84 protein-coding genes and 3 pseudogenes (1 of these 87 running past the window's edge) are annotated in these 115343 nt (G+C 72.1%); 50 read left to right on the top strand and 37 right to left on the bottom strand.

Annotated elements, in window-relative coordinates:
- Nucleotides 1-831: the 3' portion of a cation:dicarboxylate symporter family transporter gene (locus ACFVXG_RS26505; RefSeq protein WP_387930920.1), read on the top strand. The gene continues 564 nt to the left of window position 1, outside the view; the window shows 831 of its 1395 coding nt (coding positions 565-1395); the start codon falls outside the window, past its left edge; its stop codon occupies nucleotides 829-831.
- Nucleotides 832-1002: 171 nt separating this feature from the next.
- Here the strand turns inward: ACFVXG_RS26505 and ACFVXG_RS26500 are convergent, their stop codons facing one another.
- Both ACFVXG_RS26500 and ACFVXG_RS26495 read right to left on the bottom strand, forming a co-directional pair.
- Nucleotides 1003-1572: a hypothetical protein gene (locus tag ACFVXG_RS26500; protein ID WP_387930919.1), complete on the bottom strand. Its 570-nt coding sequence runs from the start codon at nucleotides 1570-1572 to the stop codon at nucleotides 1003-1005.
- Nucleotides 1573-1715: 143 nt separating this feature from the next.
- A complete protein-coding gene (locus ACFVXG_RS26495) occupies nucleotides 1716-3251 on the bottom strand; it encodes an RICIN domain-containing protein (protein ID WP_387930918.1) in 1536 nt (511 codons plus the stop codon).
- 335 nt (nucleotides 3252-3586) lie between these two features.
- On the opposite strand from ACFVXG_RS26495, the gene ACFVXG_RS26490 reads away from it, so the two are divergent.
- Complete coding sequence (locus tag ACFVXG_RS26490; protein WP_387930917.1) at nucleotides 3587-4945, top strand: PHB depolymerase family esterase; 1359 nt, start codon at nucleotides 3587-3589, stop codon at nucleotides 4943-4945.
- Between the two features lie 35 nt (nucleotides 4946-4980).
- A complete protein-coding gene (locus tag ACFVXG_RS26485) occupies nucleotides 4981-6321 on the top strand; it encodes a ricin-type beta-trefoil lectin domain protein (protein WP_387930916.1) in 1341 nt (446 codons plus the stop codon).
- A gap of 19 nt (nucleotides 6322-6340) precedes the next feature.
- Here ACFVXG_RS26485 and ACFVXG_RS26480 read toward each other — a convergent pair whose 3' ends face one another.
- Nucleotides 6341-7222: a LysR substrate-binding domain-containing protein gene (locus ACFVXG_RS26480; RefSeq protein WP_387930915.1), complete on the bottom strand. Its 882-nt coding sequence runs from the start codon at nucleotides 7220-7222 to the stop codon at nucleotides 6341-6343.
- 125 nt (nucleotides 7223-7347) lie between these two features.
- Between ACFVXG_RS26480 and ACFVXG_RS26475 the strand changes: the two genes are divergently transcribed.
- Both ACFVXG_RS26475 and ACFVXG_RS26470 read left to right on the top strand, forming a co-directional pair.
- Nucleotides 7348-8430, top strand: coding sequence for a bile acid:sodium symporter family protein (locus ACFVXG_RS26475; RefSeq protein WP_387930914.1), 1083 nt, complete (start codon nucleotides 7348-7350; stop codon nucleotides 8428-8430).
- 60 nt (nucleotides 8431-8490) lie between these two features.
- Nucleotides 8491-9063: an exonuclease domain-containing protein gene (locus ACFVXG_RS26470; RefSeq protein ID WP_387930913.1), complete on the top strand. Its 573-nt coding sequence runs from the start codon at nucleotides 8491-8493 to the stop codon at nucleotides 9061-9063.
- A gap of 18 nt (nucleotides 9064-9081) precedes the next feature.
- On the opposite strand, the gene deoC is transcribed toward ACFVXG_RS26470, so the two are convergent.
- Nucleotides 9082-9771: a deoxyribose-phosphate aldolase gene (deoC, locus tag ACFVXG_RS26465; protein ID WP_387930912.1), complete on the bottom strand. Its 690-nt coding sequence runs from the start codon at nucleotides 9769-9771 to the stop codon at nucleotides 9082-9084.
- A 259-nt stretch (nucleotides 9772-10030) separates the two neighbouring features.
- On the opposite strand from deoC, the pseudogene ACFVXG_RS26460 reads away from it, so the two are divergent.
- The 8 genes and pseudogenes from ACFVXG_RS26460 to ACFVXG_RS26425 all read left to right on the top strand — a co-directional run.
- Nucleotides 10031-10225 (top strand): annotated as a pseudogene (locus tag ACFVXG_RS26460) (GntR family transcriptional regulator); the annotation flags it as partial.
- Between the two features lie 66 nt (nucleotides 10226-10291).
- Nucleotides 10292-10744, top strand: coding sequence for a GntR family transcriptional regulator (locus ACFVXG_RS26455; RefSeq protein WP_387930971.1), 453 nt, complete (start codon nucleotides 10292-10294; stop codon nucleotides 10742-10744).
- Nucleotides 10745-11026: 282 nt separating this feature from the next.
- Nucleotides 11027-12199 carry a zinc-binding dehydrogenase gene (locus tag ACFVXG_RS26450; protein ID WP_387930911.1) on the top strand — a complete coding sequence of 391 codons (1173 nt, stop codon included), beginning with the start codon at nucleotides 11027-11029 and terminating at the stop codon, nucleotides 12197-12199.
- Nucleotides 12196-13476, top strand: a complete 1281-nt coding sequence (locus tag ACFVXG_RS26445; RefSeq protein ID WP_387930910.1) for an MFS transporter — start codon at nucleotides 12196-12198, stop codon at nucleotides 13474-13476. The genes ACFVXG_RS26450 and ACFVXG_RS26445 overlap by 4 nt, the downstream gene beginning before the upstream one ends.
- Nucleotides 13463-14770 carry a hypothetical protein gene (locus ACFVXG_RS26440; RefSeq protein WP_387930909.1) on the top strand — a complete coding sequence of 436 codons (1308 nt, stop codon included), beginning with the start codon at nucleotides 13463-13465 and terminating at the stop codon, nucleotides 14768-14770. Before ACFVXG_RS26445 ends, ACFVXG_RS26440 begins: the two co-directional genes overlap by 14 nt.
- 2 nt (nucleotides 14771-14772) lie before the next feature.
- Nucleotides 14773-15732 carry a Gfo/Idh/MocA family protein gene (locus tag ACFVXG_RS26435; RefSeq protein ID WP_387930908.1) on the top strand — a complete coding sequence of 320 codons (960 nt, stop codon included), beginning with the start codon at nucleotides 14773-14775 and terminating at the stop codon, nucleotides 15730-15732.
- A gap of 93 nt (nucleotides 15733-15825) precedes the next feature.
- The gene (locus tag ACFVXG_RS26430) at nucleotides 15826-17082 is read left to right on the top strand and encodes an arsenic transporter (protein ID WP_387930970.1); all 1257 of its coding nucleotides are present in this window, start codon (nucleotides 15826-15828) and stop codon (nucleotides 17080-17082) included.
- Nucleotides 17083-17095: 13 nt separating this feature from the next.
- Complete coding sequence (locus ACFVXG_RS26425) at nucleotides 17096-17578, top strand: universal stress protein (RefSeq protein ID WP_387930907.1); 483 nt, start codon at nucleotides 17096-17098, stop codon at nucleotides 17576-17578.
- A gap of 3 nt (nucleotides 17579-17581) precedes the next feature.
- Here the strand turns inward: ACFVXG_RS26425 and ACFVXG_RS26420 are convergent, their stop codons facing one another.
- The 7 genes from ACFVXG_RS26420 to ACFVXG_RS26390 form a co-directional block, all read right to left on the bottom strand.
- Nucleotides 17582-19597, bottom strand: a complete 2016-nt coding sequence (locus ACFVXG_RS26420) for a glycoside hydrolase N-terminal domain-containing protein (RefSeq protein ID WP_387930906.1) — start codon at nucleotides 19595-19597, stop codon at nucleotides 17582-17584.
- Nucleotides 19483-20541: a hypothetical protein gene (locus ACFVXG_RS26415; protein ID WP_387930905.1), complete on the bottom strand. Its 1059-nt coding sequence runs from the start codon at nucleotides 20539-20541 to the stop codon at nucleotides 19483-19485. The genes ACFVXG_RS26420 and ACFVXG_RS26415 overlap by 115 nt, the downstream gene beginning before the upstream one ends.
- Nucleotides 20542-20570: 29 nt before the next feature.
- The gene (locus tag ACFVXG_RS26410) at nucleotides 20571-22463 is read right to left on the bottom strand and encodes an ABC transporter ATP-binding protein (RefSeq protein WP_387930904.1); all 1893 of its coding nucleotides are present in this window, start codon (nucleotides 22461-22463) and stop codon (nucleotides 20571-20573) included.
- Nucleotides 22464-22607: 144 nt separating this feature from the next.
- Nucleotides 22608-25001 (bottom strand): beta-glucosidase, encoded by a 2394-nt coding sequence (locus tag ACFVXG_RS26405; RefSeq protein ID WP_387930903.1) that lies wholly within the window; start codon nucleotides 24999-25001, stop codon nucleotides 22608-22610.
- Nucleotides 24998-25816 carry a carbohydrate ABC transporter permease gene (locus ACFVXG_RS26400; protein WP_387930902.1) on the bottom strand — a complete coding sequence of 273 codons (819 nt, stop codon included), beginning with the start codon at nucleotides 25814-25816 and terminating at the stop codon, nucleotides 24998-25000. The genes ACFVXG_RS26405 and ACFVXG_RS26400 overlap by 4 nt, the downstream gene beginning before the upstream one ends.
- Nucleotides 25816-26712: a carbohydrate ABC transporter permease gene (locus ACFVXG_RS26395; protein ID WP_387930901.1), complete on the bottom strand. Its 897-nt coding sequence runs from the start codon at nucleotides 26710-26712 to the stop codon at nucleotides 25816-25818. Before ACFVXG_RS26395 ends, ACFVXG_RS26400 begins: the two co-directional genes overlap by 1 nt.
- Nucleotides 26709-28001 (bottom strand): ABC transporter substrate-binding protein, encoded by a 1293-nt coding sequence (locus ACFVXG_RS26390; protein WP_387930900.1) that lies wholly within the window; start codon nucleotides 27999-28001, stop codon nucleotides 26709-26711. The genes ACFVXG_RS26395 and ACFVXG_RS26390 overlap by 4 nt, the downstream gene beginning before the upstream one ends.
- Nucleotides 28002-28207: 206 nt before the next feature.
- Between ACFVXG_RS26390 and ACFVXG_RS26385 the strand changes: the two genes are divergently transcribed.
- A complete protein-coding gene (locus ACFVXG_RS26385; protein WP_387930899.1) occupies nucleotides 28208-29263 on the top strand; it encodes a LacI family DNA-binding transcriptional regulator in 1056 nt (351 codons plus the stop codon).
- Nucleotides 29264-29401: 138 nt separating this feature from the next.
- Here the strand turns inward: ACFVXG_RS26385 and ACFVXG_RS26380 are convergent, their stop codons facing one another.
- Entirely contained in the window at nucleotides 29402-30874 is a 1473-nt protein-coding gene (locus tag ACFVXG_RS26380; protein WP_387930898.1) for an endo-1,4-beta-xylanase, read from the bottom strand.
- A gap of 398 nt (nucleotides 30875-31272) precedes the next feature.
- On the opposite strand from ACFVXG_RS26380, the gene ACFVXG_RS26375 reads away from it, so the two are divergent.
- The 6 genes from ACFVXG_RS26375 to ACFVXG_RS26350 all read left to right on the top strand — a co-directional run bounded on the left by ACFVXG_RS26375 (nucleotide 31273) and on the right by ACFVXG_RS26350 (nucleotide 39650).
- Nucleotides 31273-32415: a radical SAM protein gene (locus tag ACFVXG_RS26375; protein ID WP_387930897.1), complete on the top strand. Its 1143-nt coding sequence runs from the start codon at nucleotides 31273-31275 to the stop codon at nucleotides 32413-32415.
- A gap of 49 nt (nucleotides 32416-32464) precedes the next feature.
- The gene (locus ACFVXG_RS26370; RefSeq protein ID WP_387930896.1) at nucleotides 32465-34021 is read left to right on the top strand and encodes a flavin-containing monooxygenase; all 1557 of its coding nucleotides are present in this window, start codon (nucleotides 32465-32467) and stop codon (nucleotides 34019-34021) included.
- On the top strand, nucleotides 34018-35301 hold the full coding sequence (locus ACFVXG_RS26365; protein ID WP_387930895.1) for a sugar efflux transporter: 1284 nt from the start codon (nucleotides 34018-34020) through the stop codon (nucleotides 35299-35301). The genes ACFVXG_RS26370 and ACFVXG_RS26365 overlap by 4 nt, the downstream gene beginning before the upstream one ends.
- Nucleotides 35298-36257: a glycosyltransferase gene (locus tag ACFVXG_RS26360; RefSeq protein ID WP_387930894.1), complete on the top strand. Its 960-nt coding sequence runs from the start codon at nucleotides 35298-35300 to the stop codon at nucleotides 36255-36257. The genes ACFVXG_RS26365 and ACFVXG_RS26360 overlap by 4 nt, the downstream gene beginning before the upstream one ends.
- On the top strand, nucleotides 36254-37054 hold the full coding sequence (locus ACFVXG_RS26355; RefSeq protein ID WP_387930893.1) for a PIG-L deacetylase family protein: 801 nt from the start codon (nucleotides 36254-36256) through the stop codon (nucleotides 37052-37054). Before ACFVXG_RS26360 ends, ACFVXG_RS26355 begins: the two co-directional genes overlap by 4 nt.
- 106 nt (nucleotides 37055-37160) lie before the next feature.
- Nucleotides 37161-39650 carry a glycoside hydrolase family 3 N-terminal domain-containing protein gene (locus ACFVXG_RS26350; protein WP_387930892.1) on the top strand — a complete coding sequence of 830 codons (2490 nt, stop codon included), beginning with the start codon at nucleotides 37161-37163 and terminating at the stop codon, nucleotides 39648-39650.
- Nucleotides 39651-39718: 68 nt separating this feature from the next.
- Here the strand turns inward: ACFVXG_RS26350 and ACFVXG_RS26345 are convergent, their stop codons facing one another.
- Nucleotides 39719-42706, bottom strand: a complete 2988-nt coding sequence (locus tag ACFVXG_RS26345) for a glycoside hydrolase family 48 protein (protein ID WP_387930891.1) — start codon at nucleotides 42704-42706, stop codon at nucleotides 39719-39721.
- A 369-nt stretch (nucleotides 42707-43075) separates the two neighbouring features.
- On the opposite strand from ACFVXG_RS26345, the gene ACFVXG_RS26340 reads away from it, so the two are divergent.
- The gene (locus tag ACFVXG_RS26340; RefSeq protein WP_387930890.1) at nucleotides 43076-45091 is read left to right on the top strand and encodes a glycoside hydrolase family 6 protein; all 2016 of its coding nucleotides are present in this window, start codon (nucleotides 43076-43078) and stop codon (nucleotides 45089-45091) included.
- Nucleotides 45092-45147: 56 nt separating this feature from the next.
- Nucleotides 45148-46680: a cellulase family glycosylhydrolase gene (locus ACFVXG_RS26335; protein ID WP_387930889.1), complete on the top strand. Its 1533-nt coding sequence runs from the start codon at nucleotides 45148-45150 to the stop codon at nucleotides 46678-46680.
- A gap of 55 nt (nucleotides 46681-46735) precedes the next feature.
- On the opposite strand, the gene ACFVXG_RS26330 is transcribed toward ACFVXG_RS26335, so the two are convergent.
- Entirely contained in the window at nucleotides 46736-47770 is a 1035-nt protein-coding gene (locus tag ACFVXG_RS26330; protein WP_387930888.1) for a LacI family DNA-binding transcriptional regulator, read from the bottom strand.
- A gap of 238 nt (nucleotides 47771-48008) precedes the next feature.
- Between ACFVXG_RS26330 and ACFVXG_RS26325 the strand changes: the two genes are divergently transcribed.
- From ACFVXG_RS26325 to ACFVXG_RS26290, 8 genes are all read left to right on the top strand, one after another.
- Nucleotides 48009-49415 (top strand): ABC transporter substrate-binding protein, encoded by a 1407-nt coding sequence (locus tag ACFVXG_RS26325; protein ID WP_387930887.1) that lies wholly within the window; start codon nucleotides 48009-48011, stop codon nucleotides 49413-49415.
- 79 nt (nucleotides 49416-49494) lie between these two features.
- On the top strand, nucleotides 49495-50472 hold the full coding sequence (locus ACFVXG_RS26320; RefSeq protein ID WP_387930886.1) for a carbohydrate ABC transporter permease: 978 nt from the start codon (nucleotides 49495-49497) through the stop codon (nucleotides 50470-50472).
- Between the two features lie 6 nt (nucleotides 50473-50478).
- Complete coding sequence (locus ACFVXG_RS26315) at nucleotides 50479-51336, top strand: carbohydrate ABC transporter permease (RefSeq protein WP_387930885.1); 858 nt, start codon at nucleotides 50479-50481, stop codon at nucleotides 51334-51336.
- Between the two features lie 61 nt (nucleotides 51337-51397).
- The gene (locus ACFVXG_RS26310; RefSeq protein ID WP_387930884.1) at nucleotides 51398-52861 is read left to right on the top strand and encodes a glycoside hydrolase family 1 protein; all 1464 of its coding nucleotides are present in this window, start codon (nucleotides 51398-51400) and stop codon (nucleotides 52859-52861) included.
- A gap of 118 nt (nucleotides 52862-52979) precedes the next feature.
- The gene (locus tag ACFVXG_RS26305; RefSeq protein ID WP_387930883.1) at nucleotides 52980-53984 is read left to right on the top strand and encodes a LacI family DNA-binding transcriptional regulator; all 1005 of its coding nucleotides are present in this window, start codon (nucleotides 52980-52982) and stop codon (nucleotides 53982-53984) included.
- 199 nt (nucleotides 53985-54183) lie between these two features.
- Nucleotides 54184-55341, top strand: coding sequence for an MFS transporter (locus tag ACFVXG_RS26300; protein ID WP_387930969.1), 1158 nt, complete (start codon nucleotides 54184-54186; stop codon nucleotides 55339-55341).
- A gap of 629 nt (nucleotides 55342-55970) precedes the next feature.
- Nucleotides 55971-57122 (top strand): glycoside hydrolase family 11 protein, encoded by a 1152-nt coding sequence (locus ACFVXG_RS26295; protein WP_387930882.1) that lies wholly within the window; start codon nucleotides 55971-55973, stop codon nucleotides 57120-57122.
- Between the two features lie 96 nt (nucleotides 57123-57218).
- Nucleotides 57219-58667, top strand: a complete 1449-nt coding sequence (locus ACFVXG_RS26290) for a non-reducing end alpha-L-arabinofuranosidase family hydrolase (RefSeq protein WP_387930881.1) — start codon at nucleotides 57219-57221, stop codon at nucleotides 58665-58667.
- 183 nt (nucleotides 58668-58850) lie between these two features.
- Here ACFVXG_RS26290 and ACFVXG_RS26285 read toward each other — a convergent pair whose 3' ends face one another.
- The 9 genes and pseudogenes from ACFVXG_RS26285 to ACFVXG_RS26245 all read right to left on the bottom strand — a co-directional run bounded on the left by ACFVXG_RS26285 (nucleotide 58851) and on the right by ACFVXG_RS26245 (nucleotide 72059).
- The gene (locus tag ACFVXG_RS26285; RefSeq protein ID WP_387930880.1) at nucleotides 58851-60575 is read right to left on the bottom strand and encodes a hypothetical protein; all 1725 of its coding nucleotides are present in this window, start codon (nucleotides 60573-60575) and stop codon (nucleotides 58851-58853) included.
- Between the two features lie 172 nt (nucleotides 60576-60747).
- Nucleotides 60748-62391 carry a histidine phosphatase family protein gene (locus ACFVXG_RS26280; protein WP_387930879.1) on the bottom strand — a complete coding sequence of 548 codons (1644 nt, stop codon included), beginning with the start codon at nucleotides 62389-62391 and terminating at the stop codon, nucleotides 60748-60750.
- A gap of 174 nt (nucleotides 62392-62565) precedes the next feature.
- Nucleotides 62566-63816: an FAD-binding protein gene (locus ACFVXG_RS26275; protein ID WP_387930878.1), complete on the bottom strand. Its 1251-nt coding sequence runs from the start codon at nucleotides 63814-63816 to the stop codon at nucleotides 62566-62568.
- 37 nt (nucleotides 63817-63853) lie between these two features.
- Nucleotides 63854-65782, bottom strand: coding sequence for a phosphatase PAP2 family protein (locus tag ACFVXG_RS26270; protein WP_387930877.1), 1929 nt, complete (start codon nucleotides 65780-65782; stop codon nucleotides 63854-63856).
- Nucleotides 65783-65896: 114 nt separating this feature from the next.
- Nucleotides 65897-67285, bottom strand: coding sequence for a jacalin-like lectin (locus ACFVXG_RS26265; RefSeq protein WP_387930876.1), 1389 nt, complete (start codon nucleotides 67283-67285; stop codon nucleotides 65897-65899).
- 221 nt (nucleotides 67286-67506) lie between these two features.
- Nucleotides 67507-68154 (bottom strand): annotated as a pseudogene (locus ACFVXG_RS26260) (SDR family oxidoreductase); the annotation flags it as partial.
- 18 nt (nucleotides 68155-68172) lie between these two features.
- Entirely contained in the window at nucleotides 68173-69426 is a 1254-nt protein-coding gene (locus ACFVXG_RS26255; protein ID WP_387930875.1) for an RNA-guided endonuclease InsQ/TnpB family protein, read from the bottom strand.
- Nucleotides 69427-69679: 253 nt separating this feature from the next.
- On the bottom strand, nucleotides 69680-70975 hold the full coding sequence (locus ACFVXG_RS26250) for a glycoside hydrolase family 6 protein (protein WP_387930874.1): 1296 nt from the start codon (nucleotides 70973-70975) through the stop codon (nucleotides 69680-69682).
- Nucleotides 70976-71087: 112 nt separating this feature from the next.
- Nucleotides 71088-72059 (bottom strand): glycoside hydrolase family 6 protein, encoded by a 972-nt coding sequence (locus ACFVXG_RS26245; protein WP_387930873.1) that lies wholly within the window; start codon nucleotides 72057-72059, stop codon nucleotides 71088-71090.
- A gap of 306 nt (nucleotides 72060-72365) precedes the next feature.
- On the opposite strand from ACFVXG_RS26245, the gene ACFVXG_RS26240 reads away from it, so the two are divergent.
- From ACFVXG_RS26240 to ACFVXG_RS26210, 7 genes are all read left to right on the top strand, one after another.
- Nucleotides 72366-73391, top strand: coding sequence for a LacI family DNA-binding transcriptional regulator (locus ACFVXG_RS26240; protein ID WP_387930872.1), 1026 nt, complete (start codon nucleotides 72366-72368; stop codon nucleotides 73389-73391).
- Between the two features lie 293 nt (nucleotides 73392-73684).
- Entirely contained in the window at nucleotides 73685-74986 is a 1302-nt protein-coding gene (locus ACFVXG_RS26235; RefSeq protein ID WP_387930871.1) for an extracellular solute-binding protein, read from the top strand.
- A gap of 170 nt (nucleotides 74987-75156) precedes the next feature.
- Nucleotides 75157-76158 (top strand): carbohydrate ABC transporter permease, encoded by a 1002-nt coding sequence (locus ACFVXG_RS26230; protein WP_387930870.1) that lies wholly within the window; start codon nucleotides 75157-75159, stop codon nucleotides 76156-76158.
- 17 nt (nucleotides 76159-76175) lie between these two features.
- A complete protein-coding gene (locus ACFVXG_RS26225) occupies nucleotides 76176-77138 on the top strand; it encodes a carbohydrate ABC transporter permease (RefSeq protein ID WP_387930869.1) in 963 nt (320 codons plus the stop codon).
- Between the two features lie 55 nt (nucleotides 77139-77193).
- A complete protein-coding gene (locus ACFVXG_RS26220) occupies nucleotides 77194-78642 on the top strand; it encodes a GH1 family beta-glucosidase (RefSeq protein ID WP_387930868.1) in 1449 nt (482 codons plus the stop codon).
- Nucleotides 78643-78831: 189 nt separating this feature from the next.
- Nucleotides 78832-79752: an NADP-dependent oxidoreductase gene (locus ACFVXG_RS26215; protein ID WP_387930867.1), complete on the top strand. Its 921-nt coding sequence runs from the start codon at nucleotides 78832-78834 to the stop codon at nucleotides 79750-79752.
- 110 nt (nucleotides 79753-79862) lie between these two features.
- Entirely contained in the window at nucleotides 79863-82292 is a 2430-nt protein-coding gene (locus tag ACFVXG_RS26210; RefSeq protein WP_387930866.1) for a SpoIIE family protein phosphatase, read from the top strand.
- A 75-nt stretch (nucleotides 82293-82367) separates the two neighbouring features.
- On the opposite strand, the gene ACFVXG_RS26205 is transcribed toward ACFVXG_RS26210, so the two are convergent.
- From ACFVXG_RS26205 to ACFVXG_RS26195, 3 genes are all read right to left on the bottom strand, one after another.
- The gene (locus ACFVXG_RS26205) at nucleotides 82368-83399 is read right to left on the bottom strand and encodes an ABC transporter permease (protein ID WP_387930865.1); all 1032 of its coding nucleotides are present in this window, start codon (nucleotides 83397-83399) and stop codon (nucleotides 82368-82370) included.
- Nucleotides 83396-84955, bottom strand: a complete 1560-nt coding sequence (locus ACFVXG_RS26200; RefSeq protein WP_387930864.1) for a sugar ABC transporter ATP-binding protein — start codon at nucleotides 84953-84955, stop codon at nucleotides 83396-83398. The genes ACFVXG_RS26205 and ACFVXG_RS26200 overlap by 4 nt, the downstream gene beginning before the upstream one ends.
- An 80-nt stretch (nucleotides 84956-85035) precedes the next feature.
- Entirely contained in the window at nucleotides 85036-86085 is a 1050-nt protein-coding gene (locus ACFVXG_RS26195) for a sugar ABC transporter substrate-binding protein (protein ID WP_387930863.1), read from the bottom strand.
- A gap of 341 nt (nucleotides 86086-86426) precedes the next feature.
- On the opposite strand from ACFVXG_RS26195, the gene ACFVXG_RS26190 reads away from it, so the two are divergent.
- From ACFVXG_RS26190 to ACFVXG_RS26135, 12 genes and pseudogenes are all read left to right on the top strand, one after another.
- On the top strand, nucleotides 86427-87278 hold the full coding sequence (locus tag ACFVXG_RS26190; RefSeq protein ID WP_387930862.1) for a fumarylacetoacetate hydrolase family protein: 852 nt from the start codon (nucleotides 86427-86429) through the stop codon (nucleotides 87276-87278).
- Nucleotides 87279-87289: 11 nt separating this feature from the next.
- A complete protein-coding gene (locus tag ACFVXG_RS26185; RefSeq protein WP_387930861.1) occupies nucleotides 87290-88639 on the top strand; it encodes an L-fuconate dehydratase in 1350 nt (449 codons plus the stop codon).
- Entirely contained in the window at nucleotides 88636-89400 is a 765-nt protein-coding gene (locus ACFVXG_RS26180; RefSeq protein WP_387930860.1) for an SDR family NAD(P)-dependent oxidoreductase, read from the top strand. Before ACFVXG_RS26185 ends, ACFVXG_RS26180 begins: the two co-directional genes overlap by 4 nt.
- Complete coding sequence (locus ACFVXG_RS26175) at nucleotides 89397-90395, top strand: aldo/keto reductase (protein WP_387930859.1); 999 nt, start codon at nucleotides 89397-89399, stop codon at nucleotides 90393-90395. The genes ACFVXG_RS26180 and ACFVXG_RS26175 overlap by 4 nt, the downstream gene beginning before the upstream one ends.
- Nucleotides 90395-91132 carry a (Fe-S)-binding protein gene (locus ACFVXG_RS26170; protein ID WP_387930858.1) on the top strand — a complete coding sequence of 246 codons (738 nt, stop codon included), beginning with the start codon at nucleotides 90395-90397 and terminating at the stop codon, nucleotides 91130-91132. Before ACFVXG_RS26175 ends, ACFVXG_RS26170 begins: the two co-directional genes overlap by 1 nt.
- Entirely contained in the window at nucleotides 91132-92610 is a 1479-nt protein-coding gene (locus tag ACFVXG_RS26165; RefSeq protein WP_387930857.1) for a LutB/LldF family L-lactate oxidation iron-sulfur protein, read from the top strand. Before ACFVXG_RS26170 ends, ACFVXG_RS26165 begins: the two co-directional genes overlap by 1 nt.
- The gene (locus ACFVXG_RS26160; RefSeq protein ID WP_387930856.1) at nucleotides 92607-93269 is read left to right on the top strand and encodes a lactate utilization protein C; all 663 of its coding nucleotides are present in this window, start codon (nucleotides 92607-92609) and stop codon (nucleotides 93267-93269) included. The genes ACFVXG_RS26165 and ACFVXG_RS26160 overlap by 4 nt, the downstream gene beginning before the upstream one ends.
- 253 nt (nucleotides 93270-93522) lie before the next feature.
- Nucleotides 93523-93850, top strand: a pseudogene (locus tag ACFVXG_RS26155) (FadR/GntR family transcriptional regulator); the annotation flags it as partial.
- Nucleotides 93841-94218 carry a FadR/GntR family transcriptional regulator gene (locus ACFVXG_RS26150; protein WP_387930968.1) on the top strand — a complete coding sequence of 126 codons (378 nt, stop codon included), beginning with the start codon at nucleotides 93841-93843 and terminating at the stop codon, nucleotides 94216-94218. The pseudogene ACFVXG_RS26155 and the gene ACFVXG_RS26150, both read left to right, overlap by 10 nt.
- Nucleotides 94219-94644: 426 nt before the next feature.
- Entirely contained in the window at nucleotides 94645-96639 is a 1995-nt protein-coding gene (locus tag ACFVXG_RS26145; protein ID WP_387930855.1) for an alpha-L-fucosidase, read from the top strand.
- Between the two features lie 489 nt (nucleotides 96640-97128).
- Nucleotides 97129-99603: an RICIN domain-containing protein gene (locus tag ACFVXG_RS26140; protein WP_387930854.1), complete on the top strand. Its 2475-nt coding sequence runs from the start codon at nucleotides 97129-97131 to the stop codon at nucleotides 99601-99603.
- Between the two features lie 116 nt (nucleotides 99604-99719).
- A complete protein-coding gene (locus ACFVXG_RS26135) occupies nucleotides 99720-100835 on the top strand; it encodes a ricin-type beta-trefoil lectin domain protein (RefSeq protein WP_387930853.1) in 1116 nt (371 codons plus the stop codon).
- A gap of 101 nt (nucleotides 100836-100936) precedes the next feature.
- On the opposite strand, the gene ACFVXG_RS26130 is transcribed toward ACFVXG_RS26135, so the two are convergent.
- Genes ACFVXG_RS26130 through ACFVXG_RS26085 form a run of 10 tightly spaced genes read right to left on the bottom strand, consistent with a single transcriptional unit; the run spans nucleotide 100937 to nucleotide 110958 of the window.
- Entirely contained in the window at nucleotides 100937-101974 is a 1038-nt protein-coding gene (locus tag ACFVXG_RS26130) for a PfkB family carbohydrate kinase (RefSeq protein WP_387930852.1), read from the bottom strand.
- Nucleotides 101971-102600 (bottom strand): bifunctional 4-hydroxy-2-oxoglutarate aldolase/2-dehydro-3-deoxy-phosphogluconate aldolase, encoded by a 630-nt coding sequence (locus ACFVXG_RS26125; RefSeq protein ID WP_387930851.1) that lies wholly within the window; start codon nucleotides 102598-102600, stop codon nucleotides 101971-101973. The genes ACFVXG_RS26130 and ACFVXG_RS26125 overlap by 4 nt, the downstream gene beginning before the upstream one ends.
- Nucleotides 102597-103358 carry an SDR family oxidoreductase gene (locus ACFVXG_RS26120; protein ID WP_387930850.1) on the bottom strand — a complete coding sequence of 254 codons (762 nt, stop codon included), beginning with the start codon at nucleotides 103356-103358 and terminating at the stop codon, nucleotides 102597-102599. The genes ACFVXG_RS26125 and ACFVXG_RS26120 overlap by 4 nt, the downstream gene beginning before the upstream one ends.
- Nucleotides 103355-104398 (bottom strand): zinc-binding dehydrogenase, encoded by a 1044-nt coding sequence (locus tag ACFVXG_RS26115; protein WP_387930849.1) that lies wholly within the window; start codon nucleotides 104396-104398, stop codon nucleotides 103355-103357. Before ACFVXG_RS26115 ends, ACFVXG_RS26120 begins: the two co-directional genes overlap by 4 nt.
- A gap of 28 nt (nucleotides 104399-104426) precedes the next feature.
- The gene (locus ACFVXG_RS26110) at nucleotides 104427-105311 is read right to left on the bottom strand and encodes an amidohydrolase family protein (protein WP_387930848.1); all 885 of its coding nucleotides are present in this window, start codon (nucleotides 105309-105311) and stop codon (nucleotides 104427-104429) included.
- Nucleotides 105312-105348: 37 nt separating this feature from the next.
- Nucleotides 105349-105696 carry an L-rhamnose mutarotase gene (locus tag ACFVXG_RS26105; protein WP_387930847.1) on the bottom strand — a complete coding sequence of 116 codons (348 nt, stop codon included), beginning with the start codon at nucleotides 105694-105696 and terminating at the stop codon, nucleotides 105349-105351.
- Nucleotides 105693-107690: a hypothetical protein gene (locus ACFVXG_RS26100; RefSeq protein ID WP_387930846.1), complete on the bottom strand. Its 1998-nt coding sequence runs from the start codon at nucleotides 107688-107690 to the stop codon at nucleotides 105693-105695. The genes ACFVXG_RS26105 and ACFVXG_RS26100 overlap by 4 nt, the downstream gene beginning before the upstream one ends.
- Nucleotides 107691-107724: 34 nt before the next feature.
- On the bottom strand, nucleotides 107725-108633 hold the full coding sequence (locus tag ACFVXG_RS26095; RefSeq protein ID WP_380407149.1) for a carbohydrate ABC transporter permease: 909 nt from the start codon (nucleotides 108631-108633) through the stop codon (nucleotides 107725-107727).
- A gap of 55 nt (nucleotides 108634-108688) precedes the next feature.
- On the bottom strand, nucleotides 108689-109597 hold the full coding sequence (locus ACFVXG_RS26090) for a carbohydrate ABC transporter permease (protein ID WP_387930845.1): 909 nt from the start codon (nucleotides 109595-109597) through the stop codon (nucleotides 108689-108691).
- Nucleotides 109594-110958: an ABC transporter substrate-binding protein gene (locus ACFVXG_RS26085; RefSeq protein ID WP_387930844.1), complete on the bottom strand. Its 1365-nt coding sequence runs from the start codon at nucleotides 110956-110958 to the stop codon at nucleotides 109594-109596. The genes ACFVXG_RS26090 and ACFVXG_RS26085 overlap by 4 nt, the downstream gene beginning before the upstream one ends.
- 362 nt (nucleotides 110959-111320) lie before the next feature.
- On the opposite strand from ACFVXG_RS26085, the gene ACFVXG_RS26080 reads away from it, so the two are divergent.
- A complete protein-coding gene (locus ACFVXG_RS26080; RefSeq protein WP_387930843.1) occupies nucleotides 111321-112121 on the top strand; it encodes a FadR/GntR family transcriptional regulator in 801 nt (266 codons plus the stop codon).
- 424 nt (nucleotides 112122-112545) lie between these two features.
- On the opposite strand, the gene ACFVXG_RS26075 is transcribed toward ACFVXG_RS26080, so the two are convergent.
- A complete protein-coding gene (locus ACFVXG_RS26075) occupies nucleotides 112546-115098 on the bottom strand; it encodes a collagenase (RefSeq protein WP_387930842.1) in 2553 nt (850 codons plus the stop codon).
- Nucleotides 115099-115343 lie beyond the last annotated feature (245 nt).

Genomic DNA, 115343 nt, shown 5'->3' with positions numbered 1-115343 from the left:
GTCGACCAGGCCGGCCAGGTGGTCTTCCGGGTCGTCGGGTACGTGATGAAGCTCGCGCCCCTCGCCGCCTTCGGCTCCGCCGCCTACCTGATCGGCCAGTACGGGATGTCGGCGCTCTCCTCGTACGGCGCGCTGATCGCCTGCTGCTACGGGGCCGCGCTGCTGTTCGTGGTGGGCCTGGCCGTGCTGCTCAAGGTGTTCACCGGCCTCAGCCTGTGGCGCTTCCTGGTCTACACCCGGTCCGAGTTCTCGCTTGCGGTGGCGACGGCGTCCAGCGAGGTCGTGCTGCCGAGGATGATGCAGAAGCTGCGCGACGCGGGCGCCGGCAAGGCGCCGACCGGGCTGGTGCTGCCGACCGGCTACTCCTTCAACCTCGACGGGGCGTCGATCTACCTCTCCGTGGCCACCCTGTTCATGGCGCAGGCGCTCGACGTGCACCTGTCCGCGGGCCAGCAGGTCACGATCGTGCTGATGCTCATGCTCACCAGCAAGGGCATGGCCGGTGTCCCCGGCTCCGCGTTCCTGGCCCTGTCGGCGACCGTCGCCGCCGTACACGCCTTCCCTCCGGGCGCGGTGGCGCTGCTGCTCGCGGCGGACCGCCTGATGGACACCATGCGCGTGGTCACCAACCTGCTCGGCAACTGCGTCGCGACCTTCGTCGTGGCCCGCTGGGAGGGGCTGCTGGACCTCGGCCGTGCCAAGGCCGCACTGGCCGGGCGGCCGGTGCCGGCCCCGGTTCCGGCTCCCACGGAGCAGGGCGGACGCGACACCGCGGTCGACCTCCCGGAGCTGGGCGCACCCGTCGCCGTGGCCGCGGTCGCGGCCGACTGAGCCACCGGCGTGCACGGCTTCGGTGGGGGGGCACGCCGCCCCTGCGCGCGCGAACCACACGCGATCTCCGCAGAAGCCTCGCACCGGGCCGTGTCGCAAGCGGAGCGGATCTGCATAGGATCCGCAGATCACCCGCCGCGACATGCGGGGACCCACGGAAGATCGAATGAGTTACTGCACGCTCTGCCAACGGCATCTCAACGGCGCGCTCTCCTGCCCCGGCTGCGGGCGGCCGGCAGCGGCGCTCCCCCAGCACGAGCCCGACCGCCCGGCCGTGGAGCCGCCCACGGCACCTCCCGCATCCTCGCGGAGGGCCCGGCGGCGGTCGTCCGGGCGGCGGTCGTCCCGGCGGCGCGGCGCCCGGCTGACCCTGGCCGTGCTCGGCGTGGCGGCGGGCGGACTGGTCACCGCGGTGGTGGCCCTCGGCCAGAGCGATGGTGCGACGGTCCCGCCCACGCCGGACGCTGCGCCGGCGTCCACGTCGGCGGCCGGGCCGTCCACCCCGGGGCATGTGAGCGTTCCCATGACGGCGACGGCCGCGCCGAGCACGGCGAGCCCCACGGCACAGCCGTCGGCCACCAGCGCCCGGCCCACCCCGTCGAGGACGACCGCCACCCCGTCCCGCCAGGCCGCGCCGACCGAGGCGTCCACGCCCCCGCCCACGACGCCCACCGCCGCGCCGCCCACCCGGCACTCGCCGAGCCCGACCACCCCCACGGCGACGGCGACGCCGGCCTGCAATCGGTTCCTCTTCTGGTGCGTCTGACCGGATTCCGGCGCGTCCGGCCGAACGGACCGCGCCGACTGCCACCCACCGAAGGGGGTGGCAGTCGGCGCGTTGCCGTCAGTCGGCCAGCGGCTCAGCCGGTCGGACGTTCAGCCGGTCAGGACAGGGTCCAGCTCTCGCTGCCGGCGCTCGAACTGCCGCCGGTCTCCTGGTCCGCCGCCGCTCCCTTCGTCGTCGAGCCGCCGGTGCCCAGGGTCAGGCCACTGGCCACGTTGACCAGCACGTACTTGCTGCCGGTGAGGCTGCCGGTGAGGTCCAGCGCCCACTGCTGGTTGGCGCCGCCGTTGCAGGTCCACTGCTGCAACGGCGTGCCGGTGGCGGTCGAGTAGCCGGGGACGTCCAGGCACAGCCCGCTGTTGACGCTGGTCAGGGTGTAGACGTTGTCCGCCACCCTGGCGAGCCGCCACTTCTGGTTGGCACCGCCGGTCGAGGGCCACTGGATGGCTGCGCCGCCGTCGTCGGCGGAGGCGCCGGACACGTCCAGCAGCATCGAACTCGCCGCATTGGTGAGGGTGTAGGTGCCGTCGGAGGGGATCCCGCCGCCGGCCGACCAGGTGCCCGCGGCGGTGTCCAGGGACCAACTGGGGTACTGGCCGAGGTTCAGCGTCGTCCCCCGGACGGTCAGCGGGAGCCAGATCAGCTTGGAGCCGCCCAGGTCGTCGACGTTCCAGCGGTCCCCCGCGTAGAGGTACGTGGTGCCCGAACTGCCCTGGACGGTGATGATGTTGGCCGTCTGGCTGGCGTAGGTGTTGGTGCCCGGGGCGGCCACGTCCCGCCACGGGGACCACGGTCCGCTCGGGGACGTCGCGGTGGCGTAGACGTTGTCGTTGAGGTACCAGCCCGACAGGTGGGACCCCATCAGGTAGTAGAGGCCGCCGACCTTCACCATGGCCGGGGACTCGATGCTGCCGCCGCCCAGCAGCGCGACCGAACTGTCCACCGAGAGGTAGTCGGCGGAGAGCCTGTCGATCCGCAGACCGCCGTTGTTGCGGTCCTCGGTCAGCAGGTAGCCGGTGCCGTCGGGTTCCTGGAACAGTCCCAGGTCACGGCTGACGTTGCCGAGCGGCCGGAAGCTGCCCCGGTAGACGTACGGGCCGCAGGGGGTGCTGCTGGTGGCCACCCCGGCCTTGGCCTCGGAGTAGTCGGCGCTGTCGATGTGCACGTACATCACGTACAGGCCGGTCGAAGCGTTGTAGATGACCTTCGGCCGCTCGACGACCCGGTTCGGTCCCAGGTCGCCGCTGCTCTGCTTGGCCAGGGCCACGCCCCGGTAGGTCCAGCTGCCCAGGTCGTCGGAGGTGTAGCAGGGGATGTCCTGGAACGAGGTGTTGGCCGACGTCTGGCCGGTCTTGTCCTCGCCGAAGCCGTACCAGGTGCTCCCCACCTTTTCGATGCCCAGCCCGTGCAGCTGGAGCGGGTTGCCGTTCTGATCGGTGCGGGTGCCGCCCGGGGTGAACGCCACCGGGGCCGAGGCCCCGGCCGCCTGGGCCTGACCCTGCGCCTGCGCCTGCGCCTGCGCCTGGGCGACGGGCAGCAGGACCACGGAGACGGCGCCCACCAGGGCGAGCAGCCCGGCGAGGGCGGTTCGCCACCGGCTGACCGGTCGGCCGGCGCCTGAAGGACTGTGGGACAAGGGGTTCACCTCTCCATGAGGACGGGTTCTCACCGCTGGAGCCACGTCGCCTTCACGGTGAAACTTTCACCCTCGGGATCGAACCGATCGGCCGTATCACCAGGAAGACAGGAGGGAACCCAACCATTCCTTGACAGGTCTCGGCCACTGATGCACCGTCATCAGTCCGCAACACGGCCGAAACAAGAGCCGGAACAGTCGCAAAAGCATCGCGAATGTGAGCGCTCACATTCGCAGGGATGTGAGCGCTCACATCCCTGCGGCGGACCCTTGCCCGCAACCGGGGCACCCACCCCACCGCGACCGCCGTCACCAGCCCGCAGAGGAAGAGGCCCATGCCACGATCCCGGTACCTGAAGTCCCGCCTGCTCGCCGTACTCCTGGCGATCGTCGCCGCGTTCGGCGTGAGCCTGTCCGTCGCACCCCAGGCCGGCGCCGCCTCGTTGACCCGGATCACCGACTTCGGCGACAACCCGACCGGCCTGCAGATGTACGTGTACGTACCGAACGGCGTCAAGGCCAACCCGCCCGTCCTGCTGGCGCTGCACGGCTGCCAGGGCTCCGGGCCCTACCTGTACTCCAGCACCGACTTCGGAGCGCTGGCCGACCGGTACGGATTCATCGTCGTCTACCCCTCGACCAACCCCGGCGGCAGCTGCTGGGACGTCTCCTCCGACCAGGCGCTGAGGCGGGGCGGCGGCAGCGACCCGGTCGGGCTGATGTCGATGATCACCTACACCGAGCAGCACTACGGCGGGAACCGCAACGCCGTGTACGTCACCGGCGAGTCCTCGGGCGGCATGATGACCAACGTCATGCTCGCGGACTACCCGGACGTGTTCAAGGCGGGCTCGGCCTTCATGGGCGTGCCCTACCACTGCTTCTACACGGGCAGCGTGCGCGGCTGGAACGGTCCCTGCGCGGGCGGCCAGGTCTCGATGTCCCCGCAGCAGTGGGGCGACCTGGTGCGCGGTGCCGATCCCGGCTACACCGGACCGCGTCCCCGGGTGCAGCTGTGGCACGGCACCGCCGACCCCATCCTGAACCACCGCGACCTCGGCGAGGAGACCAAGCAGTGGACGAACGTCCTCGGAGTGGGCCAGAACCCGTCGTCGAGTGACACGCCTGCCGCCGACTGGAACCGGGCCCGGTACGCCGACCGCTCCGGCACCACCCAGGTCGAGACCTACAGCATCGCCGGGGCCGGGCACCAACTGCCGATCCAGGGTACGCAGATGGCCGCCACCGCCATCCACTTCATGGGGCTGGACGGCGGCAGCACCGCCCCCAGCGGCGGCACCGGTGCGCTGCGCGCGACAGGTGCGGGCAAGTGCCTGGACGACCCGAACTCCACCGCCACCCCCGGCACCCAACAGCAGGTCTACAGCTGCAGCGGCCAGGCCAACCAGACCTGGACGCACAGCCCGGCGAACGAGCTGACGCTCACGGTCGGCGGCAGCAGCCTGTGCCTGGACGCCGACCACCGGGGCACCGCCAACGGCACCAAGGCGATCGTCTGGTCGTGCAACGGCCAGGACAACCAGCAGTGGAACGTCAACTCCGACGGCACGGTCACGAGCGTCCAGTCCGGCCTGTGCCTGGACGTGACCGGAGGGTCCACCGCCGACGGCGCCCCGGTCCAACTCTGGTCCTGCAACGGCGGCACCAACCAGCAGTGGGCCCTCGGCCAGTAGGCCCCGCCGCGAACCACAGCACAAGGGAGAGCAGCATGAAACGCAGATCCTTGTTCGCACCCCTGGTGGCCGCCATGGCCCTCGTCCTGGCCGTGCTCGGCCTGGCGCCGGGCACCGCCTCCCGCGCGGCCGCCGCCCCGGCCAGGGCTGCCGCGGGTACCGGTGGCTGCGGCAACGCCCCGGCGCTGGCGAGCGGCAGCCACACGATCTCCAGCGGCGGCCAGAACCGCAGCTACATCCTGAGGCTCCCGGCCGGCTACGACCGGAACCACCCCTACCGGCTGGTCTTCGGATTCCACTGGCGGGGCGGCACCGCCGAGGACGTCGACTCGGGCGGCACCGACGGGTACAACTGGTCCTACTACGGCCTCCGCCGCCTGGCGGACAACGCGGAACCCGCGAGCAACGGCACCGTCTTCGTCGCGCCCCAGGGCAACGGCAACGGCTGGGCCAACCCCGGCGGCCAGGACCTCACCTTCGTCGACGACCTGACCCGGCAGCTCGAAGCGGGCCTGTGCATCGACCAGACCCAGCTGTTCGCCGCCGGTTTCAGCTACGGCGGCTCGATGTCCTACGCGCTCGCCTGCGCCCGCCCGACGGTCTTCCGCGCGGTCGCGGTCTACTCGGGGGCGAACCTCAGCGGCTGCGACGGCGGCTCCCGACCGATCGCCTACATGGGGCTCCACGGCCTCCGGGACAACGTCCTGGGCATCGACTCGGGACGGGCCCTGCGCGACCAGTTCGTCCGGAACAACGGCTGCACCCCGCAGAACCCGCCCGAGCCGGCGTACGGCAGCCTGACCCACACCGTCACCGCCTACTCCGGGTGCAAGCCCGGGTACCCGGTCGTCTGGGCCGCGTTCGACGGAGCGGGCCACGACCCCGGCCCGATCGACGGGTGCACCTGCGACGGCTGGCACACCTGGACGTCGGGCGAGGTGTGGAAGTTCTTCAGCCAGTTCGGCTCCGCCACCACTCCCCCGCCCACCGGCGGCAGCCAGGAGATCGTGGGCCGGGCGTCGGGCCGTTGCGTGGACATCAACGCCTCCACCACGGCCAACGGCACCCAGGCCCAACTGTGGGACTGCAACGGCGGCGCCAACCAGCGGTGGACCCCCACCGCGAGCAAGCAGCTCACGGTCTACGGCACCAAGTGCCTGGACGCCTCGGGAACCGGCAACGGCGCCGCGGCGGCGATCCAGGACTGCACCGGGCAGGCCGACCAGCAGTGGAACGTCAACTCCGACGGCAGCATCACCGGAGTGCAGTCGGGCCTGTGCCTGGACGCCGTCGGCACAGGGACGGCGAACGGGACGAAGCTCCAGCTCTGGGCCTGCTCGGGCGCGGGCAACCAGCAGTGGAGCCTGCGCGGCTGACCCTCTCGACGGGATGCGGTCAGGGCCCCGCCCGCTCCGGGGTGCGTTGCAGCCGGAAGGCGTCCGCGAGTACGGCCTGGGCGAGCACCCGGGCCGGGCCGCGGGCGGTGGTGCGCCCGGTGGTGAGGGCGAAGTCGGTGGTGCCCAGGTCCGGCAGGCCCGGCTGGTCGGGCAGCGGCCGCAGGCCCGACGGGATCAGGCTCCGGGCGTGCGGCAGCACGCCGAGGCCGGCCAGCGCGGCGGCCCGGACCCCGGAGAGGCTGGTGCTGGTGCAGGCGATCCGCCAGGGCCGGCCGTCGCGTTCGCAGGCCGCCAGGGCGCGCGCCCGGGTGATGCTGGGCGGCGGGAAGACGATGAGCGGCAGCGGCTCCGCCGGGTGGTCCAGCCGGAAGTCCTCCGCCGCGGCCCACACCAGCCGGTCCTGCCAGACCAGTTGGCCCTGGGAGTCGCCGCCCGGCGGGCGCTTGCCGAGCACCAGGTCGAGCCGCCCGTCGGCCAGCTGCTCGTAGAGCACGGCGCTGAGCCCGACGGTGAGTTCGAGGTCGACCTGGGGGTTGCGCCGCCGGAAGCCCCGCAGGATCTGCGGCAGTTCGGTGTGGACGAAGTCCTCCGAGGCGCCGAACCGCACCCGCCCGCGCACCTGCGTCCGCGCGAAGTGGTCGAGGGCCTGCTCGTGCGCCTCCAGGATCGCCCGGGCGAAGCCGAGCATCTCCTCGCCTTCGCCAGTGAGCTGCACGGAGTGGGTGTCGCGCAGGAAGAACCGCCGTCCGGCGGCCTCCTCCAGCCGCCGCACGTGCTGGCTGACCGTCGACTGCCGCAGTCCCAGCCGTTGGGCGGCGCGGGTGAAGCCGCCGGTCTGGGCCACCGCGAGGAAGGACCTCAACTGCACCGGATCGAACATCCGGCCATTCTATCCGCTGATATCACGAATCATGATGACAGTGAGTGCGGCCAGCGGGATTCACCATCACCCGAACGCGCGGCAGGCTGAGACCCGTCCCAGCCGACCCACCAGCGCGGAGAACCATGCCCGGCCCGAACGCCCCAGCCCCACTCCACACCCGCCGAACAAGCCGCATAGGCCGCCTTCGCACCCGGCCGCTGCTGTGGCGCCTCGGCCGCCTCCGGGTCGACCCGTTCATCGCCTCCCTGCTCGGCACCGTGGCGCTCGCCGCCCTGCTCCCCGCCCGCGGCGCCGCCGCCCCGGTCGTCTCGGACGCCGCCACCGGCGGGGTCGCCGTGCTGTTCTTCCTCTACGGCGCCCGGCTCTCCGCCCGTGAGGCCTGGAACGGGCTCAAGCAGTGGCGACTGCACGGCACCGTGCTCGCGGTGACCTTCATCCTCTTCCCCCTGCTCGGGACCGCCGCCCACCTGCTGGTGCCGAGCGTCCTGACGCCGCAGCTCTACCAGGGCCTGCTGTTCCTGACCCTGCTGCCCTCCACCGTGCAGTCCTCGATCGCCTTCACCTCGATCGCCCGCGGCAACACCGCCGCCGCGGTCTGCAGCGCGACCTTCTCCAGCCTCTTCGGCATCCTGCTGACCCCGCTGCTCGCCGCCGTGCTGCTGCACACCAAGGGCGGCTTCTCGGCGGGCAGCGTGCTGGAGATCGCCGAGCAACTCCTCCTGCCCTTCGCCGCCGGCCAGGCGCTGCGCCGCTGGATCGCCGCCTGGACGGCCCGCCACCGCGCCGTCCTCGCCCTGGTGGACCGCGGCTCGATCCTGCTGGTCGTCTACAGCGCCTTCAGCGCCGCCGTGGTCGGCGGGATGTGGAGCACCCTCTCGCTCCCCCGGCTGGCCGCCCTGCTGGTGACCGAGTCCGTGTTGCTGGCGCTGGTCCTGACCGCCACCCTGCTGGGCGGGCGCCGGCTCGGCTTCGACCGCGGCGATCTGATCGCGATCGTCTTCTGCGGCTCCAAGAAGAGCCTGGCCAGCGGCGTCCCGATGGCCGCCGTCCTCTTCCCCGGCGCGGCGGCCGGGCTGATGGTGCTGCCGCTGATGCTCTTCCACCAGCTGCAGCTGATGGTCTGTGCCGTGCTCGCCCGCCGCTGGGCCGCCCAGGCCCCGGCCGCCGAGGCGAGCCGCCCTCACGAAGCGCTCGCCCGGGCCTGATCTGCCGTCGCACGGAGAAATCCAGGTGCCCCGGCCACCACGCCTCTCTACGCTTCCGCCATGGACAGCACCGGGGCCGAGCGGCTCCTGAACGTCGTGGACGTCGAGGCCACCTGCTGGGACCGCGGCCAACCGCCGGGCGCGGTCAGCGAGATCATCGAGATCGGGCTGACCGTCGTCGACCTGGCCACCGCGGAGCGCCTCGCCCGGCACCGGATCCTGGTGCAGCCCGTCCGGTCCACGGTCAGCACGTTCTGCACGGAGTTGACCGGCCTCACCCAGGACGAGGTGGACGGCGGGGTCGGCTTCGCGGAGGCGTGTCGGCTGCTGGCGACCGAACACGACGCCGGGTCCCGCCCGTGGGCCAGTTGGGGCGACTACGACCGCAACCAGTTCACCCGGCAGTGCCAGTCCACCCGGACGCCCTACCCCTTCGGCCGGCACCACACCAACGCCAAGGCGGTCTTCACCGACGCGTACGGCCTGCGCAAACGCCCCGGCATGGCAAAGGCCCTGGAGCTCGCCGGACGGCGGCTCGAAGGCCGCCACCACCGCGGCGAGGACGACGCCTGGAACATCGCCGGCCTCGTCCTCCACCTCTCCGAGCGGGGCGTCTGGCCGGACCCGAGCTGAGCACCCCATGCCCCTCGTTCAGACGGACTGACGGGCCGCCAGATCGTCCAGGATGGTGGCGGTGGCGGTCGCGCCGAAGCGTTCGGCGCCGGCGGCCACGAACTCCAGCATCCGGTCCAGGGTGCGCACCCCGCCCGCGGCCTTGACCTTCATGTGCGCGGGGACGTTCGCCCGCATCAGCCGGACGTCCTCCAGGGTCGCGCCGCCGGGCGCGAAGCCGGTGGAGGTCTTCACGTAGTCCGCGCCCGCCAGCGTGCTGAGCCGGCAGGCGCGCAGCTTGGCCTCGTCGTCGAGGTAGGCGTTCTCGAAGATCACCTTGGTCAGGCCGGCGCCCGCCACGGCGTCGACGACCGCCGCGATGTCCTGCCGCACCGCGTCGTCCTCGCCGCCGAGCAGCAGGCCGATGTTGAGCACCATGTCGAGTTCGGCCGCGCCCGCCGCCAGGGCGTCGGCCGCCTCGCCCGTCTTGGTCGCCGTGGTGGTGCCGCCGTGCGGGAAGCCGATGACCGTGCCGACCGCGACCGCGGTGCCGGCGAGCGCCTTGACCGCGAGGGTGACGTCGGCGGGGCGCACGCAGACGGAGGCGACGTCGTAGGTCGCGGCGAGTTCGCAGCCGCGCAGGACCTCGGCGGTGGTGAGTTCGGGCCTGAGGAGCGAGTGGTCGATCATCTTGGCGAGCTGCCGGACCTCGATGCCGGTGGAGTCCATGGGCCTGTCCTAGGGGTGAGGCGTTTTCGCGTCGCCCCGCTCGGGGCGCGACCGCGCGGACGGTCCGACGGTAACCCAGAGCTGTCTAGCTGTCTATACAGCCAGCCCACCCGGAGCACGCCGGGTCGAATGTGATGCGAATCACGTTGCATGCCTCTTGCCCCTGACGCCATTCGCCATGGAATGTCCCGCTCTGCACTGGTCTACGCTGGTTGACTAGACAGCTAGACGGCGTAGTCTCAATTTCGGAGGCCCCCTTTTGGAAACGGATTTCGCGCCCAGGTACCACCGGATCGAACAGGCCCTCCGGAGCCGGATCGCCGAACACCGACCGCATGACCCGCTCCCCTCGGAAGCGGATTTGTGCGAGGAATTCGGAGTGAGCCGCATGACCGCCCGGGCGGCCGTTCAGCGGCTCGTCACGGAAGGTCTGGTCTACCGGGTGTCCGGGCGCGGGACATTCGTCGCGGAACCACCGACGCACCGTCGCGCGGAAAACCTCGTCCGATTCAGCGAAGAAATGCGCAGACAAGGCCGGAAGCCGTCGTCACGACTGATCTCGGCCGCGCTCCGGGCCGCTCGGCCGGAGGAGGTCCACCGGCTCCTGCTCCGAAAGTCGGCCCAGGTCGTCGAGATCGAACGGGTCCGGCTGGCCGACGGGACCCCGACCGCACTGGAGCGGGCGGTGTTCCCCGAGGACCTCGCCGCCCTGCTGGAGGTCGACTTCCGGACGGCCTCGATGCACGAGACGCTCGCCGGGCTCGGCCGGACGCCGACCCGCGGACACTCCTCCATCCGGGCCACGACGGCCGGCGAGCGCGAGGCGGAGCTGCTGGCGATGGCTCCGGGCACCGCCCTGCTCGTCGAGGAGCGCCTCATCACGGACCAGGACGGGCACCCCCTGGAACTCACCCGGACCCGCTACGTGGGCGACCGGTACGCACTGGACGTCGCCTTCGAGGTCGAGTCCTGAGACGACCCGTCGAGTCCTGAGGCGCCCCCGAGCCGCGCGGTCGCCGCCACGACCCGCGGCCGGACGAAGGGTCGCGGCCTGCGGGCGGACGAAGGGTCGCGGCCCGCGGGCAGGGGAAGGGCGCCGAACGAACCGCACGGAATGACATTTCCGACGGGGGACTGCAAAGACCGGCGGGCAATGCGGCCCGCCACCGCCAGCGGTGGAACGACACGAATGTGCGGAGGGAAAAACGTGTACGCGTACCTGATGTCCTCTCCCGGCGAAATCAATCGCACCGTGGTGCCCGATCCGGAATGTCACGAGGACGAGATCCTGCTGCAGACCGAGGCCGTTTCGATCTGTTCGACCGACGTCTCCTACTTCCGCGGCCACCTCTTCGCCGAGGACTGGCCGATCATTCCCGGGCACGAATACGTGGGAAGGGTCGTCGAAGTCGGGAAAAGGCTCCGGGACGACGTCCGGCCGGGCGACCGGGTCACCTACTGGGGGCAGACCGACTTCGGCGGAATGGCCGAGTACCGGGCGCTGCGGCCGCTCTTCCCGGGCCGCCCCGGCGTCGAGACGGCCTGGTACACCGGGCGGAACTTCTACGACGCCGACCAGGCCGCGGCGGTGGTCCTGCCCCCGCACGTGCCCTCCGACCTCGCCTCCGTGATCGAGCCGCTGACCTCCGTCCTGCGCTCGTTACTGCTCAACCCGCCGAAGCCCGGCGACACCTGCGTCGTCCTCGGCTGCGGCCCCAGCGCCCAGTTGGCCGTCCAGGTGCTGCACCGCCACCTCGGCGCCGGCTCGATCACCGTGCTGGACCGCAACAGCGAGCGGATGGACCTCGCCCTGCGGCAGGGCGCCGCCCACGCCTTCAACACCGACACCCAGTCCGCGGAGCTGGAGGCGTACGTACGCGAGCACCACGACCACTACGCGGACTACGTCTTCGACGCCCTGCCCCACATCGCCGCGCCGACGCGCCCCGCCGGGCCGACCGGCGCCCCGGACAAGGACATCCGGGAGATCGCGATGGGCCTGCTGCGCCCCGGCGGCTCGTACGTCATCTACGGCGCGACGGCCGTCCCGCAGCGGCTCAACACCTGGATGATCCTGGCCAAGGGCCTCAAGCTGCTCTCCACCCCCTTCGACGTCCGCTCGTTCCCGATGGCCCGCTCCGCGCACGTCACCGCCGTGGCCCTGCGGCTGGTCGAATCGGGCCTGGTCGACCCCGCCCCGCTGATCACCACCCGGGCCCGGCTCGACGACGAGGCCGCCGTCCGCGAGGCGTTCACCGGCTACGGCCGGGGCGCGTCGATGAAGACCTCGCTGCTGGCCCCGTCCGTCCTGCTCGACCACGTGCGCCGCACGGCCGCCGCGACCGTCCCCGCCCTCTCGGCCACCTCGACCGCTTCCGGTGCCGGCGCCCCCGGCGCCCTCGCCGAGCAGGCCGGGATACCGGGGTGACCGCCGCCCCGGCGCCGATCGCCCGGGCCCAGGGGATCCCGGCCTTCGCCCGCGACCGGCTGACCGCCACGGCCTACGGCGGCCTGGCCGTGTACGCCTACGTCCTCTACGCGCTGGGCCCGCTGCTGCCCCTGCTGCGCCAGGACCTGCGGCTGTCCTACGCGCTGATGAGCCTGCACTCCACCGCCTTCGCGGCCGGCGCGATGCTCACCAACCTGCTGTTCCGCCGACTGCGGACCCGCCTGGAGCACCGGACGCTCTTCTGGTCCGCGCTCACCGCCCTGGCCCTGGGCTCGCTCCTGCTGGCGACCGGACTCTCGGCCGCCGTCACCCTCACGGCGGCGCTGCTGGGCGGGATCGGCGGGGCGCTGCTGCAGACCACGGCCCTGGCGGTGCTGGCCGAGCACCACGGCGCCCACGAATCCCTGCGGGCCCGGGCCCTGGTCGAGGCCAACGCCGCGGCGAGCGTCAGCGCGCTCGCCGCGCCGCTGGTGATCAGCGGCCTGGACGGCGCCGGGGCCGACTGGAACTGGTGCCTGGTGCTGCCGGCCCTCGCCGTCGCCGCGATGTACCCGGCGCTGCGCGCGGAGCCGCTGCGCCCGCGCGCCCTGCCCTCCCCCGGGGGCGCCCCCTCCCCCGGAGACACCACAACCACGGCACGGCAGCCCGACCGGCCGGCCGGCTCGTTCCCGCTCCGCGCCGCCCTGTGCGGCCTGGTCGTCGGCTTCGAGTTCTGCCTCGCCTACTACGCCGCTCCCCTGCTGACCGGCACCGCACACCTGACGGACGGTCAGGCCTCGGCCGCCCTGGCCCTGTTCTACGGCGGCGAGCTGGCCGGCCGACTCGCGGGCAGCCGACTGACGGCCGGTGCCCGTACCGCCCGTTCGGCCGCACTGCTGGCCGGCTCGCTGACCGTCGCCGCCACCGGGTTCCTCGCCCTGTGGCTCGCCTCCACCACCTGGCTCGCCCTGCTGGGCCTGTTCCTCGGTGGGCTGGGCGTCGCCAACCTCTTCCCGCTGACCCTCGCGCTCGCGGTGAGCGCCGCACCCGGCCGCACCGACCAGGCCACCGCCCGCGTCCAACTCGCGGTCAGCACCTGCATCATGCTCGCCCCCCTGCTGCTCGGCACACTGTCCGACCGGCTCGGCGTCCGATCGGCCTTCGGCCTCGCCGGCCTCCTGCTGCCCCTCGCCGCGCTGCTGCTCGCCACCGGGCGACGGCGCCCGGCGCCCGCCGCCGCGTCCCCCTCGGGAGCCACCCCGCATGTCCGTCACTGAGAGCTCCGCCCGGGCCCGCGACACCCTGGCCCGCAACCACCGCACCGGGTTCTCCCGGGCCGCCCAGCGCCACTACGACTTCACCTGCCCCTCCCCGGACAGCTACCCCTTCCAATGGGCCTGGGACAGCAGCTTCCACGCCATCGCCCTCACCCACGTCGACACCCGCCGGGCCCGGGACGAACTGCGCTCCCTGCTCAGCGCGGCCACCCCGACCGGCTTCCTGCCGCACATGGTCCTCTGGCAGGACGACCTGCGCCCGCGGGCCACCGAGGACTTCCGGATCGACCTCTGGGAGGGGTGGCGGTCCGTCACCATCGCCCCGCCCGTGGTGGCCCGGGCCGTCGAGCGGGTGTACCGGGCCACCGGCGACGACCTCTGGCTGCGCCGCGTCCTGCCGCCGACCCTCGCCTTCTTCGGCTGGCTCAGGGACCACCGCACCAGCCCCGGCACCGGCCTGCTGGAGATCTACCAGCCCGACGAGTCCGGACTGGACAGCAGCCCCAAGTACGACGGCGCCCTCGGCATCGAAGCGGCCGCCGCGGGCGCGGTGCGCGAGGCCTGGCACGACGCGATGCGCTCGCTGATCACCGCCTACTCCTCCCCCGCCCGCACGCCGGAGTCCCCGCTGCGCGAGCGGCGGCTGTTCGTCTGGAACGACGTGCTCGTCAACACGGTCTACGCCGACGGGCTGGCCTGCCTGGCCCGCCTGGTGCGGACGGCCGGAGCCAACGGGCGCGCCGCGAACGGGCGCACCGCGGACCGGCTGGCCGCGGAGTCCCGCGCGATCGGCGCCGCCCTGATGCGCCACTGCTGGGACGAGACCTCCGGCGCCTTCCACGACCTCGACCTGGTCGCCGGCAAGCGCGTCGGGATCCTCACCGCCGGCTCGCTGCTGCCCGTCCTCCTGGACTCGGTGCCGGAGCCCGCCGCCCGCCGGGTGATCGAGCAACACCTGCTGAACGAACGGGAGTTCTGGCGACCCCACCCGGTGCCCAGCGTCGCCGCCAGCGAGCCCTGCTACGACCCCGGGTTCCGCACCGGGGCGATCTTCCGCGGCTCCAGCTGGATCAACCTCAACTGGTACCTGTACCGGGGCCTGCGCCGGCGCGGCTACCGGGCGGAGGCCGACACCCTCGCGGCGCGCACCTGCGCGCTGGTCGCGGCCTCCGACACCACCCGGGAGTGCTACGGCCCGGAGGACGCGGCCGGGCACGGCGCGCGCTCCTTCGGCTGGAGCTCCCTCGTCCTGGACCTGGCCGCCGCCCCGGCCTCGTCGACGGAAGCGGGCTGACCATGGCCGACTGGGGTTTCCTGGGCGCCGGGTCGATCGCCGCCTCCAGCCTCGCCCCCGCCGTGCACGCGGCCCACGGCCCGCGTCTGCACGCCGTCGCCGCGACCGACCCGCGACGGGCCCGGGCCCTCGACCCCGCGCGGGTGTACACCGACTACGGGGAGCTGCTGGACGACCCGGCCGTCGACATCGTCTACGTCGCGCTCCACAACAGCGCCCACCGCCCGTGGGTGGAGCGCGCCCTGCGCGCGGGCAAGCACGTCCTGTGCGAGAAGCCGCTCGGGCTGACCGCCGCCGAGGTCGCCGCCATGACCGCCACGGCCCGCGCCTCCGGACGGCTGCTCGTCGAGGCCGCCTGGAACCGCTGGCACCCGCGCACCCGGGACCTCGAAGGCCTGATCACCCGCGGCGCGATCGGCACCGTCCACTCCGTGACCGCCCGCTTCGACGGTCTGGCCCCCGCCCCCGGCAACTACCGCCTCGACCCCGCCCTCGGCGGCGGCGCCCTCTACGACGTCGGCTACTACGCCGTGTCCGCCGCGCTCGCCGCCTTCGGCTGGCGCGCGCCGAGGGTCGTCCGGGCCGAGCAGGACCACTGGCGGCCCGGCTCCGCCGACTCGGCCACCCGGGTCCTGCTGGAGTTCCCCGGCCGGGGAACGGCCGAGGTCGGCTGCTCGCTGCTCGGCGCCGTGGCCGAGACCTTCACCGCCACCGGTACGGACGGCTCGATCACCCTCGCCCCACCGGCCTACTGCGCCGGCTCCGCACCCAGCGCCCTCACCGCCACCGGCGCGGACCGGCGCCACTACCCGGCCCAGAACCCCTACCGCCTGATGGTCGAGGCGGTCGACGCGGCCGTGGGGGGCGACACCGCCGCCCACCTCGTCCCGCTCGCGCAGTCGCACCTCATCGCGACCACCCTGGACGCCGTCCGCGGCCACCTGGCGCGGGGGGACGGCTGACGGCCGGTACGGAGGCCGAGCTGATGGGCGGCCGCCCGGGGATGTCTGATTCGATAGGGGCGTCGTCACCACCGCCCGAAATGGAGCAGGACCCTGAGTACGTCGTTCGCCGAGGCGCTGTCCGTCGGCCTGCTGGTCCTGGTGCTGGTCTGTGCGGTCGCCCGGCCGTGGGGGTGGCCGGAGGCGGTGGTCGCGGTGCCCGCCGCGGGCCTGGTGGTCGCCACCGGCGCGATCCCGTGGGCGCACGCGGTGGCCGAGGCGCAGCGGCTCGGGCCGGTGATCGGGTTCCTGGCGGCCGTGCTGGTGCTGGCGCAGTTGTGCGACGACGAGGGACTGTTCCGCGCCTGCGGGGCCTGGATGGCCCGAACGGCGGCCGGGAGTCCGCGGCGGCTGCTGGCCCAGGTGTTCGTCGTCGCGTCGGTGATCACCGCGGTGCTCAGCCTGGACGCCACCGTGGTACTGCTGACGCCGGTGGTGTTCGCCACGGCGGCCCGGCTCGGTGCGCGTCCCAAGCCGCACCTGTACGCCTGCGCCCACCTGTCGAACACCGCCTCGCTGCTGCTGCCGGTCTCCAACCTCACCAATCTGCTGGCCTTCGCCGCCAGCGGGCTGAGCTTCACCCGCTTCGCCGCCCTGATGACGCTGCCCTGGCTGGCGGCCGTCGCCCTGGAGTACGTGGTGCTGCGCCGCTACTTCGCCGCCGACCTGGACGCGGGCACCGCGTCCGACGCCGAGGTGGCGGTGCCGGAGATGCCGTTGTTCGCGCTCCTCACGGTGGCGGGCACGCTGGCCGGCTTCGTGCTGACCTCGGTCATCGGGGTCGATCCGGCCTGGGCGGCCGCGGCCGGAGCGCTGGTGCTGGCCGTCCGGGCGCTCGCCCGGCGCCGCACCTCCCCGGCGGCGATCGTCCGCTCGGCCGCCGTGCCGTTCCTGGCCTTCGTCCTCGCGCTCGGCATCGTGGTCCGGGCGGTGGTCGACAACGGGCTGGCCTCCGCGCTCGGGCACCTCGTCCCGGACGGCAGCTCGCTGCCCGCGCTGCTCGGCGTCGCGGCGCTGGCGGCCGTCCTGGCGAACGTCATCAACAACCTGCCCGCCACCCTGGTGCTGCTCCCGCTGGCCGTCCCGTCCGGCTCCGGGGCCGTCCTGGCGGTGCTGCTGGGGGTGAACATCGGCCCCAACCTCACCTACGCGGGCTCGCTGGCCACCCTGCTGTGGCGGCGGATCGTCCGCGAGCACGACACCGAGATCGGGCTGGGCGAGTTCACCCGGCTCGGGCTGCTCGTGGTACCCGCCGCCCTGACGCTGTCCGTGGTGGCACTGTGGGGGTCCCTGCAGATCATCGGAGTTTGAGGAGGCCGACACCGTGACCGTCGTCGTCTGGATCGCCGAAGGCACCTGGCCCGCCTGCGTGGACGCCGCCCGCGTGCACGCGCCGCAGGGCGCGGAGCTCGTCCTGCTGCACGTCAGCGGCCAGGACGTCCCCGGCCTCGCCCACGGCGCCTTCGCCGGCCTGCTGGGGCGCGGCCACCGCGAGCGCGACCCCGGCGACCAGGTGGAGCGCCTCGCCGCCGCCTCGGGGCGGCACCTCCTGGACGCCGCCGCCGACCGCCTCGGCCGGCCCTGCACCCGGGTGGAGCGCAGCGGCCGCACCGAGCGCGAGGTGGTCACGGCGGCGGAGGGGGCCGAGTTGCTGGTCCTGGCCCGGGACGGCGACCGCACCCGGCTGGGGCCGCACAGCCTCGGCCCGGCCACCCGCTTCGTCGTCGACCACGCGCCCTGCCCCGTGCTGCTGGTCTGGCCGGAGCCGGCCCCGGGGGCCGAGACCCTTCCCCCTCCCCGCCCTTGACCCTCAGTGCCCGACGTCCGGCTTCGGGTAGGAGAGCCGGAGGCAGATGCCCGCCGCGAGGCGCAGCCGTAGGCGTCGGGCGCCGCCCGGGACCATGGTCGCTTCGACCAGCTTGCCGGTCTGGTCGGTCAGGACGGGGACGCCCCCGCGCCCGGGCAGGTGCAGGTCGACCGTGACGTCCCGGGTGGCGCTCAGCTCGGCCCCGGTCAGCACACCGTGGCGCCAGCTCAGGCCGACCGTGAGGCCGCCCCGGGCGCGCAGGCCGTGGACGTCGCCGTCCGGCCAGGACGGCGGCAGCGCGGGCAGCAGCCGCACGATGCCGTTGTGGCTCTGCAGGAGCATCTCGGCGATGGCGCCGGTGATGCCGAAGTTGCCGTCGATCTGGAAGAGCTGCGGCGGGTGCAGGTCGTAGAGGTTGGCCGCGATGGAGGTCGCGAGCAGGCGCTCGACGGCGTGTCCGGCGAGGTCGCCGTCGCCGAGGCGGGCGGCCAGCGCGGCGACCCAGGCGAGGCTCCAGCCGGTGCCGCCGCCGCCGTGTTCCAGCCGGCGGTCCAGGGCGCGGCGCGACGCGTCCAGCAGGGTGTCGTCGGTGAGCGGGTCGACGGCGCTGCCCGGGTAGAGGCCGTACAGGTGGGACAGGTGGCGGTGGCCCGGGTCCTCCTCGGGGAGGTCGTCCCGCCACTCCAGCAGGCGCCCGTCGGCGGCGAGGGCCGGGGGCCGCAGCCGGGCGCGGAGGCCGGCCAGGTCCTCCGCCAGGTCGTGGTCGACGCCGAGTTCGCGGGCGGCGGCGACGGTGTTGTCGAGCAGTTCGGCGGCGAGCCAGTAGTCCATCGTGGAGCCGGAGCTGACGGCGGCCAGCCTGCCGTCGGCCAGCCGGAACTGGTGCTCGGGCGAGGTGGACGGGCTGGTCACCAGCGTGCCGTCCTCGTCCTCGACGAGGAGGTGGGCGAGGAAGCGCGCGGCCTCGCGCATCACGGGGTAGGCGCGGTCGGCGAGGAAGGCGCGGTCCCCGTGGAAGAGGTGGTGGTCCCACAGGTGGGCGGCGAGCCACGGCCCGGCCATCGGCCAGTGGACCCAGACCGGCAACCCCAGCACCGGGTTGGTGGCGCGCCAGATGTCGACGTTGTGGTGGCAGCACCAGCCCGGCGCGTCGTAGTACGCCCGCGCGGTGGAGCGGCCGGACTCGGCGAGGTCCGTGACGAGGTCGAACAGCGGCTCGTGGCACTCGGCCAGACCGGTCGTCTCGGCGGGCCAGTAGTTCATCTGGAGGTTGATGTTCGACGTCCAGTCGCAGTTCCACGGCGGCGTGACGAAGGTGTTCCAGATGCCCTGGAGGTTGGCGGGCTGGGTGCCGGGCCGGGAGGAGGCGATGAGGAGGTAACGGCCGTAGGCGAACAGCTGGGCGGCGAGCCCCGGGTCGGCGGTGCCCGTGTTGGCGGCGGCGAGGCGCTCGTCGGTCGGCAGCTCCGCCTGCCCGGCGCCTGGGAGCCGGAGCGAGGTCGCGCCGAAGAGCCGCTGGTGGTCGGCGACGTGGGCGGCGCGCAGCGCGTCGTAGTCCGTGCCCTCGGCGTCGTCGAGTCGGCGGCCGGCCTCGGCGAGCGCCGTCTCGGCGCCGTCGGGGCGCTTGCGCCAGTCCTGGAACCCAGTGCCGACGGAGATCAGGAGCACGGCCTCGTCGGCGCCGGTGACCTCGATCCCGCCGTCCACGGCGCGGGTGCCGCCGTTGACCGCCCGCACGCGTATCGCGGCGGCGAAGCCCGTGCCCTCGCCGTCCCGGTAGGCGGTGGGCGTGCCGCCCTGCCAGCTCGCGACGCTCGCCGGGGCGCGCCCGCAGATCGACAGGGCCGCCGCCTCGGCGGCCGTGGCCGCGGCCGGGTGGGGCGTCTCCAGGCTCGTCCGGAAGGTCAGGGCACCGGGGGTGTCCGCGGTGAGGCGGACGGCGAGGAGGCCCGCCGGGGCGGAGACGAAGCTCTCCCGCCGGTAGCGGACTCCGCCCGCCGTGAACGACACGGTGTGCACGGCTTCGTCGAGGTCCAGGGCGCCGAGTCCGTCGTCCGGCCGACGGCGGCCTCGACCGAGCCGCGCAGGGTGGACGCGACGGTGACGGCGAGGACGATGTCGCCGGGTGAGCCGTGCCCCCGGGCGGTGCGGTGGATGACGACGGCCAGGGCGGCCACGAAGCCCGCGGTGAAGAGCGCCCAGCCGCTCACCCGCCAGGCGGCGGCGCGGAGTTGGGACCGGAAGCGGTGCTCGGCGGCCTCCTCCCAGACGGCGGCCTGGCGGCGGGCCAGTTCGCCGCCCGCCCCGGCGACCCGGATCTCCTTGGCGGCCGCCGCCTCCGACGCGGTCTCGAACAGGTGCCGCTGGAGGCGGATCGCCTCCGCCGTCTCGGTCTCGGCCCGGCTGACCCGGCGCTGGCCCTGCCGGTCGAACCAGAGCGGGGCGGCGGCGAACAGCAGCAGGAGCAGCAGCCAGGGGCTCACCGTGCCCAGCAGCAGGAGTGAGACACCGAGTTGGAGCAGTCCGAAGACGGCGGTGACGCCCGACCAGAAGCCGTTGACGATGTGCCAGGGGCCGCCGAGCACGATGGTCACCCGGTCCAGGAAGTCGCTGCGTTCGACGTGCTCCAGGCCCTCCAGCAGCGCGATGTCCCGGTTGATCGAGGCCGGCAGGTCCAGCACGGCCACCTGGTCGACGAGCTGGCCCTTGATGTTGAAGCCCATGTCACCGAGCGCGGCGGTGGCGGCGTAGACGAGGGCGGCGGCGACCGCCCCGGCGGCCGCGCTGCCGGCGTCGTGGTCGATCGCGCCGTTGATGGCGGCGCGCAGGGTCAGCGCGGTGGCGGCGACCGTGATCAGCGAGAGCGCCTGGGTGAGCAGGACGCCGATCGTCAGCCGGCGTGAGCGGCGGTAGGAGACGGCCAGCAGCTCTCGGGCCAGCCCGAGGTAGTCCCGTGCGGTCACGCGGTACTCGGGCTCTTGCGGGTCCGGGGTCACAGGAGTTCGCTTTCGTCCGTGCGGTCGTCGTAGCCGAGCCGGAAGCGCTCGGCCTGGATGGCGAAGAGCTCGGCGTACCGGCCGCCGAGGGCCATGAGCTCGTCGTGGGTGCCGGATTCGGTGATCCGCCCGCCGTCCAGGAGCACGATCCGGTCGGCCTGGCGGACGGTGGAGAGCCGGTGCGAGATCAGCACCACGCCGGCCCGGCCGCGGTGCTCTGCGAGTCGGCGGAAGACGTCGAACTCGGTGCGCACGTCCAGGTGGGCGGTGGGTTCGTCGAGGACCAGCAGGTCGGCGCCGGTGTGCACGGAGTAGAGGGCGCGGGCCAGGACGGCCTGCTGCCACTGGCCTCCGGAGAGGTCGACCCCGCCGGTCCGGGTGCGCGCCAGCGGGGTGTCCCAGCCGTCGGGCAGCCGCTCCAGCACCGAGTCGAAGCCGGAGTCCCTGGCGGCGGCCGCCAGCGCGGCCCGGTCGACGGGCACGGTGGCGTGTCCGAGCGTGACGTTGTCGGCCGCCGAGAGCTGGTACTTGACGAAGTCCTGGAAGACCACCGAGACGCGCTCGCGCCAGGCGGCGACGCCCAGGTCGGCGACGTCGGTGCCGTCCGCCGTGATCCGGCCCCCGGTGGGCCGGTATAGGCCGGAGAGCAGTTTGATCATGGTGGACTTGCCCGCGCCGTTGAGCCCCACCACGGCCAGCAGTTCGCCGGGCCGGATCTCCAGGTCCAGGCCGTTCAGCACGGTGCGCTCGGTGCCCGGGTAGGTGAAGGAGACGGACTCGAAGGCGACCAGCGGCGGTTCGGTGCGGCGCTCCGCGCGGGGCGCCGGGAGGGCGTCCGCGTCGGCGGCCGACGCCGCCGGGCCGAGGAGCTCCCGCAGCTCCTGGTAGGCCAGCATGCCCTCGGTGGCGGCGCGGATGTTGCGGACGTCCTCGCTGTAGCCCAGGGACTGCACGAGCGACCAGGCGGCGGTCAGCACCGCGGTGAGCGCCGACACGGCGACCGTGCCGTGGGCGGCGTCCCCGGCCACGGCGAGGTAGACGACGACCAGGGGCGCGCCGAACAGCAGGAACTGGGTCCACTCGCTGCGCAGCATTCGACTGGACGCCTCCCAGGTGGGACCGAACATCGCCCGCAGGTGCTGCTGGATGCGCCCGACCATCCACTCGCCGAAGCCGAAGACCCGCACCTCCATGCTGGGGCCGACGGCGATGAGCGCCTCCCGCCAGGCCTCGGCGCGCAGTCCGTGCTCGACGCCCTTGCGCCACACCGCCGTGAAGGCGCTCGCCTGGCGGTTGCGCAGGTACTGGTTGACCGCGCCGGGCACCAGCAGGACCGGCACGGCCCACCAGACGTACTGCGCCAGCACCGCGCAGGCCCCGACCATGCCGAGCAGCGAGGCGAGGCGGCGCAGGCGCCCGAGCGCGCCGTCGGCCGGGGTCCGCTCGGTCCAGTTGGTCGGCTGGGCACGGGCCCGGCGGATCAGCTGCTGCACCTCCGGCGTCTCCAGCGCCTCGATCGTGGGGATCGCGGTGGTGAGCCGCAGGATCCTGGTCCGGTGCGCCCCGTCGATGCGCAGCCCGGCGAGCTGCCCCAACGGCGCGCTCAGCGCCTCGATCACGTGCCCGAGGAGCAGGACCGCGCCGAAGACGCCGAGCGGGACGAGGGCGGCGTCGAACAGGTCCGCGCCCGGATGGCTCTGCACCCTGGCCACCAGGGCGGCGGTGGCCAGGGCGGAGGCGGCCGGCAGGGCCGCCTGGACGACCAGGAGCCCGACCAGCGCGGCCAGCAGCGGTGGGCGGGCGTCACGCAGCGGGCGCAGCAGCAGGACCAGGTGTTCCACCCTCGACCGAATGACACCGGCACTGTCGAAGCGCTTCGATTCGAACATTTACCAAAGGTTTCAGAATTCCTGACTGCATGTCAACCAATAATTCCTGCCCCTGAATTCCATGGAATTCATCGAATCGATGTCGAATATCCGAGGACACGGAGCCGGGTCAGGGGTGCGGAATGCGGACCCGGGGTTCCTCCGCTACGGGGCGGGGGTGGGTGGGAGCTCGTGGACGGTGATGGCCGGGTGCAGTCGGCGGGTGTGGTCGAGCTCCCGGGTCGGGCCGGTGAGGCGCAGCGGCACGGTGAGCCGGGGATCGGCGCTGGAGGCGGAGATCCGAAGTTCCAGCGCTCCGGGTTCGACGATCCGCTCACCGTCGCGGCCGGTGAAGGAGGCCAGGTCGGCGGGGATGGTCAGCTCCACCCGGCAGCCCGCTCCGGCATCCAGCGGGATCCGGCGGTAGCCGATCAGCCGCTGCACCGGCTGGACCACGCCGGCCACCGGGTCGTGGAGGTAGAGCTGCACCACCTCGGTGCCCGCCCGGAAGCCGGCGTTGCGCAGCTCGAAGGCGAGCCGGAAGGCGCCGTCGGTGCCGGTCTCGGCCGTCTCCACCTCCGGGCCGGACCAGCTGAACTCGCTGTAGCCGAGCCCGTGTCCGAAGGCGAAGGCGGGTGTCGGGTCGGTGCTGGAGACCCCGCCGGCCTGGGCCAGCCGCGCGGCCAGATAGGTGGAGGGCTGGACCCCGGGGTGGGCGGGGACGGAGACCGGCAGCCGGCCGGACGGGTTGACCCGCCCGCCGAGCACCCCGGCGAGCGCCCGCGTCCCGGCCTCCCCGGGGAAGAAGCACTGGACGATCCCGGCCGCCTCGGTGGCGGCGCGCCCGAGCGCGTACGGCCGCCCGGCCAGCAGGGTGACCACCACCGGCGTGCCGGTGTCCAGTACGGCTTCCAACAACTGCCGCTGTCTGCCGGGGAGTTCGAGCGAGGCGGCGTCGCAGCCCTCGCCGCTGGTGCCGCGCCCGAACAATCCGGCCCGGTCGCCGAGGGCGAGCACCGCCACGTCGGCCTCCCGGGCGGCGCGGACGGCTTCGGCGATGCCGGCGGCCTCCTCGTCGCTCTCCTCGCCGTCGACCGTCACACCGCGCACCGTGTGCAGCTTGCTGCCGGCGAACTCGGTCGCCAACGCCTCGTACAGGGTGGGGAGTTCGATGCCGAGCGGGGTCTCGGGGTGCTGTCTGCCGACGTGCACCGGGAAGGAGTAGCAGCCGAGCACGGCGGTGGGCTCGTCGGCGTTCGGGCCGATCAGCGCGATCCGGGCGGGGGCCCGCAGCGGCAGCAGGCCGTCGTTGCGCAGCAGCACCACGGCCTGCTCGGCGAGCTCGGCGGCGAGCGCCCGGTTGGCGGGCCGGTCCAGGTCGACCGAGCCGCGCAGCGACCCCGGTTCGCCCAGGTCTGCCTCGGCGAGCGCGGCCGGCACGGGGCTCCAGTCGGCGTCCAGCAGCCCCAGTTCGGCCTTCTGCGCGAGCACCCGGCGCAGCGCCCGGTCGATCAGCCGCTCCGGCACGTCGCCGGCGACGACGGCGTCGAACAGCGGCGGTCCGAAGGTGTCGACGGTCGGCAGCTCGACGTCGACTCCCCCGGCCAGGGCCAGGGCGGCGGCCTCGGACCGGCCGTCGGCGACGCCGTGCAGCGAGGCGAGGAAGGCGATCCCGAAGTAGTCGGCGACGACCGTGCCGGTGAATCCCCAGGTGTCCCGGAGCAGTCGGGTGAGCAGCGCCTGGTCGGCGGCCGAGGGCAGGCCGTCGGTGTCGGTGTAGGCCGGCATGACCGAGCGGGGCCGGCCTTCGCGGACGGCCATCTCGAAGGGCGGCAGGATGACGTCGGCGCGTTCGCGCGGGCCCATCGAGACGGGGGCGAGGTTGCGTCCGGCGCGGGAGGCGGAGTACCCCGCGAAGTGCTTGAGGGTGGCCACCACCCCGGCGGACTCCAGGCCCTGGACGTAGGCGGTGGCGATGGTGCCGACCAGGTACGGGTCCTCGCCGATGGTCTCCTCGACCCGCCCCCAGCGGGCGTCGCGGACCACGTCGAGCACCGGCGCCAGGCCCTGGTGCACCCCGACGGACCGCAGGTCGCGGCCGATGGCGGCGGCCATCGTCCGGACCAGCTCCGGGTTGAAGGCGGCACCCCAGGACAGCGGCACGGGGTACGCGGTGGCCCCCCAGGCGGCGAAGCCGGCCAGGCACTCCTCGTGGGCCAGCGCCGGGATGCCGAAGCGGTTGGCGGCGGCGATCCGCTGCTGGGTGCGCAGCAGCGACAGCGCGCCGAGCGCCGGGTCGACCGGGGCGGTGCCGAACGGCCGGGTCAGCTGGCCGAGCCCGTACGGCAGCAGGGTGTCGAGGTCGGGCGGCGGCTCCATCTCGTGCTGGTGGGGGGCGACTTCGTCGCCGTCGGGGTTCGCGCCGACCCAGACGCCGACCAGTTGGGCGGTCTTCTCCCGCAGGGTCATCGCGGCGATCAGGGCGTCGGCCCTGGCCTCCGGGGTGAGCGCGGTGTCGCGCCAGGGGGGCACGGACTCGGGGTTGCGGTGGTCGTTCATTTTCCTCCGACCCCCGTCAGGCCCTGGACCAGGGCTCGGCGGGCGAACAGGTAGACGACGAAGACGGGGAGCATGGACAGCACCACGGCGCTGAGCAGTCCGGGCACGTCCACGCCGTGCTCGGTCTGGAAGTCGTACAGGCCCAGGGTGATGACCTTGGTGGAGTCGGACTGGGTGAGGATCAGCGGGAAGAGGAAGCCGTTCCAGGCCTGGAGGGCGGCGAAGACCGTGATCGAGGACAGACCGCCCTTGGACAGCGGGAGCACCAGCCGGCGGAACATCCGCGCCGGGGAGGCGCCGTCCATCGCCATCGCCTCGTACAGCTCGGGGCTGATGTCGCGCATCGCTCCGGTCAGCACCAGGGTGCAGACCGGCAGGCAGAAGGCCGCGGTCGGCAGGATGACGCCGAGCAGGTGGTCGTACAGGCCGGTCTTGCTGATGACGAAGAACATCGGCACGATCACCGCCTGGGCGGGGATCGCCAGCCCGAGCAGGAACAGCCGGAACACCCAGCCGGTGGCCCGGCCGCGGGCGCGCACGATGGCGTAGGCGAGCGGCGGGACGACCAGCAGCACGATGGCGACCACGCCGGCGGTGACGGTCAGGGTGTTGAGGAAGTCCCGGCCGAAGCCGGAGGAGAGATCGGTCAGGTAGTTCTGCACGGTCCACTGCTTGGGCAGGCTCAGCGGGCCCTCGGTGGAGTAGTCGGCGCGGGTGCGGAAGGTGGCGATCAGCAGCACGTACAGCGGCAGGCCGACCAGCACCAGCCACACCAGGGAGCCGAACCCGGCCAGGACGTTGGGGCGTTCGCGCATCAGAGGCCCTCCGCCGTGCCGCGCATCCGGTCGTAGCGGGAGAGCCGGACCAGCGCGAGCGAGATCAGGGTGGCGACCACCACGAGGACCAGCGCGATGGCCGAGCCGGTGCCGAAGTCGAAGCTCTTGAAGGCCTTCTGGTACATGTAGTAGGAGGTGACGGTGGTGTCCGTGCCGGGGCCGCCCTGGGTGAGGATCAGCACCGTGTCGAACGTGGTCAGGCCGCCGACCACCATCAGGATCGTCGAGGTGATGATCGTGTTGCGCAGCTGCGGCAGGGTGATGTGGAGGAACTGCCGCACCCGGCCCGCCCCGTCGACCGCCGCGGCCTGGTAGAGCACCTGGGGGATCGCCCGGGCGCCGCCCTGGTAGATCAGCGCGTGCAGCGGGGTGAACTGCCACACGCCGACGAAGGTCAGCACCCCGACCGCCCCGCTCTTGGTGCCGAGCAGGTTGCCGTCGCCGAACAGCCAGGTGAGCTCGGCCGGTACGCCGAAGTTGGGGTCGAGGACGGCCCGCCAGACCACCGAGACGGCGGTCGCGGAGAGCAGCAGCGGCACGAAGTAGATCGCCGAGAGCACGGCCCGGTTGCGCTGCTTCCCGGCGGCCCAGACGCCGATCAGGATGCTGACCGGCGTCTGGGTCAGCACGCCGAGGGCGGTGAGCAGCAGGGTGGTCCAGACGGACTGGAGCATCACCGGGTCGTGGAACAGGGCGGTCCAGTTGTCCAGGCCGTTGAAGTGCGGGTCGCCGATGCCGTCCCAGCTGGTGAAGGAGAGCACGGCGACCAGCAGCAGCGGTGTGAGCGCGAACATTCCGAAGAACACCGCGGCGGGCAGCGCCCAGACGAGTCCCGGACGGGTCGACCCCGCGCCGCGCCCGGTGGCGCGCGTCATGACGTCGGCAAGGCCTGCATGGCCTTGATGAAGCCGTCGGCGTCGAGTGCGCCGTTGAAGAACTGCTGGACCGCGGTGTGCATCGGGGTCATGGCGCTCGGCGGGTAGGCCTGGTCCCAGGAGAGCTGGAACGAGGGGGCGTCCTTGACCAGTTGGTACTGGTCCTTGGAGTAGCCGGGGCTGGCGGAGAGGTCGAAGTGGTCGGGGGTGTTGGTGGTGGTCGGCAGGTTGCCGATGGCCAGCTGGGCCTTCACGAACTCCTCGGAGTACATCAGCTTGAGGAAGTTCGCGACCTCCACCGGGTGCTTGGTCTTCTTGAGCACGGAGTAGAAGTTGTTGGTGTTGCCGACGACGTCGGCCGGGTCGCCCTTGCCGCCGCTCAGGGCGGGGAAGGCGGTGTAGCCGAGCCCGGTCTTGACGAAGTCCGGGTTGGCGTCCTGCTGGGTGGAGTAGTACCAGGAGCCCATCAGCTCGAAGGCGGCCTTGCCCTTGGCGACCAGGGCCGGGGAGCCGCCGTCGGTGAACTTGACGGAGTCGAAGTTGCTCCCGAAGGCCCCGGCGTCGACCAGTTGCTTGAGGGTGGTCAGCGCCTTGCGGCTGTCGTCGCTCGCCCAGGCCTCCTTGTCGCCGCCGAGGATCTTCTGGAACAGGCCGGGGCCGGCGACCCGGTCGTAGAGGTACTCGAACCACATCAGGGTGGGCCACTGGTCGCCGCCGCCGAGGGAGATCGGGGTGATGCCCTTGGCCTTCAGGGCCTTGGCGTCGGCGAGGAGTTCGTCCCAGGTCTTCGGCGGGGTGAGTCCGGCGTCCGCGAGCACCTTCTTGTTGTGGAACAGCAGCACCGGCTGGGTGCCGCGCATGGGTATCCCGTACGCCTTCTTGTCGATCACCGCCGAGTTGAAGACCGACGGCAGGAAGTTGTCCTTCAGGCCCGGGTCCTCGGCGATCATGCCGTCCAGCGGCAGCAGCAGGTCCGCCTTGTAGAACGACTGGATGGAGCCGCCGCCCCAGTTGAAGAAGATGTCGGGGGCCCGGGAACTGTTGATCACGGTCTGCAGCTTCTGCTGGTAGTCCGCGCCGGGGATGGTGTCGAGCACCGCCTTGACCTTGGAGGTCTTGTTGAAGGTCTCGACGATCTGCTTCTCGACCTTGTTGCCGGCGTCGCCGTAGACCAGCACGTGGATCGTCCCGCCTCCGTTGTCGGAGGAGGAGTCGCTGGAGCTGCAGGCAGCGGACGTCCCCAGGACGAGTGCGGTGACCGCGGTGACCGCGGCGAGTCTGGATCGCATATCCTGCCCTCTGTTTCGAATGTTTCGAGCAAGTTGCCGAATGTTGTGGGAAACTTAGAACCGCCCTGACTGCTCGTCAAGAGCACGGACGGGATCGGCGCCGGCGGGCCGGCGGGCTAGCATCCGTGCGGTACGGCCCGCCCGCGGCCGTACCGACAGCCACCCACGACGGCGTTCGCCCAGCAGGGGCAGTGCAGGAGGAACCCGTGGACCGAGCGGCCACGCTCGCCGAGATCGCCCTGGAGGCAGGGGTCTCGGCACCGACAGTTTCGAAAGTCCTCAACGGGCGCGCCGACGTCGCCCCGGCCACCCGGGAGCGGGTGGAGGCACTGCTCCAGCAGTACGGCTACCGGCGGCGGCGCGGCAACCGCCAGACCAGCCCGCTACTGGAACTGGTCTTCCACGAGCTGGAGAGCGCCTGGGCGGTGGAGGTGATCCGCGGCGTCGAGAACGCCGTCCGGGAGGAGGGCCTGAGCATCGTGCTCTCCGAGTCCGCCGAACGGCACGGCCCCGGCCAGTCCTGGGTGGACGGGGTGCTCGCCCGCCGCCCCACCGGCGTGGTGCTGGTGCTGTCCGACCTGGACCGCTCGCTGCGCGAGCAACTGGCCCGCCGGGACATCCCGTTCGTGGTGATGGACCCGGCCGGCGACCCCGGCCAGGAGGTGCCCGCCGTCGGCACCACCAACTGGGACGGCGGCCTCGCCGCCACCCGGCACCTGCTCGACCTCGGCCACCGCCGGATCGGCCTGATCGGCGGCCCCGCCCGGATGATGTGCAGCCGGGCCCGGGCCGACGGCTACCGGGCGGCGCTCGACATCGCGGGCATCCCGTACGACCCGGAACTGGTCCGCGAGGGCGACTTCCACCACGAGTCCGGTCGCCGGCTCGGCCTGGAGCTGCTGGGCCTGCCGGACCGGCCGACCGCCGTGTTCGCCGGGAACGACCTCCAGGCGCTCGGCCTGTACGAGGCCGCCCGCGAACTGGGGCTGCGGATCCCGGAGGACGTCAGCGTGGTCGGCTTCGACGACCTGCCGCTGGCCCGCTGGGTGGGCCCGCCGCTGACCACCGTGCGCCAGCCGCTCACCGAGATGGCCGAGACGGCGACCCGCCTGGTGATCGACCTGGCCCGCGGGGTGCAGCCCGGCACGCTCCGGGTGGACCTGGCCACCAGCCTGGTCGAGCGCAGCAGCACCGCCCCGCCGCGCCCGGCCGCCGCCGGCCACGACCGCGCGCCCGACGCCGGCCCGGCCACGAGCGGCTGACGGAGCCGCCGGGCGGGACCTCGTGTGCCCGTCCGGCGGACCGGGCCGGACGGGCCGTGAGAACGGTGCGGCCGAACGGTCCGGGAGTCCCGGCGCCGTCCGGCCGCACTGCTGTTGTGCTGTGATGCTGTCGTGCTGTCAGCCGAGGTTCCACTGCTGGTTGCTGCCGCCGCCGCAGCTCCACAGCTGGGCCAGCGCGCCGTCAGCGCTGGAGGCGCCGGTCACGTCCAGGCACAGGCCGGACTGGGCGCCGGTGACGGTGCCGTCGGCGTTGAGGTGCCACTGCTGGTTGGCCTGCCCGTTGCACGGCCAGACGACCGCCTTGGTGCCGTTGACGGCACCCTGCCCGGAGGCGTCCAGGCACAGCCGGCTGCTGCCGTCGTAGACGGTCAGCTGATCGTCCGAGGTGTGGGTCCAGGTCTGGTTGGTGCCGCCCCAGCAGCTGTAGATCTGCACCTGGGTGCCCGCCGTGGTCGAACTGTTCGGCACGTCCAGGCACTTGCCGGCCCCGACCGCGTGCAGCGCGCCCGTGGTGCCGCCGCCACCGGGGGTGCTCGAACCGCCGAGGGCGGAGAGCGCCGCGGAGTAGGCCGGCTTGGGCTGGTCGTTGCCGTCGTACATGGTGGCCGCGCCCGTCCCGGGGAAGGTCCCGGGGATCCAGGAGTGGGCGTCGTCCACGCCCCACTGGCTCACGCCGACGCAGCGGGAGACGGCCAGGCAGGACCGGACCACGGCCGCGTAGTCGTTGGCCTGCTGCTGCAACGCCGCACCGGAGGCCGGGAGTTGGATCCGGTCGTCCAGTTCGGTGACGGCCACGTCCAGGCCCAGGTCGGCGAACCGCTGCATGTTGGCCTGGAGGTCGGAGGGGACCTGGCCGAGGACGAAGTGGCTCTCCAGACCGATGCCGCCCAGCGGCACCCCCTGGGCGAGCAGCGACTTGGCCAGGCGGTAGAGGGCGTCGCTCTTCGCGTTCAGGCCCTCGATGTTGTAGTCGTTGATGTAGAGCTTCGCCCCCGGGTCGGCGGCGTGCGCGGTGCGCAGCGCGTCGGCGAAGTAGTCGACGCCCATCGCGCGGTAGAAGACGTGCGGGACGAAGGAGCCGTCGCCGTTGAAGGGCTCGTTGATCACGTCCCAGGCGTAGACCTGGCCCTTGTAGTGCCCGGCCTCGGCGGTGATGTGCGACTCCATCGCGGAGCGCACCTGGTTCTGCGGCAGGTTCGAGACCCAGCCCGGGAGCTGGTTCTGCCACACCAGGTTGTGGCCGCGCACCCGCATGCCCTTGGACTTGGCGAACTGCACGAGCTGGTCGCCCGGGCCGAAGTTGTACGAGCCGCGGGAGGGCTCGGCGGTGTCCCACTTCATCTCGTTGGCCGGGGTCAGCATGTCGAACTGCGCCCCGGCGACGGCGACCTCACCGCCGACGCCGAGGTCGCCGCGCTCGATGGCGGTGCCGAAGTAGCGGCCCTTGGCCTCCGCCGCCGCCCTCAGACTGCCGCCGGCCGCCGCGGCCGGGGTCGTCGCGGCCAGCGCGCCGGTCGCGAGCGCCAGCGCCAGGACCAGGGCGGCGGTCCAGGCGCGGTGTATTCCGATCAGGATCCTTCGAAGAGGCATGGGCGGGCTCCAGAGTCGCTTTGTGGGGGGGGGTGAACACCCGCGCGGTCAGCGGGTCGTGGCGCACGGGTGCTGACGGTGGTGGGGCCGTCGATTCGGGGGGAACGCCGTCGGTTCGGGGGAACGGGAGCATCGCAGTGGTGGGTTGCGCTCCCGCCGCTAGGTAACTCGCGGTGTACGGGACGCGTCAATACGCTGTTGAATGTTTCGATGATGTTTCGGAAACGTCCGGACCTCCACGGCGGCGTCCACCATGCGGAACGCCCCCGCCCAGATCCGTTGACTCGGCGCCCCGGAGCGGGCTAGCTTCACCGGAAGCGCTTCCAGTTTCCACAAGGCATCCTCATACACCCGAGTGGGAGCGCTCCCATTCGGGCTCCGGACAGGAGATGAACCCCATGGACGAGCCACGCACTCAGCTGGGCGACACCGTTGGTACCCGGTTCGTCAGGCGCAATCTCGACCTCGTCGGCAAGCTCCACCAGCGATCCGTCCTCCCCGCCGCCGTCGACGTCGCGCGGGGACGGCGACTGACCTCCCCCCTCGTCGTCGACCTCGACCCGACCACCGTCTGCGACCTCGCCTGCCCGGAGTGCATCTCCTCCCAGGTGCTGCACCACGGACAGATCGGCCAGGACCGCGTCGTGCGCCTCGCCCACGAACTCGCGGACTCCAAGGTCCTCGCCGTGATCCTGATCGGCGGGGGCGAGCCGCTGCTGCACCGCTCCGTGGGCCGGGTCATCGAGGTGCTCCACGAGGCGGGCATCAAGCTCGGCCTCGTCACCAACGGCACCCAGATCCACCGCCACCTCGACCGGCTCGCCGACATGCTCTCCTGGGTGCGGGTGTCGATCGACGCAGGCACCGCCGACACCTACGCCGCCTTCCGCCCCAGCCGGGGCAAGCACAGCGCGTTCCCGCAAGTCATCGAGAACATGCGGGCGTTGGCCGCCCGCAAGACCGGCCGGCTGGGCTACTCGTTCCTGCTCATGCAGCGCTTCGACCAGGACGGCCGGGTCACCGACTCCAACTACGCCGAGGTGTACCGGGCCGGCGTGCTCGCCAAGGAGATCGGCTGCGACTACTTCGAGGTCAAGGCCATGCTCGACGAGGACCACTACACGGTCAACCAGAGCCCCGAGGCCATCGCGGCCGTCGAGGAGCAGATCGCCCGCCTGCGCGACCTGGAGGACGACGGCTTCCACGTCCTGCACTCCTCCAACTGGCAGGCGGTGCGCCGTAGATCCGACACCGTCCAGGAGAAGGACTACCACCGGTGCGCGATCGCCGAACTGCGCACCACCGTCACCCCGACCGGCGTCTACGTCTGCCCGTACCACCGGGGCAACCCCAAGGGCCGGATCGGCGACATCGGGCAGTCGACCTTCGCCGAGATGTGGGCGGCCGCCGACACCGGGGTCATCGACCCCAGCCGGGACTGCCGCTTCGTCTGCGCCCGGCACGCCTCCAACCAGGAGATCGCCACCCTGGCGACCGGGCCCGCCGGCCCGCCGTGCGACGACTTCGACCCGTTCATCTGATGGGGAGTCAACTTGGTTACTCTTCAACGCACATGAGCCTGGAGACACGATGAGAACAGTCGTGATCGGCGCCGGTCCCGCGGGGCTCACCTGCATACGGCAGGCCCGAGCCGCCGGCCTCGACGTCAGCTGCCACGAGAAGCGCGAGGACCTCGGCGGCATCTGGAACCCGTCCGGCGGCGGCGCCTACCCGGGTGTGCGCATGCAGAGCTCACGCATGAGCATGCCGTTCAGCGACCACCCGCCCGGCTTCGCCGGCGCCTTCCCGGCGCAGCACGAAGTCCAGGAGTACCTGCGCTCGTACGCCACCCGGTACGGACTGCTCGACGCCGTCTCCTTCGGCAGCGAGGTCGTCCGGGTCGCGAAGGCGGACGGCTCCTGGCAGGTCACCAGCCGGACGACGGACGGCCGGGAGCGCACCGAGCGGGCCGACGCCGTCCTGGTCGCCAACGGCGAACTCTGGCAGCCCCGGCGGCCCGACCGCCACCCCGCCCCCGGAGCGCCCGTGCAGGTGCTCACCGCGGCCGAATACCCCGGCGCGGCGGGCTTCGCCGGCCTGCGGGTCCTGGTGGTCGGCGGCGGCGTGAGCGGCGCCGACCTCGCCGCCGACCTCGGCACCGCCGCCGCCCACGTGGACTGGTCGGTGCGCCGCCGCCAGCTCTTCCTACCGCGCCTGATCGGGGACGCCTACAACGACGCGCTCTTCTCGTACGCGGGGCGGGTCGCCGTCGAGGAGGTGCCGTACCCGGTCTACCTCGACTGGCTGGCCGAGCTGCTCCCCGAGTACATGGCGATGTACCGGGCCACCGGTCTGCTGCCGGAGGCCGGCTTCCACGGCGCGGTGCACCTCAACGACCGGATCGTCCCCGCCGTCCACGCCGGGGACGTGCACCCGGTGCCGGCCTTCGCGCGCTTCGCCGAGGACGGCTCGGTGGAGTTCGCGGACGGCTCCCGCCGCGCGTACGACGCCGTGGTGCTGTGCCTCGGGTACGAGATGCCCGACTACGGGTTCATCGAGGACCTGCGCCGCCAGGACCTGTACGAGCACCACTTCTGGCGCCACGACCCCACCCTGGCCGTGGTCAACACCCCGGTCGACACCGAGGCCTTCGGCACCGCCTGCCCGTACTTCGAGGCGGTGGCCGGCTGGGTGGTCGCCGTCCTGACCGGAAAGGCCACGCTGCCCGACGCCCGCGCCCGCGCCGACTGGTGCGAGCGCCACCTGGGGGCGCTGGAGGACCGCCGCTACCTCGACTGCTGGCTGGAGACCGTCCGGCTGGGCCTGCTCAGCGGCAGCCTGCCGGACCCGGCCGTCGACTTCGCCGCCTACTGGACGGTGGTCTCCGGCCAGGTGGACCCGGCGAACCTGGGGCCCGGCCCGGCGACGGCGCTCCCGGCGGTGCTCGACGGCCGGCTGGACCTCGCCGGTCTGCGGCACCGCGTCCTGGCCGCCCTGCCGGAGCACGTCCGCGCCCGCCTGCTCGCCGGGGCGCAGGTCGACCGGGCGGACCTGGCCGCCGCCGCGCGCGTCCCGGTCGGCCGCGAGCTGGCCCCCTGGCTGCCGTACCGGCAGCGGGAGAGCGGGGCGACAGGGGTGACGCCGTGACCGCGGAACCCGTCGAGAGCCCCGCGTCCACCGGGAGCCCCGCACCCGCCGCCCCGGCCCGGGCCGTCGGCCGCTGGCGCCTGCTCACCGACCGGGCGGTGCAGAGCCTGATCGCCGCCAACGGCGTGGTGGGGCTGGCCGGCGCCTTCGTGATCCCCACCGTCAGCCTCTTCCTGGCGGACGCCGTCCAGGCGACCCCGCTGATGATCGGCCTGTTCTTCGCCGTCCGGTCGATCGGGGAGATCGGCACCGACCTCGCCATGGGCGTCGTGTCCGACCGGCTGCGCGACCGCCGTACGGTGCTGGTGCTGACCGCCCTGTGCAACGCGGCCGGCGCGCTCTGCTACTCCGTCCTGCGCGACTACTACCTGCTGCTGCCGGCCGGCCTGGTGTGCTTCGGCCTCGGCGGCGCCTGCTTCGGACAACTCTTCGCCTACACCAGGGAGTTGGCCGAGGAGAGGCAGGTCGACGCGCCGTTCTTCAACGGCTTCCAGCGCTCGATCACCTCGCTCGCCTGGGTGATCGGCCCGCCGGTCGCCTTCTGGCTGGTCGCCCAGTGGTCCTTCGCCGTGCTCTACGCGAGCGCGGCCGGGCTCTCCCTGCTCGCCGCGGCGATCTGCCGCTGGGGCCTGCCCAGGCTCCCCCGCCCGGCGCCGGACCGGTCCGCCGACACCGCAACCGGACTGCGCGGGCTGCTCGCCGGGCTCGGTCCGCGCACCGGCCTGCTGCTCGCGGCGATCGTGCTGCTGCTGGGCGCCAACATGATGTACCAGATCGACCTCTCGCTGCGGATCACCGTCGAACTCCACCAGAGCACCGCCTTCGCCGGCCTGCTGCTCGGGCTGAGCGCGGTGCTGGAGATCCCGCTGATGATCGGGGTCGGGGTCTGGGCCGACCGGATCGGCAAGACCAGGCTGCTGCTCCTGGCCACCCTCTGCGCCACGCTCTTCTTCGCCGCCCTGCCGCTGGTGCACAGCCGCACCCTGCTGCTGCTCCTCCAACTGCCCAACGCCTTCTGGACCGCGGTGGTGATGAACATCCCCGTCGTGATGCTCCAGGACTCGCTGCCCGGGCGCCCCGGCACCGCCTCCTCGCTCTACGCCAGCGCGTTCAAGACCGGCATGTTCCTCGGCGGCCTGGTGGTCGGCACCGTCGCGACCTGGACGGGCTACGGGCAGGTCTTCTGGGTGTGCGCCGGCCTCACCGCCCTCGCCGGGCTGCTGGTCCTCCTGCCCGGGAGCCCGGGCACCTCCGAACCCACCGAAGGGACTGCCGCATGACCGCGCCGCCCGACTGCACGGTGATCGTGCCCACCTACAACCGCTCCGCACTGCTGCGGCACACCCTGGACTCGCTGGCCCGCCAACGCCTCGCCCCGGGCGGGACCTTCGAGGTGATCGTCGTCGACGACGGCTCCGCCGACGACACCGCCGAGGTCGTGGCCGGCTACCGCCACCGGCTCGACCTGCGCTACTTCTTCCGGAAGGACGAGGGCTACCGGGTCGCCGCGGCACGCAACACCGGCATCGCCGACGCCCGCGGCGGGATCTGCGTCTTCGTGGACTCCGGCGTCCTGCTGCACTCCGGCGCACTCGCCGCCCACCTCGCCGCCCACCGCGGGGCCGAGGGCCCGATCGCCGTCACGGGCTACGTCCACTGCTTCAACGAGGGCAACGAGGACGGCGAGCAGATCCTCCGGGAGATCGACTTCACCGACCCGGACGCCTCGCTCCGCCGGTTCACCGAGCAGCGGCGGTGGCCGGACCTCCGGGAGAGCTACTACGCGCGCTACGGCGAGGACCTCGGCGCGCTCACCGCACCCTGGCTGATGTGGTGGACGTGCCACGTCTCCGCGGACACCGCCCAACTGCGCCGGGTCGGCGGCTTCGACGAGGCGTACCGCTCCTGGGGAGCCGAGGACGTCGACCTCGGCTACCGCCTGCACCGGGCCGGCGCCCGGTTCGTCCTGCGGCGCGACGCCTCCTCCCTGCACGTGCCCCACCCCAAGAGCTATCTGGACAACATGGCCTCGGCGGCCGCCAACTACCGGTACTTCGCCCGGAAGTTCGACACTCCGGCGGCCAGGCTCGTCCCCGACCACCACTTCGAGGAGATCGAGGACATCCTGCGCTCCCGCGGGCTCGCCCCGGGGGCCGTGACCGACCACTTCGGGACGGTCACCCGTCTCGTCGACCGGGCCGACGACAAGGCCGCCGCCGAGGGGAGCAGCAGATGACCCCGCCGCTGCTGGGCACCTGGACCGAATGGCACCTGCGCGCCCGGCGCTCCGAGGGCACCGAGGGCACCGCGCTGGTCTTCGCGCCGCATCCCGACGACGAGGTGATCGCCTGCGGCGGCACCATCGCCCGGCTGGTCTCCGAGGGCACCCGGGTGCAGGTGGTCTTCGCCACCGACGGCGCCATGTCGCACTCCGCGGTGCTCGGCATCCACACCGACCCCACCCCCGCCGAGCTGCGCGAGATCCGCCGCCGGGAGGCCCGGGCGGCCGCGCGGACGCTGGGACTGCCGGAGGACGCCGTACGGTTCCTCGACTTCCCGGACACCCGGCTCGCCGACCACCTGACGCCGTTCCGCGCCAAGGTCCTGGAGGTGCTCGACACCCATCCGGGGGCGGCCGAGGTCTACCTCCCGCACGAGGTGCGGGAGCTCAACGCCGACCACCGGCTGACCGGCGAGACCGTGCTCGGCTGCCTGGCCGAACGGGAGCTCGCGCCGACCGTCTACCGCTACGTGGTCTGGGACGAGCGGACGGAGCAGGAGTTCGCCTTCGTCAACCGGAACCCGGCGTCCGGCGGCGCAGACGCCCCCGAGCGGCTGATCGCCGTCGACATCACCGAGCAGCTGCCGGTCAAGCGGGCCGCCCTGCGCCAACACCGCACCCAGGTCGACCTGTTCGCGCCCGGCCAGACCCGGCCGGTGGTACCGGAGCCGTTCCAGGAACGTGTCCTGGCGGCCCGGACCGAGGAGTTCTGGATCAGCGCGCCGGCGCCCGCCCGGCCGGAAACGGAGTGACCCCGTGCCAGAGACAGTGCCCCCCGACGGGCGGAGCCCGCTCCCCGCACTCGCGCCGCTGCCGGACTGGCCCCGACTGACCTCGGCGATCCCGACCGATCCACTGATGGAACATCAGATCACGGCAATGGTCGCCCAGTTGACGCTGGAGGAGAAGGTCGGACAGCTGGTCCAGCCCGAGCTCGCCGAGCTCACCGCCGAGGACATCCGCGAGTACCGGATCGGCTCGGCCCTCAACGGTGCCGGGATCTGGCCGCACGGCCGCCGGCACGCCACCGTCCGGGACTGGGTCGACCTGGTCGACCACTTCTGGACCGCCGCGGAGCAGACCTGGCAGGGCCGGCCGTTCCGCATCCCGTTCATGTGGGCGACCGACGCCGTGCACGGCCACAACAACGTCCACGGCGCCACCGTCTTCCCGCACAACATCGGCCTCGGCGCGGCCGGTGACCCGGACCTGATCCGCCGGATCGGCGCCGCCACGGCCCGCGAGGTCGCCGCCACCGGGATGGACTGGATCTTCGCCCCCACCGTGACCAACCCGCGCGACCGCCGCTGGGGCCGCTACTACGAGGGCTACGGCGAGGACCCGGCGCTCGGCCACGCCTACGGCCGGGCCATGGTCGAGGGGCTTCAGGGCGACGTCGCCGCGCTGCGCACCGACCACCGGGTGCTGGCGACGCTCAAGCACTGGATCGCCGACGGCGGCACGGCGGACGGCCGCGACCGCGGCACCGCGCACTGCTCGGAGCAGGTCCTGCGGGACATCCACGCCCAGGGGTTCCTGGCCGGCATCCGGGCCGGGGCGCAGAGCGTGATGGTCTCCTTCAGCAGCTGGGAGGACCCGGCCAACTACGACCACACCCCGGGCGGCGGCGAGCCCTACAACCACAAGGTGCACGGCAGCCGGTACCTGATCACCGACGTGCTCAAGGACGCGCTGGGCTTCGACGGCATCGTGATCAGCGACTGGGACGCGCACGCCGAGGTCTCGCGCTGCTCCGCCGGGGACGCCGGGTACGCGATCAACGCGGGCCTCGACGTGCTCATGGTGGCGGGCCGGGAGGCCTGGCAGAGCGTCCACCGCACGACCGTGGCCCAGGTCCGGGCCGGCGTCATCGCCCAGGAGCGGATCGACGACGCGGTCTCCCGCGTCCTTCGGGTCAAGCTGCGGGCCGGCCTGTGGGACAAGCCCCGGCCCGCCGAGCGGTCGCTGACCCGCCCCGGCGCCCCGGTGGTGATCGGCTCGCCGGACCACCGCGCGCTGGCCCGCGAGGCGACCCGGAAGTCCCTGGTGCTGCTCAAACACACCCCGGGGCTGCTGCCGCTGCCCCGGGGCGGGCGGGTGCTCGTCACCGGCAGCGCGGCCGACGACCTGGGCAAGCAGTGCGGCGGCTGGACGCTCACCTGGCAGGGCGACGACCTGGACCGCACCGACCTGCCCGGCGGCAGCACCGTGGCCGACGCCGTCCGCGCGGTCGTCGGCGCCGACGGCTGCACGGTGGACCCGGCCCCGGCGCTCGGCGGCCCCGAGGAGTACGACGTCGCGATCGTCTGCATCGGCGAGGACGCCTACGCGGAGATGCGCGGCACCGTCAGGCCCTGGCGCTCGATCGGCTACGCCGACCTCAAACAGAGCTACGCCCGGGACCTGGAGCTGCTGCGCCGGCTGCGCGCGGCGGGTGTGCCCACGGTCACCGTGCTGTTCACCGGCCGACCGCTGTACTGCACCGAGGAGGTCAACCTCTCGGACGCCTTCGTGGTCGCCTGGCTGCCGGGCCCGTACGCCCAGGGGGTGACGGACGTGCTGTTCGCGGCGGAGGACGGTGCGCCCGCCCACGACTTCCAGGGCCGACTGCCGTCCTGCTGGCCGAGGACGCGCGACGCCAGCGCCGTCAACGCCCTCCCCGCGCACCTTCCGGACTACCGCGTGCCGAAGGAGGAGACGCCGCCGGAGGGCGGCCGCGCGCCGCTGTTCCCGCTGGGCCACGGCCTGTCCCTGCACGACCCGGCGCCGCCCGGCGGGCCGCTGCCCCTGCACACCCCCGCGGCCGCGCCCCCGGCGCCGCGGGTGAGCGGCCCGCTGCGCGTCCTGGACGCGCAGGGCACTCCGTACCGCCTGCGGGTCGGCGGGCACAACACCTGGTCCCGGGAGGACGTCGGACTGGACAAACCGATGGACTGCCTGATCGTCCACGCCGCGCCGTTCCCCACCCCGGACCACGGAACGGCCCTGCGGCTGCGTTTCAAGGGCAACCCGGCCTTCGTGTACGCCGAGTCCCCGTCCGGGCTCCCCGCCGACCTGCGCGGGTACCTGGAACGCGGGGCGCACCTGCGGTTCGCCGTGCGCGTGCTCCAGCAGCCCTCGGCCCCGCTCCACCTGGCCTGCCACGACGACTTCCCGGCCCAGCCCGGCGTCGACCTGACGGCCCGGCTGCGCGCGGCCGGGCCGACGGACTGGACCACCGTCTCCGTCCCGCTCGCCGAGCTGGCCGCGGTCGGCACGGACCTGCTCCACGTCGACGTGCCGTTCATGCTCTACACCGACGGCACCGCGGAGTTGGAGGTCGCCGACGTCGCCTGGCAGTTGGTCTGAAACGGCCTCCGGCCCCGGTCCCCGCGTAGATACGCGGAGGCCGGGGCCGGAGGTTGTCCAGGGGAGGCTCAGCCGCCCGGGTTCACCGTCGGGAACAGCTGGGCGAAGGTGTCGAAGGCGGTGGCGATGTCCGCCTCGGCCCAGAACCGGTGGTAGTTGAAGCTCGGCGCGGGGCCGCCGTCGAGGTAGCTCTGCACCTTGGACCACTGCGGGTCGCTGGTGTACCAGGGGCGGATGGACAGGAAGGTGTTGCTCGCCGAGCTGATCTTGGTGCCGTCCGGGTAGCTGCCGGTCCAGCCGGGCGGGACGTACAGGCCCTGGTGAGTGGTCGGCGAGTACGCCTGGGTGAAGCGGCTGTAGTCGGTGCGGGTCTCGGTGGCCGAGTAGCCCAGGCTGTCGGTGTACTTGGCGTGCAGGGTGTCCAGGATGTTCTGGGCGAACTTCTGGGCGCCGCTGCTGCCGGACTTGGCCGCGTAGTACGCGAGGGTCTTGGCCAGCGAGCCGGCCACGCCGACGTCGGTGGCGGTGCCGCTCGCGGTGACGTGCAGGCCCGCGTTGCCGCCGGGGCTGGTGGCGCTCCAGGTGTCGGGCGCGCCGGTCCAGGCCAGCTTGTCGGGCGTGGTCAGGGTACCGGTGGACGGGTCGGCCTTGGAGACCGACATCGCCCACGGGACCCACTTGTCGAGGATGGCCTTCGCCCGGGTGTCGCCGGTGGCGTAGTAGTACTCGGCGAACCGCTCCATCGACCAGGTCTGGAACCCGAACCACTGGTTGGAGGCCGGGTCGTGGTACTCGGGCTGCCAGTCGTAGTACAGACCGTAGAAGGTCGGGTCCCCTGACGGCGGGGCCGCGTCGTCGCCGTAGTTCCCGCCCCAGCTGTTGGTGGCGCCGCCGGCGATGCCGCCCTCGGTGGACTGCAGCCACTGGAAGAACTGGAGTTGCTTGTCCAGGCTGCCCGCCCAGTCGGTGGCACCGCTCGCCGAGAGCGGCTTCAGGCCCGGGTCGTTGGCGAGCACCCAGGCGGCCATCGGGTTCTGGTAGCCCTGGTGGGCGGCGGAACCGGAGATCCGCCAGGACCAGCCGCCGTCGGCCGCCCCGCCCCAGGCGAAGTACCAGGTGAGCAGGCCGAGTTGCTCGTTGGCCTTGGAGCTGCCGCCCGGGCAGGCGGTGGAGCCGAGGCAGTTGCCCGCCTGCTTGAAGTACTTGTCGTAGAGCGAGTAGCGCAGGTAGTCGCCGAGCTTGGACGCCTTGGCGAGGGTCGCGGTGATGGCCGCGCTCTTGCCCTGCGACTTGGCGAACTGCTCGGCCCAGTAGGCGGCCTGGACCAGCCGGGCGTCGGCGTCGGGCGCGTCGGTGAACTTGTACTGCTTGCTGTAGTTGCCGCCGCCGTCGTTGTACAGGCTGAGGAAGCCGGAGTTGCTGCTGCCGTACTTGAACACGTCGCAGTCGGGCTGCGGCACGGTCTCCCAGACCGACTCCTCCGGGCCGCGCTGGAAGGTGTTGATCAGGCTGGGCTTGCTGGTGCCGTCCTCGCACTGCCCGAAGCCGTACTTGTTGTCGGTGTCCAGCAGCCAGGCCGGGGCGTACACGTCCGCGGTGCCGTAGGTGCTGTTCAGCTCGCCGGAGAGCGGGTCGGTGCCGACCGGCACGCCGCTGTTCAACTTGACCGGGTACTGGTCGGGTTGGGGCTTCTCGGGGCCGTAGGTGGCGGGCTTGGACGGGTTGTAGGTGCTCTGGCCCGGCTGCTGGGCGTGGCTGGGGATCAGGTTCGTCTCCAGGCTGGTCCAGGCGTTGTTGAAGGCCGTCCAGTCGCCGGTGACGCGTCCGTAGTCGGCCTCCAGCCACAGCCAGTAGCTGTAGGTCTCGGAGGTGGTCTCGTGGCCGTAGTCGGGCGCCTCCACGACCAGGGTCTCCACCGAGTGGTACGGGATGCCCTGGGGGCTGAAGTACCCGTTCGCCGGATTCTTGATCTTGCTGTAGAGGTCCAGGAAGTACTGGTCGTAGCCCGAGGTCTTCGCCGCCTCGGTCACCGTGACGGCGCCGGAGCCGAAGCCGGCCGCGGCGGCGGTGAAGGTGGCGGTGCCGCCGACCTGGCCGGCGTCGGTGCCGGCCGCGACGGTGACGGTCTGCGGGACGTTCCAGTTGCCGGAGGTGAAGGTGAGCGCGGCCCCGGACGTGACGCTGAGGTCCGTGCCGCTGCCCGAACGGACCACCGTCACCTTGGTGTCGGCGGTCGGCGCCTGGGAGAGCGCGACGGTGAAGGTGCCGCTGCTCCCCTGCTGGACGGCGAGCGTGGCCGGGCTGACCAGGACGCTCGGGCCGGCCACCTTGACCGCGATCGGAGTGGAGGTGGTGGTGGCGCCGGAGTCGTCGGTGGCGACGGCGGTGACCGAGTAGTCGCCCGCCGCCACGTTCGCCCAGTCGGCCGTGTACGGCGCGGTGGTGGCGCTGCCGACGAGGGTGTTGTTGCCCGCCCCGGTCGAGGCGTAGAAGTCGACCTTCGTGACGGTGCCGTCCGCGTCGGCCGCCGTGGCGGCCAGCTTCACGGTGGATCCCGGGGTGAAGGTCTGCCCGGCGGACGGGGAGGTGAGCGAGACGGTCGGGGGCTGGTTCGCGCCGCGGCAGGGGGTGCCGTTGACGGTGAAGGTGGTGGGGGCGGTGTTGGGGCCGGTGTAGGAGAAGTTGGCGCTGGTGGTGTAGGTGGCGCCGGGGTTGATGGTGGCGGCGTAGTCGGGGTTGGTGACGGTGACGGTGTGTCCGGTCTGGGTCCAGGTGCCGTTCCAGCCGTTCTGGAGGGTCTGGTTGCCGGCGTAGGTGTAGCCGAGGGTCCAGCCGTTGATCGGTGCGGTGCCGGTGTCGGTGAGGGTGAGGTTGGCGGTGAAGCCGCTGCCCCAGTCGTTGCCGACGGCGTAACTCACACTGCAGGAAAGTCCGGGGGCCGCTGTGGCGGGCGGTGCCGTGAGGGCGGTGCCCGCCGCGCCGACCAGGGCGAGCGTGGTGGCCGTCGCGGTGATGGTGAGCCGGTTGCCCCCGGCCCGAAGGGTTCTGCCTCGCATGTACGTCCTCCACAGGGGTGGGGTACCGCCGCGCGGGTGGGTGCGCGGTGGACGGAGGTGTGGCGTCATGGTGGGGTGGTGCGCCCGGCTTGGGAAGCGGCCCCGGGGCCCGGCAGCCCCGGCCGGCGGCCCCGCCGGGGCGGCGCAACGGCGGCGACCAGCGCCGGAATCCCGGCCCGGGGCAGCGCGCCGACCTGCCCGGCGGCGTGTAACTTACAGCGGGCTCGTGGGAGCGCTCCCGCTTCTATTGACGCCGTTTCTCATGCCCTGGCTTCATGTGAACGGGGATCGCCGCGCCCCAAGTGGGCGCGTTCCCACCCTAGTTCAGCGATCCCGTCAGGAACCCCAGCCATCCGAAAGGACCCGGACGTGCCCCATCCCGTCCTGCGTCGCCTGCGCACGACAGCGGCCGCCACGCTGCTCGGCGCCACCGGCCTGCTGCCGAACATCGGAGCCGCCACGCCCGCCCAGGCCGCCCCCGCCCCTGCGGCCGCCGCCCACGTCACCAACCCCTTCGCCGGTGCCGCCGGCTACCTCAACCCCGACTACACGGCCGAGGTCAAGGCCCAGGCCGCCGCCGACGGCGGCGCGCTGAGCGCGCTCGAGACCCAGGTCTCCGCCAACCCCACCGCCGTCTGGATGGACCACATCGGCGCGATCGCCGGGGACGGCGGCCGCCTCGGCCTCCAGGCCCACCTGGACCACGCACTCGCCCAGCAGCAGCAGGGGGCCACGCCGGTCGTCTTCCAGGTCGTCATCTACGACCTGCCCGGCCGGGACTGCGCCGCCATCGCCTCCAACGGCGAACTCCCTGCCACTGATGCCGGGTTGGCCACGTACAAGTCGCAGTACGTCGACCCGATCGCCGCCGTCCTGGCCGACCCGAAGTACGCGGGCCTCCGGGTCGCGGCCGTCATCGAGCCGGACTCCCTGCCCAACGCGGTGACCAACCAGTCCAAGCCGGCCTGCGCCACCGCCACGCCGTACTACGAAGCGGGCATCGAGTACACGCTCAACAAGCTGCACGCGATCCCCAACGTGTACAACTACCTGGACATCGGCCACGCGGGCTGGCTCGGCTGGTCCACCAACATGGTCCCGGCGGGCAAGGAGTACGCCAAGGTCGCCCAGGCCACCACCGCCGGGTTCGCCAGCATCGACGGCTTCGTCAGCGACACCGCCAACACCACCCCGCTGAGCGAGCCGTTCCTGAGCAACCCCGACCTGACCGTCGGCGGGCAGCCGCTCAAGTCGGCCAACTTCTACCAGTACAACCCGGTGTTCGACGAGTACCACTACAACACCGCGATGTACTCCACCCTGGTGTCCAACGGGTTCCCGAGCACCATCGGCATGCTGATCGACACCTCGCGCAACGGCTGGGGCGGCCCCGGACGGCCCACCGCGCTCAACTCCAGCCCCACCACGGTGGACGCGTACGTCACGGCCAACAAGATCGACAAGAAGCCCTTCCGCGGCGACTGGTGCAACATCGTCGGCGCCGGCATCGGGGCCCGCCCGCAGTCCCAGCCGTACGGTGCGGGCAGCCCGATCATCGCGTTCCTGTGGGTCAAGCCGCCGGGCGAGTCGGACGGCGACTACCCGTCCGCCACCCACCCGCACGGCGACCCGCACTGCGACCCGAACGGCACCCAGACCGACGGGAACGGCAACACCTACCCCACCGACTCCATGCCCGACGCCAACGTCCCGGCGGGCCAGTGGTACTCGGCCCAGTTCCGCCAGCTGGTGCAGAACGCCTACCCGGCGTTCGGCGACGCCGGCACCCCCGGCGGCCCGACCGCGCCGGGCGCGCTGACCGTCACCGGCACCACCGGCACCAGCGTCTCGCTCAGCTGGACGGCCTCCACCGACCCGGCCGGCGTGACCGGCTACGCGGTGTACCGGAACGGGACGAAGGTCGCGACCGTGACCGGCACGAGCTACACCGACACCGGGCTCTCCGCCGCCACCGCCTACCAGTACACCGTCACCGCGCAGGACGCGGCCGGGAACGTCTCCCCCGCCTCCGCCGCGGTGACCGCCACCACGGCCGCGGCACCGGGCGGCGGCGGCACCAGCAGCGGCTGCTCCGCCACGTACGCGGTCGGCAACGACTGGGGCAGCGGCTTCACGGGCAGCGTCACGGTCGCCAACACCGGCAGCGCGGCCACCAAGTCCTGGACGGTCACCTGGAGTTGGGGCGGCAACCAGCAGATCACCAACAGCTGGAACGCCACCACCGCCCAGAGCGGCGCCACGGTGACGGCCGCCAGCCAGGGCTACAACGGCGCGCTGGCGCCGAACGGCACCACCAGCTTCGGCTTCCAGGCGACCTACTCGGGCGGCAACACCGCCCCGTCGCTGACCTGCACCGCGAGCTGACCTCCCCGGCCGGGGCCGCACCGGCGGCCCCGGCCCCCACCCCCGAGGAGCTCGGCATGCCCCGTAGCGTCCCACCCCGCACCGCCCCGCCCCGTCCCGTCCCCGCCCGCACCGCCGCGCTCGCAGCAGCCGCCACCGCCGCGTGCGCGGCGCTGGCCGTGCTCCCGCTCAACGCCTCGGCGGCCCCCACCGCAGGCCTCTCCTGCAGTGTGAGTTACGCCGTCGGCAACGACTGGGGCAGCGGCTTCACCGCCAACCTCACCCTCACCGACACCGGCACCGCACCGATCAACGGCTGGACCCTCGGCTACACCTACGCCGGCAACCAGACCCTCCAGAACGGCTGGAACGGCACCTGGACCCAGACCGGACACACCGTCACCGTCACCAACCCCGACTACGCCGCCACCATCAACCCCGGCGCCACCTACACCACCAGCGCCAACTTCTCCTACACCGGCCCCAACACCACCCCCACCACCTTCACCGTCAACGGCACCCCCTGCGGGCCGCAGTCGAGCCCGTCACCCCCGACCAGTCCGCCCCCCACCAGCCCACCGCCCACGCCGCCGCCGAGCGGGCCCGCCCCCGCCGTGCACGTCGCGGGCAGCACGCTGGCGAAGGCCGACGGCACCCCGATCACCCTGCACGGGGTCAACCGCTCCGGGGCCGAGTTCATGTGCGTCCAGGGCCACGGCTTCTTCGACGGCCCGGCCGACCAGGCCTCCGTCACCGCGATGAAGTCCTGGCGGATCAACGCCGTCCGGGTGCCGCTCAACGAGGACTGCTGGCTCGCCCACTCCAATGTCGAGCCCGCCTACGCCGGTGCGGCCTACATCAGCGCGGTGCGCGACTACGTCGACCTGCTGCACCGCAACGGCCTGGTGGCCGTCCTGGACCTGCACTGGACGGACGGCGCGTACACCGGACCGTCGGCCGGCTGCTCCGACCCCGACGCCACCTGCCAGAAGCCCATGCCGGACGCCGCCGGCGCGCTCCCGTTCTGGACCTCGGTGGCGCAGACCTTCAAGGGCGACGACGCGACCGTCTTCGACCTGTTCAACGAGCCGTACCCGTCCCGCGCCACCGGGAGTGAGGCCGGCGGCTGGGCCTGCTGGCGGGACGGCGGGAGCTGCCCCGGCATCGGCTTCCAGGTCGCCGGCATGCAGGCGATGGTCGACGCGGTGCGCTCGACCGGCGCGGACAACGTCCTGATGCTGGGCGGCCTGGAGTACGCCAACGACCTCACCCAGTGGGCCGCCTATCGGCCGACCGACCCGCTGCACAACCTGGCCGCCTCCTGGCACTCGTACAACTTCAACGCCTGCAGCACCAGTTCCTGCTGGGACGCCCAGATAGCCCCGCTGGCCGCCCAAGTACCCGTGGTCACCGGCGAGCTGGGCGAGAGCGACTGCGCGCACGGCTACCTGGACGCCCTGCTGCCCTGGCTGGACCGGCACGGCGTCTCCTACCTCGCCTGGGCCTGGAACACCTGGGACTGCAGCAGCGGCCCGGCGCTGATCAGCGCCTACGACGGCACGCCGACGGCCTTCGGCGCGGGCTACCGCGCCCACCTGGCCGGCGGGTAGCGCCGCCGGGCCTGACCACGGCCCGGGTCAGGCCAGGCCAGGGGCCCGACCCCGGTCAGGCCGAGTCCCGCACCACCAGTTCCGTCGGCAGCACCGTCTGCCGGCGGAACCGGCCCGGCTGGGCGATCTCCTTGAGCAGCAGCTGAACCATCAACCGGCCCATCTCCTCGGTCGGTTGACGCACACTGGTGAGCGGCGGCTCGGTGTGCCGGGCCACCACGGAGTCGTCGAACCCGATCACCGCGACGTCCTGCGGCACCCGCCGACCCGCCTCCCGCAGCGCCTGGAGCGCCCCCGCCGCCGTCAGGTCCGAGGCGCAGAACACCGCGTCCAGGCCGGGCCGGCGGGCGAGCAGTTCCCGCATGCCCTCGCGCCCGCCGCGCTCGGTGAAGTCCCCGTGCGCGACCAGCCCTTCGTCGGCCGGCACCGCGGCCTCGGCGAGCGCCTGCCGGTACCCGGCCAGCCGCGCCGCGGCGCCCTCCATGTCGAGCGGCCCGGTGACGGTCCCGACGGCCGTCCGGCCCCGGGCCAGCAGGTGCCGGACGGCCGCCCGGGCGCCGCCCGCGTTGTCGGCGTGCACATAGCTCAGCGGTTCCGCCACCGAGCGGCGGCCGCCCAGCACGGCGGGCATCTCCAGCCGCTCCAGCAGCTCGGGAAGCGGGTCGTCCTCGTGCACCGAGACCAGCAGGACGCCGTCCACCCGGCGGGCGGTGAGGTAGCGGGTCAGCCGTTCCCGCTCATGCTCGTCGCGCACCAGCACCAGCAGCAACTGCAGGTCGGATTCCGCGAGTTCGGCGGAGACCCCGGTGATGATGTCGGAGAAGTAGGGCTCGGAGCTCAGTTTGGCGACGCTCTCGGGGATGACCAGCGCGATCGCGTCGGTCCGGGAGGTGACCAGGGAGCGCGCCGCCTGGTTGGGGACGTAGCCGAGTTCCGCGATGGCCTGCTCGACCGCCTCACGGGCCTTGGCGCTCACCTTGGACGAGCCGTTGACGACCCGGGACACCGTGCCCCGGCCCACTCCGGCCCGGGCTGCCACCGCCTCCAGGGTGGGGCGGGCAGCGGGCTGCTGCTGCGCGGCTCGGTTCATGATCGTTCTCCCGGAGGGACGGTGGACGACGGCGGCTGGGGCAACCGCACCGAGGACGGTCGGACGACACGGTCCGGTAACGGAGCCGATGCACGCCCTTGACACGCCTTGCGCGGCGAAGCAATCTTCCCACATCGTAGTGGGAGCGCTCCCACCCGTGCTCCACCCAGTTCCGAGCACCGTCGGCCGCCAGTCGCGCGCCGCAGCCACGGACCACCCTGGACAAGGAGAGTCGGCCATGCGGAACCCCGGCACCACCCCCGGCGGCAGAGCCACCGCCCCCCTCCCCGGACGCAAGGCACGCACCGCACGAACCCCACGCACCGCCCGAACCACACCCACCGCACGTACGGCACGCGGCCCGCTGCCGATCGCCCTGACCGCGGCCCTGTGCGCCCTGCTGGTGGCCGGCTGCGACAGCTCCGGCTCCACCACCGACTCGGCCTCCGGCGGCAAGATCACCCTGACCGTCGGCGACTACGGCACCTTCGGCTACAAGGAAGCCGGCCTGTTCGACGCCTACATGAAGGACCACCCCGGCATCACCATCGTGGAGCACACCGTCCAGCAGGAGACCGACTACTACCCGGCCCTGCAGACCCATCTCTCCTCCGGCAGCGGTCTGGACGACATCCAGGCGGTCGAAGTCGGCCGGATCGCCCAGGTCGTCAAGAAGCAGTCGGCCAAGTTCGTCGACCTCGGCAAGGCCGACGGGGTCGACAAGTCCGCCTTCCTGCCGTGGAAGTCGCAGCAGGCCACCACCGCAGACGGCCGCACCATCGGGCTGGGCACCGACATCGGCCCGATGGCGATCTGCTACCGCAAGGACCTCTTCCAGCAGGCCGGGCTGCCCACCGACCGCGAGCAGGTGGCCAAGCTCTGGCAGGGCGACTGGGCCAAGTTCGTCGAGACCGGCAAGCAGTACCAGGCCAAGGCGCCCGCCGGCACCTTCTTCCTCGACTCCGCCGGCGGCCTGTTCAACGCCGTGGTGTCCTCCAGCACCACCCAGTACGTCGACAGCAGCGGGAAGCTGAACTACAAGGACAACCCCACCGTCAAGTCCGCCTGGACCCTGTCGACCGGCGCGATCGACGCCGGGATCAGCGCCGGCCTCAAGCAGTTCGACACCCCCTGGTTCCAGGCCTTCGCCAACTCCAAGTTCGCCACGGTCGCCTGCCCGTCCTGGATGACGGCCATCGTCGCCGACAAGTCCGGGCCCGCCAACAAGGGCAAGTGGGACATCGCCACCGCCCCGGCCGCCGGCAACTGGGGCGGCTCCTTCCTCTCGGTGCCGAAGGCCGGCAAGCACCAGAAGGAGGCCACGGCGCTCGCCGCCTGGCTCACCGCGCCCGCCCAGCAGGCCAAGGTCTTCACCACGGTCGGCAACCTGCCCTCCAACGTCAAGGCGCTGGGCCAGCCGGAGGTGCAGAACGCCAAGCTCGACTTCTTCGGCGACACGCCCACCGGCCAGATCTACGCCGCCACCGCGCAGTCCATCCAGCCGACCGTGATCGGCGAGTGGGACGGCCTGGTCAAGGACACCCTCACCAACGGCGCCCTGCTCAGCATCGAGCAGCACCAGAGCGACGCCGCCAAGGCCTGGAGCAACGCGGTCAAGGAGATCGACGACAAGGTCAGCGACTGAGGCCTGTCCGACGATTCCCGCCGGGCCCGTCCCCGCCCACCCGGCCGGGACGGGCCCGCTCTCCGGAGAGGACACCACCATGCTCGACGAGGCAGCCACCGCGAAAGGCCCGCCCCGCACCGCTCCCCCGCCGCCGCGCCCCTGGCGCACCCGGCTCTACCGGTGGGACCTGAAGGCCTCGCCGTACCTGTACGTCGCGCCGTTCTTCGTCTGCTTCGTGGCCTTCGGCCTGTTCCCGCTGATCTACACCGGCTGGGTGTCGCTGCACAGCGTGGACCTCCAGACCTCCGACCAGATGCAGTGGCGCGGCTTCGACAACTACACCCGACTGTTCCACGACGACCTGTTCCGCAACGCCCTGCGCAACACCGTCACCATCGGCCTGCTGTCCACCGTGCCCCAGCTGCTGATGGCCCTCGGCCTGGCGCATCTGCTCAACTACCGCCTGCGCGGCCGGAGTTTCTTCCGGATCGCGATGCTCGCCCCCTACGCGACCTCGATCGCCGCGGCCACCCTGGTGTTCACGCTGCTGTTCGGGCGCGACTACGGCATGATCAACTGGCTGCTGGGCCACCTGGGCCTGGGCCAGGTCGACTGGGAGGGCGGCACCTGGAGCTCCCAGATCGCCATCTCCACGATCGTCACCTGGCGCTGGACCGGCTACAACGCCCTGATCTACCTCGCCGCCATGCAGGCCGTCCCGCACGACCTGTACGAGGCGGCGGCGCTCGACGGCGCCAACCGGTGGCAGCAGTTCCGGCACGTCACGGTGCCGTCCATCCGGCCCACCATCCTGTTCACCCTCGTGGTCTCCAGCATCGGGGCCACCCAACTCTTCGGCGAGCCGCTGCTGTTCGGCGGCGGCGCGACCGGCCACAGCGGCGGCTCGGCCCACCAGTACCAGACCCTGGGGCTGTACCTGTACGACCAGGGCTGGTACGCCTTCCACCTCGGCCGGGCCGCCGCCGTGGCCTGGACGATGCTGCTGATCCTGCTGGCCATCGGCGCGCTCAACCTCGCCCTGGTCCGCATCCGCCGCGCCCGGAACGGGGGTTGAGCACCGATGGCCGTCAAGTCGGGACGACGCGCGGGAGCGCGGGGCCTCACCGGGGCCGGACCGTTCACCTACGCGGTGCTGATCGTCGTCGCCGCGCTGTCCCTCTTCCCGCTGTACTGGACCCTGGTCGGCGCCTCGACCTCCGGCAGCCGAATCGCCCGGACCCCGCCGCCGCTGCTGCCCGGCGGGAGCCTGTGGCACAACCTCGACATCGCCTGGAACGAGGTCCACATGGGCCGGGCGCTGCTCAACTCGACGGTGGTGTCCGCCTGCGTCACGGCCAGCACGGTGCTGTTCGCGACCCTCGCGGGCTTCGCCTTCGCCAAGCTGCCGTTCCGGGGCCGCAACATCCTGCTGAGCCTGGTGGTGGCGACCATGGCCGTCCCCGCCCAGCTGAGCGTGATCCCGCTGTACCAGATCATGGCGAAACTGCACTGGACCGACCAGCTCCAGTCGGTGATCCTGCCCAATCTGGTCGCCGCGTTCGGGGTGTTCTTCATGCGGCAGTTCCTGGCCGAGGCGCTGCCGATCGACCTGGTCGAGGCGGCCCGGATGGACGGCGCCAGCAGCCTGCGGATCCTGTGGAGCGTGGTGCTGCCGATCGCCCGGCCCGGGATGGCCGTGCTCGGCATGCTGGTCTTCGTGCAGTCCTGGAACGACTTCTTCTGGCCGATGATCGCGCTGAGCCAGAGCAATCCCACCGTCCAGGTGGCGCTGGCCGGCCTCGGCGGCGGCTCGTACGACTCCGACCAGGCCGTCATCCTCACCGGCTCGCTGCTCGGGACGGCACCGCTGCTGCTGGTGTTCGCGGTGCTGGGCCGACAGGTCGTCGGTGGCATCACCGCCGGCGCCGTCAAGAACTGACACCAAGTCAAGAACTGACGCTCCGTCAATCCTTCTTCATCGGAACAGGAGACAGCCAGCCATGACTCCCCCACGGACCGGGCCCACCCCGGCCGCCACCGCCGCCCCGGCCTTCCCCGCCGACTTCCTCTGGGGAGCCGCGACGGCCGCCTACCAGATCGAGGGGGCCGTCGACGTGGACGGCCGCACCCCCTCGATCTGGGACACCTTCAGCCGCACCCCGGGGCGGACGGCCGGCGGCGACACCGGCGACCGCGCCACCGAGCACTACCACCGCTACCGCCAGGACGTCCGGCTGATGAGCGAACTGGGCCTGGGCGCCTACCGGTTCTCGGTGTCCTGGCCCCGGGTGCAGCCGACCGGACGCGGGCCGGCCGTCGAACGGGGCCTGGACTTCTACCGGCGGCTGGTGGACGAACTGCTGGAGCACGGCATCGAGCCCGCGGTCACGCTCTACCACTGGGACCTCCCCCAGGACTTGGAGGACATCGGGGGCTGGCCCAACCGCAACACCGCGGAGCGGTTCGCGGACTACGCCACGCTGGTGGCGGAGGCGCTCGGCGACCGGGTGGGCATCTGGACCACCCTCAACGAGCCCTGGTGCTCGGCCTTCCTCGGCTACGGCTCCGGCGTGCACGCCCCCGGCCGGGCCGACTGGACGGCCGCCCTGCGCGCGGCCCACCACCTCAACCTCGGCCACGGCCGCGCGGTCGAGGCGCTGCGCGCGGCGCTGCCCCGGCAGGCACGGATCGCCGTGTCGCTCAACCTGCACGAGGTGCGGCCGCTCACCGGGTCCGCCGCAGACCGCGAGGCCGCCCGCCGGATCGACGCGGTGGGCAACCGGGTCTTCACCGGACCGATGCTGGACGGCGAATACCCCGCCGACCTGCTCCTCGACACGGCGCGCCTGGTCGACTGGGGGGAGCTGATCCACGAAGGCGACCTGGCCACCATCGCCCGGCCGATCGACGTGCTGGGCGTCAACTACTACAACCCCACCGTAGCTTCGGCTCTCCCGGAGGGGCCGGCACCCGGCGCCGCGACCGCGAGCGACGCGGGCCACGGCGACGGTGCCCAGTCCCCCTTCGCCGGCTGCGCGGACGTGCTCTTCCACCGCGCGCCCGGCCCGCGCACCGAGATGGGCTGGCCGATCGACCCGACCGGCCTGACCGACCTGCTGCTGCGCCTGCACCGCGAGCACCCCGGGCTGCCGCTGATGGTCACCGAGAACGGTGCCGCCTTCGACGACCGGGTGACACCGGAAGGCGCGGTGCACGACCCGCAGCGCATCGACTACCTCCGCGGGCACCTCGACGCCGTCCGGGGGGCGATCGCCGCCGGGGTGGACGTGCGGGGGTACTTCCTGTGGTCGCTGATGGACAACTTCGAGTGGGCGTACGGCTACGGCAAGCGGTTCGGCCTGTACTACGTGGACTACGACACCCAGGCCCGCACCGCCAAGGACAGTGCCCGGTGGTACGCGGAGGTGATCCGCCGCAACGCGCTGCCCGACCCGGGCGCGTGAGCGTCGGCTCCCTTGACGCTGGTCCTACGACCGGCGAAGCTAACAGCGGTGGGTGGGCGGGCGCATGATCGGTTCGGGGTGCAGTTCCCGTGTCGAACCTCGATCCAGGACGGCCCCCATGTCCCCACCCTTCCCCGGCAACGACCCCGCACCGACCCTGGCCGAGGTCGCCCTCCGGGCCGGTGTCTCCATCGCGACCGCCTCCCGGGTGCTGAATCGTTCCGCCCGGGTCTCCACCGAGGTGGCGGCCCGGGTCGAACAGGCGGCGAGCGAGTTGGCGTACGTCCGCCGCAGGGCGCCCAGCAGCCGCGGGACGGGCGTGGTGGCCGTCGTGGTCTTCGCCGATCCGCTGCAGTACCACGCGGACGCCTTCCCGGTCCGGCTGCTGGCCGGGCTGCGGCGCTCCCTGCCGGGCGCGGAGCGGGAGTTGGCCGTCTTCACCGTCCCCAGGCGCTCCCGGCGGCCGCCGCTGGTGCGCTACCTGTGCGGCGGCCACGTCGACGGGGTGCTGCTGGTCGGCTGCTGGGGGGACACCGCGCTGATCCGGCTGCTGCACGCGGCCAGGGTCCCCGTGGTGTCGCTGGGCCGGCCCCCGGAGCCGGGCACGGTGGCGTTCGTGGACGCGGACAACCTGGCCGGCGCCAAGGAGGCGGTGCGCCGGCTGTGCGTGTCCGGGCGCCGCTCGGTGGCCACCATCGCCGGACCGCCGGACACCGCCGCCGGCGCGGACCGGCTGGCCGGCTACCACCAGGCGGTGGCGGCGCTGGCCGCGGCCCGGCCCGCCGTGGCGTACGGCGACTTCAGCAGCGCCTCCGGTGAGCACGCGATGCAGTGGCTGCTGGACCAACGCCCCGAGCTGAACGCGGTGTTCGCCGCCTCCGACCAGATGGCCGCGGGAGCCCTGCGGACCTTGCGGCGGCACGGTCTGCGGGTGCCCGAGGACGTGGCGCTGATCGGCTTCGACGACGCCCCCGTGGCGGCGCGGTGCCGCCCGGGCCTGACCACCGTCCGCCAGCCGGTCGAGGAACTCGGCTCCCGAGCCCTGGAGTTGCTGTTGCGCAACCCGGAGCACGGCGAGTCGGTGGTGCTCCCCACCCGGCTGGTCGTCCGGGCCTCCGGCTGACCCCGCCGCACCCGGGCGCACCATGCACACGGTTCGTATCCCCTTGCGTCACCGCGGGCTGCGATGAGAGCGTTCACAGAGCCCGAGAGCGAGTCCTGAACACCCGTCAACCGACCACTGTCCGCCGCCTGGAGCGCATGTGACCGAGCAACCGACCGCCGAGTACGCCGCAGCGGCCCCCACCGCCCCGGACGTACGGATGTTCAGCCCGGCGGCGACGGCGGCCTCCTGCGCCGGCTTCGTACTCATCGGAGCGCTCCAGGCGCTGTACGGGCCCGCGATCCCGGCCCTGCGGGACGAATTCCAGCTCTCCCCCGCGGCCGCCGGACTGGGCCTGAGCGCCCACTTCGTCGGCGGTGTCGCCGGCGTCCTGCTCTTCGACCGACTGCTCGGGCGGATCGGCAACCGCCGGATCCTCGGCACCTCCTACCTCCTGATGGCGGTCGGCGCGGCGGGCTTCGCGCTGGCCCCCGGCTGGCCGTTCGCCCTGGCGGCGGCACTGCTGGCCGGACTCGGCTTCGGCGGCATCGACTACGGCCTCAACCAGCTCTTCGCCGTCGGCTTCGGCGATCGCTCGACGGCGATGCTGAACGTCCTCAACGCCCACTTCGGCATCGGCGCCATCCTGGGCCCCGCGCTGGTGGGCGCAGTCGGCGCCGAGCACTACCCGGCGCTCTTCCTCGCCTTCGCCGCGGCCGACCTGCCCCTGCTGCTGTGCCTGCGCGGTGTGCGCAACCGGCCCCCGCGGCCGGCCCGGGGCAGCAGCAGCCGCACGGACGAGGCCACCGGGAGCGCACTCGGCCGCAGCCTGGGCTCGGTCCTGGCCGTGTTCGTCACCCTGTACGTCCTGCACGTCGGCATCGAGGCGGGGGTCGGCGGCTGGGAACCCACGCACCTGGAGACGGTCGGCTACGGTGCCGGACTCGCCGCCACCGCCACCTCCGTGTACTGGCTGATGATGACGGTCGGACGCTTCCTGGTCGCCCCGGTCACACTCCGCTTCTCCGCCGAGTCGATCATCACGGTGTCCTGCGCGGGGATGACGGCCTGCCTGCTGCTGGCGGCCGTACCGGGCCTCGCCCCGTACGCCTACGCGGGGGTCGGCCTGTTCATCGCGCCGATCTTCCCCACCGGGCTGCCCTGGCTCCACCGGGCCGCACCACGGGCCCGCCGGGCCAGCGCACTGGTGATCGCGTCCTCCATGGTGGGCGGCGTCGTCGCCGGGCCCGCCCTCGGTAAGGCCATCGAGTCGCTGGGCGTCCACTCGGTGCCCCTGGTGCTCGGGGCGGTCTCCGCGCTGTGCCTGACCGCGACGCTCTGGCTGATCCGGGCCACCCGACCCACCCGGGCCCGGTAGCCCCCTGGGGTCCGTGCTCGTCGGCCCGTTGCCGGTCCACGTACCCCGACGGTCACGGTGGTCCTTGACGAGTCCCGGCGGTTCGACGGGATGATCACGAGTCCAGTGCTGCCGACCTCACCGGTCGTCGGCCGATGGTGCGTCACTCTCGGTTCGGGAAGTCGTCCTGGGAGCGACTCGCCCCGCCTCCACCCACACCGCAGCGGGCCTCCGCGCCGCCGCCCGCTTTCGCGAAACTTTCGAAAGATCCGCTCTTGAAACTTACAGCCTTCGCTTGCCCGAGATCGGCGGGACCCCGCCGACCGCACCGGCCGTCGAGCAGCTGACCAGTGCCTTTCCGGGAAGAGCCGACACCCGGCCACAGCCGATACTTTCGCTGTTTCCGCCGCAAGAGTTGACACCTTGTCGAGTCCAGGCCAACACTGTCGCCGTCGACACGTGCGCACGGCCGTGGCTCGGATCCGGGCCACGTGACGTCAACTCACTCCGGGCGGAGCGACGTTGGCGGAGTGCCGCACCCCCCTGCGCCACCATGAGGAACGGTGCGGCCCACCCGTCCGCTCGCGGTCCTCGGTGGCGCAGGATCGCACCCCCACCCCACCCCCACCCATCGGCAGGACGGACCCCCCGTGCACTCCTCCCACCCCAAGAGCCGCAAGGCCGGCCGCCTCCGGCGGCTCGTCGGCAAGGCGCACGTCCTCGCACCGGCCCTCGCGGTCGTCCTGATCTTGCCCGGTACCGCCGACGCCGCGACCGTGACCTCGAATCAGACCGGCTCCGACGGCGGATACTTCTACTCGTTCTGGACCGAGGGCAGCGGCACGGTCTCGATGTCTCTGAACGGCGGCGGCAACTACGGCACCTCCTGGTCCAACGCCGGCAACTTCGTCGCCGGCAAGGGCTGGAGCACCGGCTCGCGCAACCCGGTGAGCTACTCGGGCGCCTGGAGCACCAACGGCAACGCCTACCTGTCGCTCTACGGCTGGAGCACCAACCCGCTCGTCGAGTACTACATCGTCGACAACTACGGCTCCTACCGGCCCACCGGCTCGTACAAGGGCACCGTCACGAGTGACGGCGGCACCTACGACATCTACGAGACGACGCGGTACAACGCCCCCTCGGTCGAGGGCATCAGGACCTTCAACCAGTACTGGAGCGTCCGTCGGGGCGGGCGCACCGGCGGAACCATCACCGTCGGGAACCACTTCGACGCGTGGTCCCGGTCCGGCATGAACCTCGGCACCATGAACTACGAGATCCTCGCCACCGAGGGCTACCAGAGCAGCGGCAGCTCCAACATCACGCTGGGCGCCTCCGGCGGCGGGGGTGGCGGCGGCACGCCCGGCGGGGGCATCACCCCCGGCGCCGTCTACACGCTCACCGACGCGGCGGCGGGCCGCGTCCTCGACGAGCCCTCGGGGCAGAACGGCAACGGCACCCAGCTCCAGGTCTGGGACGGCGGCGGCGCCGCGAACCAGCACTGGCGGGCCGACCGGAACGACGACGGCACCTACACCCTGACCAACGTCGCCAGCGGCCGAGCACTGGACGCGCCGAACAACCAGACGGGCAACGGGACGCGGATGCAGGTGTGGGACGCCAGCGGCGGCGCCAACCAGCACTGGCGGGCCGACCGGAACGACGACGGCACCTACACCCTGACCAACGTCGCCAGCGGCAAGGCCCTGGAGATCCCCGGCGGTCAGACCGGCAACGGCACTCCCGTCCAGCTCTGGGACTCCAACGGTGGCGCCAACCAGCACTGGAACTTCGGCTGAGCTGAGCCCCAGGGCACGAGGCGCCCCGGCGGGTGCCTCGTGTGAGCGCTCACAACGCCCGTCCGACGACTCCACCCGGTCTTGAAGGAGTTCCCCATGCGTCAACGAACGTCCAGCCGTGGGCAGCTGCCCACGGTGCTCACCACCCTGCTCGCGACCGTGGCAGCCCTCGCGGCCATGCTCGGCGCCACCACCACGGCCCAGGCCGCCACCAGCGGCACCCTGCGCGGTGCGGGTTCCGGCCGGTGCCTCGATGTGCAGAACGCCGCCCGGAGCGACGGCGCCTCCCTCCAGATCTACGACTGCTCCAACGGCGCGAACCAGCAGTGGACGTCCACGTCCGGCAACCAGCTGACGGTCTACGGCGACAAGTGCCTCGACGTGCCGGGCCACGCCACCGCGGCCGGCACCCGGGTACAGATCTGGAGCTGCAGCGGCGGCACCAACCAGCAGTGGCAGGTCAACTCCGACGGCACGGTGGTCGGCGTGGAGTCCGGGCTGTGCCTGGACGTCACGGGCGCCGGCACCGCCAACGGCACTGCGGTGGAGATCTGGCCGTGCAACGGCGGCGCCAACCAGAACTGGACCGGCCTGTCCTCCGCACCGACCCCGCCGGGCGGCGGCAACGGTGGCGGCAGCTGTGCCCTGCCGTCGAGCTACCGCTGGTCCTCCAGCGGCGCGTTGGTCCAGCCTGCGAACGGGTGGGCCTCGGTGAAGGACTTCACCGACGTCGTCTACAACGGCAAGCACCTGGTCTACGCGTCGAATGTGTCCGGGTCGTCCTACGGCTCGATGATGTTCAGCCCGTTCACCAACTGGTCGGACATGGCCTCGACCGGCCAGACCGGCATGAACCAGGCCGCGGTGGCACCCACGCTGTTCTACTTCGCGCCCAAGAACATCTGGATCCTCGCCTACCAGTGGGGCCAGTGGCCGTTCGCTTACCGCACCTCCAGCGACCCGACCAACCCCAACGGCTGGTCCGCCCCGCAGCCGCTGTTCACCGGCAGCATCCCGGGCTCCGGCACCGGCCCGATCGACCAGACCCTGATCGCCGACGACCAGAACATGTACCTCTTCTTCGCCGGCGACAACGGCAGCATCTACCGGGCCAGCATGCCCATCGGCAACTTCCCCGGCAACTTCGGCTCCTCCTACACCACGGTCATGAGCGACTCGGTGAACAACCTCTTCGAGGCGCCACAGGTCTACAAGGTCAAGGACCAGAACCAGTACCTCATGATCGTCGAAGCCCAGGGCGCCGCCGGCCGCTACTTCCGCTCCTTCACCGCCACCAGCCTCAACGGCACCTGGACCCCGCAGGCCGCCACCGAGGGCAACCCGTTCGCCGGCAAGGCCAACAGCGGCGCCAACTGGACCAACGACATCAGCCACGGCGACCTGGTCCGCAACAACCCCGACCAGACCATGACCATCGACCCCTGCAACCTGCAGCTCCTCTACCAGGGCAAGAACCCCACCGCGGGCGGCCCCTACGACCAACTGCCCTGGCGGCCCGGCCTGCTGACCCTCCAGCGCCGCTGACCGGCACCCACCACCACGGGAGGAGGGAACCCCCAGCCGCCGTATCGGCTGGGGGTTCCCCGTCTTCAGGCGCGGTGCTCGCCCTTCCGGCGGCCTCGTCGCTTGATTGCTCGGGTACTGAGTCGCTGGACCTGTCTCCCGGTCACCGACGCTTCCCGGCAGGGGACGTCCGAAATATGAGCGTTAACAACTCATGCTGGGCTTATCGTCTGACTGCAGCACGCCCGCAGGGAGACGCGCTGAACAGCGTCCGCCGACGCCGGCCCGCAGGGCGGCGGCGAGGGCGGGGCGGATCGGGACGAGGAGATCGACGTTCCGGTCCCGAACGGTGCCCGCGGAGTCCGGACCGCCGACCCTGGTCGGCTCGTTGGCGCTCAACTCCCGGTGGGCGGCGGCCAGGTCCCAGAAGCCGAGGTCGGCGCCCGGCTGGAGCGGCGCGGCGTGGTCGATCATCGTGGAGCGGATCACCAGGGTGTCCGTACCCACGAGGAGTTCGAGCAGACGCGCCTGGGACGGCCACTCGCACAGCCCCGAGGTGATGACGTGCCAGAAGCCGCCACCGCCGGGACGCCCCTTCGGGGTGACCGCGTTGAGGTGCTGGTGCCCGGCCAGCCAGAGCACCACGTTGCCGAAGCGGTGCAGCAGCGCCTCGACCTCCTCCCCCAGCACCCGGGGCAGGTCCGCGTCGGGCTGCGCGGCCTCGTCCGGCCGCTCGACGGTGTTGTCGAACATCTCCAGCCCGTGGTGCGAGGCCACGATGACCACCCGGTCCCGGTGGTCCGTGCGGACCTCGGACCCGGCCTCGTCCCGGTAGCCGGAGTGCACCTCAACCAGGCGCTGCTCCAGCCAGTCCCGCTGACGCCGCCCGATGCTGCCGGTGACGTGGCCGGCCGGGTTGGTGGAGTCGAGGACGATCAACCGCACACCGGGGACGTCGTCGTAGCAGTAGTACCCCCGGCCCTCGGCGAGGTCGGCCTCGCTGAACCCGTGCCCGCGGGGTGAGCCCGGGCTGTCCAGATGCGCCCGGATGTACTCGGCCTTGCTGAGCAGGCGCCGGTCCACCCGCGGCTGGATCCCCCTGGCCGTCCCGCCCACCAGCACCGTGGGGTCCGCCAGGTACGCGTCGCCCGGTTCCCGGGGCAGCTCGGCGGGTGCGGCGACCGGCCGCTCGCCGCCGGTGAGCAGGCCCTGGAACTCCGGGGTGACCGGCGCCCGCCCCTGGGCCAGGCAGTCGTGGTTGCCGAAGCAGGCAAGCCAGTCGACGCCGAAGCCCTGGGCACGGAACGGCACGGCCGCCGCCGCCAGCAGGCCCGGCCGGTCCGGGAAGCCGTACCGGCGCTTGTACCGGTCCCGCGACCGCGGCTCCGGGTTGTAGTAGTCGCCGGACACCGCGTACGAGGGGATCGCCGCCCGGTCCCCGCTGGCGGCGGCGCCGAAGGTCGGGTCGACGGTCTCACCGCCGTGCATCAGCGCCAGGAAGCCGCGCAGCTCGTTGAGTTGGGCGCTGTCGGTGTTGTCCCCGGTGGTGAGCACGAAGCGGACGGGCGCCGCCGGGTCCGCCGCCAGCCGGGCCACGGTGCGGGCCATCGCCTCGAACGCGTGGGTGGAGACGATCTCCTGCGGACGGTACGCCGGCACCATCCCGGCCCATCCCGGCCGGTCGGCGAACCGCTGGACGAAGTCGATCCGGCCCGGCGAGGCGAGGTCGGCCAGCTGGTAGTCGGTGACGTGCACGAAGCGCAGCAGGGAGTCCGGCGCGTCCGGCCGGTGCCCCGTCAGGTCGTCCCGCAGGAGGTGCGGTTCCCCCGGCGCGGGGACGAGCCTGCGGTAGACCCGCTCAATGCCCCCGCGAACCGCCTCGCCCTGGGCGATGGTGGCGTGGAGCGTGGTCACGACGGCAGCGGTCATTTCCGGCATGGGAGTTCGGGTTTCCTGTTCTGGTTGTTCGGGGGCGCTGTGGCGGTTCGTCGCGGCCGGTGTGCTCGGGCTGGTGATCACCCTGGCGCTCGCTCCGGAGACCGGGAACCGCGGCCTGGACGAGCTCTCCGCATCCCCCGGGCTGTCACCGGGCGGAAGCGGTTCACGCTCCGCTGCCGCTCGGCGTGGCGACCACCGGCGGGTGCGCCCGGTGGACGGCGGCCCGCAGGTCCTGGGAGTGGCCGTACCGGAAGACCTGCTCGTCCACGAAGACCGCGAGGAAGAAGACCAGGGCGACGCCCAGCCCGATCACGGACGGGTGGGAGCCCGCCGCGGGGGCCAGGATCGCGGCCATGGCCAGCCACAGGAAGACGTTCGGGGTGCTCTGGGTGATGATCAGATCGCGACCGATCCCGGCCGCCGGGCGCCGCAGCCGCAGGAACGCGACGGTCAGCAGCCGCAGGCCGGCCAGCAGGAGGCCGGTGGCGGCCATCACCAGCACGAGCTGCCGGGCCAGGTGCGGAACGTCGCCGGGGTCCGCCGGGGTGAGCGCGAAGGTGGCGAGTCCGGCGACCGGGACGAGGGCGAGGCCACCGAGCCAGTTCCAGTTGGTGCTGAGGGCGCCGGCCCGGATCGGGTCCCGGCGGCGCAGCGCCTGCGCCCCTGTTCCGGGCAGGGCCAGGGCGACCAGCAGGACGGCGCCGTAGGTGATCAGTGCCGCGCCGAGGCCGCCGTCCGGCCGGGCTCCCGAGGGCACGGTGATGGCGAGGGCACCGAGCAGCGCCAGCGGCATGACCACCGAGGCGGCGACGGTGTGCCGCACCGCGAAGAAGTAGTCGCCGCCCCAGAGCAGGGACAGCGTCGGGACGATCAGGGCGGGCGGCAGCAGCAGGAACAGCCCGGCGAGTTCGAGTGGCAGACCGCTCCCGCCCCACAGCAGGGCCAGCCCGAGGGCGAACCGGGCCAGCAGCAGCGGCAGGGCCGGCCGCAGACTGCCCGGCGTCCCGCGCAGGGTGCGCGGATCGACGCGCAGCAGGGTGAAGAAGGTGCCGACCCCGAGCAGCAGGGTCATCGCCGTGGCGAACGCCCAGGGCGGCACCCGTACGCCGACGAGCAGTTGGGCGGCGACGCCCGCGGCGGCCGCGAGGGCGACCAGCAGGGGCAGCCGGATCTCGACGATCTCGCCGAGGTCGTTGACCAGCCCGGCCGCGGCCGGTGCGCCTGCGGCGCGCCGCAGGTCCTCCTCGGTCAGCGGGCGGGCGTTGGGGATCTTCAGATCGCGGTACCGCTCGGGCGGCAGGTCCGCCGCGGCGATCGCGAACATCTCCACGATGTACTTGTGGGCGACGACCAGGACGGTGCGCCCGGCCCTGGACGCGGGCAGCAGCACGTCGTGGTAGTACACGGCGACGCGTTCGTACATCGCCTGCCAGCTCTCCCCGCCGGGCGGGCGGCCGGTGTGCGAGTGGAACGCCTCGGTGTAGCCGGCGAAGCCGATGCTCTTCTTGACCAGGCTCTTGTTGCGGCCGCTGAAGATCCCGAAGTCGCGTTCCACCAGGGCGTCGCTGACCACCAGTCGACCGGGGGCGCGCTGCTGGCCGGCGATGACGATGTCGGCGGTGCGGCGGGCCCGGCCGAGGGTCGAGACGTGCACCTCGTCGAGGTCCAGACCGAGGGCGGCCACCCGCCGGGCGGCCTGTTCGGCCTGGCGGACACCGAGGTCGGTGAGCGGGGAGTCCAACTGCCCGGCGAAACGGTTCTGTTCGTTGGCCTGGGATTCGCCGTGGCGGATGAAGTACAGGGGCATGAGCGACCTCTCCGCTGGAAGGCGATGAGCGCGGACTTGATGTGCCCCAGTCAAAAGCCTATGAAGTTGAACCGTCAAGCAATAATGTTAGCGTTAACACAAGAGTCACAACAAACACGACGACACCGGGGCCCGGTCGGCGCCCGGGCCCCGGTACGCTTCGGCGCCCAGGCGCTACCCGGCGCCGACGTGGCGGGCGACGAACTCGTTGCGGAACGTGCCCGCCGGATCGAACCCGCCCAGCAACCGGCGGAAGTCCTCCCAGCGCGGGTACGACTCCCGGATCGCCTCGGGCGCCATGGTGAAGACCTTGCCCCAGTGCGGCCGGGCGGCGAACGCGGACAGCGCCTCCTCGACCACCCCGACCGCGTCCGCCACGGCCGCCGCATCGGGATGCCAGGTGAAGTGGAAGGCGACGCAGTCGCGTCGGTAGGCGGGACTGAGCCACAGCGCGTCCGCCGCCACCGTACGGATCTCACTGATCTGCAGCGCCGGCGCGATCCGCTCCCGGACGGCGTCCAGCGCGTCGAACGCGGCGACGGCGTCGGCACGGGCGACGAAGTACTCCGACTGCAGCTCGTCGCCGCTGCTCGGCGTGAACTCCAGCCGGAAGTGCGGGAGCCGCTCGTGCCACCGGCCCGGCACGCCCTGCTGCCGCGTGCAGGGTTCGGGCGGGCACCCCGGCACGGGGTGGCGCGGACCGTCGGCGAGCACCGCGCCGAACCAGGTCCCGGAGACGTCCGGGCCGCCCCGCCGCTTGAGCCAGACCTGATCGATCCGGTCCGTCCGCCAGCCCGTGAACAGGCTGACGCTGTACGCCGCCGCCATGATCTCGTCGAAGCGTTCCCGCAGCACGGCCGTCGGCAGGCCCTCGTAGACCCACTGCCGGACCTCGAACGCCGGCACCACGTCCAGGGTCAGCCGGGTGACCACCCCCAAGGCGCCCAGGGCGACGACCGCACCGGGGAACTCCGCCGCGCCCCGGTCGATCGTCACCAGGTCGCCGTCCGCCGTGACCAGCTCGACGGCCCGGACCGCCGTGGCCAGGCCGCCGTTGCCGATCCCGGAGCCGTGCGTCCCGGTGGCGCACGCGCCCGCGACCGAGATGTGCGGCAGCGAGCCGAGGTTGTGCAGCGCGAGCCCGGCCCGGTCCAGCACCGCGGCGAGCTCGCCGAACCGCAGCCCGGCGCTCACCGTGACCGTGCCGGCCCGCCCGTCCGGTTCGACCACCCGGGGCAGGCCGGCCACGGACACCAGGTCGCCCGTGGTGTCGGCGATCGCGTTGAACGAGTGCCCCGTCCCCAGCACCCGCAGGGACGTACTGCCCGCGACGATCCGCCGCAACTCGGCGACGGAGCGGGGCTGGTGGAACCGCTCGGCCCGGAACCTGATGTTCCGGGCCCAGTTGGTCACGGTCACGGTCATGGGCATCGCCTCCTGGGCCCGGGAGCGGACGGTCCGTTCAGCAGCGGGTCAGCCGCACCGAGAGGCCGTCGTGGGTGTACAGCGGCGTCACCTCGTACCCGTCCACGTCGACGGAGACGCTGCCGAACTCGCCCTGCAGCGTACGCGCCTCGATCACCGGCAGCACCAGGTCGTCGCCCAGCTCGATTCCGTCCGCCAACTCCAGCGCGAGTTCTGCGTTCTGACTGATCGCCATCCGGCCGCCGACCGTCACCGCCGGGGAGTGGAGGTGGTTGACCACCAGCTCCAGGCGCGCCTCGGCCGACGCGACGAGGTCGCCGTGCACCCGGAGTGCGCCCCGCTCGGCGTCCACCCGCAGCACGCCGCCGCGGAGCTGGACGCCACCGCGCCCGAGGGCGTCACGGGAGCCGGCCTCCAGGACGCCGCCCGCCACCACGGTGGCACCGGTGTAGCGGTTGGTGCCACTGAGGGTCAGCTTGCCGGTACCGCGCTTGGTGAGGCCGCCCGGGCCGGCGATGTCGTTCTGCCAGGCGTCGGACGCGCAGAACCCGCCGTCGGCGGCGTTCAGTTGGACCGTCACGTCCCGGTCGAACGCGCCGTAGCCGTCGGCCGCGGCGAACAGGTCGAGCCGGCCCCACATCTCCGGCCCGTCCAGCAGGACGTAGCCCGAGGGCAGCGCGGTGGTGCGCAGCACCTCGCGGCGCTGGGCGGCGTCCAGGTACGGCAGCCGGGTCTCCAGCAGCACCTCGGCGCCCTTGGGTACCGTCATCGGGACGTCCCGGCCGCTGCGGCGCAGGATGTACGTCAGCTTCGGCTTGACCTGCTCGGCGTTGGCGTCGCGGTCGGCGTACGGGTCCTCGGCCGTGCCGGCCCGGTGGGCGTAGTCGTACAGGGTGTCGGCGGTGCTGCCGGTCTTCGCCCGGAAGTACGCGGCGGCCTGGTTGCGGGCGGCGGCCTTGAGGGCGGCGTTGCGCGGGTCGGCCAGGGTGGCGGCGGCGAGGGCGGCGGCGAGCATCCGGCCGCCCATGACGTCGAGCGGGGAGTGCATGCCCGCGGTGATCCGGGTGTGGCTGAGCTCGAAGGCCCGGGTGATCATCTCCTGGAACCGCTCGGGCACGGCGTAGGCCAGGGCCAGCGCGGACAGGTGGAAGGCGTTGGTGTGACCGCTCACGAAGCCGCCGTCGTCCACCGGGGAGTTGCTGCGCTGGCGCAGCAGTTGCGGGGCGACCACGACGTCGGACTTGTACACCGGGAAGCCGAGGGCGTCGACGGCGCCGGTGTCGACCACCGCGCTGTCCGCGTTCATCCGCCACGGCCGCGGGTAGCGGTAGGCGTACTTGGAGGGGTTGCCGGAGGCGTACGGCCCGCGCAGGGTGTTGACCAGGGTGACCACCTGTCCCAGCTCCGAGTCGACAGCGCCGGGGCCGATCTCGGACCCGGCGGGCGCGCCGGCCGGGACGGCGTCGTCGATCTTCGCGGGCGGGGTGGAGTCGGGCGCGGAGGTGATCGAGGTGACGGCCTTGGCACCCGTGCGGTACAGGTCGGCGAGCGGGCCGAGGCCGGCGATGACGGAGTAGCCCTGGTGCTGGCGGTCGTAGATGAACGCCTCCTTGGCCTGGTCCGCCGTGCGTTCGGTGGTGGCCTCCACGCAGTAGCGCACGTTGGCGCGCAGCACGTCGGCCAGCAGCGGTGAGCCGTCGTTCCAGGACTTGCCGGTGTGCCAGATCCGGTTCATCCCGGTGAGGATGCGCACGGCGGCGTTCCCCTCCGGGGTGAGGTCGGCCATCGTGTTGGTGGCGTAGGAGTCCACGAAGGCGGCACCCTGGACGGAGCCAGCGGGCGCGGCGGCGGCCTGCTGCGGGGCGGTCAGCAGGCTCAGGGCGGTGGGCGCGGTGAGCAGGCCGACCGAGGCGGCTGCGGAACTGCGCAGGAAGCGGCGGCGGTTCAGGGCGAGTTGGTCGTTCATTGCTGGTCTTCCTGCTGTGGTGCGCCGGGGGCGGAACGGTGTGCGAGCGGAGATCGGGCGGATCCCCGGCCCGGGTGGCGGCCCGGGCCGGGGATGTTCGGGGGGTCCGGGGGCTCAGCGGTGGGTGAACAGGAAGCCGAGCTTGTCGACCTCGTCGCCGGCGCGCCCCTGGAACCCGGCGAGCTGCCAGCCGTCGGGCGCGGTGCGGGTCACGCAGTCGCCGGTGGTGGTGCCGCCGGCCAGGGTGCGGCCCTGGTTGGTGCCGAAGGAGGCGTAGAAGATCCGGGTGTGGCCGTTGTACGAACCCTGGCACAGGGTTGCCGAGTTGATGAACTCGCCGCTGCCCAGGGTGAGCGAGGAGGCGGTGCCGCCGGTGCCGCCGTGGGTGAGGGCGGTGCCGTCGGCGAGGGTGAGGCCGACCTGATCGACCCGGCTGCCGGCCCGCAGGCTGACCGTGGTGGCCCGGGCGCCGGGCGCGACGCGGTCGATGTCGTCGTAGAAGTCGCCGTGCGGGCCGCCGTACTGCTCGCTCGCCAGGTAGGCGGGGTTGCGGCTCCAGGTGAAGCCCACGGCGACCGGGTCGTGGTCGGAGAGCATCTTGCCGGCGGCGTCCAGGAAGTCGGCGTGCTTGTTGGCGTACGAGGTCGCGGTCAGCGACACCAGCGCGCTGCTGCGGTACAGGACCTTGTCGACGATCTCGCAGGTGTCGGTGGGCGCGTTCTGGTCGCACAGCAGCGGGTCGGCGCCGCGGGCCGGCGCCACGCCGCCGCGCTCCAGCTGCACCCACGCGTCGGTCAGGCGGTTGTCGGCGGCGAAGGCGCCGATGGTGTCGTCGGCCCGGGTGTAGCGGGTGTTGGTGTCGCCCATCACCACGACGGCGTTCCCGGCCGAGTGGGTCTTGATGTAGCCGCTGAGCTGGGCCAGGTTCGCAGCGCGGGCGGTCTCGTCGCCGGGGTTCGTGCCCGCGTTCGCGTGGAGGTTGTAGAAGTCCACGTACACGCCCTCGGCCAGCCTGGTCCGCATGAAACTGAAGCCCTTGGGGGTGAGGCAGTCACCGGAGTCCAGCTGGCAGTCGTTCCACTTGACCCGCTCGAAGTCGTCGGTGTCGTAGGCGAGTCCGGAGAGGGTGTTGAGGCCGCTGCCGATGCCCGCCCCGCCGCTGGTCGCCGTGCGGTACGGGTGGGAGTCGGCGGCGTACAGCGCGGCGTGGTAGTTGAAGTCCTCCTGGACGTTCACCACGTCGTACTGCCCGATCCGGCCGCCGATGGCGGTGGTGCTGCTCTGCCGCTCGGTCGAGGAGCTGTTCACCACCTGCGGGAGGCCGGCGACGTTGTACGTCAGCACGGAGAGCGACCCTCCCGCGGCCGCGGCCTGCCCGGCCGGCGCACCGGTCGCGGCCTGTGCGGCCTGTGCGCCGACCAGGCCGCCCAGCACGGTGGCCGCGCCGAGCGCGCCTACGAGGGCGGAGCGGAGGAAGGGGTTGCGAGGGCGGGACTTGGACATCGGCGCTCCGATCGGAGGACGGCCAGGGGGATCCGGTGCCCCCGGAGCGTATCCGAGCGAACCATGAGCGCGTCAACATCGGTGACGAGCGTTCACATCCAATCTGACCTGTGCATTTACCAAGCCATGCCAAGTTTCGCACAAAGATTCTGTTAGCGTTAACAGACTGTTCTCCCTGAGTCCGGCGGCATCCGTGACCACCGGTCGGTCGCCCCGCCCCGCTACCCGAGGCCGCCGTTGCTCTGGAGGAGCTGGCCGTTGATCCAACCGCCCTCTGCGGAGCAGAGGAACGAGACCAGGTTCGCGCAGTCCTGCGGCACGCCGAGTCGGCCCAGCGGTGTGTAGCGGGTCATGTCCGCCTTCTGCTCCTCCGTCATCCACCCGGTGTCGGTCGGCCCGGGGTTGATGGCGTTGCAGGTCACCCCCAGGTGGGCGAGCTCGCGGGCGGCGGCCAACGTGATCCGGTCCAGCGCCCCCTTGCTCGCCCCGTAGGGCAGGTTGCCGGCGGTGTGGTCGCTCGTCAGGCTGACGATCCGCCCGCTGCCGTGCTCCCCGCGGAACCGCAGCCCGTACTCCCGGATCAGCAGCCAGCTCGCCCGCGCGTTGACCGCGAAGTGCAGGTCGAAGCTCTCCACCGTGGTGTCCAGCAAGCCGGAGGCGACCGACTCGCAGTGGCAGAGCACCAGCGCGGTGACGTCGCCCAGCTCCCGCTCGACGCTCTCGAAGAGCCGGGCCGGCACCGCCGGATCGCTCAGGTCCGCCTCGACCGCATGGGTGGCCGCCCCGAGGGACTCCGCCCGCTTCCGCAGCTCTTCGGGCGCCCCCGGGTCCGCGCCCCACTCCATCCGACCGTCGTACGGAGTCCAGTAGTTGACATCCTCTCCGCCCTAAAGGACGGAGACTCCTCCCGCGCCTGCGGCACGGAAGCCCGTGGACCGCTGGTCGCCGAGGCGGGTTCCCCGTTCAACGGGCCGTGCCCGGTGTGGGATCGCCACGCCAGGTCTCACCGGCCCTCCAGGGGCGTTTAGCCTGTCCGCCTGCCCGGCGGCCAGGATGTTGCGAGCAGCATTGAGATCACGGTCATGCAGAGCACCGCACGCAGAACAGGCCCACTCGCGGACCGCGAGCGGCTTGGGTCCGTCGCGGTGTCCGCACTCCGAGCACAGCTGGGAGGACGGGAACGCGCGGTGGACGATGCCGACATGGCGTCCGTACCGGGCTGCCTTTTCTTCGAGGAGTCGCCGGAAGGTGGACCATCCGGCGTCGTGGACGGACTTGGCCAGGCGTCCCCGTGCGAGGCCGCGCACGTTCAGGTCCTCCAGGTACACCGCTTGGGTTTCGCGAATGATCCTGTTGGTCTGCTTGTGCAGCCAGTCCCTGCGGGCATCGGCCACCTTGGCATGCGCCTTGGCAACCTTGCGGCGGGCCTTGGCACGGTTTTTCGATCCCTTGGCCTTGCGCGCGAGTTCCCGCTGTACGGCCTTGAGCTTCTTCTCGGCCTTGCGGAGGAAGCGGGGGTTGTCGATCACGCTGCCGTCGGAGAGGACGGCGTAGGTGGTCAGCCCGAGGTCGATACCGACCTCGGCATCGACCTCCGGCAGGTGACTCGGCTCTACGTCCACGACGAAACTCGCGTGGTACCGCCCGGCCGCATCCAGCACGACCGTCACCGACGACGGATCAGCAGGCAGCGCCCGCGACCACTTCACCCGCACATCACCGATCTTCGCCAGGTTCAGCTTCCCGTTGGAACGGATGCGGAACCCGTTACGGGTGAACCGCAACGACTGCCGGGCATCACGCTTCGACTTGAACCGAGGCAAGCCAACCGGCCGACCGGCGCGCTTACCGGACACCGATTCGAAGAAGTTCCGGTACGCCGTGTCCAGATCCCGCAAGGACTGAATCAGCGGATCCACTCCGACCGAGGCAAGCCACGCCCGCTCGGCGGTCCTCTTCGCCGCCGTGATGACCCGCTTCTGCAAATCGGTGCTCTTGGGATAGGGCAAGCCGCCCTTGCGGGCTTCCTTCCGCGCCGCCAAGGCGTCGTTGTGCACCACCCGCGCACACCCGAACGTCCGGGCCAGCAAAGCACGCTGACCTGCCGTCGGATAGACGCGAAATGAGTACCGAAGATGCATCAGACCAACCTACCGACAGGCACTGACATTGATGCTGATACTCAGGTTCCGGTGGTCGTGGCACGGGCACTGACTGACGCCCCTGCTGGGCCGTCCGGCCCACGGCACCGGGTTTTCCGGTGCCGTGGGCCGACGGCGAGCACGGCTGTCACAGCGGGCATGGCTGTCACGGCTGTCACGGCGGGAGGTGAAGCCGCCCCCCGGCGGCTTCACCTCCCCCCGGTGGGCCGACGGCGGCCCGGCCCGGCCCGGCTCAGTCCCAGCCGTTGAAGGTCAGCGCCGGCTCGGCGTTCCGCACCAGGCCGAGGGCCTGCTCGGGCCACCAGGCGCCGGCCGCCGGATCGACGGCACCGTACTCCGGGTCCGCCGTTCCGCCGGGGATGCCGCGGTTGCACTCCCCGTCGGACTGGCCGACGGTCTTGATCCACAGGTAGGCGTCCGCGAGCGGGGTGCCGGTGTCGGCCGTGGGCCGGTTGCCGATGCCGCGTCCGGGCGGGTTGCACCAGATCTGCGGGTCCCCGGTGTACTTGCCCGCCGGGGGCGTCCAAGCACCCCGCCCGTTGCGGCTGGTGTCGACGGCGAAGTGGGTGAGCCCCTCCGCCGGCTGGGTGCCGACGTTCTGCTGGAACCACTGGTCGGTCCAGTGCCAGGTGGTGGGATCGTCCACGTTGACGGCGTTGCCCGGACCGCCGTCGTTGGGGGCGGCCGGGGAGTAGTACTGGCCGGCACACGACTCGGCGTGTCCGCGGGCGGTCGCCGGGCCCTTGGTGGCGTACCAGAGGCAGTTCGACACCCAGGTGCCGTAACGGTCGGACTGGTCGGTGGGGAAGAAGTTGGAGACGTTCAGGGAGAAGCCCTGGGCGCGGTCGACCCCCGCGTCCAGCAGGCGCTGCGCCATGGCGCCCACGCTCTGCCAGTGGCTGTTCCCCGCGTCCAGGTAGACCGTCGTGTTGGGCTGCTTCTCCAGGACGTCGATCGCGTAGCGGAGATCGGCGATGCGTCCCGCGGTGAGGGCTCCCGTCGGGTCGGTGCTCGGGGAGCAGTCGCGGGGCAGGTTGGCCAGGGCGTCGGGTTCGAGGACGATCACCGCCCGGTCGCGCCCGATGCCCCGGGCCAGCCCGGCGATCCAGGCCTGGTAGTCCGCGTCCGACTGGGCGCCGCCGCTCGAGTACTGGGAGCAGTCCCGCCCGGGGACGTTGTAGGCGACCAGGACCGGGACGGCCCCGGTCCGGGCCGCGCTGCGGACCAGGGCGCGGGTCTGGCGCTCCACCTCGGCCGGTGTCCCGTCGGAGAACCAGTGGGCTCCGGGCCAACTGGCCAGCTTCGCCATGGTGGTGGCGCCGTCGAGGTCGCCTCGCAGCAGGTCGGTGACGGCCTGCCGAGGGGCGTCGCGGTCCGGTTCCACGTAGAAGCGGGTGTCGGCCGGCAGCTTGTGGCCGGTGCCGTGACGGCTCTGGGTCTGCGCCTGAGCCTGAGCCGGAACGGCGAGCCCGATCAGCAGCGCGGCGATGCCGACGGGGATCAGCGAACGGGGGATGCGTGGTCGCACAGGACGGTCCTCTGGTCGGTTTCTCGGGTCGGTGGCCGTGGGTCCGCGGCCGTGAGTCGGTGGCCGTGGGCCCGCGGCCGGGGGTCGTCGGCCGCGGACCGGTGGCCGTGGATCAGTAGCCGTGGATCAGGTTGAAGGCGACCTGCGGCAGGAACTGCCCGGCCGACGATCCGCCGCCGGTGCCGCAGTTGCCGTCGGACTCGCCGGGCGCCTTGATCCACAGCAGCATCTCGGCGCCGCCGCCGTACTGCGTGGGCGTGCCGATCCGGCGCCCCGCCGCGTTGCACCAGTTGCCGTCGGAGCCGTTGCCGTTGCGGCTGGTGTCGATGACGAACGGCTTGGTGAACCCGTACGACGACCCCAGCGCCGCGTTGACGGCGTTGCCGTACGCCGAGTTCTGCCCGGTGTCGATGTAGTTGGACACGTTCAGGGAGAACCCGTGCGCTCCGGCGACCCCGGCCTCGGCCAGGTGCTGGGCCATGGTCGCGGCGCTCATCCAGGCGGGGTTGCCGGCGTCCAGGTAGAGCCGGGTGTTCGGGGCCTTGGCGTTGAACTGCGCGATGGCGTTGCGCAGCATCCCGTTGCGTTCGGCGATCTGCCCGGAGCTCATGCAGCTCTCGTCGCCGAGCGAGTCGGGTTCGAGGACGACCACCGCCGGCCGGTTGCCGATGCCGCCGGCGAAGGCGGCGATCCAGCTGGCGTAGTCGGCGGCGGAGCCCGCGCCGCCGCCGGACTGGCCGGCGCAGATGTCCCGGTCGGGGATGTTGTACGCGACCAGGATCGGCAGCTTGCTGTTGGCGGCGGCGGCGCCGACGTAGGCGCCGGTCGCCGTCCCGATGGTGCCGCTCCAGTTGCCGAACCAGCGTGCCGTCGGCACCGAGGCGATGGACGAGCGGATGTCGGCGGCGCGGCCGTCGCCGGGGTTGGCGTTGAGCCACTGCTGCGCGCTGGAGTCGGGGTCCACGTAGAAGCCGCCGGTCAGGGCGGGCGCGGCCGCGTGGGCGGCCCCGGGCTGGACCGCGACCAGCAGGGCGGTCAGTGCGGGTGCCATGAGCAGGGAGAGCGTGCGAAGGGGGCGACGCATGGTGCTTCCTCCACGGGGTGGGGGTGGGGTGGGGGATGGAAGCGCTTCCAGTTGCCTGGATGATTGGGCCGATTCGAACCCGCTGTCAAGGCTTCTGCGACAAGCTCCGCAGAACCCCCCTCTCCGCTGGGAGGGAAGCCGGACTCACCGCTGTTCGGGCGGAACCGGGCCGACTGGGCCTAGAGTTGTGGAAGCGCTTCCGATGAGCGGAGGTGAAAGCGTTGGCCGGTCACCCCGGTGGCACGGGATGCCCGTGGCACCGCGGTCCGGGGAACGCCGTCGGCTACAGGAGGTTCGACGATCGCGATGGAGACGTCCCCACGACGCCAGCCGACCCTGGACGAGGTCGCCGCCCGGGCCGGTGTCTCACGCACCGCGGCGTCCCGCGTCATCAACAACGTGCCGCACGTCAGCGCGGCCAAGCGGGCCGCGGTGGAGCGGGCGGTCCGCGAACTCGGCTACGTGCCCAACCCCACCGCACGGGCACTGGCGACCAGGCGGGCCGGCTCGGTCGTGCTGGCGGTGTCCAGCGACGAGCCCGGCCTGTTCGCCGACCCGTTCTTCGCCGAGGTGACGGTGGGCGTCAGCTCCTTCCTCGACCAGACGGACCTGGAGCTGGTCCTGCTGCTGGCCAACACGCCCCGCGGCAAGGAGCGCCTGCGGCGCATCCTGAGCTCCCAACGGGCCGACGGCGTGATGCTGATGGCGGTGCGCGGCGACGACCCGCTGGGCCGACTGGCCGAGCAGACGGACCTGCCCGTGGTCTTCGGCGGCCTCCCCCTGACCGGCACGCCCCGGTGGTACGTGGACCCGGACAACCGGGGCGGCGCGCGCCTGGCCGTGGAGCATCTGGTCCGCGGCGGACGCCGGAGCATCGCGATGATCACCGGACAGGTCGACCTCCAGGCCGCCGTCGCCCGTGAACAGGGCTTCCGCGAGGCGCTGGTGCTGACCGGCCTGCCCCACGCCGGCATCGTCCCGGGCGACTTCACCCAGTCCGGCGGCGAGACCGCGATGGAGCGGCTGCTCGCCGACCGCCCGGGTCTGGACGCGGTGTTCACGGCCAACGACAACATGGCGCTGGGAGCACTGCGCGCCCTGCGCAGGAACGGCCGACGCGTCCCCGAGGACGTCGCCGTCGTCGGCTTCGACGACCTCGCCGGCGCCCTGTACGCCGACCCGCCGCTGACCACCGTTCACCAGCCGGTGCGCGCGCTCGGGCTGGAGCTGGCCCGGATGCTCGTGGCGGTCGTCGAGGGCCAGGACCCGAGTCCGCTCGTCCTGCCCACCCGCCTGACGATCCGGGAGTCCGCACCCCTGACGTCCGGCTGACCTCACCCTGCAGGGCGGGAGATAACTGGAAGCGCTTCCAAGCCCTTGACAGCTCCCGTTCGAGATAGCAGGGTTTGTGAACTGGAAGCGCTTCCACCATCTCGGAGCACTCCGGGGCTTGCTGCCGGACCTCATCCGCCGGGCCCCTCGCGTACCCCGCCCTTCGCACCTGTCGTTGTGATCGCTCACAATGCGCTCCCGACCCGCCGGGAGCGCACCGCACTCCCCCACGCTTCGCCCACCCGCGCGTCCCACCCCGCGCACATCCCGCCACCGCTCCCTGGAGTTCCCGCATGTTCCTGCGCAGTCGTTCCCGCAGAGCCGCCGCCGTCGTGTCGGCCGCCGTCGTCACCGCGACCCTGGCCACCGGATGCTCCTCGGGAGGGGCCGGCTCGGACGACCCGAACGCGAATATCACGCTCACCGTCGGCGACTTCGGCACCTTCGGTTACAAGGAGTCCGGGCTCTTCGACGAGTACATGAAGGCGCACCCGAACATCACCATCAAGGAGAACACCACCACCCAGGAAGGCGACTACTGGACCGCGCTGCAGACCCGGCTGTCGGGCGGCGGGCTCGACGACATCCAGGCCCTGGAGGTGAGCCGGATCGCCCTGGCCACCTCCGACCAACTCAGCGGCGCCTTCACCGACATGGCGCACGTCCAGGGCGTCGAGCAGGACGCCTACCTGCCCTGGAAGTGGAAGCAGGCGACCACCGCCCAGGGCAGGACCGTCGGCCTCGGCACGGACGTCGGCCCGATGGCGATCTGCTACCGCCAGGACCTCTTCCAGGCCGCAGGCCTGCCCTCGGACCCCGCCGCGGTCAGCGCCCTGTGGGCGGGCGACTGGGCGAAGTACGTCGAAGTCGGCCGCCAGTACCAGGCCAAGGCCCCCAAGGGCACCTCCTTCATGGACACCGCCACCGGCCTCTACAACGGCGTGGTCTCCTCCAACACCGAGCAGTACTACAAGAACGGCAAGATGAACTACCAGGACTCCGCGGGTGTGAAGAGCGGCTGGAAGCTCGCCTCCGACGCGGTCCAGGCCGGGATCACCCAGGGGCTCAAGGAGTTCGACACCCCCTGGCAGACGGCCTTCTCCAACTCCACCTTCGCCACCACCGTCTGCCCGTCCTGGCAGCAGGCCAACATCGAGAAGTTCTCCGGCCCCGCCAACGCCGGCAAGTGGAACATCGCCCAGGCGCCCACCGCCGGCAACTGGGGCGGCTCGTTCCTGGCCGTGCCCGCCTCCGGCAAGCACGTCGCCCAGGCCCAGGCGCTGGCCGTCTGGCTCACCGCCCCCGAGCAGCAGGCGAAGGTCTTCCAGAAGGTCGGCACCATCCCGGCCAACCAGAAGGCGTACGCGCTCCCGGGCGTCACGGACTACCAGAACCCCTACATCGGCCCGAACGCCCCCACCGGGCAGATCTTCTCCACCGCGGCCAAGGCGATCCAGCCCGCCGAGACCGGTCCGCACCACGGTGACCTGCACGGGGCGTTCAGCAACGGCGTGCTGCTGATGGAGCAGAACCACATGAGCCCCGAAGCGGCCTGGGCCGACACCGTCAAGCAGATCACGAGCACCGTCCAGTAACCGCGGGCCGGACCGGACGGACCGTGCGCGGCAGCCACGTCCCCGCGCACGGTCCGCCCGACGCACGGTCCACCCGGCGTCCCACCGCCGAGCGCGACCGCCGAGACCGAACCCTTTCCAGAACGACCCGACGGCCACGCCCGGCCGCCGGCCCGGCACGGAGGAACCCTGTGGCCACCTCGACCCGCACCCGCCGAAGCGATCCGGCCGACCCGCCCGGCGCCGGCCCGCCGGAGCGCACCGGAACGCCGACGGGATGGCGCAGCCGGCTGCACCGCTGGGACCACCTCGGCTCGCCCTACCTGTTCGTCTCGCCGTTCTTCCTGGTGTTCGCGGTCTTCGGGCTCTTCCCGCTGCTCTACACCGGCTGGCTCTCGCTGCACCAGGTCAGCCTCTTCAACGTGGACCAGGCGGACTGGGTCGGTCTCCAGAACTACCGCGACCTGCTGTTCGGGCCGCCGAGCGACCTCTTCTGGCACGCCCTGCGCAACACCGCGACCCTCGGGGTGTTGTCCACCGTCCCGCAGCTGCTGATCGCGCTCGGGCTCGCCCACCTGCTCAACTACCGCCTCCCGGCCCGCGGTTTCCTCCGTACCGCACTGCTCGCGCCGTACGCGACCTCGGTGGCGGCCGCCACGCTCGTCTTCGCGCTGATCTTCAGCCCCGAGGCCGGCATGGCCAACTGGCTGCTCGGCCTGGTGGGCGTCGGCCCGGTCCACTGGGAGTCCGGCACCTGGAGCTCGCAGTTCGCCGTCTCCGTGATCGTCATCTGGCGCTGGACCGGCTACAACGCGCTGATCTACCTCGCCGCGATGCAGGCCATCCCGCGCGACCTGTACGAGGCGGCCGCGATCGACGGCGCCAACCGCTGGCAGCAGTTCCGCAACGTCACGATCCCCGAACTGCGGCCCACCATCCTGTTCACCGTCGTCGTCTCGTTCATCGGAGCGACCCAACTCTTCGGCGAGCCCTTCCTGTTCGGCGGTCAGAGCGGCCACCAGGGCGGCACCCGGCACCAGTACGAGACCCTCGGCATCCTCATGTACGACCAGGGATTCCGCTACAGCATGCTCGGCCGCGCCTCCGCCATCGCCTGGCTGATGTTCGCGCTGCTCCTGCTGGTCGGCCTGGCCAACACGCTGATCGCCCGCCGCCTGCGTTCCGCCAAGTGACCGGGAAGGACGACGACATGACCACCATCCCCGCCCCCGACTCCCCCGCCGCCCCGGCGGCACGCCCGGTCCGCGGCCCCGCCGGGCGGACCGGCACCGGGCAGACCGGCACCGGGCGGCGACGCCCACTGCGCTCCCCGGGCGCGGGCGACCAGCACCGGGCCGGGCCGCTCGCCCTGACGACGCTGGTCCTGGTCGCCCTGGCCTCGCTGTTCCCGCTGTACTGGACCCTCGTCGCGGCGTCGACCGACGGCCACCGGGTGGTCGCCACTCCCCCGCCGCTGCTGCCCGGCCCGAACCTGTTCCACAACCTCGGCTACGTGTGGGACAACGCCGGGGCGCAAGGCATGGGCGTCGCCCTGCTCAACTCGACCCTGGTCGCCGGCACCGTCGCGCTCAGCACGGTGGCGTTCTCCGTCCTGGCCGGCTTCGCGTTCGCCAAGCTGCGCTTCCGCGGCCGCGGCGCGCTGCTCGCCCTCGTCGTCGCCACCATGGCCGTGCCCGCCCAGGTCAGCGTGGTACCGCTGTTCATCCTGATGCGGCACCTGGGGCTCGGCAACCAGCTCGGCGCCCTCATCCTGCCCACCCTGGTGACGGCCTTCGGCGTCTTCTTCATGCGCCAGTACCTCACCCAGGCACTGCCCACCGAACTGCTGGAGGCGGCCAGGATCGACGGCGCCAACTCGCTGCGCGTCGTCTGGCACGTCGTGCTGCCGATCGCCCGTCCCGCCATGGCCGTGCTGGGCATGCTCACCTTCGTCCAATCGTGGAACGACTTCCTGTGGCCCGTCATCGCGATGAACGGCGCCGTCAACCCCACCGTCCAGGTCGCCCTCGCCGGGCTCGGCACCGGCTGGTCGACCGACTGGTCCGTCATCACCGCCGGCGCGCTGATCGGCACGGCGCCGCTGCTCCTGGTCTTCACGGTCTTCGGCCGGCAGATCGTCGGCGGCATCACCCAGGGCGCGCTGAAGGGGTGACCCGCCGTCAGGCCGCCACCCGATGTCCACCACACCGCATTGGAGTACTTCCGTCATGACCGTGGTCTCACCCGACAACCGCCGTACCCGACGTGGGTTCCCGCCGGGCTTCGCCTGGGGGACGGCCACCGCCGCCTACCAGATCGAGGGCGCCGTCACCGAGGGCGGCCGCACCCCCTCGATCTGGGACACGTTCAGCCACACCCCCGGAAAAGTCGCCAACGGCGACACCGGGGACATCGCGCTCGACCACTACCGGCGTTTCCGCGAGGACGTCCGGCTGATGGCCGACCTCGGCCTCACCTCCTACCGGTTCTCGATCTCCTGGCCCCGGGTCCAGCCCACCGGCCGCGGTCCCGCGGCCGAGCGCGGCCTGGACTTCTACCGAGAGCTGGTCGACGAGCTGCTCGCCCACGGCATCACCCCGGTCGCCACGCTCTACCACTGGGACCTCCCCCAGGAACTCGAGACCCCGCCGATCGGCGGCTCCGCCGCGGGCGGCTGGCCGTCCCGCGACACCGCCTACCGCTTCGCCGACTACGCAGGGCTCGCCGCCGAGGCCCTCGGCGACCGGGTGTCCACCTGGACCACCCTCAACGAGCCCTGGTGCAGCGCCTTCCTCGGCTACGGCGCCGGCGTGCACGCCCCCGGCCGCACCGACCCGGCCGACGCGCTGCGCGCCGCCCACCACCTCAACCTCGGCCACGGCCTGGCCGTCGGCGCCCTGCGCGCCGCCCTGCCCGCCGCCGCCCAGCTGGCCGTCTCGCTCAACCTGCACGTCGTGCGGCCACTGAGCGAGCGCCCGGAGGACCTGGAGGCGGTCCGCCGGATCGACGCCGTGGGCAACCGGATCTGGACCGGCCCGATGCTCAAGGGCCGGTACGACGAGGACCTCCTCCAGGACACCGCGCACCTGGTCGACTGGGACGCCCTGGTCCACGAGGGCGACCTCGCCGAGATCTCCCGCCCGATCGACCTGCTCGGCCTCAACTACTACAACCCGACCGTCGTCTCCGCCTCGGCCCCCGGCCAGGCGCTCCCCCGGGACGACGGGCACGGCGGCGGCACGGCCTCGCCCTGGCCGGGCGCCGAGGACGTCGCCTTCCACCGGGCCAACGACGACCTCACCGCCATGGACTGGCCGATCGACCCGACCGGGCTGTCCGACTGCCTGCTCGCGATGCACCGCGAATTCGGCCTGCCACTGCTGGTCTCGGAGAACGGCGCCGCCTTCCACGACACCGTCGCCCCCGACGGCAGCGTCCACGACCCCGAGCGCACCGCCTACCTCCGCGGCCACCTCGACGCCGTCGCCGACGCCATCGCCGCCGGCGCGGACGTCCGCGGCTACTACCTCTGGTCCCTCCTCGACAACTTCGAGTGGGCGTACGGCTACGACAAGCGCTTCGGGATCGTCCACGTCGACTACGACACCCTGGTCCGGACCCCGAAGAGCAGCGCCCACTGGTACGCAGGGGTGATCCGTCGCGGCGGACTGGACTGACGGCGCACGGAGGCCGGGGCCCGGCGCACCCACGGGTGTGCCGGGCCCCGCACCGGCCCGACAACGGCACCCCTCCGACGGCCGTGCGGGCGTGCCGGGCGCGCGCTCCCGGCTTAGCGTGGCCGACGGCGCCCGCCCGCCCCCGGGGCGGTGCGCGAGGCCGCATCCCGGATCCATGGAGGTCGATTCATGCGCGCGGTGACCTATGACTCGTACGCCCCGGACAACTCCCGACTCAAGTACGGCGAGGTACCCGAACCGAAGGTCGGCCCCGGCCAAGTGCTGATCCAGGTCAAGGCGGCCTCCGTCAACCCGGTCGACTGGAAGGTCATGGCGGGCGGCCTGGACGCCATGATGGACACCGTCTTCCCCGCCATCCCGGGCTGGGACGTCGCCGGGGTGGTCACCCGCACCGGCCCCGACACGCCCGAGTTCGCCCCGGGGGACGAGGTGATGGCCTACGCCCGCAAGGACGTGGTGCAGGCCGGCACCTTCGCCGAGTACGTCGCGGTGGCCGCACCCGCGGTGGCCCGCAAGCCCGCCGGGCTCGACTGGGCCCAGGCCGCCGGGCTGCCGCTGGCTGGACTCACCGCCCAGCGCAGCCTGGAGCGGCTCGCGGTCGGCCCTGACGACGTGCTCCTGGTGCACGGCGCCGCCGGCGGCGTGGGCAGCCTCGCGGTGCAGCTCGGCCGCGACCTCGGGGCCCGGGTGATCGGCACGGCCTCGGAGCGCAACCACGCGTATCTCCGCAAGCTGGGCGCCGAACCGGTGACGTACGGCGACGGCCTGACCGAGCGGGTGCGCGCGCTGGCGCCCGACGGCGTCTCGACCGTCGCGGACTTCGTCGGCGGCCAGCTGGAGACGACGCTGGCCGTGCTCGCCGACGGCGGGCGGCACATCTCCGTCGCCGACCCGGGAGTGACGCAGCACGGCGGCCACTGGATCTGGGTCCGCCCGGACGGTGCAAAGCTGGCCGAGCTCGCGGCCGTGGTGGAGCGCGGCGCGCTGACCGTCGAGGTCGCCGGGACGTTCCCGCTGGAGCAGACCGCCGAGGCCTTCGACGCCAGCCGTACCGGCCGTACCCGCGGGAAGCTGGTCATCGTGCCGTGATCCCCGCCCGTCCTCCGGCCGAGGGCGCGGCTCGGACAAGCCCGACCTAGGCTGGAGCCCGGCGCCGGAACCACCGTCCGGCGTGCACGGCTGCCCGGACGGAGGCGCGCGTGGAGACGAGCGGCGTACAGGACGCACCCACCGCCGTTGTCATGGTCGACCCGGACGGCGTGGTGAGCGGCTGGAGCGAGGGCGGCCTGCTGTTGCTGGGCTGGACGGCGGAGGAGACCGTCGGCCGTCCCGTGACCGACCTCCTGGTCGATCCCCCGCCCGCCCTCCCCGGAAGTGACACCCTCGGAGGTGGCGACGCCCCGTCCACGTTGGTCACGCTGCGCCACCGGGACGGTTCCACGGTGGACGCCGTGGTGACGGCCCACGCCCTGCGCGGCGCCGCTGACCGTGCCCTGGGCCGGGTGGTGACCGTCCAGCGCTGGGACCGCCGCCCCGTGATCGCCGACCGGGCCTTCGAGCAGTCCCCCTTCGCCCTCGGCGTCTACGACCCCGACCTGCGGTTCCTGTGGGTGAACACCGCCGCGTGCCGGGTGATCGCGCACACCGAGGAGCAGATCCGCGGTGAGAAGTACCGCGAGTTGTTCCCCGAGCTGCAGGGTGTCCCGTACACCGACAAGCTCTCCGAGGTGGCCAGGACGGGCGTGCCCGCGCGGCTCATCACCATCTTCAAGCCGCTGGGCAGCGCCTACGCGAACGCCTGGGCCACCAGCATCTGGCCGGTCCGGGACGCCGAGGGCACCGTGCGCGCGGTCGCCAACTGGGGCTTCGACATGAGCGCCGAGTACTGGGCCCGCCAGCGCCTGCTCATCCTCAACGAGGCGACCCGGGGCATCGGCCGGACCCTGGACGTGATCAGCACCGCCCGGGAACTTGCCGAGACCCCGGTGCCGGGCTTCGCCGACCTCGTCACCGTCGACCTCTTCGCCGAGGTGCTGCGCGGGGAGGAGCCGCCCGCCTCCGCCGCGGTCGCCGCCGGCGGCACCATCACGCTCGCCCGCGCCGCCCAGCACAGCGCGAAGGAGGACCCCGACGAGCCCCCCGGACCGGCGGCGCCGGTCGGCTACGCCCCCCATTCCGTCGTCGCCCGCTGCATGACCACCGGCAGGTCCGTGGTGCAGCTCGCCGCCGAACCCAGCCAGGGCGGCGAATGGGCCTTCGGCCCCGGGCTGGCCGCCGATCCCGCCCACTGGCCGCCGGGCACCCCGCTGATCGACCGGTCCCTCGCCGCGAGGGGCCTGACCGGCAAGATCACCGTGCCGCTGCTGGCCCGCGGCGCCGTGCTCGGCGCCGTCGGGTTCGCCCGCCGCGACCGGCCCGAGGCCTTCACCGCCGACGACCTGATCCTCGCCGAGGAGCTGGCGGCCAAGGCCGCCGTCGCCATCGACAACGCCCGCCGGTACACCCGCGAGCACACCCTCGCGCTGACCCTGCAGCGCAGTCTGCTGCCGCAGCGGCTGCCCGAGCACGGGGCCATCGAGGTGGCCTCGGGCTATCTGCCCGCCGGGGCCGGCGCGGGTGTGGGCGGTGACTGGTTCGACGTCATCGCGCTGTCCGGCGCCCGGGTCGCCCTGGTCGTCGGCGACGTCGTCGGCCACGGCGTGCACGCCTCGGCCAGCATGGGCCGGCTCCGTACGGCGGTCCGCACCCTGGCCGACGTGGACCTGCCGCCGGACGAGCTGCTCACCCACCTGGACGACCTGGTCCTCCACCTCCCCGACGACACCCGGCCCGACGGCGGCCACGAGCCGACCGGGGAGACCGGTGCCACCTGCCTGTACGCCGTGTACGACCCGGTCTCCCGCTGCTGCGCCCTGGCGAGCGCGGGCCATCCACTGCCGCTGATCGTCTCCCCGGACGGCACCGGCACCCCGGTCGAGGCGCAGCCGGGGCCGCCGCTCGGGGTCGGCGGGCTGCCGTTCGAGGCGATCGAGGTCGAGCTGCCCGAGGGCAGTCTGCTGGCCCTCTACACCGACGGCCTGGTGGAGAACCGCGAGCGCGCCGCCGGGCAGGGAGCCGCCGACCTGCTCCGGGTCCTGAGCGAACCGGCCGAGTCGCTGGAGGCACTCTGCGACACGGCGATGAAGGCCATGCTGCCCGACCACCGCACCGACGACGCGGCCCTGCTGCTCGCCCGCACCCGGGCGCTGGACCCGGACCACGTGGCCGACTGGGACATCGAGCCCGACTTCGCGCAGGTGGCGCACGCCAGGCGGTTGGTCGCCGACCGACTGGCCGTCTGGGGCCTGGAGGAGACGGCGTTCGTCACCGAACTGGTCGTCAGCGAGCTCGTCACCAACGCGATCAAGTACGGCCGGCCGCCCATCCGGCTACGGCTGATCCGGAACACCTCGCTGATCTGCGAGGTCTCCGACGGCAGCGACACCTCCCCGCACCTGCGCCGGGCTCGCACCTTCGACGAGGGAGGCCGCGGCCTGATGCTCGTCGCCCAGCTCACCCAGGGCTGGGGCACCCGGCACAGCACCAACGGCAAGACGATCTGGTGCGCCCAGACCATCGAACTGCCGTAGGGCCCGTCCTCGCGCTCCCGCCTGTGGGAGTGCGAGGACGGGCCCTGGGGAGCATCCGCCGGTCGCGCCGCCGCGCTACTCCTGCTTCTCGCCGGAGGCGTAGCGGGAGATGATCAGCGCGATGATGATGATCGCGCCGTTGAGGAACTGGTTCCACAGGGGCGGTACTCCGGCGAGGGTCATGACGTTGACGACGAGCTGGAGGGTGAGGACGCCGGTGAGGGCACCGAAGAGGGTGCCGCGGCCGCCGTTGAGGCTGACGCCGCCGATGACGGTGGCGGCGAAGACCTGGAAGATCCAGCCGTTGCCCTGGTCGGCGGAGATCGAGCCGTAGTGGCCGGTGTAGAGGATGCCGGCGAAGGCGGCGAGCAGGCCGCCGAGGATGAGGACGGCCCAGACGATCCGGTCGACGCGGATGCCCGCCGCGCGGGCGGCCTCGGCGTTGCCGCCGATCGCGTAGAGGGCGCGGCCGTGCCGCAGCCAGGCGAGGGCGCTGCCGCCGGCGAGGAAGAGCAGGGCGCAGATCCAGATCGCGGCCGGGGCGCCGAGCCAGCTCGCGCTGCCGAGGTAGCGGAAGGAGTCGGGCACGTTGACGATGGACTGGCCCTGGGAGACGGCGACCTGGAGGCCGCGCAGCAGGGTGAGCCCGCCGAGGGTGACGATGAAGCCGTTGAGGCGCAGCTTGAGGATGAGGAAGCCGTTGATCGCGCCGATGAGGGCGCCGACCAGCAGGCACAGCGGAATGGCCGTCCACTCGGGGAACAGTCCGAGGCCGTTGAAGCGAGCGCCGTGGTCGGGCAGGACGAGCCAGACGGCGATCACCGGGGCGACGCCGATGGTGGATTCCAGCGAGAGGTCCATCCGCCCGGCGATCAGGATCAGCGCCTCGGCGAGGACCAGCAGGCTCAGCTCCGTGGCCTGCTGGCCGACGCCGAGGAGGTTGTCGGAGGTGAGGAAGGCGGGCGAGACGATGAAGCCGATGACGCCCAGCACGAGCAGCACCGGGACGAGCGACAGATCGCGGTAGTGGGCGAGGTCGAAGCGGCGGCCGGCGGGGGCGGCAGCCGCCGTGCCGGGGAGTTCGGGGGCCTCGGTGGTGGGGGTCATGATGTTCCTTCGGGGTCGGTCGGGCCGGTCATGCCCTCCATGGCCGCGACCAGTTGTTCGTCGCTCCAGCCGGATTCGAACTCGGCGACGACGCGGCCGTGGAACATGGCCAGCACCCGATCGCAGACCCGTAGGTCGTCGAGCTCGTCGGAGACGATCAGGGCGGTCCTGCCGTCGTCGGCGACCTTGCGGATGGTGCCGAGCAGGGATTCCTTGGACTTGATGTCGACGCCGTTGGTCGGGCGGATGGCGACCAGGACGTGCGGCCGGGTGGCGAGGGCGCGGGCGATGACGACCTTCTGCTGGTTGCCGCCGGACAGCGCGGACACCGGGGTGGCCGGTCCGGGGGTCTTGATGTCGAGGTCGTCGATCATGCGCTGGGCGAAGACGCGGGTGCGCGAGGGCAGGACGGTGCCGTACGGGCCCAGCTGGTCGGTGACGGTGAGGGTGGCGTTCTCCGCGACGCTGCGCTGCGGTACCAGGCCCTGGACGTGCCGGTCCTCGGGGACGAAGCCGATGCCGGCGGCGAGCGCGGCGGGCACCTTGCCGGTGCGCACCGGGCGCCCGGCGACACTGACCCCTCCGGTCTGCGGGCGGTGCAGTCCGGCGAGGGTCTCGCCGAGCTGCACGTTGCCGCTGGCGGCGGCGCCGGCCAGGCCGACCACCTCGCCGGGCCGGGCGGTCAGGTCGACCTCGACGTAGCGGCCGGCCAGGCTCAGACCGGTGACGTCGAGCAGCGGCTCACCCTCCCGGAGCGCCCGACCGGTCGCCGACCAGCTGGGCTCGGTGCCGCGGGAGGTCTCGCCGGTCATCGCCTCCACCAGGGCCTGCTGGTCGAGGTCGGCGACCGGGGCGGTGACGATGTGCCGGGCGTCCCGGTAGACCGTGACGGTGGTGCAGAGCTCGTAGACCTCCTGGAGGTGGTGCGAGATGAACAGGAAGGCCACGCCCTGGCGTTGCAGCTGGTGCAGTTTGTCGAAGAGCCGGCCGATGCCGCGGGCGTCGAGCTTGGCGGTGGGCTCGTCCAGGATGATGAACCGGGCACCGAAGGACAGGGCCCGGGCGATCTCCACGAACTGGCGCTGCTCGACGGTGAGGTCCTCGGCGCGGGCCCTCGGGTCGACGTCCACGCCGTACTCGGCGAGCAGCTCGCTCGCGCGCGAGCGCAGGCGCTTCCAGCCGATCGGGCGCAGCGCGGCCGCGCCGTGCCGGTCCGGGCTGTGCCTGTTCAGGAAGAGGTTCTCGGCGACGGTCAGCGCGGGGATCACGGTGGAGCGCTGGTAGACGCAGGCAGCCTTGGAGCGCCAGGCGTCGGTGTCGCCGGGGGCGGGGGCGGGTTCGCCGTCGAACCGCAGGGTGCCGGTGTCGGGGTTCTGCAGTCCGGTGAGGATCGAGACGAGGGTGGACTTGCCCGCTCCGTTGCGGCCGACGAGGGCGTGCGCCTCGCCGGGTGCGACGGAGATGCGGGCGTCGCTGAGCGCGACGGTGGCGCCGAAGCGCTTGCTGATCCCGTCGGCCTCGACGACGGGGCCCCGGGCGGGGCTGGGGTCCGCCATGGCGGAGTGTCCTCTCCATGGGCCCCGTGGGCGGGCGGCCTCGGCCACGGGCCGGCCGGCCCGCTCACGGGGGGCTCTGGTCAATTGCCGACGTTGTTGCCCCAGAGGGACTTGTCGTCGACGTTGTCCTTGGTCACCAGCGGCGCGGGGAGCTGGTCCTCCAGGCCGTTGGGCAGGGAGATGATGGTGGACTCGTGGTCGGTGGCGCCGGGTTGGAAGGTCTTGCCCTCGGTGGCGGCCTGCGCGTAGAACAGCGCGTACTTGGCGTAGAGGTCGGCGGGCTGGGAGACGGTGGCGTCGATGTCGCCCTTGCGGATGGCGTCGAACTCCTGCGGGATGCCGTCGTTGGAGACGATGGCGATGTGCCCGGGCTCGCCGGCCGGCTTGAGCAGGCCCTTCTGCTGGAGCAGGGCGAGGGTCGGCTGGAGGAAGGCGCCGCCGGCCTGCAGGTAGATGCCGCCGAGGTCGGCGTTGGCGGCCAGCGTGGACTGGAGCTTCGCGGAGGCGACGTCCCCCTTCCAGTCGGTGGCGAGCTCGATCACCTGGATGTCGGGGAACTTCTCCTTCATGCAGGCGGCGAAGGCCTCGGAGCGGTCGCGGCCGTTGATGGAGCTCAGCGCGCCCTGGAGTTCGGCGACCTTGCCCTTGCCGCCGAGCTGCTTCCCGAGGAACTCGCAGGCCTTGGTGCCGTACGCCTTGTTGTCGGCGCGGACCACCATGTAGACGTTGCCCTTGTCGGGCCGGGTGTCGACGCTGACGACCGGGATCTTCTTCGCGGCCAGCTGGTCGAGGGCGGAGGCGATCGCGCCGGTGTCCTGCGGGGCCATGACGACGGCCTTGGCGCCGGTGTTCTGGAAGACCTGGACGTTGGCGGCCAGCTTGGTCACGTCGTTCTGCGAGTTGCTGACCGGCAGGGTGTTCAGCCCCTGGGAGGAGCTGTCCTGCTTGACGTACTGCGCGTAGGAGTTCCAGAAGTCGGAATCGGCGCGGGGCAGGTCGATGCCGATCGCCGCCTTGCCGCCGGCGGATCCGGCCGTCGAGTCGCTACCGCGGTTGCAGGCCGTGGCGAACCCCGCCAGGACGACCACGGTGGCGGCCGTGGCCGCGATTCTGGAGGAGTGGAGCTTCATTGCTGGTCTCCTTGGCTGGGAAGGCCGGCGCCCGTACGGGGCGGAGTGGGAGGCGGATCACAGAGAAAGCGACCGGGCATCCGGGAGAAGACATCGGATGGCTTGTGGTGCCGAGGACTCTACGAGCCGGGCATGCGACTGACAAGAGGAATGCTCGGACGATTCCGAACCGTGATTCACACCCGCCGAGGTGGCCTGGCCGCCGCCCCGGCCACCTCCTCGACCTGCACGGTCGAGCGGTTCGACGGGTAAACATCGGAGGAATCCTTGCGGCGTCCGAGGAGTCCTCGTATGGTCAGGGCACCACGGATTCATCCGATGTGTTGATAGGAGCCACCCCCATGAAGCTGCTGCGACTCGGCGACCCCGGAACGGAGACGCCCGCCGTCCTCGGCGACAACGGCGTGACCTTCACCCTCGCGGGCCTGACCGATGACATCGACGGTTCCTTCCTCGCCTCCGGCGGGATCGACCGGGTCCGGGCCGCCCTGGCCGGGGGGTCGCTGCCCGCCGTGGACCCGACGGGTCTGCGGGTCGGGGCGCCCGTCGCCCGCCCGGGCAAGGTGGTCTGCATCGGCCTCAACTACCGCGACCACGCGGAGGAGACCGGCGCGGCCGTCCCCGAGCGGCCGGTGGTCTTCATGAAGGACCCGTCCACCGTCGTCGGCCCCTTCGACTCCGTACTGATCCCGCGCGGCTCGGCGAAGACCGACTGGGAGGTGGAACTCGCCGTCGTCATCGGCCGGGAGGCCCGCTACCTCGCCGACCCGGCGGACGCCGCCGAGTGCGTCGCGGGGTACGCGATCAGCAACGACGTCTCCGAGCGGGAGTTCCAGCTGGAGTTCTCCGCCCAGTGGGACATCGGCAAGTCCTGCGAGACCTTCAACCCGCTCGGTCCCTGGCTGGTCACCCCGGACGAGGTCGGCGACCCGCAGGACCTGGGGCTGCGACTGACCGTCAACGGCGAGCCGCGCCAGGACGGCGGCACCAAGAACATGATCTTCGACGTCGGCTACCTGGTCTGGTACCTGAGCCAGTACCTGGTGCTGCGCCCCGGCGACGTCATCAACACCGGCACCCCGGCCGGCGTGGCCCTGGGCCTGCCCGGCAACCCGTACCTGCGCGCGGGCGACACCGTCGAGCTGTCCATCGACGGCCTCGGCACCCAGCGCCAGACCTTCCGCAACGCGTGAAAGGCTTCCCCGTGTCCGCAACCACAGCGCTGATCACCGCCGTCGACACCTATGACGTCCGCTTCCCCACCTCGCGGGAGCTGGACGGGTCCGACGCGATGAACCCGGACCCCGACTACTCGGCCGCCTACGTCGTCCTGCGGACCTCCGACGGCGGCCACGAGGGCCACGGCTTCACCTTCACCATCGGACGCGGCAACGACGTCCAGGTGGCCGCCATCGAGGCACTCCGCCCGCACGTCGTCGGACGCCCGGTCGCCGAGCTGTGCGCCGACCCCGGCTCGCTCTACCACGACCTGATCGGCGACAGCCAACTGCGCTGGCTGGGCCCGGAGAAGGGCGTGATGCACATGGCCATCGGGGCCGTCGTCAACGCCGTCTGGGACCTCGCCGCCAAGCAGGAGGGCAAGCCGCTCTGGCAGCTGCTCGCCGACGCCGACCCCGAGTGGCTGGTCTCCCAGATCGACTTCCGCTACATCGCCGACGCCCTCTCCCCGGAGGAGGCGCTGGAGCTGCTGCGCCGCGGCAAGCAGGGCACGGACGAGCGCGCCGCCACGCTGCTCCAGCAGGGCTACCCCGCCTACACCACCTCCCCCGGCTGGCTGGGCTACGACGACGAGAAGCTCACCCGCCTCGCCCTCGCGGCCGTCTCGGACGGCTTCCGCCAGATCAAGCTCAAGGTGGGCGCCGACCTGGAGGACGACATCCGCCGCTGCCGGGCCGCCCGCGCCGCCGTCGGGCCGGACATCCGGATGGCCATCGACGCCAACCAGCGCTGGAACGTGGCCGAAGCCGTCGAATGGACCAAGGCGCTCGCGGAGTTCGACCCGTACTGGATCGAGGAGCCCACCAGCCCCGACGACATCCTGGGGCACGCGACGATCCGGCGGCAGGTCAACCCGGTGAAAGTCGCCACCGGCGAGCACGTGCAGAACCGCATCGTCTTCAAGCAGCTGCTCCAGGCCGGCGCCATCGACGTCCTCCAGCTGGACTCGGCGCGGGTCGGCGGCGTCAACGAGAACCTCGCCATCCTGCTGCTCGCCGCCAAGTTCGGCGTCCCCGTCTGCCCGCACGCCGGCGGCGTGGGCCTGTGCGAGCTCGTCCAGCACCTGTCCATGTTCGACTTCGTCGCCCTCACCGGCACCACCGAGGACCGCGTCATCGAGTTCGTCGACCACCTCCACGAGCACTTCCTCGATCCGGTGGTGATCACCGACGGGCACTACCGGGCCCCCACCCTGCCGGGCTTCTCGGCGGCCATGCACCAGAGCTCGCTGGACACCTACCTTTATCCCCACGGCTCCTTCTGGGCCGCGGAACCGGCACAGCAGGAATCGGTAGAGCAGGAGGCGACCGCATGACGGCCCCGGAACTCGACGGACTCACCGCGGTCGTCACCGGCGGCGCCTCCGGGATAGGCCTGGCCACCGCCACCCTGCTCGCCGCGCGCGGCGCGCGGGTGGCCGTCCTGGACCTCGACCCCTCGGCGGTGAAGAAGCCGCTGCTCGGCTTCACCGCCGACGTCTCCGACGACGCCTCGGTCTCCGGTGCGGTCGAAGCGGCGGCCCGGGCGCTCGGCGGGATCGACATCCTGGTCAACAACGCGGGCATCGGCGCGATCGGGACCGTCGCCGACAACCCGGACGAGCAGTGGCTGCGCGTCCTCGACGTCAACCTGGTCGGCCTCGTCCGGACCACCCGGGCGGCCCTGCCACACCTGCGCCGCTCCGCCCGGGCCTCGGTGGTCAACCTGGGCTCGATCTGCGTCACCACCGGTCTGCCGCAACGCGCGCTGTACGCGGCGAGCAAGGGCGCCGTGCACTCGCTCACCCTGTCCATGGCCGCCGACCACGTCCGCGAGGGCATCCGGGTCAACTGCGTCAGCCCCGGCACCGTGGACACCCCGTGGGTCGGCCGGCTGCTGGACGCCGCCGACGACCCGGCCGCCGAACGCGCCGCGCTGAACGCCCGTCAGCCGCACGGCCGCATGGTCACCCCCCAGGAGGTGGCCGCCGCCATCGCCTACCTGGCCTCCCCGGCCGCCGGCAGCACCACCGGCATGACCCTCCAGGTCGACGGCGGGATGGCCAACCTGCGACTGCGGACGGAGGCCGGATCATGACCGCGCGCCGCCGTCCCCTGGGCCACAGCAAGGTGGAGGTCGGTGAACTCGCCTTCGGCGCGGCGGGCATCGGCAACCTGTTCACCCCGGTGACCGACGCCGAGGCCGAAGCGGCCGTCGCCGCCGCCTGGGAATCGGGCGTGCGGTACTTCGACACCGCCCCGCACTACGGCCTGGGCCTGTCCGAGCGCCGGCTCGGACAGGCCCTGCGCGGCCGCCCCAGGGAGGAGTACGTCCTCTCCACCAAGGTCGGCCGGCTGCTGCGCCCGGCCCCCGAGCCCGGCGGCGACGACCTCGCCGACGGCTTCGCCGTGCCCGCCACCCACCACCGGGTCTGGGACTTCAGCGCCGTGGGCGTCCGACGCTCGATCGAGGACAGCCTGGAACGGCTGGGCCTCGACCGGATCGACGTCGTCTACCTCCACGACCCCGACGACCACGCGGAGCAGGCGCTCACCGAGGCGTACCCGGCGCTGGCCCGGCTGCGCGCCGAAGGTCTGGTCGGCGCGATCGGCGTCGGGATGAACCAGGCGGAACTGCTCGCCCACTTCATCCGGGAGACGGACCTCGACACCGTCCTGCTGGCCGGCCGCTACAGCCTGCTCGACCAACGCGGACTGACCGAACTGCTGCCGCTGGCCGCCGAACGCGGCGTGGGTGTCGTCATCGGCGGCGTCTTCAACTCCGGTCTGCTCGCCGACCCCCGCCCCGGCGCCACCTTCGACTACGCCGCCGCGTCCGAGGAGGTGCTCACCCGCGCCCTCGACCTCAAGGCCGTCTGCGAGGAGCACGGCGTGCCGCTGCGCGCCGCGGCGCTGCGCTTCCCGTTCGGCCACCCGGCCGTGGCGAGCGTCCTGGTCGGCACCCGCAACGCCGCCGAGGTGCGGGACGCCGCTACCATGCTCCGGCACCGCGTGCCGGACGAGCTGTGGGCGGATCTGAAGGAGCGCGGGCTGCTGCCGCCGGACGTCCCGACCCCGCAGGAGGCGCACTGATGCGCATCGCGCTGTTCATCACCTGCTTCAACGACACCATGTTCCCCGAGACCGGCCGCGCCGTACTGGCCGTCCTCGAACGGCTCGGCCACACCGTGGAGTTCCCGCAGGAGCAGACCTGCTGCGGGCAGATGCACATCAACACCGGCTACCGCACGGACGCCGTCCCGCTGATGGCCCGGTTCACCCGCACCTTCGCCGACTACGACGCGGTGGTCACCCCCTCGGCGTCCTGCGCCGGGCTGGTCCGGGAGCACCACCCCGTGCTCGCCGAGCAGTACAGCCCCCCGGCGCTGCGCCGGCAGGTCGCCGAACTGGCGCCCCGGGTGTACGAGTTCACCGAGTTCCTGACCGACGTGCTGGGCGTCGAGGACGTCGGCGCCCGCTTCCCGCACCGCGTCACCTACCACCCCACCTGCCACTCGCTGCGCGGACTGCGGCTCGGCGACCGCCCACAGCGGCTGCTGCGCGCGGTGGAGGGCCTCGACCTGGTCGAGCTCCCGGCCGCCGACTCCTGCTGCGGCTTCGGCGGCACCTTCGCCGTCAAGAACGCCGCGACCTCCGGCGCGATGCTCGCCGACAAGGTCGGGGCGGTGCGGGGGACCAAGGCCGAGGTGCTGTGCACGGTCGACAACTCCTGTCTGATGCACATCGGCGGCGGGCTGTCCCGGCAGGCCGCCGGGGTGCGGACCATGCACCTGGCCGAGATCCTGGCCTCGACCGACGGAGCCGCGTGATGAGCGGTCACAGCGATCGGGGCGTCGTCTGGCTGGGTTCGCCCGCGTTCCCCGAGGCGGCGCGCGCGGCGCTCGACGACGACCAGCTGCGCGCCAACCTCAAGCGCGCCACCGGCACCATCCGGGACAAGCGGATCGCCGTCGCCTCGGAGCTGGACGATTGGGAGCAGCTGCGAGCGGCCGCGGAGGCGATCAAGAAGCGCACCGCCCGCCACCTCGACCGCTACCTCGTGCGGTTGGAGGAGTCGGTCACCGCGGCCGGCGGGACGGTGCACTGGGCCGCCGACGCGGCCGAGGCCAACCGGATCGTCACCGAACTGGTGCGGGCCACCGGCGAGTCGGAAGTGGTCAAGGTCAAGTCGATGGCCACCCAGGAGATCGGGCTCAACGAGCACCTGGCCGAGGCGGGGATCACCGCGTACGAGACCGACCTCGCCGAGCTCATCGTCCAGCTCGGCGACGACCGCCCCTCGCACATCCTGGTCCCCGCCATCCACAAGAACCGCAGCGAGGTCCGGGAGCTGTTCGCCGAGCGGATGGGCGAGTGGGGGCAGCCGGCCCCCGAGGGGCTGACCGACGACCCCGCCGCACTCGCCGAGGCGGCCCGCCGGCACCTGCGGGAGAAGTTCCTGCGCGCCAAGGTCGCCGTCTCCGGTGCCAACTTCGCGGTCGCCGACACCGGCACCGTCGTCGTGGTGGAGTCGGAGGGCAACGGCCGGATGTGCCTCACCCTGCCCGAGACCCTGATCACTGTGATGGGCATCGAGAAGGTCGTCCCCACCTGGGCGGACCTGGAGGTGTTCCTCCAGCTGCTGCCGCGCTCCTCCACCGGCGAGCGGATGAACCCGTACACCTCCACCTGGAGCGGCACCACGGAGGCCGACGGCCCCTCGGAGTTCCACCTCGTCCTGCTCGACAACGGGCGCACGGACACCCTGGCCGACACCGTCGGCCGGCAGGCCCTGGCTTGCATCCGCTGCTCCGCCTGCCTCAACGTCTGCCCGGTCTTCGAACGGACGGGCGGGCACGCCTACGGCTCGGTCTACCCCGGGCCGATCGGCGCCGTGCTCACCCCGCAACTCGTCGGTGTGCGCAGTGACATAAAAAGCAGTGCGGCCTCGCTTCCGTTCGCCTCCACCCTGTGCGGGGCCTGCTACGACGCCTGTCCGGTGAAGATCGACATCCCGAAGCTGCTGGTGCACCTGCGGGCCGAGGTCGTCGAGGCCAAGCGCGGAGCCGGCGGCCTGCCCACCGGCGAGGCGCTGGCGATGAAGGCGGCCGCCACCGTGCTCGGCTCCCCCGCGCTGCTGGGCGCCGCTCAGAAGGCGGCCTCGCTCGGCGGCCGGGCGCTGGCCCGCAACGGCCGGATCGGCCGGCTGCCCGGCCCGTTCAGCGGCTGGTCCGCCGAGCGGGACACCCCGGCGCCGCCCGCCGAGTCCTTCCGCGCCTGGTGGCGCAAGAACCGGGAGGGAAAGTGACGAACACCCGAGAGGCCGTCCTCGGCCGCATCCGCGCCGCGCTCGCCGACGTCCCCGCCGACGAGGGCCCGCAGGACGTGCCCGTCCCGCGCGACTACCGGCGCGGTCACACCACCGACGGCGAGGACCTGGTGGCCCTGTTCGCCGAGCGGGTCGCCGACTACCGCGCCACCGTCGTCCGGACCGACCCGGCCGGGCTGCCGGAGGCGATCGCCGCCGCCCTCACCGCGCGCGGCGCGGTGCGCCTGGCGGTGCCCGACGGCTTCCCGGACGACCACCTGCCGTCCGGGGACTGGGAGTGGCACCGGGAGCCCCTGGACGTCCCCGCACTGGACGCCCTCGACGGCGCCGTCACGCTGGCCGCCGTCGGCATCGCCGTCACCGGCACCGTCGTCCTGGACACCGGGCCGGGCCAGGGCCGGCGCGCCCTGACCCTCGTCCCCGACTACCACCTGTGCGTCGTGCGCGCCGAGCAGATCGTCGACGACGTCCCCGGGGCGCTCACCCGCCTCGACCCGCGCCGGCCGCTGACCTTCATCTCCGGTCCGTCGGCGACCAGCGACATCGAACTCACCCGGGTCGAGGGCGTGCACGGGCCCCGGACCCTGGTCGTGATCATCGTCGACACCGCCCACCCGGAGCCTCCGGAGCAGCCATGAGTGCGGGGACTACGCCCGGCTGCTCGCCGCCTTGGAGGGCCTCCCGGTGAACATCGCCCGGCAGGCGCGGATGGCCGAACTCCTCGATGTCGTCCACGACTACGCGGCGGACGGTGCCGCGGCCGGGCTGCCCGCGGTGTGGGAGCTGTGGCCGTTCCGGCTGCCCGGCCCGGCCCCGATGTCCTGGACACCGGGGCCGGGCCGGACGGAACCTTTATGCTGCGAAGATCAGATGACCAGGAAAGGCGAGGCCGTGCCAGTCACCGACGAGGCGATCGAGAAGATCAAGTCCATGATCGTGAGCGGTGAGCTGCGCCCCGGCGCGAAGCTCCCGAAGGAAGCGGACCTCGCCGACCGGCTGGGCCTGTCCCGCAACTCCCTGCGGGAGGCGGTCAAGGCGCTGTCGCTCATCCGGGTGCTCGACGTGCGCCAGGGCGACGGCACGTACGTGACCAGCCTGGAGCCCGACGTCCTGCTGGACGCCCTGGGTTTCGTCGTCGACTTCCACCAGGACAACACGGTGCTGGAGTTCCTGGAGGTCCGCCGGATCCTGGAGCCCGCCGCCACCGCCATGGCCGCCCAGGTGATGCCCGAGGAGGACATCGCCGGCCTGGCCGAGATGCTGCAGAGCCTGGACGAGGCCGCCACGCTCGACGAGATCATCGCCAACGACCTGGAGTTCCACCGCAGGATCGCGGCCGGGTCGGGCAACACCGTGCTCTGCTCGCTGATCGACGGGCTGTCCGGGCCGACCACGCGCGCGCGGATCTGGCGCGGGCTGACCGAGGAGGGCGCGGCCGACCGCACCCGCCAGCAGCACCGCCAGATCTTCGACGCCATCGCCGGCCGGCGCCCGGAGCTCGCCCACGCCTGGGCGACCGTGCACATCGCCGGGGTCGAGCAGTGGCTCCGCAGCACCCTCGGCGAGCCCGGGTCGGCCCTCGGCTGACGGGACGACGGGGGCAGGGGCGGCCTGGACGGCCGGGACAGCCGAGTGGCTGTCCCGGCCGTTGTCAGTGTATGCACAAGTCGGCCCGCCGTCACCGCACTGGACGCAGATCGATCCGATGAATGCTCCGCCTCCCAGGGAGTTGCGCCGAGTGAGCCCGGACCACACGAAGGACCGAACGGGACTTGGAGATCACGGAATGAACCCCAAGTCCTAACTCCGACCTGCGAGTTCATCGAACGCCAGACGGGTCGCCCCAGCCCTGACGGCAGCCGACGCTCATCCCCGCCGAGAGACACGGATCCTGCGAATCATCGGATATATCGCTGTCAGATGTCTTGACGCGCCGCTCCGGGCGACGCCATACATGTACCTGACTCGCACAGCCCATCCGACAGCGAGCATTCCAGGACCAACGGAGCATCCATGTCACGATCCATCAGTCGCAGGAGCATGCTCACCGCCGTCGCAGTGGCAACCGCCGCCACTGTCGTCGGACCCGTCGGCATCCCGGCTGCCGAGGCGGCCAGTACCGCGGGCGACCCGCTGCCCCTCGTCCCGCTGCGCGTCCCGAAGCTCGACCAGGGGGCCTGGCAGCAGCCGGACAGCAAGATCCAGTGGATGCGCGACAACAAGGTGTCCATGTTCATCCACTGGGGCGTCTACTCGGCAGCGGCCCAGGGCGAGTGGCACATGTTCTACTCGAAGACCGCGCCGACCTCCTACCGGGCGCAGTACGCCGGCTCGTTCGCCGGCCAGTCCCAGTCCTACAACCCCGCCGCCTGGGCGCAGCTGGCCAAGGACCTCGGTGCCGCCGAAGTCGTCCTGACCACCCGCCACCACGAGGGGTTCGCCCTGTGGCCCAGCCGCCACCCCAACGCCTGGACCGCCGGCGACACCCCGTTCCCCGCCGGAACTGACTTCGTCAAGGGCTACGTGAACGCCGTGCGCGCGGCGGGCCTGCGGGTCGGGCTCTACTACTCCCCGATCGACTGGCGCTACCCCGGCTACTACGACGTGAGCGGCGCGAAGCCGCCGAGCCCCGCGCTCACCTCCGACTGCGTGCTGCCGAACAGCGTGTACCCGTGGAACTACGAGGGCTCCGACCCGGCCGGCTTCGACTACCACGAGAACGCCCGGACCATGAAGAACGAGGTGTATCAGTCCGTGAAGGAGCTGGTCACCGACTACGGCGCGATCGACGACATCTGGTGGGACGGCGGCTGGCTGGCGCAGCAGGGCACCGACGCGGCCGGGTCGTTCTTCTGGGAGCCCGGCCAGTACCGGGACGGCGGCAACGGCTGGCAGGTGGACTCCGCGTACGGCGAGAGCGAGTGGGGCACCGGCAGGCCACTGGGTCTCACCGGCGTGCTGCGCCAGCACCAGCCGAACGCCGTGTCCAACTCCCGTTCGGGGTGGGTGGGCGACTACGACCTCGACGAGGGCACCGGCGTACCGAGCGGGCCGATCCGGTACGGCCGCCTGGTCCAGAAGACGTTCTCCGTCGGCGGGAGCTGGGGGTACAGCGGCGACTCCGCCATGCCCTTCTCCCAGGCGCTGGGCCTGTTCGTCAACTCCTTCGTCCGCGACATGTCCGTGCTCGTCAACGTCGGCCCGGACGCGACCGGCACGGTCCCGAGCAAGCAGGCCGCGCTGATGCGTCAGCTCGGCGGGTTCATGAGCGCCAACCGGGAGGCCGTGTACAACACCCGCGGCGGCCCGTGGAACCCGGTGGACGGCCAGTACGGCTTCACCTTCGCCGACCGGACCGTCTACGCCCACCTGCTGGCCGGGTACAGCGGTGGCAGCAGCTTCACCACGCCCTCCCTCGGCGACGCGACCGTCACCTCGGTCTACGACGTGGTCTCCAAGGGCCCGCTGTCCTTCAGCGCGGCCGCCGGGAACGCCGTCACCGTCACCGGCATCGACCGCACCCGCTACCCCGACGACACGATCGTGGCGATCGTGCTCGACCGCCCGGTGGTGCCCACGGACATCGCCCGCGGTTGCCCCACCACGGCCGACAGCGTGGAGACGTCGCACGGGAACGCGGCCGCCAACGCGGTGGACGGGGACACCTCGACCCGCTGGTGCGCGGCCGACGGCGGCACCGGGCACTGGCTCCGGGTCGACCTCGGCTCGGTGCGCCCGGTCACGGGCGCCCGGATCGCCTGGGAGCAGGCCGGGAAGGCCTACCGCTTCCGGGTCGACGGATCCAGCGACGGCGCCACCTGGTCCACGCTCGCCGATCTGAGCGGGAACACCACCGCCGCGCAGGTGCAGACCGTGGCGTTCACCGGCCGGACCCGCTACGTCCGGGTGACCGTCACCGGTGGCCTGGACGCCGGCACGTGGGCCTCGGTCCGTTCGCTGGAGGTCTACGACCGCCGCTTCCTGGACCCGTCCCTCAGCAACGGCTGACGCCCCGCCGGACTCCCGCGACCAGCCCGCGACCAGCCCTCCCGGCGCGGGCTTCGTCGTGTCCAGGTACGGCTCAGCTAGGCCACTTGAGTCAGAATGAGTCGTACTCATTTACCCCAGAACACTCCGCGACTCGACCTTCTCGACTGACCACAGGAGCTGCGGCCGCCCTCTCCAAACCTACCCTGAGCTGGAACTTTCGTGCTGTCAGCTACCCCCACAGTCTATGGGCCTGCAGTGCGCCCCGTGTCATTGGTGTTACAGCGATGAAAGATATGCATGTCTATCTTCTTGACATAATTACCCATCCGACTCGATAAATAGCACTCATAGGAGCCCACTTGAGAAGGGACGCCCCATGAGAGCCCTGCGCATAGGCGCGCGGACGGCCATGGCCCTCGCAGCGACGGCAACCCGGGAACGAGCATCACGTCGCCGTTCAGGACCGTCCAGGCCGCCCAGGCCGCGGTCCGCGCCGTCAACGCCAACATGTCCGACGACATCGTCGTGAACCTGCGCGGCGGCACCTACCAGCTGACCGCGCCGCTCACCTTCGGCACCGCCGACTCGGGCAGCAACGGGCACACGGTCGTCTACCAGGCGTACAACGGCGAGACCCCCGTCTTCACCGGCGGCAGGACGGTCACCGGCTGGACCCAGGCCGCCAACGGCGAGTACCAGGCTCCCGTGGGTGCCCTCAACTTCCGCCAGCTGTACGTCAACGGAGTCCGCGCGACCCGCGCCCGCTACCCCAACGCCGGTACGGACTTCCAGCTCCAGGGCAGCGACGCCACCAACAAGCTGCTCAAGGTGCTCGATTCACAGGCCTCCGCCAACTGGAACCACCTCAACCAGGTGGAGATGGCGCTGGAGACCCAGTGGGGCGAGAGCTTCCTGCGACTCAAGTCGGTCAGCTCCGCCAACGGCACCGCCAACATCGCCATCCAGGACCACGAGGCGGGCATCCTCTTCCAGCGCCCGTGGCCGCAGCTCTCCAACGGCTCCCCGCTGCACTTCGAGAACGCCCACGAGTTCCTCGACGAGCCGGGCGAGTTCTATGTCGACACCACCGCGCAGACCCTCTACTACAAGCCCCGCCCCGGCGAGAACATGTCCACGGCCACCGTGCAGGCGCCGACGCTCCAGACGCTCGTCGACGTCAAGGGCACCAGCCTCGACGCCCCTGCCCACGACCTGCGGTTCTCCGGGATCACCTTCACCCAGACCACCTGGATGGAGGCCACCAACAACGGCTACCTGAACGGCCAGGGCGGCAATTACAACCTCTCGGCCGACACCTCCAACCAGCAGTACGTCGGGCGGCCGCCGGCCGCCGTCCAAGCCGCGGACACCGACCGCATCTCCATCACCGGCAACGTCTTCACCGAGCTCGGCTCCACCGCGCTCGACCTCTCGCACGGTGTCCACAGCAGCAGCGCCATCGGCAACTACATCTCCGACGTCTCCGGCAACGGCATCATGGTCGGCAAGTTCTCCGACCCGACGGTGGAGTACCACACCGTCTACAACCCGCCGGCCTCGCCGGCCAGTGAGGACGCCCGGGAGGTGGTCAAGAACGTCACCGTCAAGGACAACCTGATCACCCGGACCGGCCGGGACTACCTGGGTACCGCGGGCATCAACGCGGGCTTCGTCAACAGCACCACCATCGACCACAACGACATCTCCGACTCCCCGTGGGCCGGGATCTCGCTCGGCTGGGGCTGGCAGTCGGCGGCCAACGCCGAGGGCAACAACAGCGTCAGCTTCAACCGCATCGGCAACGTGATGAACCGGCTCTGCGACTCGGCCGGCATCTACCACCTGTCCAACGATCCGAACACGGTCGTCAACGGCAACTACATCCACGACCTGGTCCGGAACCCCGCCGCCTGCGGCTCGCCCCTGGCCGGCCTCTACACGGACGAGGGGTCGGACAACATGACCCTCTCGAACAACGTCCTGTCGCGCACCGACGGTTTCATCAACCAGAACCGCAACGGCGCCAACGTCACCCTCACCGGCAACACCACCTCCGGCGACGCGGTGATCAAGGCCTCCGGTCTCGAATCCGGCTACCAGTGGATGGCCCTGGTGCCCAACCTCGCCTGGAACAGGACCGCGACCGCCTCGTCGGTCTTCGGTTCCGGCTTCGAGGCCTCCAAGGCCGTCGACAACAACAGCTCGACCGGCTGGTCGCCGACCGGCGCCGACACCTCGGCCTGGTGGCAGGTCGACCTCGGCCAGTCCTACCAACTCGGCCAGTTCGCGCTGACCACCCGTCAGGACGTGGACCAGTCCTCGACCCGCGGCAACTTCGAGATCCGGGCCTCCAACGACCCGAACTTCGGCAGCTACACCGTCGTGGGACGGCAGACCGACACCCTTCCCTACGCCTCGACGCTGACCGGCAGGATCGACGTCCGCCAGGCCTTCCGCTACGTGCGGGTCGCCAAGACCGACGGCGCGTACTTCTTCATCACCGATTTCAGCGTCCAGCAGGCCGGTGGAGCCGTGGCCACCGCGACCGGTGGCCCGACCATCAACCCGTCGACGTACTACACCATCAGGAACGTCAACAGCGGTCAGGTCGCGGACGTGTCCGGCGGCTCCACCGCCGACGGTGCCGGCGTCATCCAGTGGCCGAGCAGCGGCAACGCCAACCAGCAGTGGAACATCGTCCCGGTCAGCGGCCAGCTCTTCAAGATCGTGAACCGGAACAGCGGCAAGGCCCTCGAGACCCCGTGGTCCAGCCACTGGAAGTCGACCGCCGCCGACCAGTCCACCTACAACGGCGGCAACAACCAGCTGTGGTACTTCGAGCCGACCAACGGCGGCCACCTGCTCCGCAACTACGAGAGCCGGCAGGTCCTGGAGGTGAGCAGCGGCTCGACGACCAGCGGGGCCGCGATCGACCAGTTCATGCCGCTGAACCAGTCCAACCAGGCCTGGACCGTCCAGTGACGGCCTGACACCCCACTGACCGTGAGGCCGGAGACCACTGCTCAAGCACTGCTCTCCGGCCTCACCGTTTCCAGCAGCGAATCACCGAGCGACTCACAGAAGAGGACACCTGCGTCATGCGAAAGTTCCGGGCTCTCCCCCTGATCGCGCTCGTCACCGCCGCGCTCGGCGTGACGGCGACCGGCGCGGCCCCCGCCTCCGCCGCCTCCGCCGCCTCCGGCACGCCCTTGCGGGTCATGCCGCTCGGCGACTCGATCACCTGGGGTCTGGGCAGCAGCACGGGCAACGGCTACCGAGGCCCGCTGTGGGACGGACTCGCAGCGGACGGCCACCCGCTGGACTTCGTCGGCACGGGGCGGAACGGCTCGATGTCCGACCCCGACAACGAGGGCCACTCCGGCTACCGCATCGACCAGATCGCCGCACTCGCCGACGCGGCGCTGACCCGCTACCGGCCCAACGTCGTGACGCTGGAGATCGGCACCAACGACCTCAACGGGAACTACCAGCCGTCCACCGCCGCCGCCCGGCTGAAGTCGCTGGTCGACCAGATCACGGCCGACGTCCCCGACGCGACCGTCCTCCTGGCCTCCCTGGTGGTGTCCACCAGCAGCACGGAGGAGCAGTACCGGGCCGCGTACAACCAGGCCGTCCCTCAGATCGTGAGCGACGCGCAGGCCGCCGGCAAGCACGTCGCGTACGTCGACATGAGCGCACTGACCACGGCCGACCTGGCCGACAACCTGCACCCCAACGACGCGGGCTACCGGAAGATGGCCGACGCCTTCCGCCGCGGCGTCCAGGCCGCGGACAGCGCCGGCTGGCTGAAGGCTCCCGCCCCCGCCCCCGCCCCGGTGAAGTCCGGAATAGCCGGCAAGTGCCTGGACGTCAACGGCGCGGGCACCACGGACGGAACGGCCGTCCAGACCTGGGCTTGCAGCGGAGGCGTCAACCAACTGTGGTCCGCCTACACCGACGGCAGTCTTCGTTCCCTGGGCAAGTGCCTCGACGCCGCGGGCTGGGGGACGGCCAACGGCACCAAGGTGCAGCTCTGGTCCTGCACCGGCGGCGCCAACCAGGTCTGGCAGCCCTACAACGGCGGCTACCGCAACCCCGCCTCCGGCCGCTGCCTGGACGTTCCGAACTCCTCCATCACCGACGGGACACAGCTAGAGCTGTGGGACTGCAACGGCGGCGCCAACCAGAGCTGGACCACGCTGACCGCCGGCTGACGGCCTGGACACCTCGGGGCGTGCTGGAACGCCGAAACGGCCCCCGTGTCGACCGCCCACTGTGGGCGGTCGACACGGGGGCCGCTGGTTCGGTCAGCGGGTCAGCGTCGGACGGCGGCGGAGCCGCCCGCGACCAGGGCCTCGACCTCGGCGCGCGAGGCCATGGCGACGTCACCGGGCGTCGTCATGGTGAGGGCGCCCAGGGCCGTGCCGTAGGCGAGGGCGCGCTCCAGCGGGGCACCGTCGAGCAGGCCGTGGATCAGGCCGGCCGCGAAGCCGTCCCCGGAGCCGATCCGGTCCAGGACATGCAGTCCGGGCATCTCGGGGCCGACGAGGTAACCGGTCTTCGCCGACCACGCCGCCGAGCTCCAGTCGTTCACCCCGGCTGAGGGCACCTCGCGCAGGGTCGTCGCCAGCACCCGCGCCCCGGGGAGCAGAGCGGCCACCGAGGCCAGCGCGTCCGGCACCTCGTCGGCGCCGAAGCGCTCGGCGCCGGGGTGGCCGCCCGCCATTCCCAGGGCGCCCACGATGACGTCGGCGTGCCGGGCGAGCCGCAGGTCCGTCTCGCGGGCCCGCTCCGGCCCGCCGCGGCCGGCCCACAGGCTCGGGCGGTAGTTGGGGTCGTACGAGACGGTGAGACCGTGGCGGCGGGCGGCCGCCATCGCCTCCTCGGCGACGTCGACGGTGGTGTCGGACAGTCCGGCGAAGATGCCGCCGGTGTGGAACCAGCGCGCCCCGCCGCCGAACACCGCGTCCCAGTCGACGTCCCCGACCCGCAGCTGGGACGCGGCGGTGTGGGCGCGGTCGCTGACGCCGAGTGCGCCGCGGATGCCGAAGCCCCGCTCGACGAAGTTCAGACCGTTGCGCGCGCTGCGGCCGATGCCGTCGTCGGGCAACCAGCGGATCAGCGAGGTGTCGACCCCGCCCTGGAGGACCAGGTCCTCGACGAGCCGGCCCACCGCGTTGTCGGCGAGCGCGGTGACCACGGCCGTGCGCAGGCCGAAGCAGCGGCGCAGCCCGCGGACGACGTTGTACTCGCCGCCGCCCTCCCAGACCCGGAAGGTCCGGGCGGTGCTGATCCGCCCCTCCCCCGGGTCGAACCGCAGCATGACCTCGCCGAGCGCCACCACCTCGGTCACGGCGCACCCACCCGCACGGCCTCGGCCGTCAGTCGGCGGATCTCCGGATAGTCCCCGGCGTCCAGGTGCGCGGGCGTCGCCAGCCAACTGCCGCCGACGGCGAGGACCGAGGGCTCGGCGAGATACCCGGACAGCTGGCCGGGGCCGATCCCACCGGTCGGCATGAAGCGCACGCCCGGGAAGGGCGCCGCGAGCGCGCGCAGCGCCCGCAGGCCGCCGACCGCCTCGGCGGGGAAGAGCTTGACGGTGCTGAGGCCGGCCCGCAGGGCGCGCATCAGCTCGGTGGCGGTGGCGATGCCCGGCACCACCGGCACGTCCAACTCCCGGCAGGCGGCGACGACTTCCTCGTCGTAGCCGGGAGAGACGACGAACCGGGCACCGGCCGCCACCGCGCGTTCCGCCTGCTCGGCGGTGAGCACCGTGCCGGCGCCGACGGCCAGGCCGCCGTGCGCCGCCATCGTCTTGACCACCCGCTCGGCGTCCGGGGTGCGGAAGGTGACCTCGGCGCACCGGGCGCCGCCCTCGGCGAGCGCTTCGGCCAGCGGGCCGGCCGTCGCCGGGTCGCGCACGGTCAGCACCGGCATGACGCGGGCGCCGTCCAGCACGGCGGTCAGACCGGTTCTCATCGGCCCAGCCATCCGCCGTCGACGGGCAGGACGGTGCCGTGGACGTAGGCGGCGGCGTCCGAGGCCAGGAACACGGTGGCGCCGGCCAGGTCGTCGGCCTGTCCCCAGCGACCGGCCGGGATCCGCTCCAGGATGGACTTGCTGCGCACCGGGTCGTCCTGCAGCGCCTGGGTGTTGTCGGTGGCGATGTAGCCGGGTGCGATGGCGTTGACGTTGACGCCGGAGCCGGCCCACTCGTTGGCGAGCGCCTTGGTCAGACCGGCGACGCCGTGCTTGGCGGCGGTGTAGCCGGGAACCGTGATGCCGCCCTGGAAGCTGAGCAGGGACGCGGTGAAGATGACCTTCCCCCGGCCGCGGGACACCATCGCCGCGCCCACCGCGCGGGTCAGTGCGAACTGCGCGCTCAGGTTGACCTGGAGCACCAGGTCCCAGTCGGTGTCCGGGTGTTCGGCGGCCGGTGCGCGGCGGATGGTGCCGGCGTTGTTGACCAGGATGTCCACCGGCCGCTCGCGGCCCGCGAGGTCCGCGCCCAGGGCCCGCACCGCGTCCGGGTCGGCGAAGTCGGTACGCAGCGCCTCGAAGCCGCGGCCCGCGGCCAGCACGTCCTTCTCGACCTCGCTGCCGCTCTCCTCCAGGTTGGCGCTGACGCCGATGACGTCCGCGCCGGCCTCGGCGAGGGCGCGGGCCATGGCCCGGCCGATGCCGCGCCGGGCGCCGGTGACGACGGCGAGCCGGCCGGTCAGGTCGAAGGCGCTCATTCGCTCACTCCCCGGGTGTCGTCGGTGCAGTCCACCAGGATCTTCATCACGTCGCCGCCGCCCTCCAGGGCCTCGAAGGCTGCGGGGGCCTCGGTGAGCGGCACGACCTTGCTGATCAGCCGCTCGGCCGGGATCGTGCCGTCGGCGACCAGCGCCACCGCCCGCTCGAAGTCGGAACGGTCGTACAACCGGGCGCCCACCAGGGTGAGTTCGCGCCAGAAGAAGCGGTGCAGGTTCACCTCGCGCGGGCGGGGGTGGATCGCCACCAGGCACAGCCTGCCGCGCACCCCCAGCACCTCGACCGCGGTGTCGACCCCGGCCGCCGCGCCGGACACCTCGAAGGCGACGTCCGCGCCCGCGCCACCGGTCCACTGCCGCACGGCCTCGGGCACGTCCTCGGCGGCCGGGTCCCAGGCCGCGAGCCCCAACTCCTCGGCGAGCCTTCGCCGGTGGGCGCTCAGCTCCACCACCCGCACCTCCGCCCCGGCCGCCCGCGCCACCAGCGCGATCAGGATCCCGACCGGACCACCGCCCACCACGACGACCCGCTCACCAGCTTGCACCCCGGCCCGGCCGACGTCGTGCACGGCCACCGCGGTGGGCTCCACCAGCGCGGCCCGGTCCAGGGCGAGGGAGTCCGGCAGCCGGATCAGCGTGGCGGCGGGGACCGTCCAGCGCTGCTGCATCGCACCCGGCGAGTCGATGCCGATGAAGTCCAGGTGCTGACAGATGTGCTGGTTGCCCTTCCGGCAGGCCGGGCAGGTGTCGTCCCAGCGCAGCGGCATCACCGTCACCGCGTCCCCGGCCTGCCAGCCCTCGACGCCGGCGCCGACCTTGAGCACGAGGCCGGACATCTCATGGCCCAGGACGGCGGGCGCGGCGACGCGGGCGTCCATGTCGCCGTGGAAGATGTGGAGATCGGTGCCGCAGATCCCCACATAGGCCGGAGCCAGCAGGACCTCCCCCGGGCCGGGCTCGGAGAACTCCGCCGGGGCTGTGTCCAGCGTGCGGGCGGCCTTGTATCGAACAGCGAGTGTCATGGGGATCCCAAGGTCTCTTCGGTACGGGTTACGAGTGGGGGGCGAGGCGGTAGAAGGCGGTCGCGGTGCCCGCGAGGACCGCCGCGGCCTCGTCGGCGGTACATCCGTCGAGCAGCTCGTCCACGGTCTCGGCCCAGCGGTTCCAGCCGCCGGCGAGGTTCGCCACCGGCCAGTCCGAGCCGAACATCAGCCGGTCGGGGCCGAAGGCGCTCAGCAGGACGTCCCAGACCGGGCGGAGGTCGGCGATGGTCCAGGCCTGGTGGTCGGCCTCGGTGATCAGTCCGGACACCTTGCAGACCACCTGGGGGTGCGCGGCGAGCCGCCGCAACCGCTGCTCCCACTCCCCCAGTTCGCCGCGGACGAGGTCCGGCTTGCCCGCGTGGTCGAGCACCAGCGGCAGGTCCGGGAGGCGTTCGGCCAGTCGGCCGGCCTGGTCGAGCTGGTGGCTGCGGACGAGCACGTCGTAGCCGAGACCGCGGTCCCTGACCGCCGCCAACCCGCGCTCCACGTCGGGGCGTTGCAGCCAGTCCGGGTCCGTCTCGCCCTGGACCAGGTGACGCAGGGAGCGGAGGTGGCCGCCGCCCGGGCCGGCCAGCAGCCGGTCGAGTTCGTCGCCCACGGCCGGGGAGGTGAGGTCCGCCCAGCCGACCACGGCCGCGATCAGCGGCTCCCGGGCGGCGAGGGCGAGCAGGTCCTCGGTCTCGGGGACGTCCGGGATGCACTGCACGGCCACCGTGCGGTGGAGCCGGCGGCCCGCCACCGTGCTGGTGGCGGTGGCGCGCAGGTCGTCCGGGGTGAAGGTGCGGCGGATCGGCTCCAGGCCGGGCTCGTCGAGCCAGTCCTGCGGGCGGTGGGCGAGGTCCCACAGGTGGTGGTGGGCGTCGATCAGCGCGGGGGGCGGGGTGGCGGTCACCGGCGGCTCCGGTCTGCTCGGTCCGGCGTGGAGCGGGTCACTCGGCGGAGTGGCCGGCGGGCTCGCCGAGGTGCCAGACCTCGGTGAGTTCGGTCCACTGGCGGGAGTCGCCCCGGTCGGGGAAGGGCTCCTGGCAGGGGTCGGTGAGCTTCCACCACTCCTGGGTCACCGGGTCGGCCTCCAGCTCCGCGATGTCGGCCTCGAAGTCCTCGCCGTGGTACTCGAAGTACGCGAACAGCACGTCGTCGTGGAGGTAGATGCTGTAATTGCGGATCTTCGCCCGGTGCAGCGCCGCCTCGACCCCGGGCCAGACGGCGGAGTGGAGTTTCAGGTACTCCTCCCGGTGCTCGGGCCGGAGCCTGATGCTCTGAGCGAAGCGCTTCATGAGGATTCCTCCGATGTTTCGGCGTTCGCGTCGGCCGAGGCACCGAAGGGCGAACGATAGCTGGGGGTACGGGTGCGGAGCTCCAGCCGGAGCGTCATCCTGATCCGGGTGGACGCGGGCAACCGCACCGTCAGGTAGGCGCCTTCGCAGGCCGTCTCCGACTCGCCGACCACCGGCCCGGTGTGGCCGTAGTCGTACATGTCGCCGATCCAGCCCTCGTCCGTACAGGTCGTGTACCGGACCGAGGCGATGGTGTGCTCGGCGAATGCGCCCGCCTGAATGATAATCGTCCGATCTTTTTCTGGCGAGAGGTTCACCAGCTCGACCGTGGTCGCCTCGGGATCGATGGAGCTGACCAGGGCGGCCACGTCCTGCGGCAGCCCCGCGCGGCGGGCCCGGGCGTCGTGGTAGCGCAGCCGGGCCTGCTGGAGGCCACCGTTGTAGAGCACCTGGGGGCCGCCCCAGGTCAGCTGGACGAGGGCCTCGGTGGCGACCGGGTTGCACTGCTGCCACACGTGGATGTCGGCCTCGTCCACCTCCAGGTCGCGGTAGCGCTCCATCCGTCGCAGTCGGTGGCGGACCTGCGCCTGGGCGGCGGCGAGGATCCGCTCGGGGTAGTCCGGATCGTCACCGGCGAGGAAGGCGAACCACGCCTTCTCGTGCCCGGACTCCTCCTTGGCCCGGAACGGCCGCACGATGCTCCAGTCGAGGCCGTCCGCCTCACGCAACCGCTCTATCCGGGCCCGGTCCGCCTCGGCGGCGGTGTGGTGCCACAGCGCCATCGGCACCGGCAGGGTGACCGGGTTGTAGTCGAACCAGCCCGAGTCGTTGCGCCGGAACGGGAGGTGGAGCGTCGGCTTGTCGGTGGCCCCGGCGAGCTCGACCGCCCACTTCGACTGCAGGCTGGAGTCCGCCTCGGCGAAGGGCATCAGCTTGGCCCGGGAGATGAGCTCGTCGAGCGTGTTGCCGACCATCGCGAGGTAGTCGTCCTCGCCGGTGGACACCGCCGCGGCGATCGCCCCTACGCAGGCCGCGTGGCCCACGCTGTGCCAGCCGTGCGGCCAGGACCAGCCGTAATGGCCGCCGTACCAGCGTCCTTCGAGCAGGCCGCCGACGGCGCCGTCCGGGCTGACGTTGTCCGGGATGAGTCCGCCGTTCGCCTCGGTGCGCTCGCGCCAGGCGCCGACGTACTCGACGATCCAGTCGCGGTAGCGCTGCTCGCCGGTCAGCACCCAGGCGTTGAGGACCAGGCCGGCCGCCGCGAGGTTGACCGCGGTGTCGCCGACGCCGATCCGCTCGCGCATCTGCGCGCCGAGGCGCGGGTCCGCCGAGAGCGGGTACGGGCCGTCCTGCGCCTCGGGGAGCCATTCAAGCGGGTAGCCGTAGGTCTCCGCCTCCTTCGGCAGCCACGGGTAGACCTCGCCGTCGCTCACGCCCCGGCGGTCCGGGTCGCTGCCGTTGTGCGGGCGGGTGATGATGCGGTGCCCGGGGTCGTAGTTGCCGCGGGCCGGGTCGACGTACAGCTCGGCGAAGCGCAGGGCGCGCTCGGACCAGCGCTCGGGGTCCGCCATGCACAGGAAGTAGAGCAGCAGCAGGCTCTCGCCCTGGTGGAACCAGTCGTAGCCGCGCTCGTACTCGCCCTGGAGCATGCCCAGTTCGGTGAGGTGCGCGGTGACCCCCTCCCAGTGCTTGCCGCCGGCGTCCAGGAGATCGTCGGCCCCGCCGAGCAGGTACAGCTGCGGCCAGTTGAAGAAGACCTCGTAGAAGTCGTCCACGCCGTCACGGGTGGTCAGCCGGCCGTTGTAGTTCAGCCGGCCGTCGGGGCCGGTGAACTCCCGGGCGAAGCGGCGCCAGCCGTGGTCGAGCAGGTCGAACAGCGCGCGCTGCGCCAGGGCCCAGCCGGGCGGTTCGAGCAGCGGCACCGAGGCCTGGATCTCGGCCGGGGAACCCGTGGCGCCCCCGCCCGGGGAGGGGTCGATGGAACTGAGGGACATGGGAGGATCTCCGATCGGAGTGACGGCGCGGGTGTCATTCCTTGGTGGCTCCGGCGAGCATCCCGCTGACCAGGAAGCGCTGGGCGAAGAGGAAGACGACCAGGACCGGGGTGATGGCGACCAGGGTCGCGAGGGCCAGCTGCGGGCGCTCGATGGCGAGCGAACCGGCGGTCGGGTTGAACTGCGGCACGCTGCTGAGCAGGTTGCCGACGCCGACCTGGATCGGCATCTGGTCGTCCTGGGGCAGCATCACGTACGGCAGGAAGTAGTTGGTCCAGTTGGCGACGAAGCTGAAGAAGCCGACGAGCGCGATGACCGGGGTCGCCAGCGGCAGTGCGATGTGACGGAAGACGCCGAACTCCGAGCAGCCGTCCATCCGTGCGGCCGCCAGCAGGTCCTTCGGCACGGCGGTGGTGAAGTAGATGTACGTCAGGTACACGCCGAACGGGTAGAACGCGTACGGCAGGACGATCGACCACATGGTGCCGATCAGGTGCGCCGCGTTGACCTCCAGGAAGAGCGGCACGACCAGGGTGGCGCTCGGCATCAGCATCACGACCAGGGTCGAGACCAGCAGCAGGCGCCGACCGCGGAACTCGGTCATGGCCAGCGCGTACCCCGCCGGCACCGACACGCAGAGGGTGATGACCAGGGAGATCACCGCGTACAGGGCGGAGTTGCCCAGCCACTGCAGGATCGCGCCGTCCTGGAAGCCCTTCAGGGCGTCCCAGTTGGCCAGGAGGGCGTCCCAGGAGCCGAAGGAGAGCGGGTTGTCGTGGACCAGCTGCTGGTCGGTCTTGGTCGCCGCGAGGACGAGCCAGAGCACCGGCAGCACGAAGAACGCGGCGAAGACCGCGAGGACGGAGCCGGTCAGCAGCCGGTACGACGCGTTCCGTACGGGCCGGTGCCTGCGCCGGGACGCCCGGTGTGGAGCTCGGGTCATGACGCTTGGTTCCCGTTCCTCGCGTGGTGCGGCGGCGACCGCGGTGGCAGGGGGCTCAGTCGGCATCGAAGAATCCCGACCGTGCGACGAAGAAACCGGCGGCCGTCACGCTGACGACCAGGAGCTCCATCGAGACCGCCGCGGCGCCGTTGACGTTGTTCATCTGGAAGGCGAAGTCGTAGGTCAGCTGGTTGAGCGAGTAGTCGCGGCCGGCCACGCCCACGCTGGCGAGCGAGAGCAGCTGCGGCTCGACGAAGAGCTGCGCGCCGCCCGCGAAGGCCAGGATCACCATGTAGACGATCCACTTGCGGAGCAAGGGGATCTGCACGTGCCAGGCGGTCTGCCAGGCACCCGCACCGTCGATCCGCGCGGCCTCCAGGACGTCGTGCGGGATGTTGTTGAGCGCGCCGTACATGACGACGATCCAGCCGCCGGCCCCGGTCCAGAAGGCGATGGCGGTGAACAGCACCGGGAGGTTGCCGGGCGCGATGACCGCGCCGAAGGTGTCGAAGCCCAGCATGCCCAGCAGCGAACTGACCGGACTCACCGTCGGATCGAGCATGAACAGCCACACCAGCACGCTCGCGGCGCCCGCGAGCGCCCCGGGGATGTAGTAGAGGAAGCGGAGCGTGCGGCTGATCGGCCCCGAGGAGAGGCGGTGCAGCAGCAGCGCCAGCCCCACCACGAACACCACCAGCGAGACCAGCCAGAACAGGAGGTAGAGCGCCACGTGGCCGATCGCGTCCACGAAGCGGAAGTCCTGCGCCGTGGAGACGAAGTTGGCGAGCCCGGTGAACGAGCCCCCGGCGTCGGTGAAGGCGAAGTAGATCGCGTAGCCGGTCGGGAGGACGCCGAAGGCGACCAGCAGCAGCGCGTAACCGGCGACGAAGGCCAGGCCGGCCCGGCTCCCGCGGGCGCCGTTGCGGCGCCGGGGGGAGCCGACCGAGGAGGAGTCGAGGGTCACTGCGAGACCTTGTATCCGAACGACTGGGCGTGCTTGACGATCGAGTCCTGCCAGGCGGGCAGCAGGGAGGTGACGGTCTGCCCCTGGGTCAGGCCGGGCTTGACCGTGGCGGCCCAGATCCCCTCCTGGCTGAACTGGCCCGAGCCCCAGCCGCGCCACACCTGGGAGGCGGCGTCCTTGAGGGCGCCGAGGTCACCGGCGTAGTACCCGGCGGCCGCCTGCGCCTTGAGCCACTCCTCGGCGGCGGGCGCGTAGGCCGGGAAGCCCGGGGACTTCTGGGCCTGGTAGGCGTTGTCGGTGGTGACCCACGTGAGGAAGTCGGTGGCGGCCTTGAGGTGGGTGGAGTGCTGCGACACCAGCCAGGTGCCGCCGCCGACGTTGCCGGTGGCCGGCTCGGTGTCGCCCTGCCACTGGGGCATCGGGGCCACGCCGATCGTCTTCTCCGGCAGCTTGAGGGTGTCCCGGAACACCGCGCCGCCGAACCACGCCGGGCCGGGCATGAGCAGGATCTTGGCGGCCTCGTTCTTGGCGAAGTCGGTGCTGAAGACCCCGCTGATGGACATCGACTTGTTCTTGATCAGGCCGTCCAGGAGCGCGGCCATCCTGGTGCAGTTCTCGCCGGCGGTGTTCACCGAGACGGCCTTGGGGCCGGTGATGTGGTTGGCCCCGCACTTGCTCGCCCAGAGGTAGATCTCGGGGGCGAAGGAGTCCCCGGCATCGCCCACCAGGTAGCCGGGGTGTTCGGCGGCCACCTTCTCGCCCAGCTCCTGGTACTCCTCCCAGCTCTTCGGGACGGTGTAGCCGAACTGCTGCATCAGCGGCGCGTTGTACCAGAGCACGGTCTGCGAGAGGTCGTTGCGCAGGCAGTAGACGGTGCCGTTGACCGTACAGACGTCGTTGGCGCCCTTGGCGAAGCCGTTCAGGGTGTCCGCCGGGACCAGGCCCTTGTCGAGCGGCGCCGCGAAGCCGGCGTCGACCGCCCAGGTCGCCTCGTTGTTCTGGGAGCTGAACACGACGTCGGGCCAGCCCTTGCCGGTCCGGTTGAAGAGCTGGACCTTGGTCTGGAGGTAGTTCGAGCCGTTGGCGTCGCCGTCGTAGGAGACGATGTCCAGCTTCACCTCCGGGTGCAGCGCCTGGTACTGCTTCGCGGCGGCCACCCTGGTCGCGTCGACCCAGACGGTCAGTGTGCCGTCGGACTGCGCCGCCTGGGCGAAGCCGTCCTTGGTGGTCTTTCCGGATGAGCCGCCGCTGCTGCAGGCGGCCACGGTCATCACCAGGGTCGCCGCGCAGGCGGCGAGCATCACCGCTCGTCTCCTGCCGGACACTGCTTCCCGGCCGACCGGAGGCTTGTTGACGGTCATCATCGACTCCACTGCAGAGGCCCCGAACTGATCGGGAGGTGGGGGGAGGGCGACGCGGGACCGTCCCGGTCCGGCGTCGGATACCGAAGGGCAGCCGTTCCGCTGCCGCCCTGGGAGACAATTAGCCGCCCTATCGAGTAGGCCGTCAAGAGTTCACACGGTCTTATTCAGACTGATTTCGGACCGCATACCGAGCTCTGCGCGGCATTGGTGACGCTCTTTTAGGCAGTTGCCCACTTTCGTGGGTCAACTCGCGCCATAAAGTTCGACAGAATGAGTAGGACTCATTGCCACCCGCGGTAAGCTGAGCCGGCTCGCCGACGCGCAGCCTCGTCTCGCGCCCCACCCCGAAGGCAGGACAGATGAACGACACGCCCACGCCTCAGGCCGCGCTGCCCGTACAGACCTCCCCCACCCCCGGGGCGGCGCCGAACGGCCCGGGCGAGGAGCGGCGGGACTACCGGCCGGGATACGAGATCGTGTCGGAGCAGATCCTCGAGTACATCGCCGAGGCACGCCTGGTGGCGGGCGACCGGCTCCCCACGGAACACGATCTGGCCAAGACGCTGAACACCAGCAGGGCCGTGGTCCGGGAGGCGGTGAAGATCCTCTCCGCACTCGGCCGCGTCCGGGCGCACAAGGGACGCGGCCTGTTCGTCGCGGACGACGAGGGCATGCTCATCACCAGCCGCTGGGGCGGTTTCTTCCGTCCCGTCGACCTGGACCACGTCCTGATGTTGTTCGAGTTCCGCAAGGTCCAGGAGACGGCCGCCAGCAGTCTCGCGGCCACCCGGGCCACACCCGCCGAACTGCGCACCATCGAGGTCGCCGTGCAGCAGTGCCGGCACGGATTCGTCCACGGCCAGGTCGACGTCTTCAACCAGGCGGACGACGACTTCCACACGGCCGTGGCCACCGCCGCTCACAACACGTTCCTGCTCAGCGCCGTACGGGACGCACGCAGGCTGCAGCGCCAGTCCAGTGCCATCGGCATCCACGACGTGCTCAGCGAGGGGACCCAGGCCGCGGTGGAGGAGCACGAGGCGATCTACCGGGCCATCCGCGACGGCCGGCCCGACGAGGCCGCCACGGCCACGGCGGCACACCTCGACCGGACGCTGGAGGACTACCGCCGGGAGATCCAGCGGCGCCTGTTCGGCTAGCCCCATCCTCCGCACGTCACTGGGTTGAGTGATGTCTGTCGGGTTTGTGCTGGTCAGGCCAGGTTGGTCTCCAGTAGGTCGAGGAGGTGGAGCGGCACTCCGCGGGTGATGTGGAGCATCTGGTGCGTGGAGCTGCCGGGTGCGGTGGCGAGGTCGAGTTCGCCGAGGTCGGGTCGTTCGAGTCCCCGACGGAGATCCGATTGTTCTCGACGCGGGCGAAGGCGTGGTTGACGTGCGTGACCTTCGACCAGGGGACGTCGGAGACCAGGTGCGCGGGGTCGCCCTTGGCCCCGGAGCACCAGCCGGTGAGGTCGATGAACGCCGCGGCCGGCCGGCGGGGAGGACCGCTCCGCCGGCAGCTCGCCCACGACGGCGGCGGCCCGGAGCGAGCGCTCCGGGCCGCCGTCACGCGAGCGTGGGGGTGTCAGTACTGGGTGGTGATGGTCACGCCGCTGAAGTCGGTCTGGGCGTAGAGGCTGATGTAGCGGTAGCCCGCCGTGGTGTTGGTGACGGTCAGGCTCTGGCTGGTGGTGCCGTTGGTGGTCGAGCCGTTGGTGTAGGCGTTCGGCGTGGCCCAGGTGTCGGGGTTGTAGAGCAGGTACGCGGTGCCCGTGCCGCCGGAGCTGGAGACCTTCAGGGTCGTGCTGCCGGCCGGCAGGTAGATGTAGTAGTACGCCAGGTTGCCGGCGGTCGCGGACTGGCCGGTGCGGGAGCAGTTCTCGTCCAGCACGCGGGTGTCGGCGGCGGTGCAGCCGGCCAGGCTGCCGACCGTGACGGACTGGCTGATGGTGTTGGTCCGGCCGTTGCCGTCGGTCACCGTGAGGCTGACGGTGTAGCTGCCGGCCGCGGTGTAGGTGTGTGCGGGGCTCTGGGCGGTGGAGGTGGCGCCGTCACCGAAGTTCCAGGCCCAGGAGGCGATGCTGCCGCCGGACTCGGTCGACTGGTCGGTGAACTGCACGTTCAGGCCGGACGGGACGGCGTCGAAGGCCGCGGTCGGGGCGCCGCCCACCACGCAGGCACCGGCGGCGCAGGCGTCCAGCCAGGTGTTGAACTCGGCGTCGTACGCGGTGCCGATCGAGTTGTAGACCGCGTAACCGCCGGCGTAGTCACCGGTGCGGAAGTGGCCCAGCATGTTCGGGATGACGTCCGGGTGCTTCTCGACCATGAAGCGGACCGCGAGGTAGCCCCACGGGTAGGTGCGGGTGGTGTCGCTGTTGTCGTAGGTGTTCTGGAACAGCGTGCTGAGCGCGTAGGTGTGCTTGGGCGCCTCGGCCACCGCACCGGTGTCGGTGACGTTGCGGTAGCTGTAGGAGACGTACTCGGCGACGCCCTCGATCCACCAGACGTCCGGCACGGAGATCTGCTGGGTGAAGTCGCCCTTCATGTCGAGGCGGCCGTCGAGGGCGTGGGTGTACTCGTGGTTGAGGTTCCAGATGCCCGCGGTGAAGCCGTCGTTGCCGTTCTGGTAGGTCAGCGAGATCGGCTGGTTGGCGGGGGCGGTCGGGTCGCCGATGAGCGTGATGCCGCCGTTGTTGGTGCTGACGCCGTAGATGCCGCCCGCGTACGTCTGGTAGTCCTGCGGGGAGGCGAACACCACCATCTGCAGCGAGTTCTCGTACTGGCCGGGGATCGGGCCGCTGTCCTTGACCAGCTTGTGGAAGAACGGGTCCTGGTTCTGCAGGCTGGCGCAGACGGCGGCCAGGTCGGCGGCGGTCAGGCTCTGTGCCAGGATGCTGTGGGTGGCGTCGCAGGCGTGGCTGACCGGCAGGGCGGCGGCCTTGAGCTGCGAGGGCAGGTCGCAGACGCCGTAGTACGAGCAGTTCGCCTTGTCGTAGAAGGCGGCCATGCCGGCCACCCCGACCCACAGCGGCGCGGTGGGGCCGGTGATCGACGAGACGTCCATCAGGCCCTTGATCAGCGGCCGGACGGTGTTCACCAGCGCCGGGTGCTCCATGAACCGGGCCGTCTCCAGACCGGCGTTGGAGTCCAGGAAGGCGTTGTTGCCGCCGAGCAGGCCGCGGTGGTTGAGCGCGAAGCTGTCGAGGGTGTTGATCAGGCTCGGGTCGGCGGTGACGGCCGCGACGTAGTCGGCGTTCTGGTGGCCGCGGAAGATCGGGGTGTACACGCTGTTCGCGAAGTTCACCATGTACCAGGACGCGTCCCAGGTGCTGTTGTACGCGTTCAGCACCCGCTGGTAGGTGCCGAGGTAGTGGGCCTGGAGGTTGGCGCTGTCGCTGAGGATCATCGCCTGGCCCGCGATCTGGCCGTTGCCGTCGTTGACGTCCAGGAAGTGCGGACTGGCCACGAAGGTGTCGAGGGCGGCCTGCACGGCGCCGGTCAGCGTCGCGTCGTAGCTGCCGACGTCGGCCGGGTGGTAGTACTGCACGTAGTAGCCGGCCTGCAGGAAGTACACCAGCTGGTAGATGCCGGTCGAGTTGTCGCCGGTGTACGAGGCGGCGGCGCTCTTCAGGCCGTCGGCGACGGCCAGCATCTGGCTCTGCTGGAACACCCCGTGGGCGTCGCCGCCGGTGATCCGGAACAGCGAGCTGATGCAGTCGACGGACGAACCCTCGATGTAGCCGACCAGGTCGGCGCCGGTCCGGCTGCTGAAGTCGGCGGGCGTGCAGGAGGTGTTGGCCGTACCGGCCGTGTGCGCACCGCTGACGCTGGCCCGGGCCGCCGAGGCCTTGGCGAGCTTGGGCGTCGGGGCCTGGGGGGCGGCGGACTGCGGTGAGCGCGGCGGGAGTTGGGCGGGCGCCAGGCGGCCGGGCTGGGTCTCCACGGTGGTGTTGAGACCGAAGGCGGTACCGGTGGGGGCTATGCCCCCGGGGTGCGCGGGCTGGGCGGCCCGGCTCGCCTGCTGGCCGGCCTGCGCCGTGGGGGCGGCGAAGCTCGGGGCGGCGGCGAGGCCTGTGATGGCGGTACTCGCGGCGGCGAGCACGGCCAGTGCCCGGGGTAGCCGAAGTCGGTGACGCATCGTCACTCCTAGGTGGGGGGTGGGGGTGAGCCTCGCGAACGTGTGACGGAGGTCTCGCCTGGCACGGTGTCATGGACAACCCACCGCAATCAATAGGGTGTGACATATCACTTTCGATCGTGGTCGACCCTTCGACTGCGAAGCCACCGGCCGAACCCGGGGCCGCGGGGGGCGCCCCGCGCCCCCGGGGCCCCCCCCGCGCCCCCCCCCCGAAAAACCCGGGGCCCGGACCCCCAGGGACGGGA

Origin of the sequence: Kitasatospora sp. NPDC058162, from assembly GCF_042884005.1 — a bacterium.
In the GTDB taxonomy this organism is placed as follows: Bacteria; Actinomycetota; Actinomycetes; order Streptomycetales; family Streptomycetaceae; genus Kitasatospora.
This window is presented reverse-complemented; position numbering and strand designations above follow the sequence as displayed.

Excerpts from the sequence above, each read along its gene's own strand:
- ACFVXG_RS26490 (WP_387930917.1), top strand. The coding sequence starts at position 3,587 with ATGCCACGATCCCGGTACCTGAAGTCCCGCCTGCTCGCCGTACTCCTG.
- ACFVXG_RS26485 (WP_387930916.1), top strand. The coding sequence starts at position 4,981 with ATGAAACGCAGATCCTTGTTCGCACCCCTGGTGGCCGCCATGGCCCTC.
- ACFVXG_RS26480 (WP_387930915.1), bottom strand. The coding sequence starts at position 7,222 with ATGTTCGATCCGGTGCAGTTGAGGTCCTTCCTCGCGGTGGCCCAGACC.
- ACFVXG_RS26475 (WP_387930914.1), top strand. The coding sequence starts at position 7,348 with ATGCCCGGCCCGAACGCCCCAGCCCCACTCCACACCCGCCGAACAAGC.
- ACFVXG_RS26470 (WP_387930913.1), top strand. The coding sequence starts at position 8,491 with ATGGACAGCACCGGGGCCGAGCGGCTCCTGAACGTCGTGGACGTCGAG.
- deoC (WP_387930912.1), bottom strand. The coding sequence starts at position 9,771 with ATGGACTCCACCGGCATCGAGGTCCGGCAGCTCGCCAAGATGATCGAC.
- ACFVXG_RS26455 (WP_387930971.1), top strand. The coding sequence starts at position 10,292 with ATGCGCAGACAAGGCCGGAAGCCGTCGTCACGACTGATCTCGGCCGCG.
- ACFVXG_RS26440 (WP_387930909.1), top strand. The coding sequence starts at position 13,463 with ATGTCCGTCACTGAGAGCTCCGCCCGGGCCCGCGACACCCTGGCCCGC.
- ACFVXG_RS26435 (WP_387930908.1), top strand. The coding sequence starts at position 14,773 with ATGGCCGACTGGGGTTTCCTGGGCGCCGGGTCGATCGCCGCCTCCAGC.
- ACFVXG_RS26410 (WP_387930904.1), bottom strand. The coding sequence starts at position 22,463 with ATGTTCGAATCGAAGCGCTTCGACAGTGCCGGTGTCATTCGGTCGAGG.
- ACFVXG_RS26405 (WP_387930903.1), bottom strand. The coding sequence starts at position 25,001 with ATGAACGACCACCGCAACCCCGAGTCCGTGCCCCCCTGGCGCGACACC.
- ACFVXG_RS26400 (WP_387930902.1), bottom strand. The coding sequence starts at position 25,816 with ATGCGCGAACGCCCCAACGTCCTGGCCGGGTTCGGCTCCCTGGTGTGG.
- ACFVXG_RS26395 (WP_387930901.1), bottom strand. The coding sequence starts at position 26,712 with ATGACGCGCGCCACCGGGCGCGGCGCGGGGTCGACCCGTCCGGGACTC.
- ACFVXG_RS26390 (WP_387930900.1), bottom strand. The coding sequence starts at position 28,001 with ATGCGATCCAGACTCGCCGCGGTCACCGCGGTCACCGCACTCGTCCTG.
- ACFVXG_RS26380 (WP_387930898.1), bottom strand. The coding sequence starts at position 30,874 with ATGCCTCTTCGAAGGATCCTGATCGGAATACACCGCGCCTGGACCGCC.
- ACFVXG_RS26375 (WP_387930897.1), top strand. The coding sequence starts at position 31,273 with ATGGACGAGCCACGCACTCAGCTGGGCGACACCGTTGGTACCCGGTTC.
- ACFVXG_RS26370 (WP_387930896.1), top strand. The coding sequence starts at position 32,465 with ATGAGAACAGTCGTGATCGGCGCCGGTCCCGCGGGGCTCACCTGCATA.
- ACFVXG_RS26360 (WP_387930894.1), top strand. The coding sequence starts at position 35,298 with ATGACCGCGCCGCCCGACTGCACGGTGATCGTGCCCACCTACAACCGC.
- ACFVXG_RS26355 (WP_387930893.1), top strand. The coding sequence starts at position 36,254 with ATGACCCCGCCGCTGCTGGGCACCTGGACCGAATGGCACCTGCGCGCC.
- ACFVXG_RS26350 (WP_387930892.1), top strand. The coding sequence starts at position 37,161 with ATGGAACATCAGATCACGGCAATGGTCGCCCAGTTGACGCTGGAGGAG.
- ACFVXG_RS26345 (WP_387930891.1), bottom strand. The coding sequence starts at position 42,706 with ATGCGAGGCAGAACCCTTCGGGCCGGGGGCAACCGGCTCACCATCACC.
- ACFVXG_RS26335 (WP_387930889.1), top strand. The coding sequence starts at position 45,148 with ATGCCCCGTAGCGTCCCACCCCGCACCGCCCCGCCCCGTCCCGTCCCC.
- ACFVXG_RS26330 (WP_387930888.1), bottom strand. The coding sequence starts at position 47,770 with ATGAACCGAGCCGCGCAGCAGCAGCCCGCTGCCCGCCCCACCCTGGAG.
- ACFVXG_RS26325 (WP_387930887.1), top strand. The coding sequence starts at position 48,009 with ATGCGGAACCCCGGCACCACCCCCGGCGGCAGAGCCACCGCCCCCCTC.
- ACFVXG_RS26320 (WP_387930886.1), top strand. The coding sequence starts at position 49,495 with ATGCTCGACGAGGCAGCCACCGCGAAAGGCCCGCCCCGCACCGCTCCC.
- ACFVXG_RS26315 (WP_387930885.1), top strand. The coding sequence starts at position 50,479 with ATGGCCGTCAAGTCGGGACGACGCGCGGGAGCGCGGGGCCTCACCGGG.
- ACFVXG_RS26310 (WP_387930884.1), top strand. The coding sequence starts at position 51,398 with ATGACTCCCCCACGGACCGGGCCCACCCCGGCCGCCACCGCCGCCCCG.
- ACFVXG_RS26305 (WP_387930883.1), top strand. The coding sequence starts at position 52,980 with ATGTCCCCACCCTTCCCCGGCAACGACCCCGCACCGACCCTGGCCGAG.
- ACFVXG_RS26300 (WP_387930969.1), top strand. The coding sequence starts at position 54,184 with ATGTTCAGCCCGGCGGCGACGGCGGCCTCCTGCGCCGGCTTCGTACTC.
- ACFVXG_RS26290 (WP_387930881.1), top strand. The coding sequence starts at position 57,219 with ATGCGTCAACGAACGTCCAGCCGTGGGCAGCTGCCCACGGTGCTCACC.
- ACFVXG_RS26285 (WP_387930880.1), bottom strand. The coding sequence starts at position 60,575 with ATGACCGCTGCCGTCGTGACCACGCTCCACGCCACCATCGCCCAGGGC.
- ACFVXG_RS26280 (WP_387930879.1), bottom strand. The coding sequence starts at position 62,391 with ATGCCCCTGTACTTCATCCGCCACGGCGAATCCCAGGCCAACGAACAG.
- ACFVXG_RS26275 (WP_387930878.1), bottom strand. The coding sequence starts at position 63,816 with ATGACCGTGACCGTGACCAACTGGGCCCGGAACATCAGGTTCCGGGCC.
- ACFVXG_RS26270 (WP_387930877.1), bottom strand. The coding sequence starts at position 65,782 with ATGAACGACCAACTCGCCCTGAACCGCCGCCGCTTCCTGCGCAGTTCC.
- ACFVXG_RS26265 (WP_387930876.1), bottom strand. The coding sequence starts at position 67,285 with ATGTCCAAGTCCCGCCCTCGCAACCCCTTCCTCCGCTCCGCCCTCGTA.
- ACFVXG_RS26255 (WP_387930875.1), bottom strand. The coding sequence starts at position 69,426 with ATGCATCTTCGGTACTCATTTCGCGTCTATCCGACGGCAGGTCAGCGT.
- ACFVXG_RS26245 (WP_387930873.1), bottom strand. The coding sequence starts at position 72,059 with ATGCGTCGCCCCCTTCGCACGCTCTCCCTGCTCATGGCACCCGCACTG.
- ACFVXG_RS26240 (WP_387930872.1), top strand. The coding sequence starts at position 72,366 with ATGGAGACGTCCCCACGACGCCAGCCGACCCTGGACGAGGTCGCCGCC.
- ACFVXG_RS26235 (WP_387930871.1), top strand. The coding sequence starts at position 73,685 with ATGTTCCTGCGCAGTCGTTCCCGCAGAGCCGCCGCCGTCGTGTCGGCC.
- ACFVXG_RS26225 (WP_387930869.1), top strand. The coding sequence starts at position 76,176 with ATGACCACCATCCCCGCCCCCGACTCCCCCGCCGCCCCGGCGGCACGC.
- ACFVXG_RS26220 (WP_387930868.1), top strand. The coding sequence starts at position 77,194 with ATGACCGTGGTCTCACCCGACAACCGCCGTACCCGACGTGGGTTCCCG.
- ACFVXG_RS26215 (WP_387930867.1), top strand. The coding sequence starts at position 78,832 with ATGCGCGCGGTGACCTATGACTCGTACGCCCCGGACAACTCCCGACTC.
- ACFVXG_RS26205 (WP_387930865.1), bottom strand. The coding sequence starts at position 83,399 with ATGACCCCCACCACCGAGGCCCCCGAACTCCCCGGCACGGCGGCTGCC.
- ACFVXG_RS26200 (WP_387930864.1), bottom strand. The coding sequence starts at position 84,955 with ATGGCGGACCCCAGCCCCGCCCGGGGCCCCGTCGTCGAGGCCGACGGG.
- ACFVXG_RS26195 (WP_387930863.1), bottom strand. The coding sequence starts at position 86,085 with ATGAAGCTCCACTCCTCCAGAATCGCGGCCACGGCCGCCACCGTGGTC.
- ACFVXG_RS26190 (WP_387930862.1), top strand. The coding sequence starts at position 86,427 with ATGAAGCTGCTGCGACTCGGCGACCCCGGAACGGAGACGCCCGCCGTC.
- ACFVXG_RS26180 (WP_387930860.1), top strand. The coding sequence starts at position 88,636 with ATGACGGCCCCGGAACTCGACGGACTCACCGCGGTCGTCACCGGCGGC.
- ACFVXG_RS26175 (WP_387930859.1), top strand. The coding sequence starts at position 89,397 with ATGACCGCGCGCCGCCGTCCCCTGGGCCACAGCAAGGTGGAGGTCGGT.
- ACFVXG_RS26170 (WP_387930858.1), top strand. The coding sequence starts at position 90,395 with ATGCGCATCGCGCTGTTCATCACCTGCTTCAACGACACCATGTTCCCC.
- ACFVXG_RS26165 (WP_387930857.1), top strand. The coding sequence starts at position 91,132 with ATGAGCGGTCACAGCGATCGGGGCGTCGTCTGGCTGGGTTCGCCCGCG.
- ACFVXG_RS26150 (WP_387930968.1), top strand. The coding sequence starts at position 93,841 with ATGGCCGCCCAGGTGATGCCCGAGGAGGACATCGCCGGCCTGGCCGAG.
- ACFVXG_RS26145 (WP_387930855.1), top strand. The coding sequence starts at position 94,645 with ATGTCACGATCCATCAGTCGCAGGAGCATGCTCACCGCCGTCGCAGTG.
- ACFVXG_RS26140 (WP_387930854.1), top strand. The coding sequence starts at position 97,129 with ATGTCCGACGACATCGTCGTGAACCTGCGCGGCGGCACCTACCAGCTG.
- ACFVXG_RS26135 (WP_387930853.1), top strand. The coding sequence starts at position 99,720 with ATGCGAAAGTTCCGGGCTCTCCCCCTGATCGCGCTCGTCACCGCCGCG.
- ACFVXG_RS26125 (WP_387930851.1), bottom strand. The coding sequence starts at position 102,600 with ATGAGAACCGGTCTGACCGCCGTGCTGGACGGCGCCCGCGTCATGCCG.
- ACFVXG_RS26120 (WP_387930850.1), bottom strand. The coding sequence starts at position 103,358 with ATGAGCGCCTTCGACCTGACCGGCCGGCTCGCCGTCGTCACCGGCGCC.
- ACFVXG_RS26115 (WP_387930849.1), bottom strand. The coding sequence starts at position 104,398 with ATGACACTCGCTGTTCGATACAAGGCCGCCCGCACGCTGGACACAGCC.
- ACFVXG_RS26105 (WP_387930847.1), bottom strand. The coding sequence starts at position 105,696 with ATGAAGCGCTTCGCTCAGAGCATCAGGCTCCGGCCCGAGCACCGGGAG.
- ACFVXG_RS26100 (WP_387930846.1), bottom strand. The coding sequence starts at position 107,690 with ATGTCCCTCAGTTCCATCGACCCCTCCCCGGGCGGGGGCGCCACGGGT.
- ACFVXG_RS26095 (WP_380407149.1), bottom strand. The coding sequence starts at position 108,633 with ATGACCCGAGCTCCACACCGGGCGTCCCGGCGCAGGCACCGGCCCGTA.
- ACFVXG_RS26085 (WP_387930844.1), bottom strand. The coding sequence starts at position 110,958 with ATGACCGTCAACAAGCCTCCGGTCGGCCGGGAAGCAGTGTCCGGCAGG.
- ACFVXG_RS26080 (WP_387930843.1), top strand. The coding sequence starts at position 111,321 with ATGAACGACACGCCCACGCCTCAGGCCGCGCTGCCCGTACAGACCTCC.
- ACFVXG_RS26075 (WP_387930842.1), bottom strand. The coding sequence starts at position 115,098 with ATGCGTCACCGACTTCGGCTACCCCGGGCACTGGCCGTGCTCGCCGCC.